Below are 115,343 nucleotides of genomic sequence, written 5' to 3'. Positions count from 1 at the left end.
GTATTAAATGTAATGTTGAGGACGGGATTAAGACTTATCGATATCATGGATATAACCTTATGCCTGGGCTAACTAAAGCAAATAAGATAAATTATTTTATGAAATTTAAAAAGTTATATCATCACATTGTTGAAAAGGAAGGGATTCCTAACATTGTCCATGCTCATTCATGTTTATGGGGTGGGTGGGCTGCTGCCAAGATTATTACAAAAGAGCATATACCTTTAGTAATAACAGAGCATTCCACAGCTTTCATAAGGGGATTAATAGAACCAGAAGAAGAGGAAGATATTCGTTATGCTTTAGGGAAAGCAAGTAAGGTGATTTCAGTTGGACCAAGGTTAGCTGAGGAAATGACAAAGTATGTTAATGAAAATAAAGTAACGCTAATTCCTAATATTGTTAATACTGATTATTTTACAATAAAAAAAAGTGATAACAAGAGTTTTCGATTCTTTACTGTTTCGTTACTTACTCAAAAAAAAGGTATGGATATATTAGTTAAGGCTTTTGCAAATACCTTTAAAGGTGAAAAATACGAATTAATTATAGGTGGTACAGGAGAAGAGGAAGCTAATATAAAAAAATTAGTAGATGAATTAATGATATCTAACCAAGTGCAGTTTTTAGGAGAACTTTCTAGGGAAGAAGTTAGAGACCAAATGCAAAGTTGTGATGCTTTCGTGTTAGCAAGTAGATTTGAGACTTTTGGTGTTGTTTATATTGAAGCACTTGCATGTGGGAAGCCTGTAATTGCAACAGCAAGTGGTGGGCCTGAAATAATAGTTAACGAAAAAAATGGACTTTTAGTACCTGTAGACGATATAAAAAATTTAGGAAATGCAATGCAGACTTTAGTTAATAATAAGAATAAATATAATGAAGAACTTATAAGAGAAGATTGTGTAAAAAGATTTAGTGAGGATGTTATTACGAGCCAACTTGATAACTTATATTCAGGAGTGATAGGCCAATATACTGCAAAATAATATTTTGTTTTTTGAATAAATATTGTAATTTAAGTGGAAACAGCCAAGTTTTTAGGGACTTGTTATTGTATTGTTCGTAGTTAAAGTAAGGATGTTGTAAAACAATTCATAAAGGCAGCTCATTTTTCTGAAATATTTAGAAAAGCAAATATAGAGATTCTAGTTCATACGGGACAACATTATGAAGCAAATATGTCTGATGTTTTCTTTGAAGAACTTGGAATACCCAAACCTGATTATAATTTAAGTGTTGGATCTGGTAGTCAAGGTCTTCAAACACGACGTATTCTTGAAAAAATTGAAGATATAATATTAAAGGAAAAGCCTGATGGGATGCTTGTATATGGTGATACGAATTCTACTTTAGCTGGTGCATTAGCAGCAAGTAAATTGCATGTTCCAGTCTTTCATATTGAAACTTGACTAAGAAGTTACAATAAATTAATGCCCGAGGAGCAAAACCGAGTATTAACGAATCATATTTCTGATTTATTACTATGTCCAACCCAAAAAGCTGTAAATAACCTTAAAAAGGAAGGGATCATAGAAGGGGTGTCTAATACGGGAGACATAATGTATGATGTGGTCTTAAGAAATATTGAGATTTCACAAAGACGTTATTCGGATGGTATTTGGTTAAATGAATTAAGAGAAGAAAACATTGCAACTATCCACCGAGCAAAAAATACAGACGATAGTAATAAGCTAATTAAGATTTTTTCAGCATTTGAAAATATGGATAAGCCAGTAGTATTACCAATTCACCCAAGGACTGTTCTTGTGGAATTTTTAACCAATATTAATATTAAGCTGATATCGTCAGCTTGGTATTCATAAAATCCAAGATTTCACCCCTCTTATTCTAGAAAGAGCATTGTCTTACCATTAAAATCGAGGAAGGGATGTTGCAGCGAAACTTTATACCGGATAGTCAAAGTAAGCGAAAATATTATATGGTGAAGAAGTAATGATAACCCACTGAGTAGGCTGAAGTATTAGCCACTTGGTAAGATTACTATGTGAATTTCTTAGATAGCCTTTGTACTCAATAGTTAAACGCTATATAAGAAAACAGGGAAATCTAAAACTCTGCTGAGCGAGATGCTCGGCAGAGTTTTTTCGTTTAATCATCAGGTGTACTATTAAAATAGACCGAAATGTTTTTTGTATTCAGAAAAATCTAAAAAATAGTTGACTTTGCAGTGAAACTAGGTAAAATTAGGTTAACACTGATATCTGATATATCAGATATCAATTAATTAAATGTGAGGTGGACGAATGGAAAGATCCGTTGCGGCAATTGTTACCGGAGGTGCATCAGGATTGGGTTTAGCAGTTGTTAGAGAACTTGCTCAACATGGGATGGCTGTTGCCATTGTTGATATTTCAGAAGAAAAAGGCGAAGAAGTCACTCGGTCATTAGTGAAAGAAGGAAAGAATGTTGCTTTCTTTAAAGGAGATGTAACGAGTCAAGAAGATACAAAAAAAGTCGTACATCTAATCTCAGAAACAAGAGGAAACGTTCGTGTACTTGTGAACTGTGCTGGAATCATCCGCCGTTCACCTGCTGTATCGGTTTCGGCAGATGAGTTGGATTCGATATTGCGAATCAACCTTCAAGGAAGCGTTTATATGTCTCAGGCCGTTCAGCCTTACATGGCAGAAAATGAAAGCGGTGCCATTGTAAACTTTGCTTCAATGCTGGCTCACTATGGAAGTACCAATCTTTTATCATATGCTGCATCAAAAGGCGGTATCGTACAAGTAACCAAATGCCTGGCGGTCGAGTGGGCTAAACACAACATTCGCGTGAATGCTGTAAGTCCGGGATACATAGAAACGCCATTAGCTTCTGGAGCGACTCAAGATCCGACCTTTAGAGAGAGGATTTTATCCCGCACACCACAGAGAAGATTTGGCAAGCCAGAAGAGGTAGCCGAAGTTGTACATTTCTTGGTTTCGCCGAGATCGAGTTTTGTAACAGGAGCCGTACTGCCTGTTGATGGAGGTCTTCTCGCTGGGGATCCTTGCCTCTACCCGCCTGTTACACAGCGTGAATTCGTGTAAGGAAAACAACAAACCTAAGGAGGAAATACAATGATTACAGATTTAAATAAGTTTACCGAGCAATTCCAGTTGGATGATCAGGCCATAGATATCGAGAGTATTCCGTGGATTCCGCAATCAGATCGTGTATGGTTTAAACCCGTTCGATTTGATCTAACGACGGGAAGCTGGATCAATCTTCTTAAAGTGAAGCCAGGCGGTGCAGTGAACAGACACCGTCACTCAGGCGGAAAAGTAATGGCTTATACAATCCAAGGAACATGGCGTTATTTGGAGCGTGACTGGGTTGCAAAACCAGGCACATTTGTCTATGAGCCACCAGGGGACATACACACTCTTGTGGTCGACGGTGAGGAAGAGATGATCACTCTTTTCATACTCGAAGGAATTATTCAATATTTGGATGATAAGGATCAGGTCGTTCACCAAGATGATGTATTCAGTAAGATGAACCTTTACTACAACTATTGTGAAGAACACAATATTCCCGTTGAAAACTTAAGGTTTTAAAGTGTTGAATAAATCAATCAAAGGAGGATTCTTGTGAAGAAAAAATGGGTTGGAGGATTATTGGCATCTGTATTGGCAGTAGGTTTAATCGGTTGCAGCGCAGGAACAGATTCTGCAAGTTCTGGGTCTAAGGGTGCATCAGATTTTCCTAAGAAACAGATTGAACTAATCGTTCCTTTTTCAGCTGGTGGTGGTACGGATGCCGTAGCAAGAGCCTTTGCAGATGCGGCAAAGAAACACTTGCCAAAACCGATCGGTGTAGTGAATAAAACGGGAGGAGGAGGCGCGATTGGTCTAGCTGAAGGTGCTAATGCAAAACCTGATGGCTATAAAGCTTCGCTCGTAACGGTTGAACTAGCTATTCTGCCGAATCTAGGACTAGCTTCCTTTCAATCGGATGACTTAAAGCCCGTTGCACAATTGAATGCTGATCCATCAGCTGTTACCGTTGCCGCAGACTCTCCTTGGAAAACACTCGATGAATTTCTAAAATACGCAAAAGAAAATCCCGAGAAGGTTCGTATTGGTAATGCAGGAAGTGGTTCGATCTGGCACCTTTCCGCAGCCGCATTAGGTGAGGAGACTGGAGTGAAGTTCAGCCATATCCCTTTTGAAGGGGCAGCACCAGCAGTAACATCTTTATTGGGTGGCCATTTAGAAGCGGTTACAGTAAGTCCGGCAGAGGTCAGCTCACAAGTAGCAGCTGGGAAACTTCGAATGCTTGGGGTGATGTCGGATGAGCGCCTTGAGGCATTTAAAGATGTTCCGACGTTAAAAGAAAACGATATTGACCTCTCGATCGGAACTTGGAGAGGGATTGCCGTCCCAAAAGATACGCCACAGGATGTAGTTGATGTCCTGAAAGAGGCTTCTCGTAAAACGGTTGAAGAACAATCTTTCAAAGATGTTCTCGATAAACTGAACCTTGGTATTGAATATAAGGATGATACAGGATTTGCTGATACTATTACGAAAGATTCAAAGCGATTTAAAGAATTAATCGATAAGCTGAACTTAAAACAGTAAAGGTAATCGGGTCACATGGGAGTTCAACTATGTGACCTGGTTTCTAATCGAGGTGAAAAAATTATTGGCTAAACAAATAGACATTTCGATTTCTCTCGCTCTTATCGTAATAGGGGCGATAATCATTCATACGAGCAGAAGCTTTCCTGGAGCTCAAGGGGCTGATGTAGGAGCAAGTTTCTTTCCGGTCATTCTATCCTCATTATTAATCTTTTTATCGTTACTGTTAATTCTTACTTCAATCAAAAATAAATCGGTGGAAACTCGTACAGCAGGGAAATCAGAATGGAAAAAAGTCGTCTTTGGGATGGCACTTACGTTTATTTACTTTATCTTGCTGATTTATCTTGGATACGTTGCTGCTACACCTATTTTCCTTGCGGCTATGATGTGGATATTTAATTACAGAAGAATCGTACAAGTTGTTTTCTGGTCATTGTTGATTACGGGAATCATTTACGCATGCTTCGCTATGTTATTACAGGTACCCCTCCCAAGTGGAGTCTTCTTTTCATAATGCAGCAGAATGGAGGTGGGGATGATGCTTGATCTATTCTCACAAGGAATTGTAAATATTTTCACACAGCCAACAGTACTCCTGCTTGCGGTTCTTGGAGTTGTAGTAGGAATTGTGGTAGGTGCTCTGCCGGGATTGACAGCCACAATGGGGGTTGCTTTGTTGCTTCCTATCACTTTTGGAATGGAACCGGTAGCAGGATTGCTTTTATTATCAGGGGTTTATTTTGGTGGAATCTACGGAGGTTCGATCACGGCCATATTGTTAAGAACGCCAGGCACACCCGCAGCAGCAGCCACTGCGATTGATGGTTATGCTTTAACGAAAAAGGGGATGGCGGGCAAAGCACTTACTGTCGCAACAATATCTTCATTCACAGGCGGAACGATCAGTATACTCATCCTTATGTTTCTTGCACCAATTCTAGCAAACTTTGCTTTGAAGTTCAGTGCACCTGAATCCTTCGCTCTTGCCCTGTTCGGGATAAGTATCATTGCAAGTATTTCTGGTACTTCTTTAATCAAAGGGTTAATAGCCGGCACGGCAGGGCTTCTAGTTGCAACAGTTGGACTTGATCCGATTCAGGGATTCCCTCGATTTACAGGCGGAATTACAGATATTATGAACGGCATTCCATTCATACCAGTGATGATCGGACTGTTTGCAGCGTCAGAAGCTTTTAAGTCGTTAGAAGAAATGAATATTACTGAAAAAGTGAAAACAAAGATTCAGCGTTTCATGATTTCAAAAGCAGATGTAAAGAAAATTTGGCCTTCTATATTGCGTTCGACAGGACTCGGAACGTTTATCGGTATTATACCAGGTGCAGGAGCTGATATTGCTGCTTTCGTTTCTTACAATGAAGCGAAACGTTTTAGTAAGAATAAAGAAGAGTACGGAGAAGGCAGTCTGGAGGCAGTCGCTGCATGTGAATCAGGTGCAAATGCATGTACCGGGGGAGCGCTCGTTCCATTATTAACATTAGGTATACCTGGGGATTCTGTTACGGCAGTCATGCTGGGAGCTCTTATGGTTCAAGGTCTACAGCCCGGCCCAATGTTATTTAAAGATAATGGCGATCTTGTGTATACCTTGTTCAGCGGAATGATAATCTGTTATGTTGCGATGCTTATTATTGGTTTATTTGCAGCCCGTTACTTTGCCAAAGTGGTCGAGATTCCAAAAGCTATCTTAACACCGGTTATTCTCATGCTATGTGTTGTTGGATCATATGCAATCAACAATAATCTTTTTGATGTATTAATTATGCTTGTAGCGGGTATCATTGGCTACTTTATGCAGAAGTTTGACTTCCCGGCGTCACCGGTTGTACTGGCTATTATCCTTGGTCCCATGGTAGAAAGCCAGTTTAGGAGAGCACTGACACTTTCAAACGGAAACTATGATATTTTTTATACCCGTCCAATCACACTCGTTCTTCTACTATTATCTTTGCTGACCTTGCTGACACCTATTATTAAGAAAATCTGGCAGACAAATAAAGATTCAAAGGATGAAAGTGTTAGATTATAGTCCAAACTTTGGAAAAAAGTATGCTGGATAGTAGAATAGGAGTAAATCATAGATATTGAGGGATGTAACATGGAAAACAAGCCTTTCTTTGATAATTTGAACTTACATGAAAGAGTGTATATGTACGTACGAGATAAAATTATAAATAACGAATTAAAGCCAGGATCGAGGATTGATTACGAAGAACTGATCTCAGAACTCGGTGTAAGCAGGACACCGCTACGTGATGCCATTAATCGACTTCAGCATGATAAGTTGATTGAAGTGAAACCGCGTTCTGGAACTTTCGTAAGCGTTCCTCGCCCAAAGGATATTGAGGAAATTTATGATGTGCGTAAACCATTAGAATGCCTGGCTGTTAAATTATCTGCTCAACATCTTTCAAAGGAAACGTATAAGAGTTTACTAGATGAGACAGACGAAGTCGAGGCAGAACTTAACAGAGGAAACGTGGAAACTTTTTTTCAATCTGATCGGAATCTGCACAAGCTGTTGATCGTGAATGCTGACAACAGTCGTCTTCTCACGATCATGAACTCACTGGAAGTTCAGATAAAGTGGTTCGGAGTCATTATGACGATTAATGTGGACAGGCCATTACAAGCAAACGAGATGCACCGAAAACTCATAAAAGCTATGCATGATGGAAGGGTAGAGGAAGCAATTCAAATTATGGGAGCGCATATCGATGAAGTAAAACATGATATTCTACAAGATTTTCTACAACATACTAAAATGGAGGATTGATATGGACGTTGTAACGATTGGGGAGTCCATGATGGTATTCTCACCGATAAGGACAGGCTATTTAAGGCATGCTCATACCTTTCAGAAGGGAATCGCAGGAGCTGAGTCAAATGTGGCGATCGGTCTTTCACGGTTAGGACACAAGGTTGGCTGGGGTAGCCGAGTAGGTGAGGATGAATTTGGAACAGAGATCATTTCCTTTCTCCGCGGAGAGGGAGTGGATGTTAGCCAAGTCATTCAGGATGATTCGGCACCGACCGGTATTTATTTCAAAGAATTGCTTCGGCCAGAAGAAATACGAGTCTATTATTACCGTCAAAACTCTGCGGCTAGTAGAATGTCTGTTCAAGACTTGAACGAAGAATACATCGCAAGTGCTAAATATCTCCATCTTACAGGGATAACACCTGCACTCAGCGAGTCATGTCGAGATACCGTTTGGGAAGCGATAAGGATCGCAAAGAAAAATGGTGTCAAGATTGTATTCGATCCCAACTTAAGAAGAAAGCTCTGGAAAGATGAAAACGAAGCGAAACGATTACTGGTCGAACTCTCATCCTATGCGGACATCGTGCTGCCTGGGGTAAGTGAAGGCGAATTCTTGTTTGGTGAATGTGAAAAAGAAGTAATGGCCAAACGATTTTTAAAGAATGGTTCTTCCCTTGTGGTATTAAAGTTAGGAGAAGAGGGGGCTTATTATTTATCAGATGAAAATAAAGGATATGTTCCAGCGTATGACGTTAAGCAAGTAGTAGACCCTGTTGGAGCAGGAGATGGTTTCGCTGCCGGATTTCTCTCTGGTTTACTTGAACAAAAGTCAATCTATGATGCTGTATACAAAGGATGTGTGGTTGGTGCTGCTGTTACGATGGCAAATGGGGATGTAGAAGGACTCCCTGATCAGCAAAGCTTACTCTCACTGCTGTCACAACAGGAAGATGTTTTAAGATAGGAGGAAAGATATATGGAGACGGTAGATGTTTTACGTAGATGCGGCGTGATTGCTATCTTGCGAGGAATAGATAGTGATCGAGTAGTGCCTATCGTGCAAGCGTTGTATGAAGGTGGAATAAAAGCAGTCGAAGTAACGCTAAACCATCCAGATTCAATGAAGTCGATTGCCCTCCTTGAAAATGAGTTCGACAAAGAGATTTGTATTGGAGCGGGGACCGTTTTGAATGAGGATTCTGCACGGGCAGCTATTTCAGCAGGGGCGAGCTTCATTATTTCTCCATCGCTAAATCTTCAGACGATTGAAATGACTAAACAGTTAGGTGCTGTTAGTATTCCAGGGGCTTATACTCCAACAGAAATTTTGACGGCATATGAAAACGGTGCTGATTTTGTGAAGGTATTCCCAGCTACCGCTCTAGGACCTGGCTTTTTAAAAGACATGAATGGTCCGCTTCCTTACATACCACTAATCCCGACTGGCGGAATAAACGTTGAGAATGCATTTGATTTCTTACAAGCTGGTGCTGTAGCCATTGGTGCAGGGAGTTCACTCGTTGGCGCATCCCAAAAAATAGATCAAGAGAGTTTAGCAAGTTTGAAAGAACGAGCTCAAGCGTTTATGAGTGAGTGCTGGAAAGCGAAAGAACAAGGAGTTTGGAGTGCGTAGTGTCGTGTTTCATAATCCAAAGAACATTGGTTAAGATAAAAAGCCTAAACCATATATACCTGAAAATGGGTCGCGATCAAAAGGAGCTTATGCTGGAATTTGCGGCTTTTTTCACTCGAAGCGGGCGTCTGTTCAATCATTTACGGAAAAGGAAAAGGAGTGCTGGTAATGAAAAAAGTTATTCATCCAAGACCAGAAGTGAACCAAGTCCTTATTAACAAGTTTAAGGACATGGAACGAGTATTAAGCCTTTCTTGTGTGGTAGGGGATGCACAGGAACGTAATCAGATCATGCGAAGCGATATGAAACCAAGATCTGTAAATAAAAAAATTATTGGTCCCGCTTTCACAGTGAAATTAACGCCGGGTGACTTGATTGATTACCTAGAGGTATTCAACCATATTCAAGAAGGTGATGTGTTAGTGGTAGATGCATTCGGAGAGACGGAGACCTCGGTGCTCGGCGGATTAATGTGCGGACTTTGTAAAGCTGCAGGTGTAGCAGGCATCATCGTAGATGGATCCGTGCGTGATACAGACGAAGCTCGATTGCTGGACGTTCCAGTTATTTCTAAATCTGTTAGTCCCCGTTCAACACACTCCCCAGGCTCCCAAAGAACAGAACCGTTTGAATTTAACACAACAATCGTTTGTGGCGGAGTAGTTGTAAAACCTGGAGATCTAATTGTAGGGGATGAAATTGGAGTAACTGTCGTTCCGCATGACGATCTAGAAGAAGTTTATATAAAAGCAAAAAACCAGGCAGCGGTTGAAGAGGCGGCAAGAAATGAGATATTAAAAGGAAAAACAGCAGACGAACTATTGGCGCAGTTTGGTCGGTTATGATAGGAAGTGAAGCACGGGACGATTCTCGCGGTTCATTTTAAATATCTTTCAAATAATTATAATCTATCTGACTCCTGTAAGTGTTCAGTTCAAGATGACGGTAAGAAAAGAATAGATATTGAAGCCTTCTCAGGATGAGATAGGCTTTTTTTATTAAATTGAGGATAATTTAACTCATTATTTACTGTGATTATACGATAGGATTAAAATGGAAGGAGAAAAAGCTGGAAGGTGAGAATTTTGAGCGGGATAGTTACGAGAATCATATCAGCTATGGCATCTATGGGTGTTTTCTTAGTTTATTTAATCTCTAGCATTCTGAAAGATGGTAATGTTGGAGAAATTATAGCTATAGCATTTTGGCTTGGGATAGTAGGATTTATCATTACGCTTGTCTATGGGAGTATAATTTCCATTTTTATTGAGTGGCTATTAAAATTAATTAAGATTGACCATAAATATCTATATTATATTTTGTTCATTGTGCTGCACGCTTTGGGAGGTTCAATAACTCACTCGATTTTTCCTCTCTTAGGAAATATCGTGGCATTGTTCTATGCCATTTTTTATTTATTGCTTAAGAACAATAAGACAAAGGAAGTCTTATATAGTTTAGCTGTATTGGTTGTATTTATAAGCAATGGTATTTGGCTAGAATCAAAATTTAATCGTAGCAGTGATCTTAGTTTTGGTTATTTATGGAACTTATACACAGCAATCCTTATAGGAGCAGTAATTATTATTATAGTTGGGCTGAAATGTTTAAAAACAGAGACATGGATTAAATCCATCATAATGGGTGTTTCAATAGCAGTAGTTACGCTGCCTTCCGTTTTTATAATAACTACAATTCAAAAACAAGTTCACCATAGTTTTGAACAAGATAAAGAATTATATCAATTATACAAAGAAATAAAGAAAGAGAAGCCAGAGTTTCTCTTTGATCCTGTTCGTTCATTTGAAAATGGTTATACGCTAAGCCTTGCAATTATGAAAAAAGAAGATACTCAGCCTTCATCTAAAAAAGTACTAGAATTTGTAGAATGGCTGCCCAAAAGAGAAGAGGGGTATTACCTTCAAATCTATTACGAGGAAGAGTTTCTTTATCTCACTCTTGATTCAATGAATAATATCATAGAGTGCGACAATCCAAATGCTGCAAAGAGTATGTGTTCTAAACTAGCAGAGTAAGTATCTAGTAAAAGACTTGTAGTAAAAGGGAGCATAGGGGATCCTTGTACAACATCAGCCATTTGATGTTGTTTTTTACTTTTTATGGGTATATATTAAGCGGCAGGTAATAATGTGTAACTGTACAATAATATAGGACGTATATTTGATATCATATTTCTCACCAAGCAGGGAGGTTCACACATATGTTACACACAAAAAAGATGGGAATGATTACAGCTTCTCTTATTGGCATCATGCTGCTTGGGGGCTGTTTGAAAGGAGCAACAGAAAAAGTGGAAAAAGAAAAAAGTCCTTATGTTCGTGTGCAGGATTACAAGGGTAATGAGTTCAGATTGCCGAACGGTGATAAAAACGACAAAATTGCTGAAGCTAGCAGAGAGAAAGTGATTTCAGGAACGGAAGAGTTTTTCCTCAAAAAATATAAAACAAAAGTGAAGGTTAACAACATTGTGGGGAATAAAGACGGTGCTACTGTATATGTGGAATCCATTGGAGAGCCACATTTTCAGACATTCGTTGTTATCCCAATCGATACCCAAGAAAACGTACGACCAGATGGTATTTGGACCCAAGAACGTGAAGTGGAAGGCGATATTGAAAGTGGTATTTATGCTTTAATTCATGAGAAGAAAATAAATAATCTCAATAATTATTTAAATGAATTTGTTAAGAAACATCCTGTTGTTGGACTTAGAGAAGAAGCATATAAGAATACTGCTTCAACAGGTTATACAACACCTTATTATTACATTATTACTTATGGAGACAGCCTTAATCCATACTTAGATCAATATTTAAGTAACCCTGAAACAAAAAAGGAAGTGTATCAACAAAAATCTCAGTCTTTAATCTTTGATCCGGAAAATTACAATATTGTAATTGAATTATTTATGAAAGAAGAAAACAAAGAACCTGATCAAAAGATTTTCGATAAGCTTGAAGCGGATATAGAAAAAATGGATGGTCTTCCGCCTGGTCAATACACAGTTATACTTAATGATAATTACATACAAAAAGAAAATGCGCACAGCCAAAAAGACAATACTCTTAAGCGTGGAAATCCTAATTATATAATTAAAAATTAACGGAAAGATGGAAGTGTATAAATAAGTACAATATTATTTAGATAAATAGTAAAAACCTCACAGCAACATCAGCCATTTGATGTTGTTTTTTTACTTTTTATGGGTATATATTAGGTGGCAGGTAATAATGTGTAACTTTACAATAATATAGGACGTATACTTGATATCACATTTCTCACCAACCAGGGAGGTTCATACATATGTTACACACAAAAAAGACGGGAATGATTACAGCTTCTCTTATTGGCATCATGCTACTTGGAGGTTGTATGAAAGGGGCAACAGAAACGGTGAAAAAGGAAGACAATCCACTTGTGAGTGTTCAGGGGTATACTGGCGAAGGATATGACTTGCCAAACGGAAAAGAAAACGACAAAATCGCTGAGGCTAGTCGTGAAAAGGTCGTTTCTTCAACAGAAAAATTCTTCTTAGATACATACAAAACAAATGTAAAAGTACATAACATTGTGGGCAACAAAGACGGAGCGAGTGTGTTTGTAGAATCGATCGACGAACCACGTTTTCACACGTTCGCTGTGATTCCAATCGATAACAAAGGTAAAGTACGGCCAGAAGGCATTTGGACGGAAGAAGGACAAGTCGAATTATCGATCAAGAGCGGCTTGTATGCCATGATCTATGAGGAGCAGTTAAAAACACTTGATACTTATCTTGAAGGTGTTGTAAAAGAACATCCGGTAGTAGGAAAACAAGAAGAAGCGATACAAAAAACGTCTTCAACAGGGTTTACGACACCGTATTATTACATCTCCATAGCAGGGAAAAGTCTAGATGGTTTATATGAAGCGTATATAAACAATCCTCAAAAAACGAAGGAAGAGTGGCAGGCGGAAGAGAAAAATCTTCAAGCCAGTCCAGAAGATTTTTTAATCACGATTCAGTTATATATGAAAGAAAAAGGTGCAAAGCCTGATCAGAAAATTTTTGATCAGATGGTAGCTGATCTTGAAAAAATGGAGAATCTATCACCTGGTTCGTATAGCGTGTTTCTAAACGACAACACCATTAATAAAGGCAGTGCTAACAATACAAAGGAAAACAAACTAGAACTTAATTATCCGAATGAAATTAAAAAGCCTTAGCGATAGGAGGTTAATATGATTAAGACCCAAACGAAAACAGTTACCGATCAAGACTTAGTTGAAATATCTGGATTTCATGCCTACCAAGAATACGAAGTGAACCAAGTTGTTGAAGTCAACGGAAATTCGTACCGCGTCTTAGATGTGAAAGAATCAGAGGTAAACGGTTTAAATGCGATTACTCTTGCGTCAAACGATACGAAAGAAGTGATCGTCGCTTATACGGGTACCGACACGGGGGATAAGAAAGATTTACTCACTGACCTTCAGCTGTTGAGTGATATGGTTCCAGCACAAGTCGAGGCAGCTCGTGATTATTTTGATGATATGGAAAAGAAGTATGGCAACATCTCCTATGTGTGCGGTAACTCACTTGGCGGGGGTAACGCAAATGCTGTAGGGGTAGCGAATCCTGATGTCAAAACCGTGACACTCAACCCCGCCATGCTGCCAGAAGGTGTTGTGGATTACGGAAAAGAGTATGATAACATCACGAACTATTTTGGCCGATATGACGTGTTAACAAGTTTAGAGACCGGGTTAATGCTCGGTCATCGTATCCCTGGAAAACAGATTGAGATCAATCATGGCATTCCGAATATGATGCATTTTGCTAACAACCATACCGGATATATCGGTAAGGATGAAACGGGTAAGCTGGTTTATGTGATCGGTGAACCTGGTGAGCCTGGCTTTGGGAAGATTCATTTCGATGAAGCGGACTCAAGCGTGGTATCAAGCATCTGGACGGGACATTCCCTTCACACAGGCAGTTCTGAGCGTATCGACATGAATACAGAGAACATGCACATGCTTTCAAAGTCTTTAGAAGGTTATGTCGGCACTCGCATGGGATACGTTCATTCGTATTTACAGAACTCTGCTGAAATCGTGGATCACGAAGGAAGCCGTTATTACGAGCGACTTCATACGCTGCAGCAGACTTTCCGCGATATGTTTGAGGAGGCGGCTGAGAATCCTCTATTCGCAGGAATCACCACAACGGGTAACGTTATCAAAACAGAGATCTACCATCTCATTACTTTATTAGATAGCGCGGAATCCAAAGTTCAATCGTTAAATTACTTTTTGAACTCTCCGCCTGCCGAGCTCGTGGAATTTCTTATGAACAAAAATATAAATGTAGAATCACTCTTTGGAGACGCTAGAAACTTTCTCTACAGTCTGCGCTCAAACGTTGAAGATTTAACCGATGTACTTCCTAGAATGGTATCGCAAAAAATCCCTGAACTTTTTGAAGGTGGAACGGACCATTTTACAGATGCTGTTGTTGGTGAGTTTATGGCTCATTATAAGATTCTAAGCAAGAACAATATAACGGTAAAAAAGCACATGGATTCTTACAGCACAGATGTTACGGCAACGGCTGACAATTTTACAGAGAGAGACAAGCTGCTCGCAAGCGGCATTTCAACAGGTGTCCCTCAGTCGATTATCATACCAAACTTTGGTTCAGCCGAGGATTTCAAAATGCTAGACTCACCATACTTAAAAATGGGGATGAAAATTCTCGATATTCAACTAGAGCTCGCTATCGCAGCTTTTGGAAATTTTGCTCATAAAGTTGCATTACCACTACTTGTTGGACTTGAATTAATCACCTCCACGTTAGAAGGAATACTAGAAGGCATATCCTCTGCGATAAAAGGTGCGGTGTATGTCATTTTAAACGGAAGCTTACCTGTTAAATTGGCTGGTATGTTAACGGACTTCGACGATAAGCTTCGTGCGATGGTAAATGACGCGCTCGAGCCACTCGATGAACTTGCTGATACTGTAGAAGGTCTTCGCCGTGGACTTGACAATCTTATTGTATACTTTCCTGTACTTATCCAAAAGTTCAAGCCATACCTGAAATCTGCTCTGTTCAGTGAAACCAACTATTTCAATATTTACTTATATAATACGGCGGCAACTGGCATCCTTGAAGAAATGGATCTGTTGTTCAAAGACATTGTTTACCAGCTGACCCATAACAAAGGACTCGCGATTGATGCCTTAAGTGAAATCTCCCAACAAGTAAAAAACAATATGCTCGTGATGCATGAGCAAACAGAACGCGGGACGTATGGTTGACCTCGAAAGCTTTATGCTTTTGAGGTTTTTTAAACTCTGAATTTCATTTTAATTATATTATCGTTAAATCTTATGAGTCCTCCGAAACAGTGAAGGGCTCATTTTCATTTTCTTCGAGAATATTCTGCTGAAATAAAATCCATTGTTGTATCCGCATCTCACCGCAATATCTTCAATCGTATAGTCTGTTTCCAACAAAAGTGTGCGTGCTTTTCTTAATCGTATGGAGGTTAGATACTCAACGGGCAACACCCCTAAACTCTCTTTGAATCTTCTCGTGAATTGAACGGGACTTAAATTCAATTCCTGTGATAGAGCCTTGATGGTCATATCTGAAAAAGCGTGTTTGTTGATATGATCTAAAGCTTTATGAATGATGTGGTCATGTATTTTAGGTTCATCCTCCAATGTCCCCAGATGATTTTCCATACTGTAAGTTTGAAAAAGGTCACTAAGCAGGTGAGCTTTCCACTTGTTGCTTTGAACACTCTCATCAAACGCTATATTTATCAACCGTTCATACGTGGTAGACAAGCGTACTTCATCCTTCAACTTCAACAATCCCACAGGCATATGCTCTTCATCCAACCCTTTAAATGAAAACTGAAAAAAGTGAAACTGTAACGGTGTGAAAGCCTTACGTTTCAACGGAATATTCGGTGGACAAAGAATGATATCGCCAAACTCTGCTTGTCCACTCTCTCCTAACACCTTATAGTCGAATGTCCCATCCATGATGCAGAAAACACTGTAATGAGGGTAGGTATCTTCAGACAGGATGAACTCTTCGATATGGTCCCAGTAGGAATGCTGCTGTATTTCTATATCATGTATGTGCCATAACTCTGCCATCATGTCCACCCTCTCACCTGAAATAAAGTATATATACATGATAAATCAGTGCATGTAAAAAGTGGAGTGTTTCTTGTATTATAAAAACAAATTAATTTGAATGTTTAGAAAATAGATAAATGTAAGCGGTTAATTTTTATTCGACATACGAAACTATACAGAGAAGGGCTGAAGAATTTATGAAGATTACAGGGATTGAGATTAAACAATATTTATTACCACTAAATCCTCCATTTAAAGCAGCATGGGATCCAGAACCACGAAAGAAATTTGCTACAACGATTGTTTATGTACACACGGATGAAGGCATTACCGGTGTTGGTTCAGGCGACTTGATGATGGGGTTAGAAGGTCATGAACATCTATTTATCGGTCAAGATCCTTTTGCGATCGAACGTCACGCTCAAGTGATCGAAAACATTGATTTCCATTATGGCCGCTGCTGGCCGCTAGATCTTGCCATATGGGATCTGATGGGGAAAGCAACGGGACAGCCGGTTTATAAGCTTTTAGGTGGTAAGACGAATAAGCTTCTCGCTTACGCTTCAACGGGAGAAATCGTTACGCCGGAAGAACGAGCAGAGCGAGCACTGCGATTTGTGGATCAAGGCTTTAAAGCGATGAAGATTCGTTTTCACCATAAAGACGTGAAAGATGATATAAAGGTAGTGGAAGCCGTCCGAAAAGCAGTCGGTGATAAGCTTGAAATTATGGTGGATGCCAACCAAGGCTGGAAGATGCCATGGGATGTGGAGCGAACATGGGATCTAAAAATGGCACTTCAAGTGGCGCAAGAACTAGAGAAACTGAACGTTTTCTGGTTAGAAGAGCCGCTTCCGTCTCATCAGTTTGGATTGATGGCGAAGCTTCGTGATAAGGTTGATATCCGAATAGCTGGTGGTGAGATGAACCGTAACTGGTATGACTTTAGAGAGATGGATAAAGTTCAGTCACTCGATGTGTATCAGCCAGACGTGGCATTAGCTGGTGGAATTACGAAAGTGAAGAAGATCGCGGACCTTGTGCAAGGAAGCGGAGCATGGTTCAGCCCTCATACGTGGACGAACGGAATCGGATTACTCGCAAATCTCCATCTAGCCGTTGGCGTTTCGAACTGTCCATATTTAGAGTTCCCATATGATCCGCCAGCCTGGAGCAACGAACGACGAGATTATGTGCAAAAAGAAAAATTGATGATCGATTCAGAAGGATATCTCGTAGCTCCTGAGATGCCAGGACTTGGCATCGTATTAGATGAAGAGGCGTTAAAGAAATACGAAATCAATCATTTTTACGTTGGAGAAAGCAACAAGACGTATCAGACGACCTAAGAAAAAAAGAGGTGAGCGCAAAGTGCAAACATATAAAGCGTATATAAAAGGTGAGTTTGTTGAGAGCTCAGACTTTTTAGAAGTGAACTATCCGGCAACAGGAGAACTTGTCGCAAAAGTTCCTGCTCTAACTAAAGAAGATACAGAAGAAGCGATTGAGAGCGCACACATAGCTTTTAAGGAATGGAAAGTGACGCCTTCTTATAAGCGGGCAGAGTATGTGAGTAACCTGCTGACGCTCATGAGAAAAGAAGAGAACTTAGCGGAAATAGGAAGAGCGATCACACAAGAAACGGGTAAACCGTTTGATGCAGCAAAATCAGAAGTCTTTTACGGAGCGGATCTTGGTGAGTACCAAGCACAATGGGCGAGAAGGATTGAAGGCTCAGTGGTTGATAGCGATAGTACGAACGAAAAGATTCTTACGTATAAAGAACCACTTGGTGTCGTAGTAACCATCATTCCTTGGAACTTCCCGATCTACGTGTTGATGCGAAAAGTAGTGCCAGCATTAATCGCAGGAAACACGGTCGTAATCAAGCCGAGTATTAAGTCACCTGTTTCCGCACTAAAGCTAGCTGAACTGTTTCATGAAGCTGGGTTTCCAAAAGGTGTTGTGAACGTTGTGACCGGACTTGATGATGTAGTCGGTGAAGCACTTACCTCTTCAGCAAAAGTGAACATGGTGACGTTCACGGGAAGCACGAAGGTGGGCCGACATATCGGAGAAAAGTGTGCGGCGAATATGATTCGTTCATCACTTGAACTTGGCGGAAAAGCACCAGCGATCGTGATGGAAGACGCCGATCTTGAGCTTGCAGCGAGTGCGATCAAAGGCGGACGACTCGCAAACAGCGGACAGGTGTGCAACAACACGGAACGCGTGTATGTGCATTCAAGTGTGAAGAAGAAGTTTACGGAGATGCTTTTAGAAAAATTCCAAGAAGTGAAAGTGGGAGACGGACTGGAAACACCAGATATCGAGATGGGTCCGCTTATTAGTAAGAATGATGCGAAGCGCGTTCATAGTCTCGTTGAAGGTGCTGTCGCGGAAGGCGCTAAGATACTGTGTGGCGGCAAGATTTCAGAGGAACTCGGTGATAGCTTTTACCCGCCAACACTGTTAGATCTTTGTCATCAAGGAATGAACATCGTACATGAGGAAGTGTTTGGGCCTGTTCTTCCGATTGTTACGTTTGATTCGCTTGATGAGGTAATCGATATGGCGAACGACTCACAGTATGGATTAACATCTAACATCTATACGAACAATTACAAACATGTGATGGAGCTGACGTCACGACTTGATTGCGGAGAAGTATACGTGAACCGCCAGCAAGGTGAAGCGTATCAAGGCTATCACGGCGGATGGAAGCAGTCTGGAATCGGTGGAGATGACGGCAAGCACGGATTTGAGGAGTTCCTCCAGATCAAAACCGTTTATATGAAGTATTAAGTAAAGAAGGTGTCATCTTGAGAGAGATGAGGATCGAGGAAGACGCGTTTGGCTCAATTGAACTACCGAAGGATGCTTTATACGGAATTCAAACAGTGAGGACGATTCAGAATCTATCATTCTCGAACCGGCCACTACACCAATATCCTGCTTATGTAAAAGCACTCATTGGATTGAAGAAGGCAGCAGCGTTAGCGAATAGTGAGGCAGGGTTGCTTGCTTCAGAAATTGTGGATGCTATTACAGCTGCTTGTGAGGATATTTTAGCGGGTAGTCATCTTGAACACTTTTTAATCGATGTTCTTCACGGCGGTGGTGGCATCGGAACGAACATGAACGTCAATGAAGTGATCGCGAATCTAGCAAACGAAAAACTGGGGGAGAGTCGGGGCAGTTATCACCCTGTTCACCCGATTGATTCTGTGAATCTATCACAATCCACATCGGATGTTTGTCATACGGCCATTCGAATTGCGATCATTCATGACTTTCAGGATCTTCATCGAGTGGTAACGCAACTAATTGAAGAACTAGAAAATAAGGTTAAAAGTTTCAGAGATGTAACGACGATTGCACGTACTTGTCTTCAAGATGGAATGAGGGCAAAACTCAGTGACTTTTTTAGCGGCTATGTTTCTATGTTGAGTAGAAGACTAACTTCTTTAGAAAAAAGGATCGACCAACTTTATTTTATTAATCTAGGTGGAACGGTCATTGGGTCAGGACTCGGGGCATCTCCCGAGTACCGTGCTGTCGTTTTAGATAAGCTGTGTGAAGTGATAGAAATGCCTTTAGGGTTGCGAGAGAACTTGTACGATGCAGCGCAGAATATGGATGATTTAGCCGCAGTTTCGAGTGAACTTAGATTGCTAGCAACATGTTTGATCAAGATGGCAAAAGACTTAAGGTTATTATCTTCAGGACCTGAAGCTGGATTCGGTGAGCTTAAGCTGCCAGCGGTGCAAGCCGGTTCCTCTTTTTTTCCTGGAAAAGTGAATCCTGTCGTACCGGAAACGTTGATTCAATGCTGTTTTCAAGTGTTGGGAAGTGACCGAGCTGTTCAAGCCACACTGGAGCATGGGGAGCTGAACCTTAATGTGTTTGAAGGAACTGCGGGCATCAACATTTTGGAAGCGTTATCAATGTTGAAAAGCGCGATAACTACATTTCATAACAATTGCATAGCGAGGTTGGACGCGAACCGTGAGAGATGTGAAGCGCTCTCCAACACGTTCATCCCTGTCATCGTAGATTTGAAAGAACAACACGGCTACGCTGCTGTTTCCACATTACTAAAGGAACACGGCAGAGAAGGCGTGAAACATTTAATGAGTGATGGAGGCGAGAGTAATGACACAAGTAAATGAAGAAGTACGTTTTAAAGGAATTCATCAGCCAAAGTTAGAGTGGGCAGAAAGCTGGTTACAAGAAACGAAGAAACTTTACATTAAAGGCCAGTGGGTGGATGCCGCGAGCGGAGAACTTATCACTTCTACAAATCCTGCGAACGGAAAAGTAAACGGCACGTTTCAGAGTGCAACAAAAGAAGACATTGATCAAGCTGTTGAAGGAGCGCGTTATGCGTTTGACCAAGGGCCATGGCGAACGGTTTCCCGAAAAGAGCGTGCTAAGATTTTACGTCAGATCAGTGCGTTGATCGCTGAACATCAAGCTGAACTCGCGACACTTGAAACGCTGGATAACGGTAAGCTCTACACCGAATCATACCAAGATGATGTGCAGGAAGCGTCCGATATCTTCGAGTATTATGCAGGCTGGACGGATAAGTATTACGGTGAGAACAATCCTGTTGATGGTGACTTCTTAAGCTACACAACGCGTGATCCGATCGGTGTTTGTGCTCAAATCGTACCGTTCAACTTTCCAATCTGTATGGCAGCTTGGAAACTGGCGCCAGCTCTTGCGATGGGGAACACGGTCATTCTAAAACCATCGAGCACAACATCGTACTCTGCGATTCGTCTGTTTGAAATTATTGATGAAGCAAACATCTTGCCTCCTGGTGTGCTGAACTTGATTTTAGGAAAAGGGTCGATCGGATCTCATCTGAGCCGTCACATGGACGTGGATAAAGTGTCTTTCACTGGAAGTACAGGTGTCGGAAAGCAGCTTGTTCATGATTCTGCAGACTCTAACTTAAAGCCAGTCACACTTGAACTCGGTGGAAAGTCACCGAACATCCTTTTCAGCGATGCACCGGACTTGGATGCAGCGATCGAACGCTCGTTTTATGGACTCTTCACACATAAAGGAGAAAAGTGTTCGGCTCCGACTCGTTTGTTAGTCGAACGTGACATTTATGAGAAAGTGGTGGAAAAAATCGCGGAGTACGCAAACAGCTACACGTGCGGCGATCCATTTCACCCCGATACACATCAAGGTGCACAAGTAACGAAGGAACATATGGAGTCTATTCTTTCTTATATTGAAAGTGGAAAAGAAGAAGGTGCGCGTCTTGTTGCTGGTGGAGAGCGAGATGTTGAGGATGAGAACGCTAACGGCTATTTTGTTCGTCCGACAATTTTTGCGGATGTCCACAACAAGATGAAGATCGCGCAAGAAGAAATCTTTGGTCCCGTTCTTTGTATCATTCCTTTTGATACAGAAGAAGAAGCGGTGTCGATCGCGAACGATACGATCTACGGATTGGCAGCAGGTCTTTGGACGCGTGATGTATCTCGGGCAAACCGAGTAGCACGACGACTAGAAGCAGGTATGGTCTTTATCAACAAGTACGGATGCTATGACTTCGCAAGTCCGTTCGGCGGTTGGAAGCAGAGCGGATGGGGCAAGGAATATGCCGTACATTCACTACAATCGTATACAAAAACAAAAGCAATCTGGATGGCCTTTTAAAAAATTCATAGAGAAGATGAGGGAACGAGCGATGAAAATGAAGGCGGCTGTTATGACAGGTGTTGGAATGCCTCTTAGTATTCAAGAGGTGGACCTAGCGGAACCAAAAGCCAATGAAGTGCTTGTCAAAATCGAGGCAACGGGTGTTTGCCATAGCGATTTAAATGCAGTGAATGATGCAACGACACCAATTCCGACCATTTTAGGTCACGAAGGAGCGGGAACGGTTGTGTCAGTTGGGCCAAACGTCTATAAAGTGAAGCCAGGTGATAAGGTGGCGCTCAGCTGGGTGCCATATTGTGGAACGTGTGAGTTTTGTGTAACAGGAGCTGTCCATTTATGTGAATCCGCTTTTGGGCCGATGTTTGATGGCACATTACTCGATGGAACGTCTCGCTTAAGTCATAACGGTGAGAAGATCTATCACAATTCTCTTTTGTCTACTTTCGCTGAGTATGCGGTAGTGCCTGAGTTGTCTTGTGTAAAATTGCCGAATGAGATGCCACTGGCACAAGCTTCTTTAATAGGCTGTGGTGTGGCGACAGGTTACGGAGCAGCGGTTAATGCAGCAAAAGTAACACCTGGCTCGACAGTCGCTGTTTTCGGAATCGGTGGCGTTGGGGTCAACGCTATTCAAGGCGCTAAGATTGCAGGTGCTTCCAAGATTATTGCCTGTGACGTAAAGCCAGCCAACCTTGACATCGCAAAGCAATTTGGTGCGACGCATACAGTGAACGTGACCGAAGGGGATGCAGCTGAAGCTCTGAGGAACTTAACGGGCGGATTTGGTGTGCATTTTGCGATCGACTGTTCTGGCAACACGCGTGCGACAGAAAGTGCGTGGAATGGAACGCGAAAAGGTGGAACGGTCGTTGTAGTTGGCGCCTTCAATCCTGCCGCAGCCCTCAATCTTCCAGCAGGAGGCTTTCATCGTGTTGGTAAAATTCTAAAGGGAAGCTTCTACGGTGACACACAGCCTTATCGTGATTTTCCCACGATTGCGCAGCTCTATTTAGATGGCAAGTTCAAACTAGATGAGCTGGTTCTTGATCGTATCTCTCTTGATGATATCAACAAAGCGTTTGACTCGTTTCATGATTGTAACTGTATCAATGTGGGGCGATCGGTGATTGAGTTTTCCCCGGCAGCGCCAATTGAAACGGCAGATAAAGTTGAAGTACAGATCGAAGTGACAAAGCTGTCTCTGTAAAAGTGAAATAAAGGAGGAAGTTAGATGAGTACACTATTTGAGTTTGCACCTAAGACCCGTGTCGCGTATGGCATCGGTCGCTATCTTCAGATTGGAAATGATGTTAAAAGTCTAAGCGGTGAATCTAAAGCAGTTGTTGTAACGGACCCAGGCGTAGTTGGCGTTGGACTCGCGGATCTGGTTTTAAAAGCGCTTGAAGAAGGCGGTGTGGAAACACGTCTGTTCAGCAACGTGCAAAGTGATCCGAGTGCGGATTCTATTGATGAAGCATCTGAGGTGATCCGGAGCTTCGGTGCCACATGTGTGATCGGTCTTGGCGGCGGGTCTGCGATGGACGTAGCAAAGATGGCAGCTCTAGTTGCAGGTGGCGAACAGTCTGCGATGCATTACGCCTTGATGGCAAATCCGTTTCCTTTTAAAGTAATCAAAACGATCATGCTGCCGACCACATCAGGCACAGGGGCAGAAGTGACGAGTACAGTCGTGTTCTCCACGCCAGAAAAACGAAAAGTATGGGGATGGGATGAAAACATGGCTCCTGAACTCGCTATTTTAGAACCGGAATTCACGAAAGCACTTCCTGGATTCTTAACAGCCGCTACAACTCTTGACGCACTCGTTCATGCGATAGAAGCATGTACGGGAAAACGATCGAACCCGTTCATTGAAGCGTTGAGTCTGCAGAGTGTTCAGTTAATCGCAGAGAACTTTGAAAAAGCATTAGAGACGCCTGACGATTTAGAAGCGCGTGGAAATCTAGCATTGGCCGCAACTCTAGCGGGGATGGCCATCGAGCAAGGCGGAACAGGCATCGCTCATTGCATTGGTCACGCTCTAGGAACGGTTGGACGCATCCATCATGGACGAGCTGTTGCGATCGCGTTGAATGTCGCGTATGCATGGAACGCGGAGAAAGAGGTAGGAATTCATGCGAAGATCGCTAAAGCGATGGGCGTTGATGGAGCTGGCTTAACTGAAAAAGAACTGGCACTAGCTGGAGCGGAAGAATATAGTCGTCTCGTTGAAGTGAGTGGTTTGAAGCTTTCGTTGTATGATGATGGATTAACGAAAGTGAACATCAGACAGCTTGTGGAGACGATGCAATCGGGAGAAAATGCACCGATGTTAAACAATAACTGTCGAGAAGCAAGTATAGACGATCTCCAAAGATTTGCGAATAACATCCTAGAACTTCAACCTTTAGAAGCATAAGATTTTTTGTAATCGCTTTCTGATTTTAAACGTTTGTTTAAGGATAAGGGGGATGAAAGGGATGAAGAATATTCGTCACAGTGTGTTTTGGCCACCGTTTTTACTTTTAGTGGTAGCGGCATTTCTGAGTTTTACAAATAGAGAGTGGTTTATTAAGACGGCAACTGATGCAAACAACTGGCTTCTAGCAAACCTCGGCTGGCTGTTCAGTTTAGGCGGAATGCTGATGCTCGTAACCGTAGTAGGTGTTTACTTTTCACCACTCGGTAAAGTGAAAATCGGTGGAAGTAAGGCTGAACCATTGTTAAAGCTTCGTAACTGGATCGCGATCACGTTGTGTACAACGATCGCAGCTGGTGTAACGTTCTGGGGCTTTATCGAGCCGATCTATCATCTAACAGCACCACCAGAATCACTTGGAATTAAGGCAAATAGCGCGGAAGCCGCAGTTTTTTCTATGTCCACGATGTACCTTCACTGGACGGTAACGCCTTACGCGATCTATTGTGTTCCGGCACTTATGTTTGCATTTGCTTACTACAACATGCGTAAGCCGTTCTCTCTAAGCTCAACGCTCGCTCCACTTTTAGGTGATCGTGTATCAGGAGGCTGGGGAAAAACGGTTGACGCTCTTTGTTTGTACACGCTCGCTCTAGGTATGGCAGCAGCGATGGGGACGACGATTTTGAACCTCGCCGGGGGAGTGAACTATCTAACGGATTTGCCGAGCAATCCAACGATGTGGGCGGTAATCGCGGCGGTTGTTATGATTACGTTCGTAATATCAGCTTCAAGTGGTTTGATGAAAGGCATTCGTATCCTTTCTGACATTAATATGAAAGTGTATGTAGTCGTTATTCTTTTCTTATTTATTGCAGGACCAACCGCATTTATCGTGAATTTGGGAACAGAGTCGTTCGGAAATTTTTTATCTAATTTCTTTGAAAAGAGTCTGTTTACCGGAGCTGCAGCTGGCGATCAATGGCCACAATGGTGGACAGTATTCTACTGGGCGAACTGGTTTGCTTGGGCAGCGATTACAGCACTATTCTTAGGTCGGATCTCGTATGGATATACAGTTCGTGCATTTATTCTAGTAAACTTCGGTCTGCCATCCGTGTTCGGTGCGATCTGGATGACAATTTTCGGTGGAACTTCTATCCATCAGCAGATGACAGAAGGCAAACTAGGCGATATTTTAACAAACAGCGGACCAGAATCCGTTCTTTATTCCGTACTATCTGATCTGCCGTTGTCCTTTCTTCTTATTCCGTTTTACTTATTTATCGTATTCATCTCATTCGTAACCGCAGCCGATTCCAACATCTCAGCTATGGGCGGAATCAGTGCGACAGGCATCACACCAGAAAGCCCAGAGCCAGACTTCAGAATCAAAGTTATATGGGGAGTAGCAGTAGGAACAATCTCCTGGATCATGATCTCTTTCGCGAAGATCGATGGGATTAAGATGCTATCAAATCTTGGTGGCGTACCAGCGTTGTTGCTGTGTTTGTTTATCGTAGTGGCGCTGATTAAAGTGGCGCGTGCACCAGAGAAGTATGATGTGAGTGAAAGAGATTCTGATGGTGACGAGTATTCTGAGGGTATGAAGGATGTAGTGTGATTTGGGAGCACCTGAGCCGGGATGGCTTGGGTGTTTTTTTATTTTAAACAGCAACCTTATTTTTAAATTACGTAACAAGTTTAGGGAATCTTAAAAACGAAACCTTCTATTCCAATCGCCGTATAAAATATATAAGCTTTAAACCTAAGATGATTGAGGGATTATTATGACACGGAAAAAGAAAGTAGCAAAGATTTTATTATGGGGTATATTATTATCACTACCATTATGGCTTCTTTTCGTATTAATCATTGTTACTATTCGAATAATATATTAAAAAAAGGAAGCTTTATGCTGTATAGAAATAGATGTAATAGAGGTTTGTAGCTTTGCAAGGCTAACATCGTCGTCCAGAATTAAAAGTACATTTTCCCAAAGAAGAAAATGTGCTTTTTTGTGATTTCACCTATAATATTTAAACAGATGTTCAAGCATGAGTGTAGTGGAATAGTCATAATTACGAATAAAGGAGAGAATATCTTTGTTCTTTAAGCACAATGAAAATATTAAACAGAAGAATGTTAATATTGCTTGTTGGAGTACGTTTACCGTATGGGCAGTACTGCTGTTAATTAATTCGTTCTATGAATTTTTCATGGATAAAGAATTTATTGCTAGCTCTTTTACTATATTAGTTATTGGTTTAGTCGTGTTTTTTATAGTTGAAGCCTTCTTAAATATCTATGATAGAAAGTCGGAAAGATCCCGAAACTTATGAGAAAGAGGTTAGACCCATGCTGAACATATTCATTCTCTTAGCGTTTATACTAGCCCTAGGTTATAACATTTATGTCAAAACGACTTTTTCCCTTGTGGTTGTGTTGGTTATTACAGCTATTGGGATTGTCTACAGAATTTTTAGCGCGAAGAATAAGAAAGAAAAAAATCAAGCATATAAATAATACATAATGAAGGAGCCAAACCAAGACGGTAAGGCTCTTTTGTATATTGTAAGTAGCTAAACAGCCTATAACATTACTATGGGTATATTTTTAGAAAATTAAGAAATAGGTATTTCATTTTAAAAAGCAACTGTTATACTTACCTTAACTGGTAATGACATCATTACTATATGTAACCTCTCTGTACTCAAATTGGAGTGACAATATATGATTAAAATCTTTGAAGATGAACAAGCCGTAACAAACCAAGTCGCCAAAGAAATGATGCAACATCTATTAAATGACGAAAACCCGGTATTCTGCCTAGCATCCGGCACAACACCAAAAAAAAGCTACCTTCAGTTTGTTGGGGAAGCAAAGAACAATCCAAGGCTAAAGGATTTAAGAATCGTAAGTCTAGACGAATGGGTGGGCATTGATCGAACTTCTGAAGGAAGCTGTTATCAGATGCTGAACAAAGACCTGTTTTCTCCATTAGAACTTCGGGATTCGCAGATTGAATTCTTTGACGGAACAGCGCCGGATTTTCAAAACGAGTGCCACCGTATTGATCGGTTTATTGAAAATAATCCTATTACATTTAGTTTGATGGGTGTTGGGATGAACGGGCATATCGGTTTAAATGAGCCGGGCTGTTCGGTTTTAGATCATAGCTGTGTTGTCGACCTATCGGAAAAAACAAAGATTGTCGCGCAAAAGTACTTTAATCAACCAACTTCACTTAAAAAGGGAATAACGCTCGGTCTAGGTCAAATCATGAAAAGTAAAAGGGTCATTGTAGTGATGACGGGTGAAAGAAAAGCTGAAATCGCAAAAGAAATCATAATGAACCGGGAAGCTCAACTACCAGCTCAGGTTCTATTAGGATACGACCATATTGATTTCTATCTAGATCGAGAAGCGGCGAAGTGGATTGATGAAGCATCACTTAAAAAGGAGAATGATCTACATGAATAAGATGAAGGTATCACTAATCGGGGCAGGCAGCATATCGTTCGCTTTAGGAGCACTGCAGGATCTCGTTTTGTCAAAACGACTGAAAACAGAAGTCCAACTAGAGATTGCGCTCATGGACATCAGTGAAGAAAACGTGAACCGCACGTATACATATGCGACAGAAATGTTTCAGGCTTTTGAGAATCCGGCGAAGATTTGGCAGACTACAAATCTGGAAGAAGCTTTACGTGACTCCCATTTTGTAATCGTTGCCATTGAGAGAGAACGTTACCATTACTGGTCTCAAGATTTTCATATTCCGCGCCGTTACGGCAGCAAACAGATCTATGGAGAGAACGGAGGTCCGGGGTCGATGTTCCATACGCTCCGAAACATGGGTCCGATGCTTGAAATCGCAAAAACGATGGAAAGAGTTTGTCCTGATGCATGGTTCATTAACTATACGAATCCTGAAGCAAAGTTAGTTGAAGCCATCTCAAAACTTACATCGATCAAGGTAGTAGGCTTGTGTCATGGCTTAGACATGGGCATTCATCAGTTAGCAGAGTTTTTGGAGCGGGATGCGAACGAAATTGGAGTAGAAGGTGGAGGGCTGAACCACTTCGGCTTTTTTACAAAAATCTACGATAAAAAGACAGGCGAAGATCTGTATCCACTTTTTGATCAAAAAGAAAAAGAGGCAAACGCCTTAGCCCAATTCGACCATCTCGGGTTGTCGAGAACGATGTATCGCACGTATGGCTATTATCCGTATCCGGGAACAAACCATATTGGTGAGTATGTGTCATATGCCGAAGACTTTTACGCAGGGTTGTCTCTTTTATACCGGTACGACCCGATCCGAGAGAAGCTGTGGGAAAAGGATTCAAGGGTTCCTGATTTTGTATACAGTGCAAGTAGCCACGTTCTAGATAAGAAATTGTTTCCGAAGGACGATTCTTATGAGCAGTGGACGGAACAGGCTTATGTCTTTAAAAAGGAGAACGTACAGCGAAGTCATGAATATGCGATTCCCATTATCGAAGCGATCTACTTCGATGACGAGATCGAGCTAAACGCCGTTAACATGCAGAATAACGGTGCGATAAAAGGATTGCCTGACGATATGGTGGTCGAAACACAAGCAATAGTGAACGGAAACGGAATCTCGTTAAAGCCGATGACGGTAGAACTGCCAACGGCGATTATCGGAACCATTCATATTCAAGGTACGATCCATAAATTACTGATCGAGGCATTCCTTGAAAAATCAAAGACAAAGTTACTACAAGCAATCCTATTAGATCCGCAAGCACCAACCTATTATCAAGCCTGTGCCATGATCGATGAGATGTGTGAGCTGCAAAAAGAAATTCTGCCAAAATTAGAGTGGAAGTCGGGTGAGGAGCTGCAATGAATGTAGAGAACATACAAACGTTACTTCAAGAGATGTCGTTAAAAGAGAAAATCGGTCAGCTCACTCAGATTACAGGAGAGCATTACGTCGGGAAGATTGACGGTGAGATGGTAGAAACGGGTCCAGGGTATTGGGATCAGCTTTTAGAAGGAGACACGTTATACACGATAGGAAGTGTGATCGGTGTTTCGAGTGCTAAGGCGACGAACATGATTCAGTCAGCCTATTTAGAAAAGTCGCGATTGAAAATACCACTTCTTTTTATGCACGATGCCATTCATGGCTATAAGACAATCTTTCCGATTCCACTCGCCCTTTCTTGTACGTGGGACGAAGGAATTTTAGAAAAAGTTGCTGCACATACGGCATCAGAATTACGGGCTGCAGGCATTACGGTAAACTTCTCTCCAATGGTCGACCTTGTACGGGATGCTAGGTGGGGAAGAGTGATGGAGTCGTTTGGTGAGGACCATCTGTTATCAGGTAATCTGGGTGGGGCTATGATCAAAGGGTACCAAAAAGATAGTGATGGCAAAATTTCAAATGAAGGAGTAGCTGCCTGTCTCAAACATTTTGCAGCATATGGCGCGGCTATTGGTGGCAAGGACTATAACACGGTCGATATGTCGATGCGCGAGTTTTTCGAGTACTACGGTAAGCCTTACGAAATCGCGCTCAAAGACAAGCCGAAGTTTGTGATGAGCTCGTTCAACACCTTTAATGGAATACCGGTTACGGCGAGTGAAGAGATGATGAAAGATATTTTGCGAGATCGCTATCAGTTTGAAGACATTGTGATCTCAGATTGGGGTGCAGTCGCGGAGCTGCAAAACCATAGAGTGGCTGCAAATGGAAAAGAAGCGGCAGAGTTAGCACTAACCGCTGGAATTGATATTGAGATGGTATCCACGCTTTATCTTGAAAACTATCAGGAGATTTTAACGAAACATCCAAATCTACTGGAGGATATTGATGCTGCCGTTCTTAAGATTTTACACTTGAAAAATGAACTTGGATTATTTGAGAATCCTTATGTAGATGAAGAAAAAGAGAAACAGGTTATCTTAAATGAGGAATTTCTACAATTCTCAAAAGAAGCGGCTAAGAAAAGCTGTGTGTTGTTGAAGAATGAAGACATGTTGCCCATTCCAAAAAATGTGAAAAACGTCTTAATCGTTGGACCGTTCGCGAAAACGAAAGAGCTGCTCGGGAACTGGCCGTGCAAAGGAAGTTTTGATGATGTCATCTCACTACCGGAAGGACTGCAATCACTTGATGGTGCGTTAAGCGTCAAATCGTATGAAACGTTAGAGGAGTGTCCGCAGAATGAACGTGTTCAGTCTGACTATATCATTGCGGCTGTTGGAGAGCGTTGGGATTTAAGTGGCGAGGGACACAGCAGTGTGCATATAGAGCTCGAGGATAAGCAACAGGAATTGATCCGGGAGATTAAGCGTTTAAACAAGCCTTATGTTTGCGTTTGTTTCTCCGGAAGACCGTTAGCGCTGCAAAATCTTATTGATGATATTCCAGCTCTCCTTTGGTGTTGGTACCCTGGAACACAAGCGGGTGCTGCGATTGCTGAACTTTTAACAGGAAAAGATACGCCTTCAGGGAAACTAACGATGTCGTTTCCGCGTTATTCATCACAAGTTCCAATCTACTATAACGAATACAGCTCTGGTCGTCCGGCGAATGACTCAAGCTATAGCAGTCGTTATCAGGATTGTGAAGTGGGTCCGCTGTTCTCGTTTGGTGATGGACTTACGTATACGAACACAAAATATAGCGATATTAAAATTTCTAACAGCGTATTGAAGGATGGCGAAGAACTAACCATCTCGTTCCAAGTGGAGAATCAAAGTTCATACGAGTATTCGGAAATCGTAATTCTCTATATAGAAGATCTCGTCTCAAAAGTTGTTCGCCCAACAAGAGAAATGAAAAAATATAAAGTGGTACATGTGCCGGCTCATGAAACGGTTAGTGTGGAATTGACCCTAAAAGTAGAGGATCTAAAGTATTTAAACAATTCCCTGCAACCAAGTATCGAGCCTGGTACATTCAACATTTATATCAATGACTTGAAGCAGCCTGTAGGTACGTTCAATTACGAAGTTGAAACGATAGGGGTGCGAAACAGCTGATGAAAGTGATGACGTTTAATATAAGAGTGGATATTCCTGGTCTCCAAGAGAATGCTTGGGGTGATCGGTATAAAGGCGTCAGTCAGTTAATCAACGACGAGTCGCCTGTTATTGTTGGGATGCAAGAAGCGAATGAGTCTATGATTCGTGATGTGATGCAGAATCTATCAATCTATGACTGGACAGGTGAGCCACGCCGAAGAGGTGATGAAGGGACACCAATCTTTTATCGAACAGATCTGTTCACATTACTAGATTCAGATACATTTTGGCTATCTGAAACGCCGAACGAGGTAGGAAGTATGAGCTGGAATACGAGCTATCCACGTGTGTGTACGTGGGCTGAGTTATCACTTATTGAAGGACCAAATACTAGATTCCGAGTGTTCAACACCCATCTGGATCATATGAGTGAAGAAGCGCGTGTTCAAGGAATCAAGCTCATTGGAGAGACGATTCATAGATTGAACCAGACATCACATCTGCCATTTCTGTTGATGGGAGATTTTAATGATGTTCCTAGTAGTAAGACGTTTCAGTATTGTGAAAAAGAGCTGCAGTTAAAGAAAGCGTTTAAGACGATGGGTGAAAATATTGAAGACCGACTAACCTTTCATGATTTTAAAGGAGATGTGCAAGGTGAACCGATAGATTTTATCTTTACTTCTCAAGACGTAATGATCTCTCAATCCAAGATTATTCGAACAAAAATGGAGCACGGTTACCCTTCCGATCATTATCCGGTGACTGTGGAAATAGAGCTAAAATAGGTACAAATATATAAATTTCAGAAAATTAACAAAAATAGATTGTGAGTTAGAGAGGGATGTGGTAATTTAAAATAAAATAAAAACGTTTTTATATTTCGGTGCAGATTCGAGATTTTATACTTTAGAAGATGAGAAAAGAACCGGAAATACGAAAGGGAGGACCAATTAATGACCCTCCCACTATTTTTGAGATATTTAGAAAACGCTTACATATTAAAATGATAAATAAAAACCACTTTTTGCACCGGAATAAAAACGTTTTAAGAAGGAAGAATGCAATGAGAAAAGTAACGATAAAAGATGTGGCAAAAGAAGCGGGCGTATCCATCTCGACTGTTTCCAACGCGTTAAACAACGTTGATGTTCTCGTGCCAGCTACAAAAGCACACGTGTTGGAGGTAGCGGAACGATTGAATTATATTCCGAACCTTAACGGAAAGCTCTTGAAAGCTGGCGAAAGCAAGATGCTCGGGTTCTTTACAACAAGTGTCAGCGGTCCTTACTTTTATGTGTTGGTCGAAGCGATGGCGCGTCACTGCGAAAAGTTAGGATATGGCTTAAACATCGTGGTCGCAAAAGATAAACGCGTGATCTTAAGCAATATTTTAGGACAACGCCTTGATGGTGTGATCATATTCGAGGAACTGCTGATCGATGAAAAAGATGTATCGGTAATGGAAGAGGCGCAGGTTAAAGCGGTGTTTCTGGACCGCGTATTGCAGAACGAAACAATGGGAAGCGTCATCTTTGATTCTTATGCAGCGGGGTATGACGCAGCCAAATATTTAATCAGTTTAGGACACAAGAAAATCGCCTACATCTCAGGTGTGGACACGATGTATGACAGTGTTCAACGTAGAGAAGGTTATCTCGCGGCGCTCAACGAACACAATCTTCCGTTTGATGAAAGCTACATCCTGCAAGGTTTCTTTGAAGAAGAAGGTACATATAACGCCGTAAAATCCTTTATCAAATTACATCCTGAAAAGTTACCAGATGCTTTTTTAGCAGGTAATGATGTGAGTGCGATTGGTTGTATAAAAGCGCTAAAATCAGAAGGCTATCAGATTCCAGAAGACATTAGCGTAATGGGCTTTGATGATATCAATCTAGCTGAATACTTCTCGCCACCACTAACAACAGTTAAGAACCAAATCGCAAGACAAGGCATCTTAGCCGTAGATCATCTCGTGAAATTGATCCAACAAAAAGAAAAAGGCATGATCCAAAAGCTAAAAGGCGAAATCATCGTCCGACGCTCCAGCAATCTAAAAGTAGAACAACTGGTAGGAAGATAATTTTTTTACCCGCTAATAAAAACGTTTTTTTAATGTTTTTGATATATTTTTTCTTTTCAATACACCGTAGACTAGTTGGTTGGAGTGAAAGGTGCGAGACTCCTGGGGGATCAGTGGGACAGGTGAGACTCTTAATAGTGCAAGGCACTAAGAGGCTCACCGCACGCCCCCCGGAAAGCGAGTACCTGTAACGGAAACCAACCGCACACAAATAACAACACAGCTTGTAACAACAAAAGTTTATAAAAACAGCAAGGGAGTGAGATGAATTGTGAAGGTAACGCTTATGGGGAAGAACAACGTTGAAATAAAAGAAAAAAGGCCACTAGGACCAAGGTTCAAACGGTTTTTCAAAGACTTTAAAAATCAATGGGAACTGCAATCCATGATTATACCAGGTCTCATATTTATGATTATCTTCAGCTACATCCCGATGTATGGTCTCTTGATCGCGTTTAAACAATACACAGCACTCGATACCTTTTCCACCGCTCCATGGGTTGGATTAAAGAATTTTCAAATCATCATGACAGACAAGTTTTTCTGGGAAGCGATGGTCAACACGGTGGCCATCAGTTTAATGAAGCTTGCGATTGGATTCATCGCTCCTATCATTTTAGCGATTATGATCTATGAACTGCACGATGGACCGATCAAACGGTTTATGCAGACGATCTCGTATCTGCCTCACTTTCTTTCTTGGATCGTATTAGGTGGAATGCTGATTACTTGGTTTTCAACGACGGGATTATTGAATCAAACGTTGATGGCCGTCGGACTCATGGATAACCCGCAAAACTATTTGCTCGATGCAGGGAAGTATTGGTGGATCGCGACACTTTCTGACATCTGGAAAGAAGTCGGCTGGGGAACGATCTTGTACCTTGCCGTTATGTCGAAAATTGATCCCACTTATTATGAAGCAGCGAAAATTGATGGAGCGAGCCGCTTGAAGCAGATCTGGCATATTACCATTCCATCTATGAAATATATTATCAACCTGAACTTGATTCTGGCAGTGAGTGGCATCTTCGGATCGAACTTTGATCAGACGTTAGTACTCATGAATACGCAGAATCAGGAGAAAGCAGAAGTGCTTAGTACGTACGTGTATCGAATCGGTATGACACAAGGGGATTTCTCATATGCGACAGCTGTTGGTCTTGGCATGTCGATCGTGTCGCTCATCCTTTTAGTCGGTGCACATAAAGTTACGAAGCGATTAAATGAAGGACAATCCGTACTGTAGAGAGGAGGGCATTCATGGCAGGAAAAGTAGTTAAAGGAGATTTAGATAGCCGTATTTTCAACTTTATCAATATGTCTTTATTGCTAATCTTCACGTTCATCATCATTATTCCGATCTGGAACGTGCTCGTTTCTTCTTTCAGTTCGGGAAGGTCGTTAGCAGAAGGCGGGTTTGTGTTTTGGCCGCAAGAGTTCTCGATGGAAAACTATCGAGCCGTGTTTAGAGATGAGACGATCTGGCAGGCATTCTTCATCTCTGTTGCAAAGACCGTCATTGGCGCGGGTACACATGTCCTGTTTTGTGCGATGGTCGCTTATGCCTACAGCAAACAGAACTTAAGAGGGCGCAAGCTTTACTCGGCACTCGGTATCATCACTCTATTCTTTAGCGGAGGAATGATCCCGACGTACCTACTTATTAAATCACTAGGATTGTTAAACAGCTTTTGGGTGTATATCATTCCGGCATTATTCAGCTTTTTTGATGTTATTATCTTGATGAACTTTTTCAGAAATGTTCCCAAGTCACTAGAGGACTCAGCTAAGATCGATGGAGCAGGCGATTGGAGAATCTTCTGGAGCATCTACCTTCCACTATCCAAACCAGCACTAGCGACGATCGCTCTCTTTAACGGAGTGGGTCAATGGAATGATTTTATCACAACAAAATTGTACGTAACGGATCAAGCACTGTATCCGTTACAGATGAAGATCTATGAAATCATCGTTCAGTCTCAAACCAATACAATGCAAAATATCGGCGGCTCAGTCGTCATCGAAACAACCGCAAGAGGCGTTCAACTCGCCACAATCGTCATCACGACCTTACCGATCATCCTTATCTATCCACTCCTACAGAGGCATTTCATCTCAGGAATGATGCTTGGAGCGGTGAAAGAATAGTAGGCTTGTAATTTTTATGCTTACTTTCAAAAACATCATTGATTTTGATTGGAGTGTAAGGTGCGAGACTCCTGGGGGATCAGTGTGACACTCACATAACTCATTTTGAAAGCGTTAACAGTTTTTAATCCAAAGGAGGAAGAAAAAATGAAGACCATCAAATCTATGTTTGGCAAAGGCTTAGTGTTGTTGTTAGCGGTGTTAATGGTATTAACAGGCTGTTCCAGTGATTCAGAAACGGAAAGTGCAGGGCTAAAAAAGCCAGATTACAAAGTCGATAAAGAGACACCAGCTTGGAAACTAGATAAGCGTAAAGAAACGACAACATTGACTTGGTACGTAAACGCCGATTGGTGGAATGCCGATTTCGGAAACGACTTCGTCACAAAGCAGATTAAGAAAGACTTAAACATCGATGTGAAGTTCATCACGGGTGATGATACAAAATTGAACGCACTATTCTCTGGCGGAGACATTCCGGATATCATCTCCCTTTTTGATGCGAATGCTCCAATCGCGAAAAAAGCGAACACATGGGCATTACCATTGAACGAATTAGCAGATACGTATGATCCTTATTTTCATAAAGTAGCAGTAAAAGATACGTTAAAATGGCACGAACTGAAAGACGGAAAAACGTATGGTTATGCTAACTTCTCCAACACACAAGCAGACTACGATAAAGGCGTAATCCCGGCAACAACAGCATTTGTTATTCGTAAAGATGTATATGAAGCAATCGGAAAACCGGAGATGAAAACACCAGAACAATTCCAAAGCGCGATGACAAAGATCAAAGAACAATATCCGAAATTGATTCCTTTTGGACCGAGTGAAGCGTTTGGTGAAGTGCTGCAAGACTATATCGGCGTTCCGCTTGAGACAAAGGATGGAAAGTTCTACAACCGTAACTTGGATAAAGATTACTTAACGTGGTTAGAAACGTTTAACGGCGTATATCAAAAAGGCGGCATCAGTGATGATAGCTTTGCCGACGACAACACAGCGATGGAAGAAAAAATCAAATCAGGTAAATATGCATCCATGCTGATCAGCGGAATTCCACAAAAAGGTGGCGCGCTTCAAAGCTTTAAGACTAACAACCCTGGAAGTGAATACATCGCGGTAGACGGACCAGAGAGCACGGTAGGAAACGCACCAACTCTAAATCAATCAGGGATTACAGGCTGGATGATGAACTATATTACGAAAAAGAGTAAAGACCCAGCAAAAGCAACTCAGTTGTTCACGTACCTGTTGAGCGAGAAAGGGCAAACGCTCGTAACGTACGGAATTGAAGGCGAAACTTACACAGTGAACGCAGACGGAAAATACGAGTACAAGCCAGAGATCAAAGAAATGCGCACGAAGAATCCTGATCAATACAAAAAAGAATATCGTTTCGGGGAGTTCTTCTTCTTCGGACATGATAAATACAACCTGCTGAGCGAGGACTCAACAATCGAAGCAACAAAACAGATGGCACAATGGGGCAAAGGAAAACTCGTGCCACACTTCGTACTAGAAGGAACAAACCCTGATCAAGGAACACCAGAAGCACGCTCGTTCAGTGCCATCGACACCGAATGGCAAAAAACAGTCGTAAGCATGGTTCGAGCAAAGAGTGACAAACAGTTCGACAAAGAGCTTAAGAGCTACGAAAAGTTCCTAGACGAAAACAACTGGAATAAGATCACAGAGCTCAAGACAAAGAAAATGGAACAAAACCGCGAGAAGTTGGGGATGAAATAATCATCATTGGCATTGGGAAAGTGTGCTTATTTTACTCACACTCAGAAGTAACATGTAAAGAGTTGTTGAAGTTTTTTCTTCATTGAATTAGTTGATTGTAGTGAAAGGTGCGAGACTCCTGCGAGACAAGCGGTCAGGTGAGACACTTAAAGGCGCGAAGCGGCAAGTGGCTCACCGCCTGCCCCGCGGAAAGGGAGCACCTGTAACGAAAATCAACGCTTTCAAACGCAACAAAGCTTAGCTCTAAAAGGGGGAATCAAACATGCAAAAAATCTTTCATATAGAAGGCAAAATCTTCACAACGCTAGCCAGAATCTTCGACCTACTCATACTAAACGTGCTGTTCATCATGAGCTGCCTGCCCATCATCACGATCGGCGCAGCCCTAACAGCCATGTACACGACAACTTTTAAAATGGTACGAAACGAAGAAACCAGCATAGCCATTGACTTCTGGAACGGATTCAAAAGTAACTTTAAACAAAGCACGAAAATCTGGCTAACTCTACTCGCAACAGCGGCTACTTTTTTGTTCGCAGCTCAATTTTTGATGGGAAAAGGCTCAGCAATACTCTTCCCACTGCTGTTTGTAGTCACGATTTCGCTGCTATCGTTTTTATACGTATTCCCCCTACTTGCTAAGTTTGAGAATGGTAGTTTTCAGATCATAAAGAATGCTATTTTCATAAGCTTTCATTCGATGGCTTACTCCATTCTACTGTTTGCGATTACGCTATTGTTTGTAGGGCTTGTCCCGATCTTTCTGCCACAATTAATCGTTCTTTGGCTGTTCTTAGGGTTCTCTCTATCGGCTTATGTGAAATCGTTTCTGTTTGAAAGATTATTTAACAACTATGCTTCCATAAAGGAAGAAAAGGAGATCGCATGAAAAACCTAACCATCTATCAATCTACGGGAGAACATGATCTGTTTGTTCAAAAAGAGATCGAAGACGTTCGTGTGAATGCACCATCTTCTGATCGTTCGGTGACCGTGACTGTTAACCCTGAAGAAACCTATCAAGAAATCGACGGATTCGGTGCTTCATTCACCGATTCTGCAGCTTATCTCATTCATCAAATTCTAGATGAGAACGACAGAACAGATCTTATGGAAAAATTGTTTCACCCAGAGAAGGGGATCGGACTTTCTGTGCTGCGTAATCCGATGGGGTCTTCCGATTATGCCCGTGAGATGTATAGCTACAACGACCTTCCAGACGGAGAGACAGACTTTTCACTGAACCACTTTTCCATCGCGCATGACTTAGACGACATCGTTCCCTTAGTACAGAATGCGCTGCAATTAAATCCATCGATTAAACTCATGGCATCCCCATGGAGTGCACCTGCTTGGATGAAAACGAGCAACTCGATGATTGGTGGCGAGCTGAAGGAAGAATGCTATAGCGTGTATGCTGATTACTTCGTGAATTATATTAAAGCGTACGGTGAAGAAGGCCTTCCCATCTATGCGATTACGCCGCAAAACGAGCCTCTTTTTGTGCCGGGTCATTATCCAGGCATGCTTATGACCGCAGAGCGACAAGCTGATTTTATTAAAAACTACTTAAAACCGCGCTTCATTGAGAACGGATTGGACACAAAGATTCTTTGTTATGACCATAACTGGAACCGTCCAGATTATCCATTGCATGTGATTGATGATGTGGGAGATGCGGTAGATGGTGTCGCGTGGCATTGGTATGGAGGTCGACCGGTTGCTCAACATCAAGTACATACAGTCTATCCGGAAAAAGAAGTGCATTTTACAGAAGGATCTGGTGGAGAGTGGATTCCAGCGTTTGAACCAGCGTTCTCAAACGTCATGCGTACGGGAATTGAGATCATGCGTAACGATTCGAAATCCTTTGTCCTCTGGAATATGGCATTAGATGAAGAGAACGGCCCCTCTGTTCCAGGCTTCGGCAAGAGTACGTGCCGCGGCATTGTAACTGTGGAACAGAAAACAAAGAAGTTAATCTATACGCTCGATTATTACGCGCTCGCTCACTTTAGCAAGTTTGTTCAGCCGCAAGCGGTACGAATCGGATCTACAAGTACAGAAGATATCCGAACGGTCGCTTTTAAGAATACAGATGACTCGATTGTGACCGTTCTTTTTAACGATAGTGAGGAAGAACAATCCATTGAGTTTAAGCAGGATAACGATGAGATCCTCCACTTTACACTAGGTTCGAAATGCGCGATGACACTACTTACAAAATGATTTTCTACAGAAGGAGAACACAAACATGCAAATAAAATGGATCACAACAACCTATCAAGGTGATACGAAGAAAACCGTTGAAGACAGCCGAGAATTCTCCAAAGATACAGGCGTTGAAATGAAAGTCGTCAATCTTTATCCAGAAATGGAATATCAGACGTTTGACGGATTTGGCGGTGCCATTACAGAAGCTTCCGGTCATACTTTCTCTTTGATGAGTGACGAAAACAAAAAGAAAGTTCTAGATGCTTATTTCAGCGCTGAAGGAAATCGTTATAACCTCGTCCGCACGCACATCGATAGCTGTGATTTTTCAGTAGGTCAGTATGAAGCGATGAGCGATCCGACTGATACAGAGTTCAAGTCGTTTAGTCTAGAACGGGACGAACAATATATCATTCCGATGTTAGAGGGAGCGGAGAAAACGGCAGGCAAGTCATTGAGTGTGATGCTGTCCCCATGGTCCCCGCCATCTTTTATGAAAACGAACGAACAACGTGTACAAGGTGGCTCACTTAAGCCAGAATATCGAGAGTTCTGGGGAAAATACATTGCTCATTACATCAAGGAATACCGAAAAAAAGGCTTTTCGGTCGACATGCTAACGATTCAAAACGAGCCGAATGCGAGACAGACGTGGGATTCTTGCCTATATACAGCACAACAAGAAAAAGAATTTCTACGAGACTTTCTCTACCCAGCGTTAAAGGAAAATGATTTGTTAGATGTGGATGTACTAGTCTGGGATCACAACAAAGAAAGAATGTACGAACGCGCATGTGACATTATCGATGAAGAAACGAATAAGATGGTTCAAGGTGTGGCGTTCCACTGGTATACAGGCGAGCATTTTGACGCAATCAAGCTTGTTCGCGAGAAGTTTCCAGATAAGAAGTTGATCTTTACAGAAGGCTGCGTGGAGTATAGCCGTTTTAGTGAAGCGGGTCAGCTGCAAAACGCGCAGATGTACGCGTATGACATCATCGGGAACATCAATGCCGGAATGAACGCGTTTATCGATTGGAACATCTTATTGAACAAAGAAGGTGGACCGAACCACGTGAACAATTTCTGTGACGCGCCAATCATGTGTGATACAGAAAACGATATCGTGCAGGAGAAGTTGTCGTACACATATATCGGTCATTTCAGCCGTTATATCGAACCAGGAGCAAAACGGATCGCATCGACGAAATATACAGACAAACTAGATGTGGTCAGTCTAAAGAATTCGGATGATTCCCTTGTGGTTGTGCTGTTGAATCGTTCGGCAGAAGACGTTCCTGTATCACTTCGACTAGGTGGAAAAGTGAGTGATTTTGAAGTACCAGCAGGCTCTATCGTAACAGGTGTCATTTCTTAATTGTTTCAACAGAAAGCTTCCTATATACTACTGGTAATGACATACGTACCCGTAAGGAGCTTAACGTGATTCTAAAAGATAATCGACTTCCTTTATATTATCAGCTGATGGTTCTATTGATCGGCAAAATCAAATCCGGCGAGTTTGCTGAAGAGGATCAGCTGCCTTCAGAACGAGAGCTGTGTGAAACGTATCAAGTGAGCCGAACAACGGTTAGACAGACGATACAAGAGCTCGAAAAAGAGGGCTATATTTATAAGATTCATGGCAAAGGAACCTTTGTAGCCAAGAAAGTGCACAATCAGAGTCTAGTAAAAATTTATAGTTTTACAGAAGAGATGAAAAAGGTTGGGAAAACACCTTCTATTCAGATCATTTCTTTTGAGAAGGCCGAGTGCAGTAATAAAATTGCGCGAATAATGAACCTGTCTGTAGAGGATGAAGTGTACATCTTTAAAAGATTAAGGCTCGCGGATCAGGATCCGATGTTGATTGAAACGTCTTATCTACCCTTTAGTCGATTTAAGAACCTGAGTGGCAAAGAGCTCGAGAATACGTCTATGTACGAATGGTTTCGAAATGAGTACGACATGAATATTTCAAAAGCATCGGAAAGCTTTAAAGCGATTAGTGCGATGAAAGACGAAGCCGAAATACTGAACATTGAAGAAGGAACACCATGTCTTCAATTAGAGCGGATTGCCTACGAACAATCGGATATCATTGAATACACGGTTTCGGTTGCTAGAGGAGATAAGTTTACGTATACGGTGGAGTTGACATAATAAAGCAAATTCAGAAAGCCAGCATGTGTATGCTGGCTTTTTTCCTCTAATGAAATTATCAACATATAAATTGCGAAAATTCGTTACAAAGATACTCGTTATTACTCATTTATGCTCATTTATGTTGAGAATCCCCTAATTTTTCTATATGATAATGAAAAAGCGCTTACATAAGAGGTGGATAAAATGTCCGGTTATTCTATTGGTATTGATTTTGGCACAGAGTCTGGAAGAGTACTCGTGGTTGAAGTTAACACTGGAATCATAAAAGCCGTAAGTACCGTTCCCTACAAACACGGGGTCATGGTAGATGTCCTTCCAACAGACCAACGTGTTCAGATTCCTCCAGATTTTGCCCTACAGCATCCTCAAGATTATCTCGATGTGTTATATCATGGCATTCCTGCTGCTATGAAAGAAGCTAACATCCAACCTCAAGAAGTGAAAGGAATAGGAATAGATTTTACTTCTTCTACTTTTATCTGTGTAAATGAAAATCTCGATCCCGTATGTTCGTTAAAAGAATATGAAAATAATCCTCATGCGTGGGTAAAACTTTGGAAGCATCATGGGCCAAAAGAAGAAGCGCAAGAGTTGTTGGACAAAGCGCTCTCTGAAAAAAGTGAATGGCTGAGAAGGTACGGGTTTACAGTCTCAACAGAGTGGTTTATTCCAAAATGTCTTGAGACGATCAATCATGCACCTGATGTATATGAAGCTGCCGACTACATGTTAGAAGCGGGAGATTGGATCGTTGCAAAACTGACTGGAGAAGTAGTGAGAAGCAACTGTCCTCTTGGTTTTAAAGCTTTTTGGAGTGAGGAAGAAGGCTTTCCGCAAAAGTTCTTTGAAGAATTAAATCCTACTTTAGGTCAGATGGTACAAACAAAGTTACAAGGAAAGATAGGCAAGGTAGGTCAACGAGCGGGTGTCCTTACAGAAGAGATGGCGAACTCATTAGGCTTACCTCAAGGCTTACCTGTTGGAGTCTCAATTATTGATGCTCATTCTGCTCTATTAGGTGTTGGAGCATCACGTTCTAATCAACTCACGATGGTTATGGGAACATCAACGTGTCATATGACGTTAAATGAGGAGTTTATTCAAGTGCCGGGCATCTCAGGGGTAGTGAAAGATGGTATCTTGCCTAGCTTTTACGCTTATGAAGCGGGCCAATCGGCAGTAGGTGATCTATTCGGATGGTATGTGAAACAAGCTCCAGCTTCTTATGTGGAAGAAGCGAAGAAACAAAATCTCTCTCTCTTTAAATATCTGGAGTTCCTTGCGATTCAAAAGGAACCTGGTGAAAGTGGCTTGATCGCATTAGACTGGCATAATGGAAATCGTTCCGTATTGTCCGATTCCAACTTAACTGGAACTTTAATTGGCCTCACATTGCAAACAAAGCCAGAAGATATTTACCGCGCATACCTTGAAGCTACAGCATTCGGATCAAAGATAATCATCGATAATTTCGAATCTTGGGGAATTACGATTGACCGTGTTTATGCGTGCGGCGGGCTGCCACAAAAGAATGAACTGCTCATGCAGATCTACGCCGATGTTCTTAACCGAGAGATTCACGTGTCTGCTACGGATCATGCCTCCGGAATCGGGGCAGCCATGTTAGGTGCTGCTGCTGGAGGAATGGAGTTAGAGGAAGCTGTTCAATCTATGAAACAACCTTTCCTAAAAACGTACTATCCTGAGCCAAAACATGTTGTAAAATATGAGACTTTATTTGAACTATATAAAGAAATACACGATGAATTTGGTTACAAACGTCCTCATATTATGAAACGGTTAAAGCAGATGACTATACAGAAGTAATTGAGATTTTTACAATAACCTAAAGTGCTGCTCAATTCAATTAACCGGAAAGAGAGCTCATAGATTCGTATTTAGAAATGATAGACAAAAGAAATAGTAATCGTTAATTCTTTTTGAGACCTTGAAAGATGAAAATACTTTCAAGGGTTTTTTATGTCTCTGTTTTGCTCAATCCTGCTTAATAATTCTTGACAGACCAACACCATATGACTATTATTTACATTAACGAGCATAAATGAACTTTAAATGAGCGAAAATGAACAAGTAAATACCTACATGGTCTTCATACGAGGGGGAATGATTTGTGCAGGAACAGTCAATCCATTCAAGGACGTATCGTTTGTTAGGTCCTTATCAGATGGAAGAGGTTACCGTAAATCGAACGATTAATGAAGGTGAAGTGGTTGTTGAACCGCTGATTGCAAGCATCTGTCATGCAGACTTACGTTATTTTATGGGGCAGCGAAAGCCTGAAGTGCTTACTAAAAAACTTCCTATGGCCCTATTACATGAGGGAATCGGAAGGGTAGTTGAAAGTAAATGTAACTCAGTAAGCGTTGGAGATCGTGTTGTGATCGTTCCTAATATTCCGGGGCATCTGCTTAAAAAGGGACATCCTGAAGAGTGTAGTTCCTACTCGCAACAAGAGTTCATCGCCAATTATGGAGAGAAGAATGTGTTCTTAGGAAGCGGCTATGATGGAATTGCTCAAAATCGGTTAGTTCTACCTGCAGAATGCGCCATCCCTATTCCGGACTCACTTCCTAATGAAATCGCCGTTCTGTCAGAGCTTTGTACCGTGTCCTACCATGCGCTTAGTCGCGTTAAGCAGAAGTTAGAATCCTCTCAGGACACGACGGTAGCCGTTTTTGGAGATGGTCCAGTCGGCTATTTGACGGCCGCTATGATTCACCATGTCTATAACCTTGGTCCTGAGCGATTGACGGTGTTTGGTGCAATCGATGAGAAGCTAAAACAGTTCACGTTTGCTTCAAGAGAGCTCGTCCAAAACTATGATTTTAAATCTTCAAAAAAGGTGGATATCATTGTAGAATGCACGGGCGGCGCTTTTAGTGAGCATGCGATCAACCAAGGAATTGACCTGGTCGCACGCGGTGGAACGATCATTTTAATGGGCGTTTCAGAGGATCTAGTTCCGATTAATACAAGAGATGTTCTTGAAAAAGGGCTATCACTTTATGGCAGCAGCCGCAGTTCGAGTGCAGATTATTATGCAGTGATGAAAGCGATGGAGAATATTGAGTACCAAAAGACACTTCGAGCGATTCTCCCTAAAAGAAATACACCGATTCACAATCTATCTGATTTTCAAACAGCAATGAAATCGGCTTCCGAACATAGGCATTGGGAAAAAATTATTTTAGATTTCGATTGGTCGGCATCATAAGTAACATTCAGGCTTTTCTTCACTTGAAGGAAAGCTTTTTTATTAAATAAACACAAAAAAACATAAATTTCATGTAAACTAACAGAAACAAACAATTGGTGTATGTAAGGGGAGAACGTTATGTTAGCAGCAGAAAGAAAAGCAAAGATTATTGAATTTGTAAAAAGGACAAACATTGCAACGGTCACACAGCTTTCTGAGGAATTTAATGTGCATGAAGCAACGATCAGAAGAGATCTTTCAGAAATTGAGAGAGAAGGTCATCTGAGACGTACGCATGGCGGCGTCATATTAGGAGAAGGCATTCACTCAGAGCCTTCATTCACAGTACGAGCAACCGAGCGTGTTGAGGAAAAACAGCGCATTGGAGAAAAAGCAGCGGAAATGATTCAAGAAGGCGATAGCATTATCTTGGATTCTGGCACGACGACGTTTCAGATTGCAAAATATATCGCGAACAAAACGAATATTACCGTTGTTACAAATGACATTAACATTGCCGCAGAGCTTCGTGATTCAAAAGGAATCAAGGTCATCGTAACAGGCGGTGTGCTTTATCCAGAGAGCTTTATGCTAAACGGTATGTTTACAAACGATGTACTAAAGAAATTACATGTCCATAAAGCATTCATTGGTACGCCAGCGATTCATCCTAAAAAAGGACTGACTCATTTTGAGGAGCTTTTTGTACCAGCTAAGATGGAGATGATTAACGCTGCAAGTGAAGTAATCGTTGTTACCGATCACACGAAACTAGGCGGTGTTTCTCTTCACATGGTTTCACCGATCAATAAGGTAGATAAACTCATTACAGGTGAGGAAGCTTCAGATACGCAGATTCAACAGTTCAAAGAAAGCGGAGTAGAAATCATCATCTCTTAAATGCAACTAAATGAGCATTAACGAGCACTTAAATGTAAACTTTGTGTAAAAACAAACATTTTCAAGCGAAAAATGATTGACATTTTTGGAAATATTCTTTAAATTTAATATAAATCAACAAAAACAATCATTATAACGCATATGTAAAGTTTTTTAATATTTGTAAGCGCTTTATTAAGATTTTGTAAATGTTTAAGCAGAGAAGGTTGTTTGCAAAAGGGGGAGCGTCAATGGCATCTATTGAGTTTGTGAATGTGACGAAAGAGTTCGAGAAAAAAGATATTATTAAAGATCTTAACCTCACAATCAAAGATGGTACGTTTACCGTTTTGGTAGGTCCATCAGGATGCGGGAAGACGACATTGTTGAGGATGATCGCTGGAATTGGGCCGCAAAGCTCAGGTGCCGTTTTAATTAATGGAGATGATGTTACAGCAGTGGCGCCTGGAAAACGAGGAGTGGCCATGGTTTTTCAAAACTATGCGATCTATCCGACGATGTCTGTAAGAGAGAATATTGAATTTGGACTTAAGAATAACAAAGTAAAAAAAGAAGAACGAAATCAGTTGGTAGAAAGCATTAGTGCTGCTGTTGGTCTGACGGACTATTTAGACCGAAAGCCTTCCACACTTTCTGGTGGACAGCGTCAGCGTGTGGCGTTGGCTCGTGCGATGGTTAAGGAGCCTTCCGTGTTTCTGATGGATGAACCATTGTCTAACCTGGATGCCAAACTACGAGCTCAGATGCGACTTGATCTGATCGAGCTTCATAAAAAATTAGGCACAACCTTTGTTTATGTAACACATGATCAGGTGGAAGCCATGTCGATGGCAGATACGATCGTGCTGATGAATAACGGATTGATTCAGCAAGAGGCAGCACCTGAAGAGATCTATCATGAACCGAACAACCTCTTTGTGGCTCAGTTTATCGGAACGCCGCCGATGAATATTGGAGAACTCGGTGTGGATGGCGTCAAGTTTGGATTCCGTCCAGAGAGCGCGCAAACATCTGATACACCGGTCGATGAATATTTGAGTATGGAAGGCGAGATCGCGACGCGTGAGATGCTTGGCTCAGAAACGCTTTACCAAATGAAGTACAAAGACAGTGCGTTCATGCTGAAAAGCAATTATGCCTTCTACAAAGTAAACCAAAAGATTCATATAGGGGTACCGGAAGATAAAATTTATCTCTTTGATTCAGAAGGCACACGAATCAGAAAAGACCATGAACGTTATTCCTCGTATTTAGAAGTTCTAAGAGGTTATTGATATGAAGAAAAAGACGTTCTGGGAAACCTGTAGACCTTATGTCATGATCGGACCGGCCATGATTGGTATCTTTTTGTTTGTGATCTATCCGATGCTCTATTTAGTCTACCTTAGCTTCTTCAAATACAATTTATTGAACAGTGCGATGAGTCGGTATGTGGGATTTGAAAACTATATTCAAATTTTCAACAGACCTGATTTTTATAAGTCGCTTACGAACACCGTGATCTACACGGGTGGCGTTGTTGTTCTGACGATGCTCATCTCCTTGTTTTTTGCGGTATGGCTCAAAAAACAAACTCGCTTGAATTATATTATCCAAGCGGGAATCTTCACCCCACATATCATTTCAATCGTTTCCGTTTCACTCGTATGGTTGTGGCTAATGGAACCGAATCTAGGGTTTCTAAATTTTGCTCTAGAGAAATTAGGTCTTCCAACATCACAATGGCTGCAAAGCTCTAAAACAGCACTTTTTTCTATTATTATCGTATCGGTTTGGCACGGCATCGGGTATTACGTTCTCATTTTGGTCGCAGCGCTGCAAGGCATATCGCCAAATATCTATGAGGCAGCGGAACTTGATAACACGAGTAGATTCAGAGTGTTCCGCAGAATTACACTGCCGCTCATCTCACCACAAATGTTCTTTATCTTGATCATCATGACGATCGGCTCGTTCAAAGTCTTTGATACGGTTCGAATCATGACAGGTGGTGGACCGAACAATGCAACGAATACGCTTGTCTACTATATTTATGGATTCAGAACGACAAACATTGGTTATGCGGCCGCTACTGGCGTTGTGTTGATGGTCATTATCGGAATTCTAACGTTTATCTATTTCCGTTTGATGTCGAAGAAAGTTCATTATCAGTAAGTTCATAGAAAGCTAGATAGAAAGGGGGATCATAGGTTTTGAAAAAACATAACGTTTGGTTGTCGGTAGATTTCTTGCTAAAAGCAGCTATCTTATTCGCCTTTATTTTTCCGTTCCTATGGATGATCTCGACCTCGCTTCAGACGTTTCAAGAAACACTCAGCGTTCCGCCTACATTGATCCCGTCTTCACCGCAATGGATCAATTTTGTAGAGGCGATGACGTCAGGTCCGTTTGCAACTTATGCCAAGAACTCAATCATCATTACATTGTCGATCATCATTATTCAATTTCTTGTGATGATTCCGGCGGCCTATGCGTTCGCCAAATATGAGTTTTTCGGAAAAAACGTGCTTTTTGCTCTCGTTTTAATCGCGTTTATGATGCCAGGGCAAGTAACTTTTATCCCGATCTACTTAATGATGGCAGATTGGGGATTGATCAAGACATTGATTCCACAGATTTTACCGTTTATGTCTAACGCGTTTGGAATTTTCTTGCTCCGACAATATTTCATGCAGATTCCTGAGGAGATTATTGAAGCTGCGAGGCTCGATAATGCGAGTGAATTTAAGATCATGTGGAAAATCATGACGCCGATGGCAAAACCAGCACTCGCTACAATCGCACTCTTTAGTTTTGTAAGTCACTGGAATGATTATTTCTGGCCGCTCGTTATGACAGATTCAAATGAAGTTCGACCGTTAACGCTTGGTATTGCGATGTTAAAGCAATCTGAAGGAATCAGTAACTGGCACATTATTATGGCTGGTAACGTGGTACTGGTTATTCCGATTCTAATCGTTTACTTATTATGCTCCAAACAGATCGTCAAAGCTTTTGTGTATTCAGGTATCAAATAAGTTATATAAAAGATGGGGAGGGTTATGTTATGAAATTGAAGTACGTATTAAGTGCAATGGCTGTATTGGTATTTATGATGCTTGCGGGCTGTCAAGGTGAAGCTGAGAAAAGCAGTGGTACGAAGTCGAAAGAAGAAGGAACGGCAACGATTCAATTTTGGCATTCATTAGGCGGTAAGAACGGCGAATTCATGGATCAGTTGATTCAACGATTCAATGATAGCCAGGATGAAGTGAAGGTAGTCGGTACTTTCCAAGGAACGTATGATGAAACGTCGACTAAGCTTCAACAATCGATCTCAGCAAAAACAGGTCCAGACGTTACGATGCTTGAACGTGCTTATGTTCAACAGTTTGCAGAGTCTGAAGTGCTTGAAGACATGACACCTTATCTGAAAGAAAGTGGATTGAAGAAGGGTGATTTTACAAAAGGTCTGATGGGTCATTCAACATTTAACGATAAACTTGTTTCATTGCCATTGAACCGATCAACACCAATTCTTCACGTAAACAAAACAATGCTAGATGAAAAAGGATTAAAGGTCCCGACAACATGGGATGAATTAAACGAAGTAGCAAACGCACTTGTTGTTAAAGAAGGTGACAAGGTAACGCGTTACGGACTAACGATGCCTTACGATACTTGGTATCCGATCGCTATGATCTCGCAATCAAAAGGAACATATTTCAACAAAGATAAAACATCAGTCGGATTTGCTAAAAATGATGTTGGCGTAAAAGTGTTTCAATACTTAAAAGATATGCAGAAAACCGGCGCCCTTTACTATCCACCAGCACAGGATTCTGGTAACATAGTCAATCAAATGTTCGCTGCTGGAAAAGTAGGTCTTATGTTCCAATCAACAGGTACGATTGGAGATATCAGTCAAAATACAGACTTTGAATATGTAACGGCTTTTCTACCTAAAAACAAAATTCACGCTACGCCAACAGGTGGTGGAAACGTGGCGATGCTTGCAGGATCTGAAAACAAAGAAGCAGCTTGGAAGTTTATTGATTTTATGATGGAAGATCCAAAAGGGTTACAACAGTTTATCGTTGAAACAGGATACCTTCCGTTTACAGAAAAAATGGTGGATTCAAAAGAAATTCAAGACCTTTGGACAAAAGAGCCAAACAAGAAAACAGCGTATGATCAATTGAAATATGCAGTAGACAACAACAAGAGTGTTGCATGGCCAGAGACAATGCACGAGTTCTTCTCAGCTATTGAAGCGATCATGTACGACGATGAAGAAATCGAACCAACCCTTGACCAGTTCAAAGGTGAAGTAGAGAGAATTCTCTCTGAAAGCTAATCGAATGACGAAAAAGCCTAGAGGAATGCAGTCAGTTCAATACGTCTAACTGATGACTCTAGGTTTTTTGTTTTATTTTTTTATGTATCATTTTTGTTGAAAGTGAACTCAAATGTTTTTCCTTCTTAGATAGTTAATTGAAGTGAAGGTCCTCGAAAATTATACTTCAAATTTTCTTCGTGCGATGTGTCGCTGCCGTAGCCTTCCTTGTCCTGTGGGAGCAGTGGGACAGGTGAGACTCTTAATAGCGCATAGCGCTAAGAGGCTCACCGCACACCCCGCGGAAAGCGAGCAACCTGGAACGGAAATCAACTGCTGTCAAGAGCTACAAAGACTTTGCTATTTTCTAACTGAAAGGATGAAACAAATGATCGAACAACTTAAAAACATGGATACCTTTTTTATCGCCGGACACCGCGGGTTTATGGCAAAGTACCCTGAGAATACACTCATCGCATTTCAAAAAGCACTAGATGCTGGAGTCGATATGCTCGAATTCGACCTTCGCTTTTCAAAAGATTCCGTACTCATGGTCATTCATGATGATACGGTGGATCGAACAACGAACGGTACAGGAAAAGTTAGTGATTTTACCCTTAGTGAGCTGAAAAATTTAACTGCAGGAGTAGATCCTGATGGACAATTCCATACGATTCCGACTTTAGAGGAATTTTGTGAGTTGTTAAAATCGTATCCTGACGTTCTTTTTAATGTAGAAATCAAACTTAGTCCTGATGCAAAACGTGTGGCGGCTGCAACCATTCAAACGTTAAAGGATTACGATTATCTACCTCGATGCGTATTTACGAGTTTTGATGCAGATATCGTTGCGTATATTCATGACGTTTATGGTCTTCGGACACAAGGCTTTCCGGGTGAATTGATGTTCAACTTTGTACCAGGACCGAACGGAACTTATTCGAAAATGTGGGCAGCAGGCATAAGTATGAAGCTGCTTACTTCTGATTTAATAAAAGAATTTAAGGACTTAGGTATTTTAAGCTGGTGTTATTGTCCGGATACAAAAGAACAAGTTTCTCAAGCTCTTGAATTAGGCATCAATGTTTTAACGTGTAACAATCCGTTACCCGCACTCGAGGAACGCAAGAAACAAAAAGACGAGATCAAAAGTTAAAGGAGGACGACCTTGCATATATCTTTTCCTTTTATAGTGAATGATGAGATGTATTTTCGCGTTTTGATCAGCGCCATCTTAGGCTTTTTGATTGGCTGGGACAGAGAGTCGAAGAGTAAGCCTGCTGGGATTAAAACATACATGTACGTGTGTGTAGCGAGTACATTGATTACGTTGATTTCAATTTATAGTGTCGATGAGTTCAGTACGATGAGCGATACAATCCGAATGGACCCGATGCGATTGACGGCGCAGATTGTAGCGGGTCTCGGGTTCTTAGGCGGTGGCGTCATCATAAAAGACGGTGTTCAAGTGAAAGGCCTCACGTCAGCTGCTATGATTTTATTGGCGGGTGGAGTGGGAATTGGTATTGGAGCTGGTTTCTATGGCATTGTAAGTTTTGCTGTTGTTATCTCACTTGTGTTAGCAAAGCTCGGAAACCTTATGGAGAGTCGTAAAATGGCACGCCTTGAGAGAGAAATGAACAAGAATGAAGTGCATTTATAACAATAGGAGGGTACTACTAATGAAAACCTGGAAAACGAACGTTGTAAAAAAAAGCGTAGGTATGATAACAGTGTTGGCACTTTCATTAAGTCTATCTATTCCCGCAAGTGCAAAACAAAGCGTTCCGCATTCAAAAGTGTTTGATCTCGATGCTCCCGTACACGAACTTTTTCGAGATAAAGCTCTACATAATGGAACCGTTCAACAATCTTTTGGGTTTGATGATGTAAATGGGCATGTGTATGTGATGCAGTTGATGGCAGGCGGCATCCAACTGCCAGGTGAAGGTGCTCCGGTCAGTGGGGCTACTCGCAGTCTGAATGGTGATCTGACGTTAACGAAACTTGATCTAGACGGAAACAAACTCGGTTATATGTATTTAAAAGGCTTTGGTCATGGTGTGCAGATGGGAATCGAAACCGAAGATGGTGTTCCTTATATTTGGTCAGAAACGGATTCTGTTGCAGAAGGAAAAGAAGGCTGGGGAACACAGCTGGCGCGTTTTCCATTTGAAGATGGTGAGATTCTAACGTCTGATTCTGCTTCTTTAGAAAAACATCGTTTGGTAGAAGGTGCTGATCGAACGACGGTAAACATTGATCCAGCGAACAACCTGCTCACGATGCGTTATCGAGTGAATGGTGTCTTTCATTTCGGTGTATTTTCGTTAGATGATGTAAAAGAAGGAAAATATGTACCTATAGCGGATGTGCTGCAGCCCTCTCTAGGCACGTTTCAAGGATTTGCAAGCTACGGCAGTTTCCTCTATCTTCTAGAAGGCAACGCATTTGGATCTAACGGCTCTGTTGCGCCAACTGGAAACACCTATATTACGGTTGTGAATCTTCAAAATGGTGATGTAGTGGATAGAGAGTTATTTAAAGGAGGTCAAGACCTTTCATTTAGAGAGCCTGAAGGTCTAGGGATTCGTGTTCCTGATCTTCGCCACCCGCATAAAGCGCAATTATATGTAGGATTTGCATCAAATTTTACTCCGAATCGCTTGTCTAATCTGCTTTATATTGACGAATTGAAGCCGTTGAGTCGAGTGATAAAATAGTAAATTAATTAGAACAAAAAGATTTAATATAATCATAAGCCTAGGAAATTCTAGTTTTTCTTTAATTGTTAGAATTCTGGACAGTGCTTATCAAAAATTTAATAGAGCGCTAAACCTATAAAAGAGGAGACAGGAGCACCTAAACCATATGGCTTAGGTGTTTTTTTATGAAAATAATTTGGTCTAATATGGTAATGTGAATTTGCTATATATAAAATTTCGATATTGTTATTCGTGAGTCCTCCTTGTGAGCTTTTAGCTATTACTTTTAAAGGAGTTATTTAAGAATTTACTTATAAATACACGAAATTTACAATTTTTAAAAAAAACACTGAACCTTTTACCGAGTTTTAGACAATTACATATGAGTGACCAACCATTAGGAGGACCTTCATGGAACCAAAAATAACACCAGAAGTTATAGATCGTTTAAAAAAAGGGGAGCTTACAGCTTTTGACGAGATGTATGGAGCTACTATTCATAAAGTTTATAGAACTGTTTATGTCCTTGCACCTAATAAGCAAGAAGTTAACGAAATCGTAAATGAAATATATTTTCAAGTCTGGAAGTCCATTTCAAATTATAATGATTCATCACCATTCTTATTTTGGTTGAACGGTCTAGTGTTTCGCCAGGTTAAAAATTGGAAAATGAAAGCATGGAAGCGTGCGGAGTTACTTCGTAAGATTAAAAAGTTTAGTCTGAAAGAGTCTTTTGTAAACGACGATATTTTAAAAAGTGAAAACCAAGATGAGATATTATCGCAGTTAAATACCATGCCTTACAAACTAAAAGAAGTTTTGTTATTAGTTTATTTTTATGACTATCCTCTTAAAGAGATTGCTAGTCTATTACGTATTCCTATTGGAACAGTTAAATCTAGACATCATACAGCCATCAAGTATATACAAAGACAACGAGCATCAATATCAGGAGAGGTGGGAATTAATAATGCTAAATGAAGAAAACAATTTAAAAAAGAATCTAAATGACCACTTACACAACATTCATCCTCCATCATCCTTACATGCCGACATTAAGCAAAGAATAATAAGCGAAGAAAGCACAGCTAGATCCTGGCTAAAACTAAAGATAAATATTGTGCGTGTTAGTACAGTTTTTATAATTTTAATTTTATTATTTGGAAGTGGTTTTGTTTCTCCACGCCTAGGAACTGTATTACAAAAGATTCCGGTTGTCGGTTATATCTATAAAGATTATCAATCGGATATAGGACTTCAAAAAGCTGAAGAAGCAGGTTTAACAGAAGACTATCAAAAAACGGTAACCTCAGAAGGTGTTGAGGTGACGTTAACAAAAATTTATTACGATGGAGTGAACCTATCAGTTGGTTATAAAGTAAAAAACAACACTTTACAGGAGTGGGCAGATCCTCCTGAGATGGGAGGGGGAGCTTCACATTTCTTAATTCTGAAAGGTCTTCATGAATTTAAAATAAACGGTACAGAGGTAATGGGTGGAAAGAATGATTCATTTGAGAAAGTCGGTCCTAATGAATATGAAGGAGTTTTACAATTCTATCCCAGTAATTTTCCAAAAGAAGACAACTTTACTATAGATTGTTTCTTTACAGAAATTCAAGGAGTAAAAGGAGAATGGAAGTTCAAAGTACCTGTCACTAAAGAGATAGTAAAAGAAAATGTACATTCTTTTGAACCTAACTATAAAATAGAGGGATTAGATGGGGAGATCATAGTGAGTAGTGTAGATTTTACTCCAACAGCCATTGGACTTGAGACGAAAATAATTAGAAAAATAACTGAAGAGAATAAAGATGATTACTTCTTATTTAGCATAGTTGAAGTAGGTGCAGATAACGGGGTAATAGCAGATGCTAAAAAGTTAAAGAACGGTAAAATACAGATAACAACTAAATCAAGTTTTCCTCCAATAAAAGAAGTACCTGAGTTTATTACCATAAAAGCCTATAATCCTTCAGATTCTTCCGAAAGTGTAGAGTTTAAGGTGCCGCTTAAAGACTAGAAATTTAAACGGGGACTTAGAGAGCTAAGGTCATTAAATGGACTACCTACGTTAATAGAACTTTGTTTATTGGAGAACTATCTGGCTGTTATCTGCTAATACAAGAAAAGCATCCACTATAAGATGGGTGCTTTTCAAAATTTTTTTTAAGAATAATTATTCGAGATAATTTACAATATTATTCACTTAAAACTCGATTTTACCACCTTCAGGATAAAGAGTGATATACGGATTATCATAGTCTTCATCTTGTTCTTCTTCAGATCGTTCGGGTTGGCAGTATGCAATCGTAACGCCATCTATTAAATGGTTAGCTTTTAATTCTTTTAGAATTGTCTTACATGCAATTTCCACATCTACTACAGGGCAAAAAACGTTAGTCAAAAAAGATTCCACTTCCATTTCTCCACCATCAACAAATCCATTACCAGTCCATCCGAGGCATTCATTGATTAATTCTTCAACCTGATTCCGCTTTTCAAAAGCTTCTTCCATACTTAAACCTTCGTTCGAATGCTGAATGATGATTTCAGGAAGTTGATCTTCATCTAAAAAAACATAGCCTTGCTTAACTTTTTCATCAGCTAAGTTGCCCATTACCTTATTTGTACGGTGGAAGAGGGAAACTTTCATTTCTTTGCTTTCACCAGTATTTCCAACTATTCCCCAGTGTTCAATAATGGTCTTTCCTTCATTCCAGACTTCCCAATAATGGTATTGCTCGTTAATAGTTTTGATTAATTTCAACACGTATTGTTGCCCCCATCAATTCTTAAGATAGTACTAATTAAATTATATCCTTAGAGAGTTGAAAAAGAGAATAGTATTTTAAGACAGCCTATAGCTGCACCATTAAGATATCGTTTAGTTATTGTAAATATTGCATGGATGCTTCTTTTATTTAGTATGATGTTTCATTATGCGACAAAAAAGAGGTTATTTATGATTAATACCATTTTGAACAAATTAAAAAAGAATTTTACTGAGATAAGCATCTTCCTTTGTTTCATACTTCCCCCAGTTGGAATTGCTCTATTTGTGTTTTCAGGCTGGCATTATTTACATCAATTTTTCAAACAAGGAAAGCGAATCCATTTATCGCCAGGCTTGTTTCTTATTAGCTGCCTGTTTGTATCATCGTTAGGAGCAGCTTTTGCCATGGATGATTATTCGTACTTTCTTGTTTCAGCCTTACTTTTGGCGTACTTTGGGTTGTACTTAAAGATTAAAAATAATAGCGTGAAGAAAACCATTTACGCGTTTAAATGGATTACCATCTTAGGCGGTATTTATTTTTATAGCTTGTATCCGATTCAGCAAGTACTTATGAATCAAAAAGTAATCAGCTATTTTATGGGAACAGTGTTGATTGGTCATTCGAATGTGCAGCATTATGAAAGATTAATGGGTTCTGCTTATAATCCAAATTTCTCTGTAGCACTGCTATTATTCGGACTATCGTTTCTGCTTGCGGAGTTTCATAAAAATTTTAGAAGAATGCTTTATCGAAAATCTGCCTTACAAGCAGTTATAATCGGAATGTTTATCCATGCTATTTATCTAACGGAGTCGAGAGCTGGTTTTTCCATCATGCTCATTATTTTTGTTCTTGTTTCCTTCAGATGGAACAAATTATGGGCGAGTCTGTTTGTTCTTTTGTTGGGGATGAGCAACCATGTAATTTTTAATTGGATGCCACGGAGTGAACAATTGGTGGAATCGACAGGTATCAGGAAGGAGATCTGGAGAAACTCCTATGAGTTATGGCAGGATCATTCTTTATTTGGAGTGACTGCGTTAGGCTTTTATAAAGAATACTTTTATCATTTTAATGAACGAATTCCGCATGCTCACAACTTAGTCATCGGAATTTTCACCGAATACGGTGCTCTAGGTGGAGTGGCTTTTGTTATCGTTGTAATCATTAATATCTATAAGGTCGCATCCTTTTATTTATCCAAGGCGGGAAACAAAGAACATCTGGATGTTTTCTTGCTTTCCTTACCAGTCATGTTGCTAACGGGTGTCTTTGATTATGTGCTCTATTCGCCTCAGGTTGCAATACTTGCTATCATCTTGATGGCTTGTTGGGATAAGTATACGGAGCAACTACATTTAAATCCACGTGTAATGTACTATGTGAAGAAATGGATGTCATCCATTCCTTTAAAATCATGGAAAAACAAAAAACAATCTACAAGAATGTAGCAATGACAAGATTACAGATATTATGAATATAAGTTAAAATAAATGTGAAACAGTTGGTACGATTTTTAATTGAGAGGAATGGATACATGTATCACGTAAAACAGTTAAGTGATTCCAAATATAAAATTTACGAACTACAGGATGCTGCTACAAATTCTTGGGTTAAGGTCGCTCCAGAGCGTGGAGGTATCATCTTCTCATATGGGGTAGAAGGAGAAGAACTGCTCTATCTAAATGAAGAAACGTTCTATGATACAGACAAGAATGTAAGAGGCGGTATTCCAATTCTTTTTCCGATCTCTGGTCAGTTGTATGACGGAATCTATGAATGGGATGGAACAACGTATTCCATGAATAACCATGGATTTGCCCGCAACGCCGCCTGGGAAGTGATTGATAGCGAGATGGAAGGCCGTGCGTCACTAACTATTAAGATGACGAGTAATGAACAGACGAAAATCTCTTATCCTTTTGACTTTGAAGTCCTATTTACCTATGTATTAAAGAAGGGAAAGCTGACTATCCATCAAGAATATATGAACATGGGGAATCAGCCTATGCCTATGTATGCTGGCTTCCATCCCTATTTTAAAACGAGTGAAAAGCACCTTTCCTATGAAACAGATGCTACGAGATACTTTGACTATAATGATCATGAAGAGAAAGAGTTTAAAGGTAGCGTTGATCTAGGAAGCTTAAAAGAGGCAATTGTTTTATTAGATGGGTCTCAACCTAGCATCTCTTTTAACCTTCCCTCATTGAAGAAGACAGTTAAAATTAACTATATCGAACCGTTTAAGTATATTATGTTATGGACAGAAGCTGATAAAGAATTTGTTTGTGTTGAACCTTGGATGGCAAAAACCGATGAGTTCAAAAGAAAAGAAGAACTTACTATGATCAATGAGAATGAAAGCCTTAAAACGGAAATTAGTATTCAACTAGAACCTTACAATGTCTAAAACAAAAAGCACACAATTTTGCGTGCTTTTTACTTTGCTTGTTGTATAGACTTATACTTATTAAAGGTGATTCTTGCTCCTTAAGTTCATACCAAACTCTCATTATCCTTAGCTGGTGCTGTTATCATTAGATCATTAACTTAATAAAGAGGTAGGAGAATGCAAAGGTATACAAAACTATTCATATCAGGAATTCTATTAGTGGTACTCTCAATTCAAAATGATATGTTCAAAGAGTTCATTTACCAGTGGGAAATCGATCAAAAATACAAAATTACGGAGATCAATGAAATGTATGCAGGTGCTCCCACTAGCTATCAATTCGGTTCAACAAGGATTGACACATTTCATATAACAAATGATGAGCCTCCTTTTCGAGATCCATGGGACAATATCATAAACTTAGCGGATGTGTATATTAAAATAGATGGTGAGAATAAAGAGGTTTTAAAGAATTTCCCTGTACAAATGGATGAAGGACTTAACCAATATTCACATTATGTATCTTATTGGCTCATTCATAACAAAAAGACAACAGAAGATTCTTTTGCAATTGTCATTTAAATGAAAAGAGGAATCATGAGGGATATGAATGGGTTCATACCTAATGAAGAACAAAAATATCGGATTTTTACGATTAGTGAAAAGGGTAATGTGAAAACAGAAGACTTTACCTACAAAACAAAATCCAAATTACAAACAAAACTAATTCCACCCATAAAGCAAGGACCAGCAGGATATTATTCAGACGACGGGTCGGCATACCCAACCATTTTCACTCTCATTTATCCATTGTTTTATCCTATAGTTACGTTTTTTATAGGAACTATTTTAATTATAGCTAGTCTTGTTCTATTTAATAGAAATAAGAAAAAGACAGAATACAATTCATAAGTTGAAAATGCGTACAAACTTCGTATTCTTAGCGGTTTTTTTCAATAAATCTTAACAGGTCACGGCATAGTAATTATGCGTGACCTTTTTTGCGTCGAATAAAAAAACCTTTTAATGGTTTATATAGAAATAATTTACAATTGTTGGTATATTTAAATAAATTATGTTTATTAGGGTAGGAGGCATCCTTATGTACAATCGTACAACATTAAAAGAAAAAGTTTCTCAAACTGCCGAGTGGATTGAATGTCCTGTACTAAACTGTAAGCATCAAGTGCCTCGACAAAAGAAAACGTTTAAAACAACAGACGATTACTTATGTCCAAATCATAACATCTTTCTATCTCCCACAACCTTTGAATACACAGACTACACCATGAACTTAATCTCAAAAAATCCTGAAGATATACAGTTATTAAGAACGATATTAAAAAAGAAGCGGGAAAACCGATTGGCACGAAATAATTCTGAAGATGCCGTAACGTGGAATATGTTTCGTTACTTGGAAACTAGTAATCAATTGGAGAGATACTTAGAATCTATAGGGATCCATAATGCCTGTAATCCGAAAATTCATTACTGGTGCTATGATAAGGAGTCTCAAAATACATATCCACTGCTATTAAAAGCGCGCAGTACATTCGGTGAAAAGCCTTCTAGTGGAAGCGAACCTGATCTAATAATAGAAACAGAGGACGCCATCATAGTAATTGAGTGTAAAACCGAATCAAGTAATAACACAATACCGTCTCGTGTTGCAGTAGAGAAGTTATACACAGAGGCTGACAATTGGTTCTTTACAAAAGTGTTTAATGCAGGTTTTTATACGATTGCGATTAAAGAAAAAAAGTATGAACTGTTACGATTTTGGCTGCTCGGCCTTTGGATGGCAAAACAAAAAAAGAAGGCATTTTATTTGATTAACCTTGTGCGTAGAATAAAAGAGCGAAACATTGAACGGGAATTTGGAAAACACCTAACTTCAGGAATGGGTACTTTCAAACGAACAACTTGGGAAGAGATGTACCATTTTATTAAGAGGTCTTCATCACCAAACCAGAATATTGCTCTCCACTATCTAGAGAACCAAACTATAGGCTATACATCTTCTGGGAATATAAAGATGGGGTATCGGCTTTAAATAAGGGTACAAATATAAAGACTGAATGATTTTTAATTGAATTAAAAAGATGGATTGTCACCTTATCAATACCTAAAAGACTAATAAGAGGAAATTAATTAAAGCAGTAAAAGGCTGACTCAAAAATGAGCCAGCCTTTTACTGCTTATTGTCGTGCTACATCTACAATGCGCCCTTCAATTACAGGGTTAACATTTACTAACTCTGCAACATAATCACGTAGATTTTCCCAGTCAGATGCACCTAGATCTGTAACGCGTCCTTGCTCATAAGCATTCTTGAATACCGTGAATCCGTCTCCGCCTTTAGCTGTGAAAGCATTAGTTGCAATCACGTATTCTTGAGACGGGTTGATTGCAGTGAATGTTCCGTCTGCATTCTTCACTTCCATCGTTACTACACGGCTGCCAGCAGCTTTCGTGCTGTCATAAGTGAACTTCATGCCTGACACGTGAAGGAATCCGCCATGTTCTTTAGGAGCGTCCTTAACACTGTGCTCTAGTGCTTGTTTAATTTCGGTTCCTGTAAGTTTCATCGTAGCAAGCGTGTTTCCGAATGGCAAGGTAGTTAACACATCACCAAATGTGATTTCACCTTGATCGATTGTAGCGCGAATACCTCCACCATTTTGGAACGCCATTACGACGTTTGAATTATAGTCTTTTGCTTTATCAAGCATTCCATCTGTAATAAGGTTACCTAACTCGACTTCACTATTTCTTACACTTGGTCCAACATCGTTCGTACGAGGAGCTAGTAATACTTTTTCTGCAATTCCGCCTGTTGGTTTATTCTTAATTTCTGCCACTTTAGTGGAATACTTAACAAGTAACTCAGCAGCTTCTGGATCTGCTGCTTTGTCTGCTACCTTAATCAACTGTCCAGCTTGTCCAATCACTTTTCCTTTTTGATTGAACTGAACGTCCAGTGTTCCTAAGAAATCACCATACTGATAGGCTTGTACGATAACAGTAGGGTCTTTCTTTTTCCCTTTTTCATCTGTTGATACAACAACTGGAGCGTCAAGTTGTGTGTGACTATGACCACCAACGATAACATCAATACCATCAACATATTTTGCAAGTTGTAAATCATTATCATAAGCGACACTGTCATCATACCCAAGGTGGGTGAGGGCAACGATCTTATTAATACCAAGAAGTTGGAGAAGCTTTACCTCTTTAGTAGCTGCTTTAATGTAGTTTTGGAAACTAACTTTTTCTGGGCTTGAGATATCTTTTGTTTCTTCAGTTGTTAGGCCGATGAAACCAACGTATTCACCGTTTACTTTTTTTACTATTGATGAATAGATTTTTCCATCTTTGGGTCTGAAATCATAACCTTTATATAAGCTTCTTAGCTTGTCATCTTTTGAAAAATCAACGTTTGAACTGACAAATGGGAAATCGGCGTTTTTAACAAAGTCTGCCAAAGCTTGGTGTCCTTCTGGACTTGCGCCAAGATCGAACTCATGGTTTCCGAAAGTCATAAGGTCATAATCCATAAGATTCATAAATTCAAGATCAGCTTGTCCTTTGAATTCGTTGAAGTAAAGCGTGCCAGAGAATACGTCTCCTGCATCAAGCAATAAGGCATCAGGCTTTGCCGCGCGTACTTCTTTGACAGCGGTGACTTTTTTGGCAACACTGTCTAATCGTGCGTGCGCATCATTTGTATGCATAAGAGATAAGTTAAAAGGGCGGTTGTTCTTATGATGATTCTTACCATGCTTATGGTTCGAGTCTGCTGATGCAGTTATAGCCAACTGGGAAGAGATCAACCCAACAGCAAGGGAACTAGCTAGTAATCTTTTAAACGTTTGTTTAAGGGGCATTTCATCACTATCCTTTCAAATTAGTCATACTATATTAATTTAGCATGTAATAATTAGAAATGGAGTCGTAATTTGTCGAAAAAAGTTTGAAATTAAAAGTTTAACGAAAAATTAACAAATTCTTAGGGATATAGTAGTAGAATCACTAAAAATTCAGTTCTCTGTATGAATCTTTAAGAAAATCTACTTTTTTTTCTTGTATATGTTGGACATATGATTTTTGATTTGTTAGTTCAAAAATAAATATTGCCTTATTGTAATTTGATGAAATTTCATAAAGGTCAAAATTGGTTTTTTCTTGGCAAACACCTTTTTGATAATAAAGTTGACCGAGGATATAAAAACTTTCTAGTTTCAGGCATGAATCAATGGCATTATCTATTACAATAAGAGCTTCATTATATTTTTGGTCTAGAGTATACACTTTAGATAAGTTATACATGACTTTTATTCTGAATTTTTGGAATGAATCAATGTGAATGGTATTACTAAGAATACTCTTATAATAGCTATAACTATTTGCGTAATCATTATTCTCAGCATAAATAGCGGCTATAGAGTTTTGTATCTTTAAGTCTTGATAATTATCTTGATCCAATAAATTCTTAGTTGATAATAGTTGCTGCAAATTGTTGATAACTTCCAAATATGGAACGAAGTCTAAATAATAAGATGATAGATGATAATACCAACTAATAAATTGTTCATATTGATATCCATATTGCTTTAGGTTATTCAATCTTTCGAACTTTGTAATTTCAAAAATTTCATCATACTTCTTATCTGAGCTTAATTTTTCAATCATATCAATAGTTGTTGCAACATATCCATTTCGTTCCTGAATTAATAAGGAAATAAAATAAGTAACTTCAACTCTCAATTTAATTGATATTAGATAAATCGTATCTATGCTCGGAAAACATTCTCCCGATTCAATTTTACTAATTGCAGCCTGCGAACATATTCCTTTCGCCAAATCCTTCTGTGACATCTTATAGTGCTTTCGTAACCTATGTATTTCTTCCCCTAGTCTATTCATGTTTAAGTTAAGCATTTCCCACCCCTTATAGAAAAATATAACAAAAGTTATATTTTTTGTCTTTCGACTTGAAAAAACTAAATTATGAGATAGGTTGTATCTAAAATCCGTATATTTCGAGAAATCAGTATTTTTCCATATATTGTAGCATTGATTTAAGCGAAATATAGGTAATTAGTTTGTTACTTTAAGGAGAGAAAAACAGTGAAAAAGATTCTAATTTATCTTGTCCTAGGTATTTTTCTGATAACCGGGGGCGTGTACAACTTAGATCAATCAAAAGAAAAATCTAACCACCACGCATCGGTTAGTGTTGTAACGCCAGAAGCACACGAAGATGATTTACCGTTTGAACATTGATTCATAGTGATATTTCAAGATTTGTAATAGAGTAACTTGCTTAAGTTAACCAATTACAATCTTTAAATATAAATTGTTTTTAAATAAGGGAGGAAATGAAATGAAGAAAACGATTAAAAAGTATTACAGAGTAGGATTAGCAGGTGTGATGGGCATTACATTACTAACAGCAGGAAACGTGGCATTAGCAAGTAATGATAACATTGAGTATAGTTTCAGCTTAAAACCTGAGCATGCGAATTCTTATTCTAAGGAAAGATATCGCCAAACGACTGATACGAGTAATAAGTGGAAAGTTAACTATTCCTATTCTAGTGAAGGTAAAGGAACAGTGGCTACATATTGGTTAGATAAGAGTGGTACACGAGTATCTGATACACATGATGTTGCTCAAGGTTCAGGTGCTAAATACTATACTGCATTTAGTACTGCAAACCAAGAGAATGTTAGGCTGGGTGTTGAGAATAATAACTACACAACAAGTGGATTCACTGCTTCTGGATATTGGGATGAAGAAATCAACTAATTAAGATTAAAAGGAAACAGTGGCAATTATTGTTGCCGCTGTTTTTAAACAATGTAGGACATGTTTGCATAAATAAAAATTAGAATAATAATATATTTATAGAATATTAATTGTTATTTTTTAGCTCTCTTACACTTGTTTTTTGAATCAAATAATATATGAGCTGGGTGATTACAATGGCTAGTGAATTCTATCGTATTTTTCGTACAAAACTAAGTCGATCCATTTTTTTTATTATCTTACTCATTCCCTGTGTTGAAGTTGTTCAATTATTATTAGTGAAGTTTCAATCAGGTCATGAACTCTATCCCCCCTTTTCTTTCTTTTTGTCAGGCTCTAGCAGGGGGCATATGACACAAGCATTATTATTATGGTTTCTTCCCCTTTTTCTATTACTTTTAGGTTCTGATACCGTCATTCAAGATTATCGAACAGGAAGTCAAAATATCTTTATTAGTAAATACGGAAAAAAGAAATACTTTTCATATAAATTAGCTACGTCGTTTCTTATCTCATTCTTTGCAATGTTTATCTCTCTCTTATTGAATTTTATTTTAGTCTCTCTTTTTTTTATGGGTGGCAAAAACACTAAAGAATATTCATTGCCAGATAATCTTCTTTTTACATTAAGTATTGAACATCCATATTTGGCGGTCATTGTATTTAGCTTTACTGCGTGTTTGCTTGCAGGATTTGCGGGGCTGCTTGGAGCATCGTTCAGTCTATTTTTTCAAGATCGTAAGTATTCTTATTCAGCGGCTTTCTTTGTTTGGTTCTTTTTAGTCATTAGAGATGATTCGTTAATGTACTTATTCCAACCATTTGCAGAGTATGGATTTGATACGCTTCTACCGGTCTTAGCTACTGCCTTAGCTGTTTTTATTTCGATACCTGCGCTCATTTACTTCTATGAGGTGAAATTTAATGACGGGTAAAAGATTCATCGTATCATTTGCAATTCTGTTATTATTCATCGTGCTCTGGTTTATAAATAATAGCCGGTATCTAGGGTTTTCTACATTAGAATCTTTAATTTATATGAATAATAGTGCATTTGGCTATAATTCTTTCAAAGCGTATGCCCTGTTTTATACCATTCCATTTTTGTTCTTTTTAAATTTTTTCTTACCTTTAGAAAAACCGTATACACTTGTTAGGCTTTCAAGAGAAAGACATTATTTCAAAGTTGTAGGGAAAGTTTTTTTGATGGCTTTTATGTTTTCGTTAAGCCACATGATGATTAACAACCTGTTAACGTTTCTTTTTATAGATGTAGAATTATTAAAAGAAGTTCGTTATTTTTTTATAAGTTTCGTTCAAATGATAGGGCTTGTTCTCTACTTTTCCTGGATAGGCATAATGTATAGGATTATCTATGACCTTAGTAACTCTTTTGGTATAGCGATATTTGCAACTTACTTATTTGTAGGTATTCTCTATTCCTTTGGTCTGCTATTAATTCCAGAAAATGTTTGGGATCCTTATAAGGATTTAAATATCTTTCAATCATTATTAGAAAATAAAAAAACAATAACCGATGTTTTTCTATCATACATACGACTATTTGCATTAAGTGTTATCTTCTATCTAATTGGATCACCGTTATTTTTTAAAAAGGATATTTTATAAAATGATCAAAAATAAAGCTCTATTCTTACTGGTTATAATCATTATGATTATACAAGCTTTATTAATAAATGATTTTGAAACGTTATATTCATCTCTGCCATTTCTGGATGGCGTTCCAATTACCTCTTCATATGCATTGGAAAACAAATTTCTTGTTTATTGGATATTACCAATTGTTGCAATGAGCTTCTACTTTACAGGATATTGTAGAGATGCTCTTGAAACATATGGAAAAATCATAATCATACGGAACTATGGAAGAACAAGATGGCTATATAAGCGTTACCTATCTATGATGATTGTAAGTTTTATCTTTGTTGTTATACAGGCTCTTATATTTAAGTTTCTATTAACAGATTCAAACATCAATTTAAAAGTAATAGATATTACTAAACTTTTATTTATATATTTTTTAACTCTATCGACTTTAATTTCCTTGCAGCTAACCATGGAACTGTTTATATCTCCACAAGCTTCGCAATTAATAGTAAATGCCTATGTTGTGATCTCAATCATTCTTGCAAAGCAAATGTATGTTTTCGGGGCTGGAGGATTCATTTATTATTTACTTCTTCCAAACTATGCAATGGGATTTAAAAACGGTTTAACTTCAATACCAGAATTTCAAACCCCTGTTATTTCTTATCTGATAGGGATAACGATACTTATTAGTATTTTAGTGTTTGTATTATTTATCGCAAGTAAGAAAATAAAAAAAATGGATATTTTCTAAGGTGGGATTCATATGATTGAAGTTAAAGATCTTAGTAAAAAAATCAAACAAACATATGTATTGAGAGATATTTCTTTTCAGTTCGAACGCGGAAAAATATACGGTATTTACGGAAAGAATGGCTCGGGGAAAACAATGCTTCTTCGATCACTGGCGGGACTTCTCGTTCCTACGGAAGGTAAAGTTCTAATAAACAGCAAAGAACTGCATAAAGATATATCCGTACCTCCTAGTGTAGGAATCATTATTGAAAATATGCAACTTCTTCCGCAGTTTGACGCGACTACTAATCTTAAAATGTTAGCCAAGATCAAGAAGATTGCTACAAAAGACGAGATCGATGAATCTATTAAAAGAGTAGGACTTGAACAACATGGGAAACTTAAAGTGAAGAAATATTCTTTAGGAATGAAACAGAGGTTAAATCTTGCTCAGGCTATTTTTGAGAAGCCTGATATCCTTTTGTTAGATGAGCCGACAAACGCTATAGATGAAAAAGGAGTTAGCCTTGTCCACAAGGTACTTACGGAAGAAAAGGAACGCGGTGCAATAGTAATAATTGCAAGCCATAATAAAGAAGATCTTTCTTTATTATGTGATTATACGCTTAAAATGTCAGACGGATTGTTAATAGATGAACAATTTTAAAAAAGTAGTTTTTATTGCGCTGGTCGTTTTGTTTTTATGTTTCCTAGGCACAAAATATCTTTTAAAAATCATTAAAAATGATAACCCAACTTTTTTTAATGCTGCAGAAGAAGTTATTCTCAAAAAAGGTGATTACTTAATCGGTAAGCAGGTGAAAGCTGGATTTTATGATGTGATTTCCTTATCAGATGATGTGTCGTTAATGCCTGTCAAGTTATCAAAAGGAGATATGATAGTTGGTCAGCGATTAGAAAATAATGCTCATGCCTTTGTTGTAGGAAATGGAAGTGTAAAGTTGTTGCCAGCCGAATATGTTCCTTTAAAAATGGACGCACAGAATAAGTATCGTATAGTTCACTCCGGAAATTATATGGTAGGAAAACAAATTTTAGAGGGTAGATATAAAATTAGCTATAAGGTTAGGGGCAAAGGGAAAGTAAAAGTAAAAGAAAAGCCTTTTGTTCAAATATTACCTGGTTACGGAAAAGATCAGTTGGATTCCTTTGCCTTCGAGAAGGTATCAACATATAAAATTAATCTGGAGACTGGAAATATTTTAGATGTACGTAAGTCCTTAGAGGAAGAATATGATTCAGTTGTTATCGAATTAACTCTTATAAAGTAAAGATAGGACTCAATTGAGCTTCGTGCAAAATTGAGTTTTATCTTTTTTTTAGGCTTTATTAAACAGTTAAACAAGGTTTAATAAGAATTTTTTTAGTAACCCAACAGATTTTTCATATGTCTTATCGCTTATGTTTTTTATAATTCCCAGCCAAATAGTAAACAAAATTATACAAAAGGCAATGGTTAAACCTCCCTTTGCAAAGCTAGTATGAATACCTTCTGGAATTACTAGAACGAAAGAAGAAATGATGAGTATCATTAAACTTATTAATATAGCTTTTTTCTCTATAGTTATAGTGTTTATACTAATTCTTTTTGTGCCTATTCTTAGAATGCCAAAATAGATAAAAACAATAAATCCGTTAAATATTGCAAAAATAATATCCATTAATTTTCATCCCTTTATACTTTAACTAAATCAGATTATTACCCTAGAATTAATACTATCACTAAAAATTGAAGGCACTTCAGATGAAGGCAAGTTTAAATAACGAAGAGTCAATCCTCTTACATATCATGAAAATTATATAAGATTTTAGTGATTTCTCAAATATCATTTTTAACCTCTAATAAAGTCTTTATCAAATAGAATCCTCTAAGAAGTTACTTATAAACATATGCGGAAAATGGTACACAAGTTTCATTGAAAATCACGGTTTATATATTGGATAATAAAGGAAGTGTAAAATAGGAAAACATTACAGACGAAAGAGGGCAACAGTAAATGGGAAGCAAAGTATACGAAGCCTCAACCTTAAAAGCTGCAACCAGTGAACGAGCCCACCATTATGAGCAATTAAGAGAACAATTTGAGACTTTAAAAAAAGAGTTTAGTAAAATAGTAGAGAACCATGACTTTAAAGGGCATGGAGCAGATGCGATCAAGGGATTCTACCAGGGACAGATGGATGTTATCGATGCCTGGATTCGGTTGATCGACACGAATGTCGGCTTTTTTAAAGGTATTCCTGGAGATACAGAGGATGTGGACCTTTCTGGAGATACATTCGTGCAGGTGCCTTTTTTAGAAGAGAACGTGGAGCGAGCGGGGAAACAGGCGAAGGATATGGTCGCTGATCAACAAGAAGCATTGCAGCACATTTTTAACAGAGTCAATGACCTTGTCTCCTTATCGGTATTTTCTAAAGATGCATATGAAGATCAGATGGATAAAGCTGAGAAAAAACGATCTGATACGGTCGATAAAGTAAACGAGTTCGATCAACGCTTATCAGAAGAGTACAGCATTTCTCAAAATCAAGAACAGCATATTTACGGGCTGTTCGCACAGCTGATGGAAGCGACACGGCAAGGGGAGACCATTTCTCCTCTCAACTTTAACGCGGAAGCTTACCACAATAGTGAAGTCTACAAAGCGATCGGACAAGCGAAAAAAGATACCTCTGATTATCTAACGTTTAAAAAGCAGCAAAAAGAGGATCGAAGGATTGCAAAAGAAATCGAAGAAATGGAAAACAGACCATTTTACGAGAAGGCGTGGGACACTGTCTGTACGTTTACAGGTGAAGTAACCGGATATTACGATACACAGCGAGCTGCGACGGGCGTTGATCCTGTCACAGGACGCAAACTGAGTGATGCAGAACGCGTTACATCTGGCGCTATGGCAGCAGCAGGCTTTGTTCCGTTCGTCGGTTGGGCAGGGCGAATCGGTAAGGGTGGATCGGCCGTCTACAAAACGGTAAAAGGAGCGAATGCCGCGAATCATATGCTCGATGCCCACCGAACGGCGCAGGGACTAAAGAATCTCCAAAAAGCCGAATATGGCATATATGGACTTGTGTCAGCGAACGGTTTTGGGGAGTACTTCACCGGAAAAGACATGTTTGGCAATGAATTAACGGAACAACAGTGTAACCAGAGTCTGTTTAATGCTTTTGCAATAGTAGGAGTCGGCGGTGCAGGGTATGGACTAAGCAAAGTAGATATGGGGAAATTCGTTCAGACGAAATTCCCTTACAGCACTCAATATGCGAGACAGAAGCTTTTGCAGGCTGAAGAAATGGCTAAGACCATAAAGCACAATGTAGGCAACACACACATACCAATCGGATTCAAAGTCCACGCGTTTGCTTCACCGACCGGTCATGTGATTAGAACGATTAGCACGGAGACGAAGACTGTTAAGGAATTGATGCAGCAGAGTGCGGTGCAAAAACCAAGAAATTCTCCTGTTCCAGAGAATTGGAAGAAAAAAGGTGGACACGTAGAAATAGATGAAAATGGGACTTGGATCTATACCAATAAGAAGGGGCAATCAGTAAAATATATAGATGGTTATCCAGATTTCACACCGTATATGCACCCCACTGTGCGTCCAGTAGAAATTAATATTGCTAGCCCAACTAATCGTCCTCTTGATTATAAGGAAGCAAATTTAAAAGCTGGTTTAAGTAAAGATTCTGATCCACCTGTACCAGCGTTCAATAAGCCGCCTGCAGGCTATATATGGCACCATCATCAAGACGGTAAAACAATGATTCTTGTAGAAAAAGATATTCATAGAGAGTTCACTCATTCTGGAGGAGTATCAACTGTTAATGGAGCTAGATAAGAGGAGGATATTACAATGATATTGATAGAAAGTGATAACGAAAAAATTTCAATAGAAACCATTAAACAATTTGAATATAAAAACGAAGTAAAGTTAACCGAAAAATACAAAAAATTTTTACTTCAGTGGAATGGTGGTTACCCTTCCGCTAGTACATTTAAAATTTCAGATGAAAAAGGGCATAGTGTTTTAAATGTATTTAATGGCATCGGAGATATGTATGATAATTTAGAGAAGGTAATCAATATATATGAGTATAGGCTTCCGAATGGGTTTATTCCTATTGCAGACGATTCTGCAGGTAACGTGATTTGTTTGGGAACTAATGAATCCTATTATGAAAATATTTATTTTTGGGATCATGAACAAGAATCAGAGAATCCGGATGATATGAGTAATATGTACTTTCTTGCAAATGATATTAACAAATTTTTAAGCATGTTACATGAAACACATGATGAATAAATTTTTTGTAAGAAAGATTGATTTTAATCTTGAATGACAACATGTCATTCAAGATTTTTTTCTCAAGATGACAAATTTTATCTTTGAACGATGGAATATGTAAAGGATACGTATAGAGTTTGTAACAGAGAAAGTAATAGTATAGGATGGCAGATATTCAGTGTTTTAATTACTCAAATGATAGAATTGTATAGTATAGAAGTGTGATACTTTTAACGATTATCTTGAGGATACTTTTAGAGAAGCTTAGCAATTGGTAGTAATCTGATAAATGCTTACATATTAATATGGAGATAAGGCCGTGGTTAATGTGCATCAATATAAAGAAATCAGGCTTGCCATTAAAAACTTTGAAAACGATAAAGTTAAGCTATTAATTGGTCATGATAAAGAAGTCTTAAACACAATGACAACGTTTGGCACATGGCTACATGTAGCTGCCAAACATGGAAATCTTGAAGTATGTAAATATCTAATTGAACAAGGAATCGATATTAACACAAAAGGTGGAACTTTTGATGCTTCAGCATTAAATTTAGCAGCAGGTGCAGGGCATCTGGAGATTGTAAAATATCTGTTAGATTCAGGGGCAGAATTAGATGAGAGCTTAGCAAAAAGGAATCCATTGTTCGGAGCAATTTATGGCGGGCATAAAGACATGGTTGAGCTCCTAGTCGAATCAGGAATTGATATTTCAAAACGATATACGGGAGAGAGTTTGAAAAATATGAATGCATATGAATATGCTAGAGAATTTGGGCAGACAGATATTGCAGAGTATTTAAGACAGCAGATGGACGGAAAATAATAAGTCAAAGAAAACACTTGAATGTCAATAGGCAACAAGTGTTTTCCTTGTTTTAGGAGAATGCATTTTAGTAAGTAATTATTTCAGTTTAGTTATAAGGGTTCAGAGAGCAGGCAGAGTATTATCTACTAATTGAGATAGAAGAATTTATGAAACTTAACACGCAGAGAGAATTTAGAGACAATTTATAATATTTATTACTCTATTGATGGTAAATCAATTATTTTAGGAGTGAAAAGAAGGATGACAGAATTTGAAGATAAATTTAGTGCACTGCAAGCAGATATGGTGTCTATATGTTTGGAATATGTAGAGGATAGGGCTGATAAAATATATATCTATGCTTCTTGTGAAGAAACTGTAAGATCAAGTAAATTCTTTTATTTAATTAATAATCAATATGTCAAGCCTCATAAATTGAATGACATATTGAAGAATGGGGACAAAGAATATGACGTTTCTACTAAACGTCAGTTTATGGTATTAGATATTTTAAACGAAGATATATAGAGAGTATTAAAAATACATGTAAAGATTATGAGAGAGATATGCCAACTGAAATGAAACTAATATATGATGTAAAAAGTCGTAAATTTAAAGCTGAATACAAGTATGAGTTAGTATATATGAATGATGAGAGTAAAACTGCAAGTGATATAGCGGATGAGTGGTTTAAAGAAATAAAAAGTAATAATCTCTAAATATTTAATGGAATATATAAGGTAATTATTCAAATCCCAGGGTAAATAATTGCTTCAGAATAGTTAGATCAAAAACCACTGCGAATTGTTAATTCACAGTGGTTTTATACATATATAAGCAACTAAATCGTGGGTACACATTCTATTGGTGGTATTAAAACAAATCAAAAAATTGCCCCCAAAAGAAACGTTTCAAGGACTAGCAGTACGGCCATAATTGTTTTAAGATAGCTGTAGAAGATAAGAGGCTATTTTTAGGAGGAACCATGCTACAAAAATTCGGTTTTTCACAATACGAAAGTCAGGTGTTCGAGGTTCTTGCGTCAAGCGAGGAGCCGATGGACGCGACAAATATCGTTAAATACTCGGGTGTTCCGAAATCCAAGATATATGAAGTGCTATCGCGCATGATCGAAAAAGGCATGGTGCTGGATTCGGTGTCAGAGAAGAAGAAGTTGTATACCGCGCTGCCGCTATCAATCGTGATCGAGAAGCTGACAACAGAATTTCAGCAAAACGTGGAGCAGCTCAAAAATAATACATCGAAGCGAAAGTTTTACGATGAACACGTTTGGAGTCTGAAGGTGGATTCGTCGATTCGAGCACAGACGAAGCAGCTTCTGCAAACGGCCGAGAAATCCATTCGTGTTTCTGGCTGGCAAGATGATATTCAAGAGATCCTACCGATCCTGCAAGAAAAAGAAAAGCAGGGCGTGGATGTAGAAGTTCTTGTTGTGGGAGAGTTGGAGTCTACGCTGTCCCATGTGCACACGTTGATTCCCGCGCAGGAGCATCATTCGCTAGAGCGGTTTCGCCTCGTGGTGGTCGATGAGACGGAAGTTATTTTTGCAGGGATGGAAAGTCAGAGCTGGCAAGCATTAAAGACCAAATCTCGTCCTTTCATCAAAGTTTTTATTGAGTTCTTTTATCATGATGTGGCGTTAGCTAAGATTACCGAGAAGCATTCGGAACTAATGATGAACGATGAAGAGATTAAGAGCGTATTGATGAAGTTGAGATACTAAAAAGGTAGGGCTGACCCCAAAAGAGCACTTCACGTGATCTTGGTAGGTCAGCCTTATTTCATTTTATAGTCTGATTGTGGGGAAGCCAATTCCTATTAGTCAAAATGAACATCTTATGGGTCAAACATAGATAAAAGTAATCAAAGCGGTGATGCTGATTAGGTTTAAATTAAGGGTTCCTTTTTGCCGTGCTCAAATTTTGCTTATTCATTGTTCATTAAAGAAAACATAACTTCATTACTTATTGCAACAATACTAGACCCATCATAACTGATCCAAAAAACACAGCTCGTACTTTTCATGTTTACGATAACAGTTTGTTTTTCCCGGTCATAACAGGAATTTGTAAACTTCCTTTTTCCATAACTAAATACATCATGCTTCAGCGACCATAACACAAGATTATTTGAACTGCCATTTCCATAAAAGTAAGGGAATAGAGCACTGAATTGTTCGGTGTTCTCAATCTTCATTTTATAAAAGCAATCATTCTTTTTTTCCGACGTAATGGTTTCAAAGTGTACTTGTAGGAAGTTACAATCTTGCTCGAGTTCTTTTCTCTGATCATGATAGATTTCTGCCATCACGAAAATGGGAAATTGATTGATTTGCTGCATCCACTGAGTTGTTAATTTTTCTGGATTCACTTCACTTATCAGAGAACACTCAACAATATATTCCTTTGGTCCATCGATGGCAAAAGGGAAATAGCCACCTTCATCCGGCGCGTCTGAAATAGAATCATTGGGTATGATTTCTAGCTCGATTTTCATTATAGGGCTCCTCATCTATGATCGTTAACATGATTGTATCAAAGTTAGATGGAACGCGGTCTATGTAGTGCGTAAGAAAAAAGTCTACAAAAAAAGCCCAGAATCAACTCTGAGCTTTTTGCATCTTTATTTTAGTTTTCTTCAGAACTCACAACTTCCAAAGCCATCTCAATCATATCGTTGAACGTTGTTTGGCGCTCTTCAGATGTTGTTTCTTCACCTGTGAAGATGTGGTCACTTACTGTTAAGATCGATAGTGCGTTCACACCGTATTTCGCTGCGATCGTGTAAAGTGCAGTTGTTTCCATTTCAACCGCTAACACACCGTTATCCGCAAGCTTTTTCACGATATCCATGCTGTCACGGTAGAACAAGTCAGCTGTTAACACGTTACCAGCTTTGATCATTAAGCCTTTTGCCGTTCCAGCTTCATATGCTTTTCTTAAAAGATCGAAGTTCGCGCAAGGTGCGAAGTCGATGTTAGGAAACGTCAAGTGGTTCATGCGAGAATCCGTTGATGCTGTCATCGCAAGGATTACGTCACGTACTTTTACGTCTTGTTGAATCGCGCCACACGTACCAACGCGGATTAAGTTTTTTACGCCATATTCACGGATCAATTCGTTCGTGTAGATCCCGATCGACGGAATCCCCATGCCTGTCCCTTGAACAGATACGCGTTTTCCTTTGTATGTTCCTGTGAATCCAAGCATGCCTCGAACTTCGTTATAGCATGTTACGTCTTCTAAAAATGTTTCTGCAATATATTTTGCACGAAGCGGATCCCCTGGTAATAGGATGCTTTCTGCGATTTCACCTTGTTTTGCGCCGATATGAATACTCATTTGTTCACCATTACATCGTTACGATTGTAATGGTTTCACCTCCTCAGGAATTGATAACTTACCAAAAATTTCTCTACCTTCATCATGCCATAGTTTTCGCAACCTAGCTAATAGTATGTGCAGATTCTCGGGGCCGGCGTGCTTTTTTTGTCATGGAAAGCACAGCGGTTCCAAGTGCTAAGATGATCAGCAGTCCTCCGACCGTTGCGTTGTTTTCGACAGATGCGTTCTCAATCACGATTCCGCCGATCATGGACCCGAACGCGATCCCGAAATGAAGCGCAGAGTTGTTCAGACTCTGCTGAATGTCGGACGTTTCAGGTGATGACTCGATCAGATAGCTCTGCATCGCAGGCGTGATCGCCCAGCTAAGCATGCTCCAAATGACCATAACCACTAAAAATAACGGAAAAGCAAAAGTTGTATATGGAATCATAAAGATTGAAACCGCAAAAACAATAATAACGCCTATAATCGTAGGCTTTGTGCCGAACTTGTCAGCAAGCATACCGCCAATTCCACCGCCAAAGACGGCAGCGACACCGAATATTAAGTATACGATGCTCACCCATGTTCCGTTAAGTCCAAGCGCCATTTTTAAAAACGGAGTCAGATATCCGTATAACGTCAGATGACCAGCTAAGAACAGAAACGACGTGATCTGCGCAAACAAGATCCGTCTGTTTTTTAATGTGCGCAGCTGTTCTCTGATCGGAATCGCAGGTTTTGGAGCTAAACGGTTCATAAAGAAATGCACACCGAGTATGGATAAAACGGTAAGTGCTGTGATCAAGATGAACGGTGCGCGCCAGCCGAACGCATTTCCGAGCATTAAGCCGACCGGTATGCCGAGTACGAGCGATGCACTGATTCCCATAAACACAACACCGATCGCACGAGCTCGGTATTTTTCTTCCACGATGTTAGACGCCATCGTCACACAAAGTACAACGAGCAACGAACCACTGACCGCGGATAGGATTCGAGCGATGAGCAGCATCGAATACGTCTGACTCACGATTACGAGTGCGTTTCCGGCTAGGAACACAAATAATGAGAGGATCGTTAGCCGCTTTCTTTCAATATGAGCAGTCATCGTAAGCAGGATAGGTGCCGCGATGGCGAACACGAGTGAGAAAATCGTGATCAGAAAGCCTGCCTTGCCGAGACTAACGCCAAGATCGTCAGCAATCAGGTCTAAGATGCCGCCGATGATCAACTCGACCATCCCAACCACGAACGAAACAATCGTTAACAAATAAACACGTTTGTTCATATATATCTACCTTCTTTTATATAAAAGTTACCCCTGTAATGGTAACTTATTTTTAGTTTTGTGGCAATAACGAAAATGATGTTAAAAATAGGGTTTAAGAGAGGGATGAATCTGGAGTGGACAGTAAAAGTACCGAAGTGGACAGTAAATGTGTAAAAGTGGACAGTATTTCATCGAAAGTGGACAGTAAAACTCAAAAAGTGGACAGTATTTTCATGAAAGTCGACAGTAAGTGCTTGTAGAGCTGGGGATGCACCCCGAAAAAGCGTCTTCACCCGGGCTGAATTTATTATCAGCGACTGCAATCTGTCGGATTCAAAGGTTAATCTGTCCAATTAGCCCCACAATCTGTCCAATCTCCAATACAATCTGTCCATTTCAGCCCTTTAATCTGTCCAATTCAAAATACCTTGCTGAAAACTTCTCGAAGCTCATCCTCACAATACCCCAAATCCTCACAAAACCACCCACCACTACGAACAACTAAAACATCCAAACCTCGTTTTGATTGCACAATAATAGGAAAAACTTCATGTAAAGGAGGTCGCGCGTGAAAAGTATACATAGCCGTTTGTTGCTCATGCTGCTGGGTTTTATTATCGTGCCGTATTTTTTAACGATTTTTCTTATATATGCTTATACGAAGAACAGTGTTGAGGAGTACGAACTTAATAACAGCAAGATGCAGCTGGAGAAGAATGCGGAAGACCTCCAACAGTATTTTGATGACATGGTGAACCTCCCGTATATCTTGTATCGAAATCCGGATCTGTTCCGAATTTTTACGGAGGAGTTTGAAGACTCGATCTATTTTGATCAGGATTCAGTTGAGAAGAGTATTGAGACGTTTTACTTAACAAGAAATGAGATTCGCCAGCTGCGGTTTTATTTAGATGAAGGAAAAGAGTCTTTTACCGTTTATAATGCGACGGTTAGTACGAGAAAACCGCAGCCCGAGCTATTGAACCAAGAACACATTAAACAATTGTTTAAATCTAATAAAAATTACCTGATCGAGCCGCCACATGTGATAAAAAACTATAACAATGCGGCGATCATTCCAGAGTCAGACCGTACGAAGGTGTTAAGCATTCATCATAAAATAAAGGAAGTGCCGTCTGACAAGTTTCTTGGAATCATGACGATGGACATCAGTTTAGGTGAGTATTCAAAAATCGTGAGTAACTTAGCGGGAGAAAACGGGTCATCAGCTTATCTGCTCAATGATCAAAACGAAATCATGTATGCGACGAATACTTCATTAATAGGTAAGCGGGTTCCGGCCGACCTACAAAGTCGGATCCAAAAAGGCACAACAGATAAAGAAATATCGTTAACAAAGACGTTAAATGGACCGGTTGAAGGCTGGAAGTTAGTGAAAAAGACGCCGAGTGACGTGTTGTTCCGGGATGTTCGGAAGACCGCAACGATCAATATCATCGTCGGACTTGGTGTGGGCCTATTAGGTCTACTCATGATCAGTTTCATCTCATATAAAATTTCTCGGCCGATTCGGGAACTTAGTGAGAAGGTGCGGAGGATTGAAGGGGGACATATCGAGATCCCTTTCGAGAAAGGGCGGCAAGATGAGATCGGGCACTTGGAACGACATATTAAAGACATGACGGATCGGATCAATCTTCATATTAATCGTGAATATAAATTGGAAATCGAGAATCGAAGAAATCAGTTTCGCGCGTTGAAGTCACAAGTGAACCCACACTTTTTGTTCAATGCCTTGCAATCGATCGGAGCGGTGGCGCTTCGTTCCAAGTCTCCGCAAGTGTATGGACTGATAACGTCGCTGTCTAAGATGATGCGTTATTCCATGCAAGCGAACCAGTGGATGAGCGTGCAGAATGAAGTGGATTATATGAAGGCTTACCTCAATCTGCAACAGGCACGATTTGGAAAAGAACTTCATTATTCGCTGGAGTTTAGTGATGAGGTCCTAGAGAGTAGGATTCCAAGTATGACCTTACAACCGCTCGTTGAAAATTTTTTCAAGCATGTGTATGAAGAGGGGTATTACGAAGCGCAACTGACGGTAACAGGCGAGGTGAAAGGTGATTCTCTCTATCTTGTTGTTAAAAATAATGATGGACCTGAAATCACAGCTAGCGATTTAGAGCATTTACAAGAAAACATTTACCGATCAACATCAGAAGGTACCCCTGTAAACGAGCATATCGGACTGAAAAATATATATCAGCGACTGATTCTAAACTATGGGACACGAGCTGATTTCCTTGTGGATCAGCCGAATGGACAAGGTTTTTCGGTGACGATCGTCATTCCAAAAGAGCTAAGCGATGAGCCCACAGTTTAGTGACAGAAAGTAGGGAAACGAAGATGAAGGTGTTGATAGCTGACGATGAGTTCAATGTCCGCGATGTGATTCGCTATATTGGGAAATGGGATGAACACGGGATAACAGAGCTTTTGGAAGCAGCAAACGGAAACGAAGCGAAGAAGGTTATTGAAAAAGAGCAGCCGGAGATTATTTTTACAGATATAAAGATGCCTGGCATGAGTGGCTTGGATCTGATCGAGTGGCTGGATTCCATCTCGTACGAGGGCAAAGTGGTCTTGATCACGGGTTACGATGATTATCAGTTTATGAGAAAAGCCATCCAGCATAACAGCTTCGATTATTTATTAAAACCGGTTGAGGATGAGGCGTTTAACAACGTGCTAAAAAAAGCAGTTGTGGCTTATGATGAGGAAAGAAAGTCTCGTTTGTACCAAGAGGACGCGGTCAAGATTCGATGGAGTCAAACGGTTTTAGCAGCTTGTCTCGGTGAGCCGGCAGACCTCGATTATATCGCTTCTAACCTGCCACAATCTGAAAGATATGATTTTACATTATTAACGTTCTATCAAATGCAGCAGCCTGCGCCTTTTATCGAAAAACTGGCTGATGAGTTGGTGGAGCAGGAGATCGGCAATGCTGTAATGCTGCCGGATGACAGCAACCAAAGTGTGCTCATCACCTTGCCGGAAGAGTGGTTTTTGGTAGAAGAGAGTTTAAGCCGTGAGCTCGATATTCCGGTGCGCCTCGTAAAGTGCGAGCTGCAGTCACTTCAAGAGATTCACGAAAAATATAACGATCTTCAATGTGAGCTGGAAAACCAGAACTACCGATCGATTCAGCGATTGGACGAACTTGAAGCGAAACAGCGCATGAACGATATTATTTCGTATGTTGAAACATACTATATGGAAGATATGAGTTTAGAAAGACTAGCGAACCGGTTCTTTTTCAGCCGGGAGCATATCTCTCGTAAATTCAAACAAGAAATGGGCATGACGTTATCGAAATATATAACAAAATTGAGGATTGAACAGTCGAAATGTTGGTTGAAGGAAAGTGACGAAAGCATCTTTTCGATCTCGACGATGCTCGGGTATCAAGATGAAAAATACTTTTCTAAGCTTTTTAAAAAAGAAGTGGGTATAACACCGTTTGAGTTTCGAAATGGTGAAAAATTGTAAGCTGGGATTTTATAGAGAAAGGGGTGATTCCACGAAACATGAAAAAGCATTATGTAACCATTGGGATGATAGCGATTCTTCTCGTGGGCTGTCAGAAAGAAAGTGATTCGCGGCCCCAAAAACAAGCTAAGATAGAGAAAAAGGTTGTTCTTGATATCCGAAATCCGAAAGTAGAGATCGCCTCTGAATTTGAAGAGCTTGCGAAAGTCTATGAAAAAGAAAATCCTGAGATTGATATACGGATTCGTACGGTCGGAGGAGCGGCTGATGATTATTCCGACTTAAAAGCAGAACTCGCTTCAGGTAGGGGACCGGACATTTTTACAAACACGGGGTATGGAAATGCTGAGACGTGGCGGCCGTACCTAGAAGATTTGTCAAAAGAGCGGTGGATTAAGGATGCCTATCCAGGTACGCTTGACGCGATTAAGATGGACGGAAACGTGTACGGAATGCCTATGAACTTAGAAGGCTATGGCTTTATTTACAATAAGCAGCTGTTTCAACGGGCAGGAATTGAGCAAGTACCAGAAACACTTTCAGAGTTAAAAAAGGCGGCGTCAACGCTAGAGCAAAAAGGAATCACCCCGTTCGCAACCGGTTACTACGAGGACTGGAAGCTCGGTGTCCACTTATTAAACGTGGCTTTTGCGAGACAGAAAGATCCTGATGCTTTTATAAAAAAGTTGAATGCAGGTGAAATGCAAATCCCGGATAATCCCTTGTTTTCTGATGTAATTGATCTATTGGATGTGACGCTGGAATACGGAAACGCCGATCCTTTAACGACGGATTACAACATGGAAGTGGATCTTTTCACAAAAGAAAAAGCCGCGATGATTCTGCAAGGAAACTGGATTCAGCCGATGATCGATGAGCGTGCTCCTGATCTGGATGTTGCTTTCATGCCGATACCGATTAACGACGAGCCGACAGACCAGCTTGTGGTGAGCGTGCCGAACTATTGGGTCGTGAACAAGAAGGCAGATTCATCAGATAAAAAAGAAGCGAAGCAATTTTTAAACTGGATGGTGAGTTCGGAAAAAGGGCAAACATTCATCACCGAGCGTTTTAAGTTCATCCCGGTTTTCAAAAACATTAAAACGGATGACTTAGGTCCACTTGCTAAAGAGACGATAGCCGCGTACAAAAAAGGCAACACGTTGGATGCCAACTGGAGCGGTTTTCCCGCAGGGGTGAAAGAAGAGTTCGGATCTGCCATGCAGATGTATGTAGGTAAGCAACTAACACGACAGCAGCTGTTGCGTGAATTTCAACTTTCTTGGAATAGAGCACGTGAAGCACAAGAATGATGAGGCTCCTTGAAAAGGGGGTCTTTTTGTGGTGACCTCAGTACTTAGCACTCGGGTGCTCTTACATACCTATCAACTCTCAAGGATGCTTTCCACCAACAACATTTACGAGATATCAATATAAGACGAAATCCTCATCAATCCATGCCATATCTACACGCGGCAACCTCCCCTATACTTGTAATTAGCAAAGACAAAACGATTGGAACTGTTTAATCAGTACCAACGAAAATCACATAGGAGGAATACGTATGAACTATCGTAATATGGCGAAAAAAGTAGCTGTCGTATCACTCAGTACTGCGATTTTATTAGGAGGGGGCGCAACAACATTTGCGTCGGGTCAAACCCCTTCAGATTTTAAAGAAACGTACGGAACTTCACAGATCACGCGCTACGATATGAAGCAGATGATCAATCAACATAACGATCCAAAATATACAGTGCCAAAATTTGATGCATCTACGATCAAGAACGTAGAGTCAGCTAAGAAGGTTGATGAAAACGGCAAACAGATCGACATGGATGTTTGGGATACGTGGCCGCTGCAAAACGCTGACGGAACGGTTGCTGAATACAAAGGCTACAACATCGTTTTCGGTCTAGCGGGTGACCCGAAGAACCCGAACGACACGTTCATCTATATGTTCTATAAAAAAGCGGATGATCAATCAATCGATGCTTGGAAAAATGCAGGACGTGTTTTCGAGGACGATGACAAGTTCAAAGCTAATGATAAATATTTAAAGCATCAATCGGAAGAGTGGTCTGGTTCTGCAACGTTCACTTCTGACGGTGAAGTTCGTTTGTTCTATACGAACCGTGAAGCATTCAAGCCGAATCAAGATCGTTACGGAAAACAAACGTTAACAACAGCACAAGTAAACCTTTCTCAACCAGATAGCAAAACGCTTGAGATCGACGGTGTAGAAGATTACAAGTCTATCTTTGAAGGCGGAGACAGCAAGATGTACCAAACGGTTGAAAAAGCGTTCGGTGGTGGAGACTACAACGATAACCACACGTTCAGAGATCCTCACTATATCGAAGAAGATGGACGCAAGTATTTAGTGTTTGAAGCGAACACAGGTATAGAAACAGGTTACCAAGGAGAAGAATCTCTTTATAACCAAGCGTACTACGGAAAGAGCAACGCTTTCTTCCAAGATGAAAAGAAGAATCTTCTAGCATCTGATAAGAAAGAAACGGCTAAAAAAGCAAACGGTGCGATCGGAATCATCGAGATCAACGACGATTATTCTGTGAAAAAAGTGATGAAGCCGCTAATCGTATCAAACACAGTATCAGATGAGATCGAGCGACCGAACATCTTCAAAAAAGATGGGAAATGGTACCTTTTCACAAGCAGCCGTGGCGCTAAGATGACGATCGATGGGATCGATGACAGAGACATCTACATGCTTGGGTATTCAGCTGATTCTCTAGACGGTCCATTCAAGCCGTTGAACAAAACGGGTATCGTACTGCACCAAGACCAAGATCCGAACGACATCACTTGGACGTATGCACACTACGCGATTCCACAAGAAGATAGCGACAATGTCGTTGTAACAAGCTATATGACAAACAGAGGCTTTTTCGAAGACCGCAAATCAACGTTTGCACCAAGCTTCGAGATGAACATCAAAGGCGAGAAAACATCTGTTGTGAAAAATAGCATCCTTGAACAAGGACAACTAACGAAGTAAAGATTTCTATCAATCAATTTTCGACCTACCCTACACATCAACCATGAGGAAATGCCAGAGATGGCATTTCTTTTTATTTAGGGATTACTAGGAGGTTAAGTCATGTATAAGAATGATAAATTGCCATTATTATTTATTCTAAGTTTACTGTTTGCAGGCATGTTACTGGTGAATCATTTGATGGATGAATCGAGTAAGCCTGTTCCGAAAAAAGAGAACGACCCATCGTACCGGGCAGATTATCATTTTACAACGCCTGATAAGTGGAAGAACGATCCTCAGAAACCGGTCTATTATAAAGGGAAATATCACTATTATTATTTGTATAACAAAGATTACCCAGACGGTAACGGTACAGAGTGGCGTCATGCAACATCAGAAGACCTTGTGAACTGGAGGGATGAAGGCGTGGCGATCCCAAAATTCACGAACGATAACGGAGACGTCTGGTCAGGTTCTGTAGTAATCGATAAAGAGAATACCGCTGGGTTCGGGAAGAATGCGTTTATCGCTATTCTGACACAGCCATCAAAAGACGGAGGAAAACAGAAGCAGTTTCTTTGGTACAGTACGGATGAAGGAAAGACGTTTAAGCCTCATGGTGAGGATCCCGTTTTAGATAACCCGGGAACGAAAGATTTCAGAGACCCTAAAGTCGTCTGGGATGATGAGCGGAAAAAGTGGATCATGCTAATGGCAGAAGGGACGAAGATTGGGTTTTATGAGTCTGATGATCTGAAAAACTGGAGATTTACGAGCGTTTTTCAAACGAAAGATATTGGATTGATCGAATGTCCCGATCTCTTTTTGATGCGCGGTGAAGATGGAACGCTGAAATGGGTGCTCGGTGTGAGCGCGAACGGCCTTGCCTCTGGAAAACCCAACACATACGCGTATTGGACAGGAGACTTTAACGGAGAATCCTTTGCCGTTGATCATGAAGATCCCGAGTGGCTGGATCACGGCTTTGATTGGTATGGCGGCGTGACGTTTGATGAAGGAGAGAAGAGTGATCCTGATGCGAAAAGATATGTGCTCGCTTGGATGAACAACTGGAGCTATCCGCACGAAACGCCGACGATGAAAGAAGATTTTAACGGTATGGATTCTGTGGTGCGTGAACTTCAGTTGAAACAAGATGCTGATGCCGATCGCTATTATTTAGCGTCACAACCGGTTGAAGCATTAGATAACTTCATGAGTTATAGGGATTCGTTTCAGCAGATTAAAGTGGATGGAGAGAAAACCCTCGATGTATCTGGAGATTCGTACGCTTTAGAAACAGATATCAGTTGGGAAGAGAGCAAGAATATCGGCTTAAGGCTGCGTGAGTCCGAAGACCAAAATCGTCATATTGATGTTGGGATTCATACAGAAGGGCAGTTTTCGTATGTGAACCGATCCGCTTCTAATCAACCGGATAAAAGCGGTCAATATGTAGAGAGCAAAGCGCCATTTTCTTCAGAAAAACGAAGCGTTCACTTGAAAATTCTTGTGGATAAGACAAGTGTGGAAGTGTTTGTGGATGATGGAAGAGTCGCGCACTCAAGTCTAGTGTATCCGGAGCATAATGATCAGGGAATCACGCTGTTTTCTGAAGGTGGAGAAGCTATATTTGAGAATTTACAGGTAAAACATGTAGAATGAGTGTGTTTTTAGTGTTCAAAGGGGTTCCGCGAGCAGTGTTCATGCATGTTGTCGGTGGTTGTTCGTAGTTTTCAGGTGGTCGTGGTATGTTTATTGGTGGTTCGGACCTCGCTACAGGTGGTCAGCAGCTATTTACCGGTGGTCACACATCATTTACCGGCGAACGTGTAACAGATATAAAAACACGTACCGTAAAACCGACTGTCATACTAAATTAAAGCAGCTTCCTAAGTGGAGCTGCTTTTTTCATATAACAAAAACATCAACTTCACACCTTCCTAGAAGTAAATGTAAGATTTATAATAAAATCACAGACAGAAAAAAGGGGACATGAGGATTATGACAGACATTCTATGGACGATCTATCTAGGGATTATCGGGGCTCTTGCCATCGGCTATTTCATCAAAGGCGGATACAAGACACAATCAGCAAAACTAGATTTCGTCATCTCAATCATCACGTGGATCGGATTGTTCGGATACGTAACAAGCAACGAACTCTTCACGCCACTTCTATGGAAATTTGTTTTCATCGGCGGACTGGTGTGGGATCTAGCGTATGGACTTAAAAAGTTTAATGAAGACGCAAACGAGATTCCTAAAGCCGCTCGCCCAGCGATATTCGGTATTACGGCATTAATTATGATTGGTCCACTCTATTATGGGCTGTTCCGTTACGCGTTTTAACTATAAGGGAAGGTAGATGTTTCCTATCAATGCGAATAAAGAAGCGATTCAGCAGCTAGAAGAAAATAACGTTGATCAAGCGATGAAACTATTTCACAAAGCTGTACTAGAAAAGAGAGATGTTCAATCGCTAACGAACTTAGCGTGGGTGATTTGGCGTGAAGAAGATGATCTGGAGCGTGCATTGTCACTTGCCTCAGAAGCCGTTAATTTTCATCCTACTTCACATTTTCCATATAGTTTGTGTGGGGAACTTTTATTAGAAATAAAACGTTATGAAGATGCGCTAAAATTATTGCAGCAAGCCCTTTCAATTGAACCGACTAATATCACTCATCATAACGTAGGTGTAGCTTATTATTATCTAGGGGAAACCGCTAAAGCAGCCAATCACTTTGGACTAGCAGCTGGTAAATCTAATTATACGCTGTACAATCAGGTAAAATGTTTGATAGAGATTGGTGAAAAAGCTGAAGCCTTTCGATTAATTCAAACTTTTGATGAAGGTGCCGAAGATTTTATAGGTACGATTGACCTTGCTGAATTGTATGCTGAGATTGGATTGCATGAAGAAGCGGTTTATTGGTTTGAAAAAGGATGGAACGAATATTATTTACAGCCAAATTGGGTTGGGATGTATATTTTTTCTCAATTACAGAGTAACCAAGAAAGCAAAGCGAACAAAACGATAAAAGAATTTCTTCGCTACAAAGAAAAAGAAATACTAGATACGGAAACAGAAGAAATAGAGGAAGACTGGACAGAACAGGATAAACAGGAAATTATGATTAGGCTTACAAACGAAATTCGAGAGTTTGAAAGCATGCTCCTGGGAGTTAAGGACGGTATTCTACCAACTGTTATTTTAGAACCTTCACCAGAAAGAGACTGTTATCTTTTCGGCTGTGAACGCCATCAACACCCTGAATATAAAGACTCGTGAGATGAGAGGCTCTTTTTAATAGAGTCTCTTTTTTTATGTCCAAAAGAAATCCGTCATGTATTGGATAAGCCCTCCATATAGTAGTAATAATCATCATACAATTGGCTTCTTATGTGAGAAATGCCTGTGATTAGAGGAGGGGTCGAATGCTTCATATTGTGGCTTGCATCAAGCAGGTGCCGGATACGAAGATCATCAAGATGAACCCGAAGACGAATACGATGGACCGCGCCAGTGCGCCTGCGATACTAAATCCATATGATGCACATGCGGTGGAAGAAGCGGTGCGTCTGAAAAAGAAATACGGAGGAACGGTTTCGGTGCTAACGATGGGGCCGCCACCAGCAGTAAAAGCGATCAAAAAATGTATCGAGATCGGTGCAGATGAAGGCTACATGATCTCAGATCGAGCGTTTGCAGGTGCGGATACGCTTGCGACGAGCTACGCACTTACGAAAGCAATAGAGAAAATCTCGCAAATTAAGCCGGTTGACCTGATTATCTGCGGAAAGATGACGATCGACGGTGATACCGGACAAGTTGGGCCAGGAATTGCACGCCGGTTAGACATGCCTCCGCTTACTTCCGTCAACAAGGTAAAAGAGATCAACGTAGAAGAAGGGTATGCGATCGTTCACCGAAAGCTGGAGGATGGATATGAAGTGATTCAATCGACGATGCCTTGCTTGATGTCGGTGGAAAAAGAGATCAACGATGTTCCTTACTCGTCGATGACGAACATGCTGAAGGCGGCTCGTTATCAGCCGGTCATCTGGGCGGTCGCCGATCTAGAGGATGTGGAGAGAACACAGCTCGGACTAAAAGGCTCGCCAACAATCGTTTCGAAGGTGTGGGCACCAAAAAAACCGAGTGGCGGCGAGATGCTAGAAGGGGATGCAGCTCAGCAGACGGAGCAGCTGCTGAATCTTTTGTTAGAGAAAAAAGAGCTTTTTGTGGCGAAGGGAGGGTCCGGCGTTGAGCTTTGAGGATTATTCAGGCATTTGGGTTTTTATTGAGGTAAAAGACGGTGAGGTTGTTCCGGTTTCGCTTGAGTTGTTAGGCGCAGGAAAAGAGCTTGCCGACAAACGGGGCACCGAGCTTGCTGGTGTATTGATCGGAGAAAACGTCACACATCTCGCGGATACGCTTTTTGAATACGGAGCGGACACGGTCTATGTGTATGATGACACCATTTTTAAAAATTACCGAACCGAGTCTTATATGAAAGCACTATTGGAATGCTGTCAAGAGTATAAGCCAGAAGTCATTTTATATGGTGCAACATCGACCGGGAAAGACTTGGCGAGCGCGGTTGCGACGGACCTTCCAACAGGACTCACCGCGGATTCTACGATTTTAGATATTGAAGAAGACACAGGATTGCTGCTTGCGAGCCGACCAGCGTTTGGCGGTAACATCATGGCAACGATTCTGTGTAAAAAGTATCGACCACAGATGGCGACGGTCCGGCCCAAAGTGATGAAAGCACTCACGCCTGAACCTGGTCGAACGGGACGTTTAATAGAAGAAACAGCTTCTATTAAAGAAGAAGATATTCGAACGAAGGTGCTTGAGATCGTACAGTTCACGACTCAAAAGGTTCGTATTGATGAAGCAGATATCGTTGTGGCTGGCGGGAAAGGATTAGGCAGTGAGAAGGGATTCCAGGTTGTTCATGATCTCGCGGAAACGCTAGGGGGAGCGGTTGGTGCGAGCCGTGATGTTGTTGAAGCAGGATGGGTAGAGCACCATCATCAAGTGGGGCAGACTGGATTAACAGTCACGCCAAAAATCTATTTTGCGATCGGCATTTCTGGAGCCATTCAGCATATTGTTGGGATGCAGAATTCGGGACTGATCATCGCGATCAACAACGACCCGGAAGCTCCGATCTTCCAATCGAGTCATTACGGCATTGTTGGCGATGCGTTTGAGATCGTGCCGCTTCTTATTCAACAATTTAAACAAGCGTTTAACCAGGAGGTGGTGGACCATGTCTGAGAAGTTTGATGTAATCGTAGTTGGTGCAGGTCCGGCCGGCATTTCCTGTTCATATGAACTTGCGAAAGCCGGCGTAAACGTATTACTCATCGAACGCGGAGAGTATCCGGGCTCAAAGAACGTTATGGGCGGTGTGCTTTATCGCAAAATGATGGAGGACGTGATCCCAGAGTTCTGGAAAGAAGCGCCGCTCGAACGACCGATCGTAGAACAGCGATTCATGATGATGGACAAAGAATCAGCGGTAACCGTCGGGTACAAGGGGATGGAATGGGGACAGGAACCGTACAACAACTTTACGGTACTGCGGGCAAAATTCGATCAATGGTTTGCGGGGAAAGCTGTTGAGCAGGGAGCGTTACTTGTAAACGAAACCGTTGTTTTAGAGTGTATTGTGGAAAACGGAAAAGTAGTGGGAGTGCGAACGGATCGGCCTGACGGTAACCTGTACGCGGACGTTGTCGTGTTGGCAGATGGTGTTAACTCCCTGTTAGCCAAGTCGCTCGGTTTTCATAAAGAATTTCGTCCAGATGAAGTAGCGCTCGCCACGATGGAAATCATTAAGCTCGACAAAAAGACGATCGAGGATCGATTTAATTTGGAAGAGAATCAAGGTACGACAATTGAGCTGTTTGGTGACGCGACAAAGGGAATTCTCGGGACCGGATTCCTCTATACGAACAAAGACACGCTGAACTTAGGCGTCGGTTCACTTCTATCTGGCTTAATCAAGCATAAGATAAAACCATATGAGCTGTTGGAGTATGTGAAGAATCATCCGATGATTCGCCCGTACATCGCGGGCGGTGAGCCGGTCGAATATTTGGCGCACATGATTCCAGAAGGTGGTTATAAATCCATGCCAAAAGTAGCGGGCAACGGGGTGCTCGTGGTTGGCGATGCCGCCCAGCTTGTGAACGCGATCCACCGTGAAGGCTCGAACCTTGCGATGAAGTCTGGTCAATTCGCAGCTGAAGCGGTGCTGCTTGCGAAGGAACGTGATGACTATTCGGAAGCGACACTCAATCATTATAAAACCCGCTTGATGAGCAGTTTTGTCGGTCAGGATATGAAAAAGTACAAAGATTCAACGCATCACTTTGATAAGTTTCCTCAGTATTTCGATAAGTATATTCCGATGGTGAATAAAGCGGCGAGCCAGATGTTTACGGTCGATGGCTCATCGAAGTGGGAGAAACAGAAGAAAATTTGGCGCGATGTAGGAACGGCTGGAGAGAAATTCAAACTAGCTCGTGACGCATACCGGGCGTGGAAGGTGATGAAGTAAATGGGCGAAAGAAAGTGTCAAAGCATCGAAGAAAAACAGTATCTCGTTCGTTTTAACGCAGACACAAAGTCACATCTCACCGTTATGGATGCGGATATTTGTCTGAACCACTGTCCTGATAAAATCTGCACGATCTTCTGTCCAGCTGAAGTGTATAAGTGGGAAGAGATTCGGATGCACGTCGGGTACGAGGGCTGTCACGAGTGCGGAAGCTGCCGAATCGGTTGTCCGCATCAAAACATAAAGTGGGAATACCCAAAAGGCGGGCATGGAATCGTGTTTCGTTTGGGGTAAACGGCTGGAAAAAGGGTGAGGATGACCTGGGGTTTGAGCCAGGTTATCCTTTATTTGTGTTTGAAATGACGTTGAATTTTTTTGTAGCAAGGAAATAAGCGGCAACTCCATAACAAAGTAAGAAGAACGCGAGGATCCCGTAAGCTGCACCTTCAAAACCTCGAATGAACTCTAAACTCACATAAAAAATGACCAAGGAGCTAATCACGGTTAACAAACATGGCACAAGTTTTATGAACAGAGAGACATTCTTTTTTCTTAGCCACCACGTGAGAAAGAGTACGATTATGCCTGGTAATAAGCTAATTAGAAAAGGCATTCCAAAAAACATGATAAATTCCTCCTGTTACTCTACTTGGTTAAGGTTTTGACCAAAAGAGATACATGCCTAGATAAAAGAGTGCAACCAAGCTTAGTAATCCTATAACCAGAGTAGTAGCAATTCGTTTTGATAATCCTTTTTCCGCGTAAAAAGCCAAGAGCAAAGATAAGACGATAAACGTGAAAAAAATAGGAAACATATAGTCCGCAATGAATGGGCTAAATGCAGCCAGAATGATTGGAGATCCTGCGATTAATAAAGAAAGAATTGAAAGTATACCAGCATTTCTTTTTAACACCATAAAACCACTCCTCACACAATCGTTTTTTAACTTTTATTTCCAATTATCATTTATTATACATAATTTTCCTTTAAAAGTATGCAAAGACAATCTACAACTTCTACAGGGTAATCTATAAAGTTAAACAACTGTTTAAAAATATAATTATTACCCTCTCTTAATACGGCTAATATTTTACCGATATAGAATATGTAAAGTGTTTTTCAGTCATTAACAAGGAGAGTTTCTATAAATGGACGCCGTTTCAAGTACATATCACATTCCGCTTGTCTCTCTATCAATCATTATTGCAGTCATAGCTTCTTATGCTGCGCTGGATTTAGGGATACAGGTACAAAAAACAAAATCATACGCACGGTACATTTGGATGATCTCAGGAGCTTTTGCGATGGGAATGGGTATTTGGGCAATGCATTTCGTGGCGATGCTTGCATTTCACTTATCCATCAATGTTACCTATGATGTAACACTTGTCATCGTTTCAATCATTCCAGCGATCCTCTCATCCGGAATCGCTCTCTATATCATCAGCCGCCCTGTCATGGGGAAAAAGCAAGTATTGTTAGGAGCTCTTTTCATGGCGACGGGTATCGTTTCTATGCATTACACAGGCATGGAAGCGATGAAGATGAACGCTGAAATACAGTACAATCCATTACTATGGACGCTCTCGGCGATCATTGCTTTTGTCGCATCCGTCGTAGCAATTTATCTACTTTCGTTTGTTAGCCAAAACTATAAAACAAGTAAAATATGGCTCGTGAAGTTAGGAAGTGCGGTGCTCATGGGTATCGCCATTTCCGGAATGCATTATACGGGTATGTCGGCTGCTTCTTATAAGTCACATCAACATCATGCTGATCTAGCATCAACACCGTTTAACAGCACCCTTTTAGCTTATGCGATTGGTATTGTAATCCTCATACTGTTAGGGATGGTATTCATCAGCACGTTCATCGATCGAAGGTTTGAGTACCAATCGATCCTATCAGAAAGAAAGTTCCGCTCTGTTATCGAGTCTGCTAATGATTCTATTATTCTGTCTGATCGAACAGGAAGCATCATCTCGTGGAATAAAGGAGCAGAGCTGATCTTTGGTTTTACCGAAAAAGAAGCACTAGGGAAAAATTTGCAGATCATTATACCGGACAAGTTTAAAGTTGTTCATCAGCAAGGGATGGAACGTTATCTGTTGTCTGGAGAACCAAGAGTGATCGGAAACACGGTTGAGTTAGAAGGGCTTCGAAAGAATGGTAGTGAATTTCCGATCGAGTTGTCGCTCGCCGCTTGGCAGGAAGATGGAACTGTTTATTTTAGCAGCATTATTCGTGATATTACGGAACGAAAAAGAAACGAGAAGAAGATTAATCAGATGGTCTACCGTGATCCTTTGACAGGTCTGCCGAATCGACTTCTGTTGAACGACCGTCTTTCTCAAGCGCTTGAACTGGCGGATGAGACCAAACAGACAATCGGAATCATGTTTATTGACCTCGACCGATTTAAGTATATTAACGATACCCTTGGACATGCGGTCGGAGATCAGCTTTTGATAGAAATCGCAAAGCGTATCCAAGCATGTGTAGGAAAGAACGACACGGTCTGCCGTCAGGGAGGGGACGAATTTATCGTCCTCATACCAAATACAGCGGCAGATGAAGTCTCTAAAATCGCACAGAAAATCGTAGATCTGTTTAGCAGCTCCGTTATGGTTAACGAGCAAGAGCTCTTTGTGACTCCGTCGATCGGAATTGCCATGTACCCAGGAGATGGCCGTGATATTGAAACGTTGATCAAAAATGCAGACACTGCGATGTACCGTGTGAAGGAACAAGGGAAAAACAACTTTCAATTTTATACACCAGAGATGAATGAGGCTGTTACTAAAAAAATGAAGCTTGAGATCGGCTTACGTAAAGCACTGGAACGCAATGAGTTTAAAATTGTATACCAGCCTCAGATCGATGTGGAAACAGGCGGCATCATAGGAGTTGAAGCTCTTTTACGCTGGCATCATCCGGAATGGGGGACGATCTCACCGGCTGAATTTATTCCGATCGCTGAAGAAACAGGACTGATCCTACAGATCGGAGAATGGGTGCTTCATGGTGCTTGTCTTCAAAATAAAGCGTGGCAAAACGCAGGATACGCGCCGTTACGGATGGCAGTCAATATTTCATCGCGTCAATTTCAGCAGAGTGACCTCGTTGAGAGGGTGAGTAGAATTTTAAATGATACTGAGCTTGCGCCACAATATTTAGAGCTTGAGCTAACAGAAAGTATCATTCAAGATTCGAAGTATGCCGTAGCGAAAATGCAGCTGTTGAAAGAGATGGGAATTCATCTCTCAATCGATGACTTTGGAACAGGCTATTCGTCCCTAAGCTATCTAAAGACATTCCCGATTCATACGCTAAAGATTGATCAAAGCTTTACACGTAACATCTATGCCGATCCGAAAGACGCTTCTCTCGTAGAAACAATTATCGCGATGGCTCATAACTTGGATTTGAAGGTAATAGCAGAAGGTGTGGAAACGAAAGAACAGCTTCAGTTTCTGCAGCAAAAGCAATGTAACGAAGCGCAAGGGTATTACTTCAGCCGGCCGATTTCACCGGAAGAGCTGGCGGTGATTTTACAAGAGCGATCGGTTAGTGAAGTGTGCTAGAACACTTTGGTAGTTATTATAAGAAGCAGAAAAAGCACGATACTCGTGCTTTTTCTGTTATACGTATGTAACACCTTCTTCATGCATTTTTCTAACTGCATGATATGCCAATGAATAGTACATACTCGCTTGTTTATATTTTTGGTTTTTCTCAAAGTATTTTCCGAGTATGGGGTAATATTCAGCAAGATGTATCCATTCGTTTCTTTGTTCAAAATAAGGAATAAGTTCTTTTACCATAAATCGAATAGATTCTTCGTTATGATCACCATAAGTAAATAATTGTTTGTAGTAGATAAAATGCAGTTCAAAACCTCTAAAGAGAGCATTGCCTTTTAGCTGATTTAACCACGTATCTAACAGTTCTACTCCTTGATCTCTACTATTTGATTTTTGATATTCTTTTAATAACATATAAATTGTTGATAACTTTTGGGAGATCGTGTCATTCTTTTTTGCTTCCAAGCTTTTCGTGTACAGTTCAATCGCTTTTTCTGTTTCACCTTTATGTGTAGCAATGCTTCCTAAGTTATGATAGATCACGCCCATCAGAACTTCATTATTAAAGTTGTTCGCAATGGTTTCAGCCAACCACAGATGTTTTGTAGATTCATCAAAATTCTTTATTCGAAGATGGATAATGGCGAGTATGATCCTGCAGTCTGCGCATCTTTCAAAAAAGTAACTTCGCTCAAATATCGCTAGAGCTAGTTGGGTATATTCCAATGCAACAATATTTTTGTAAAGCTGATTTGCAGAAAGGCCGATCATGTATAACAAATAGCCTTTCTCCCAATCTTGAAACCGGCTATCGTCTAACTGTTTTTCTGCTAATAAAAAGTATTGAAACGAGTCCTCGTAGTCTTCCATAAAATAACTAAGTTGACCTTTGGCCATCAAGTAATAAAACGCCTTTTCTCCTTTTATAACGTTCTCGATATATCCAACTTCAGTTAATAGTTTTTGGACACCCTGTATATCTAAAGTAGTCATCATTATGTAAATACTTTTAAAGATTTTATGTAAAATATCTTCATCCACTGATTGAGTAGGTGAATCGTTCAATGCATGAAACTTTTGCTCAGCTGCACTGTGGTCTCTCTTATATAAAGCGTAAAAAACTTCTATATATCGTTGAATTAATTCATTTTCATTTAACGTATTGAGCCTAATTTCTAGCCTAGCAGCTAAATGCTGCTGTATTTCCTCTGAAGGTTCAGTGACTCCATTTTCAATCTTACTTAAATAAGGAACCGAACAAATCCCGGCAGACAGTTCTTGCTGGGATAAGTTTTTGACTTTTCGGAAATAACGAATCTTTTCTCCTAAATTCATATTTGTTACCCCACCTTTGTTTGCATGCTTAATTTACATTTATTAGGTATAAGCTCACGCTAAAAAATTTCCCTTCTATAAATATACCTGAACTTTAACTGTAAGAGGAAACTAGTCTTAAATTATTGTGATTTAACCTCTAAATCCCTTCATGTTTCCCAATTTTATTACCGAATTTATTAGGTATAATTAACTATAGAAACTAACGACTAGGGTGAAAGCTATGACTATTGAAAGAGGCGACCTCGTAACCTATCAAGATGAATTGCACAAAGTACTTCACGTATATTCTTCAGACTTTCTTGAGATTAGGAAAGTGAATGAACCTTATGTACCTCGTGTGATCTTGGTTCATAAATCAGAAGTTACTGTTCAACTATAATTTACGTTTACCTATAGATAAAAAAGACTCAGGAGTAGTACGTTGACTACCTCTTGAGTCTTTTTTTGTTGATTAAAATGAAGGTATCAGAATTTTTAAAAAACGATTATAATAAAAGGACTAATGATTAAGGAGGAATTTAACATGAAAAACATGACAACTCAAACCGTACAAACATATAAGGGTGGAACACGTTCTTAACTTATAGACGGTGTCCCCTTATGTGTGCCTCGTAAAAAAACACAAAGGGGTAAATCATGCATTTTCCAATCAAACGTTTTTTCTCCTATTACAAACCGTATTTAGGGTTATTTCTAACTGTATTAATTATTGCGTTTATTGTTTCTGGGATCACACTTGTCCTTCCGCTGCTCGTTCGGTATATAACAAAAGATGTTTTAGAAGGGGACTTGTCTGTTGCCCTTCATAAGGTGTACGGGATCGGCGGGATCATGATCGTATTAGTAGCCGTACAGAATCTTGGAACGTACTTTGTCGACTATAAAGGGCATGAAGTCGGAGCGCGAATGGAAAGTGATATTCGCAGTGAGTTGTTTCAGCATCTGCAAAAACTTTCTTTTAGCTTTTACGATAAAGAAAAGACAGGCCAACTCATGTCTCGCGTAACAAACGACTTATTTTTACTTGCTGAACTGTATCATCACGGTCCGGAAGATTACGTCAAATATTTCGTGAGGTTCGTAGGGGCATTTGTAATTCTGTTTTTTATCAATGTGCCTTTAACGCTTGCGGTGTTTTTGTTTCTGCCGATCATCGGTTTTCTCTCGCTCTATTTTAACAAGAAAGAGAACGTTGCTTTGCGGCGAAATAAGGAGCGGATCGCAGATATCAATGCTCAGCTTGAAGATACGCTTTCAGGTATTCGTGTCGTGAAATCTTTTGCAAATGAACAAGTGGAGATCTGTAAGTTTAATAAAGAAAATCTTCGTTTTTTAGAAAGTCGAAGAAACACGTACAAAGTAGAAGCAACTTTTTATAACAGCATACAAATCTTAATCCAGCTCATCACGATCACCGTTGTTGTGTTCGGAAGCGCGAGTATCGTCAATCAAACGTTGGATTTAGCTGATCTGATCACGTTTTTGTTATATGTCGGCTATATGGTGGAGCCCATTCAGCGTCTGACTCATATGAGCACACAGTTTCAAGAAGGAATTACGGGCTTTCAGCGTTTTATGGAGATTATGAACCTGAAGCCAGACATCGAAAGTCAAAAAGATGCGATACAGTTTTACACGGTGAAAGGGGATATCGTTTTTAACGAAGTGAGCTTTCGATACGAACCGCATTTGGATCCTGTGTTTTGGAATCTTTCTCTTCATATAAAGCCTGGAGAGTACGTTGCCCTAGTGGGTCCATCTGGTGCGGGGAAGACAACACTATGCTCGCTTATTCCTCGGTTTTATGAAGTGACAGAGGGGGAAGTGCAGCTTGATGGTGTGGACATACGTAACCTGAATTTAGACGATTTGAGGAATCAAATCGGTGTTGTTCAGCAGGACGTTTATTTGTTTTCGGGAACAGTGATGGAGAATATTCGTTACGGCAATAATGAAGCGACTGATGAAGAAGTGGTAGCAGCTGCGAAGCAAGCAAACGCACATGATTTTATTATGAGCTTGCCAAATGGATATCACTCTGACATCGGTCAACGAGGGGTTAAACTCTCTGGAGGTCAGAAGCAGCGGCTAAGTATCGCTCGCGTTTTTTTGAAAAATCCGTCTGTCCTGATTCTGGATGAAGCGACGAGTGCACTGGATAATGAATCCGAAGCAGTAATCAAGGAATCGCTTGAGTCTTTAGCAAAAGGGCGTACAACAATTGTGATCGCCCATCGCCTCTCTACGATCCGCAATGCTGAACGGATTATTGTTCTAACGGACGAAGGAATTGTGGAGGAAGGTACGCACGATGCCTTGCTTAGCCGCGATGGAGCGTATGCGCAGCTTTACAACAAGCAGTTTGAAGTACAATACTAGATGTTTTCAAAAAAAGTCTTTCCAATAAAACGGGGGGGCTTCTTTTATACGAGATATTGTAAGTATCTGCAAATAACATTGATGAATTATCTGCACTTGCCGATCCTTTTATTTAAAAGAATTGAATAAACAAAAATAGGGAAAGTGTAACAACAATAACGGTGAGTATCACCCATAGATATATTTTTTCGATCTCTTCAGATTTCCCTTTCCCTTTCTTAACTCTGAAAAGTAACCACATATCAAATACTGCGAATACTACCGCACTTAAGCCCCCAGTATACGTATATACCCCCCAGAAACCATAGATTATTCGCCCTATGAATAGCCCCATTGCTCCATGAAAAACTATGTACATTGGCACACTGACGCTGTAGTTCATGCCGAACTTACAGATCATATATTCAATAACTGCTGATGTTATCAGACCAAAACATACAATGATCCCTGCAGCAATAAATGCGGAAAAAATCGGAATCATGATGATCTCTAATCCACTCTCACCAGCTTCACGATCAAATACAGACAGAGCTGTCAAAACGAGTGAAAAAAGTAAGCTCGTCAATATGGTAGCGAAGATCTTGCGTTTTCCAAAAGCTACTTCCATTCTTATAAACTCCTTTTTTATAGAACGAGCCCTAACGATAATACTAGGACGTACAAAGGGGATGTAGATAGAAGCAGAGCTATGTTTTTTCTTTTAATCATTCTACTAGAAAAATAATAGACGAAGCTTCCAACTGTTAATAACGGTGCGATTAAGATCATAAAGAATAAATCACCGTAAATTAGTAAACTAAAAAATATACTAATCGTGATAGATAGAAGCAATAATAGAGTTAGATTCAATGAGTGTTTCTTATTAGGAACAAGATAAAGTACTGCTTCACCTAGTAAGCATATGAAATAAACGAAAAAGATGAAATAAGGGATAAGAAAAGGAAGACCCTCATTTTCTCCGCTAAATCCTGTACTGAGGAAGAAGTAAAACAGGGTGAATAAAAATGTGGTACCTGCACCTATGTATAAGGGACTTCTTTTAAGTATTTCAAGCATGTGTACTCAACTTCCCTCTAAAGATTATCTACCCTTATAGTACCATTATTTAGTATGTCAAAAGCTTTTTATTTAAGGGTATTGGAAAAGAACATAACGTTTTAAGGAGTGGTAAGATGTTTGCGCAGATATAAAGGTGAAGTGAAGTTTGGATCACATACGGATAAGTTGAAAATTAGCTTGAGCACACCTCACAAAATGAGGAAGTGGACAATCCGTGATGATAACGGCAGTTTAAACATTACATTCCTAAACGGAACCTCTAATGTAGTGACCATTACGGATTCTGGAGAAGTCATTGCAAAAAGACGGTATTAATATAAATGTATCAAGCTTACCGAAGAATCCTACTGCTGGGCGCATGGTCTTTTATAAAGGGGAGCTGAAACTTTATACAGGTTATGAATGGAGAACGATATAAGAAAAAGGAGCTGCGTAAAACTCCTTTTTGCTTACCAAGAATTTTCCTCAATATATAGTTCATAATCGATTGAATCCTCTTCGTTAAGTTTTTTTTCGTTAATATAAATTTGATTCCATTCATACATGTACTTGTCGAAGTAAACATAAAAGACGATTCTCACGTCTTCTTTCTCGGTGTAATCATAACCAGTAAACTCCACAACATGTTGACGGCCATCTTGTTTGATATAGGTCCACTTCGGGTTGTCCATGTAAGCTTCTAACGTATCTGCCTCTCCGCTGATTCGTACTACATTTTTTATATTCGTTTCTGTTGGTATGAAAGATAAACCGAAATCCATGGCAAAGAAAAGTGCGAACAAAAGGGCATGCAAACCAAGCATAATCCCAACATGCGTTCCGCCTTTGGCTTGTATAAAGGAGTCTTGCAAGATTTCAGGTAAAGCTCTAGCTTGTTTTAAAACATGGTTCGTATGATTAAAATACCAGCGATTCCCGAATAAGCCAACGATTATAGAGATTATGCCGTAAAAGGGCAGGTCAAGCCATACAGTAAGATCCATAAAATAAAAAGGTACCGCCCATAGCAATTGAAGACCTGCAATAATAAAGAACGGTTTATACATTTTGCGATACGCGAGCCAAAGCGTTGAAAAGAAGAAGGCAAGCCAGTTCCACGTGCTTTTTGTTGCCGGATTCTCAACGGAATTCCATTTTAAGTCGTAATAAGGTATGTTTTTTTGAACAACTTTATGTTGCTGCTCAAATAAGCTTTGTTCCTCTTGGTGTGCGTCGTTCATGTCCTTCTCCTCAAATATTTAGTATTTTTAGTAACGTTACTTCACTACCGGTCTTTCAATTCCATTTAGAAAATCGTGTATTATCTCAAGATGATCAGTAAATAGGTTTTGTGGAAGCTGATCTATTGAGAAAAATTTATTATCCATCGATTCCGTATTTGAAGTAATAAGGTCTCCAGTAAAGTCGTGACATGTAAAAACATGGTTCACCATGGATACTTGATCACCATTTGAAAAAGTCTTATCAAAGCGTTGTCCCGAATAAATACCAAACAACTCGAGTTTGCCAAGTTTTAGCCCTGTTTCTTCAAACACTTCTCGTCTAGCAGTGTCCTGCACCGTTTCTCCCAATTCCATAAAGCCACCTGGTAAACCCCATTGGCCGTTGTCACTCCGTTTATTAAGAAGTAATGCATTCTGTTTATTAAAAACAAAAGCTCCGGCGACCACCGTAATGATCTTGGAGTGACCCACCATTGCTCTCACATACTTTATGTAATCCATCTGCATCCTCACCTCTCAATTTCCTTATTTTCCTACTATACCTTTATTTTGTAAGTCAGTCTGCAGTTTTTTAAAGAAAAAGACATAATAAAAATGAACTGGTTTATCATCCACTTCATTGGTTCATTTCTTATATGGTTTGGTTTCTATGTACACTGTTTCACAATCTACTGCAAAAAGAAAAGCGAGGGTGATTCGAGTTATGCTTCTCTTTGTAGGGCAGGCTTTTCAATCGTGCTTAGCAGATCTTCGCGTGCTTTTTGACTTAATTCATTGGAGTACTCAATCGCGTCATAGATGGATGTGAAGTGCTGTGACGAATAGTAAGGCGATTTATAGCAATGTATTACTTTCGTTTGTGAAGGATAGATGAGCACCTTCCAGTGGTAAACATTTCGTTGCTTTTCACTGCCTTCCATCGCGATGAGCCAGTGTGTGGAGCTTTCAAGTGCTGCGTCGTCTTCCTGAGCTGTATTTTTTAGAGCGGCCCGATCATTCTCACCGATTAAAATAGGCACCTTTTCATAAAACTCCCTAAGGTTTGGGTAGTTGTTCATACCATCTCTCCTCTCAAACATGATTTGTCCATTTCACAAAGTACATGTTTCGCTTATTGTGACATTATATGAAGGGAGAGGGGAAAAGATGACTCAAAAAATACCAGATGCTATGTTTTTTAGCATCTGGCGGGTAAATCTTTAGAAACGTCTTCTTTTGTTCCGACGAGGTCGTCTTGGCCGTCTGATCTTAATCTCTTTTACCTTAATAAACCTAACCCCAATAAACAAGAAGTACGTGGCTAGTGCGACATAAAAGAAGATCGGTACGCTTTCAAACTGGTTCTTCGCAAGCAAGTAAAACATATAAAACAAAAATAGCGAGATGATCGTTCCGTATCGCGGCATCGGAATGTCCTTGAAGCTTGGTATTTTTACCGTGCTCACCATTAAAAGTCCGAGTCCGTAAAACAGAAGTACAAAAATCCAAAGGGGTATCCATTTTACAAAAAAGACTAAGAATACAACGATTCCACCTGCTAACGGGATCGGGATTCCTTTAAAATATTTCATCGATTCTTCTGCCGCCGTAATGTTAAAACGCGCTAGACGGTATGCGCCGAATAACGGAAACAATCCTGCAAATAGAAAGCCCCACATTCCTAAATGAGCAAAGTAGGTATTCGCGACAAAATAGGCTGGTGCTACGCCAAAGGATACAACATCCGCAAGTGAATCGAGTTCCTTTCCGAGGTTTCCTGAGACTCCTAAGATCCGAGCTGCTCTTCCGTCGACCGCATCCAGCATCATTGCAATGAAAATGAGGATGGCGGCGTTTCGAATATCACCGTTTGAAACGTAACCGATGGAAAGAAACCCGCAAAATAAATTTCCTAAAGTTAATAAGTTTGGAATATGCTTTTTCATTGTTCACGTCCTTAAAAAATACTCTTCTCTATATAATAGATGATTTTATTGGAAAAAGTTATGTTTTTTTGGTTTAAGTGAGTAGTTTACCATATTTTTTTGTAAGTGTGGGTGAAGTAAAAGTTGAGCATTATCCAATTTCATTAAATTAAAAAGGACTGCCTCATATAAGACAGTCCTACTTCATACTTCTCTTCAAATAACTCTCAAACAAGAGATCAATCAACAGCATCAATGTCGATCTTGCTGTAATATCATAGCCTGCAAACTTCACCCGGCCGACCGTCATGCTTAAACTCGTCTTCACCATCTTACTTAACGAAGAGTCGGATGCGTTCGTGATCGCAGCTGTATCTACGACTTTATAGGAAAGCTTTTCGGCTGCTTGCAGAAGTGTTTTTGTTTCGCCGCTTGACGAGATGAAGAACACGAGGTCGTTCGGTTCTACCATGTTCGGTAAAAGGTCGATCATGTGTGACTCGTATGTGTAGTGAGTCTGCTTGTTCGTCTGCATGAGTAATTTGCTGAAGTACTCTGCCATCATTTTCGATAGACCTACACCAACCACGATCACGCGCTTTGCGTTCACGATCTTCTCACTCAATTTTTCGAGCTCCGTTTTTTGAATCGTTTCAAATGCAGAGACAAACTCTTCTTTATAGCGCTCAACCGGACTATCCCTCAACATCACATGCTGATTCTCGATCGTTTTCAGAATGTATTTTAGTTCGGAGAAGCCTTCAAGTCCGAGCTTATGCGACATGCGCACGATTGTGGTTGTACTCACGTTGTTCACTTTTGCGATCTCGGTCAACGAATGAGTTTTTGCTTCATCTATATGATTGTCTATGTAATACACGACTTGCTTTTCGGTTGGCGTGAGTTCAGCTAACTTGCTGCTGAACTGATCTAGAAACTTCCCCATCGTTAACTTCCTCATTTCCGTACGAACTCTTTCTTTTAGTATAGCCCATTTTTCATTCTGTACAAATGTACGGACTCTGTACAAAGATAACGCTTACTTTCGTGTTACAAATAGAGTATAGAAAGTTGGAAGTGCTTTCATACTAGGAAAGATTGGAGTGAATGTCATGGAACTAAGAAACATGACCCATCCGAATTTAGTGTTGTTCGATGTAGATGCTCAAAATAAAGAGCAAGTGATCCGACAGCTAATTTCAAAGATTAAAAAACAAAATTATATAGAATCAGAAGAAGCATTATTGGAAGCGGTATTAAAACGCGAGGAGCAATCTCCGACAGGCATGGAAAAAGGGTTGGCAATTCCGCACGGTAAATCGTCAACGGTCAAACAAGCCGTCTTTGCGGTAGCTCGTCTCAAAAACCCACTCGCAGATTGGGAAAGTATCGATCCTAACAACAAAGTTCAGCTCGTATTCTTGATCGCCATTCCTGAGAGTGAAGCGGGAACGACGCATTTAAAAGTATTGTCTACGCTAAGCACGAATTTAATGCGCGATGGTTACTTGGAAGGTTTGATGGCGGCAGGTACAACAGATGAGTTTTTAAACAGACTGGATGTTGAAGAGAAGAAAGAAGCTGCCCCAGAAAAAGAATTCACGAAAACCGTCGTTGCGGTTACAGCATGTGCAACAGGTATCGCACATACGTATATGGCGGCTGAAGCTCTGGAAAAAGCTGGACGTGAGTTAGGTGTTTCTGTACTTGTTGAAAAGCAAGGTGCGAGCGGTATTGAAGATGAGTTATCAGCTGAGGTTATAAAAAATGCAGACGCTGTCATCTTTGCAACGGATATTGCACCAAAGCAAAAAGACCGCTTTGCAGGTAAATCGTATGTCCAGACCCGAGTTGCTGAACCATTACGAAAAGGAAAAGAAATGATTCAAAAAGCGCTAAGTAACCCTGATGGTGTTGTTGAGGCAGAGGAAGAAGAATCTTCTACTACACAATCAAGCGGCGGAGGCGGATTCTTTAAAGATATGGTCCAAGCGGTAATGACAGGGATCTCTTACATGATTCCGGTTATCGTTGCAGGTGGATTGATGATGGGGATCGCAAAACTTGGTGCGATGCCGTTCGGACTTGTGAACGAACTTGCGGATCCGAAATATGCTACACATTCAAATGAGCTATTCGTTATTCTGCACCATCTCGATAAGTTTGGAGCACTCATATTCAAATTCATGTATCCGATATTTGCCGCGTTCGTCGCGTATTCACTGGCTGACCGCGTTGGTCTTGTAGCCGGATTTATCGGAGGGGCTTTTGCAGGCGGACTTCATTACACGTTCTGGGACAACCCGGATGGCATTCCGTCTGGATTTTTAGGAGCATTGATCCTCGGTCTTGCAGCAGGTTATATTGCTCGCTTCTTGAACCGTAAAATACAGTTAAACAAAAACTTAGCTGCGATGAAGCCGATGTTTATCATCCCAGCGATCTCAGTACTATCGATCTTTTTCTTAAACTTTTACATTGTAGATCCTGTGTTTGGCGGTCTGAACGTTGTATTACGCAACTGGATCGAGTCTGCACAAGGAACGGGTGACGTTGTTCTTGCATCAATCATCGCTTCTGCAACTGCTTTTGACTTAGGTGGACCGATCAACAAAGCAGCTGGTGCGATCGCGATCGGACTTGCAGCAGATGAAGTGTATCCGTTAACGGCCCGTGTTCTAGCGATCGTTATTCCACCGATCGGTCTTGGAGTTGCTGTTGTTATCGATAAATATATCGTCGGCCGCCGTGTATTCCCAGCAGACCTTCGTGTAGCAGGTAATACTTCATTGTTATTAGGATTTCTGGCAATCTCTGAAGGTGCGATTCCGTTCATGCTTCGTAACCCGTTGATCACGATTCCGATCAACATTATCGGTGCGATCCTCGGTGCAAGTACGGCTGTCTTGCTTGGAGCTGTTCAATGGCTTCCGCTTCCGGCAGTTTGGGGCTGGCCGCTCGTTGAGAACCTATGGGCTTACTTGCTCGGACTCGTTGTCGGTGCAGCATTCATCGCATTCTCCAACATCTTTATACGCTTTGCGATTTTAAAAAGAAAAGAGAGACAAGCTTAATAATATTCTTAGGTTTTGGAGCTCTAGAAGGAATAATCGGAGTAGATATTTAATTTCTGAAGCGAAACTAAGGGTGGTTTGAGCGAAGAGAGATACATTTTGAGCGAAAGATATGTTTCAATGAGCGAAAAAGAGGATGTTATGAGTGAAACAAAGACCAGTTTGAGCGAACGTGTAACAAATAAAAAAACATGTACCGTAAAATCCAAACTGTTCAGACAATAAGTCGATATGAGCTGAAAAAATAAGCATTCAAAAAAAGAAAAGGGGCGCATCTTGTTAAAAAGATGACCCCTCTTTCTATTAAACGTGAGCAACACGGGAGGGAAACAGCATGAAACAAAAACAAAAAAAGGTATACGTCGTACCGCATTCGCATTGGGATCGCGAGTGGTATTTTACTATAGAAGATTCAAACCTATTACTCGTAGAAAACATGGACCGATTGATGGATGTGATGGAGAAAGATCCAGAATATACGGGCTATGTATTTGATGCGCAGAGCTCGATCATCGATGAGTATTTAAAGATTCGTTCAGAAGAAAAAGAACGGTTGAGCCGTTTGATCGCGGATAAACGTATTTTCGTAGGACCTTGGTACACACAAGCAGATTCACTACTTGTGAACCGAGAGTCATTGATCCGCAACTTGATGTACGGAACGCGGATCGCTGAAAAGATGGGTCACTCCCTGAACGTTGGTTACCTGCCTGATATTTTTGGTCAGAACACATATCTTCCGTCTATGTTCAAAGAATTTGATATCGATTATAGCGTGTTGCAGCGTGGGATCTATACCGATCAGTTGAACGGTGATCTGAACTTCACATGGCAATCACCAGACGGCGAGAGCGTGAAGGCGAACAATATCTACTTCGGTTACGGTCCAGGAAAATTTTTATCAGATGATCCCCAGTACATGGAAGAACGATTGCTTCCTATATTAGAGAAAATAGCTGATCTGAACGCGAACACGGATAACTTGTTGTTGCCAGCTGGTGGTGACCAAGTGCTCGTTCGAGAGCATTTTCCTGTAACGGTAAAAAAGCTGAACGAAAAAGATGCGAAACATGAATATGTGCTCTCTGACTATGAAACGTTCATGAAAGATACGTGGGAAGAAGGAGATTTTAAGAACGTGATCGAGGGTGAGATGATCGCGACTCAAAAATCTCGTATTCACAATACGATTCGTTCTCAGCGTTATGACATCAAGAAACTTAATGATATTGCTGAAGAAAAGGTCATTTATGAGCTGGAACCTTTGGCAAGTCTTGCGAGTACGCTGGGCTTTAAATATCCGCAAAGATGGCTGGATGAGATGTGGAAGATGCTATTTGACGTTCACGCTCATGACAGCATCGGTGGGTGTAACTCTGATGACACGAATCAGGAGATCGTGAATCGTCTTACAAAGGTTATCCGAATCGCTGACGGCTGTTTGAATCTCTTAAAAAAACAGATTTCAGAAGCTGTGAGCCGTAAGCTTGGCAAAGATTCAATCTTTGTGATGTTCCATCTGCTTCCTAAAGCATTCGAAGGCTCGCAAAAAGTCGTTCTTTTTACGAAAGAAAAAGGATTTGGTGTTCGTGATCTAGACGGAAAGCCTGTTCTGTTCGACGTATTGAATCAAGAATATATTTCAGGCGGAAAGACGATTGTTGTTACGGCGGATGGTGAGAAAGAAGTTGAAGCGCCTGGTTATTACAGAAACGAAGTGCTTTTACGCGATGTGAAACTTCCGTCCATGGGCTATGAAACATTCCAAGTGGTGGAAGATGTAGAGACCGAGCATGTAGCTTCGAAAGTTGAAGACAACCGAGCGATCGAAAATGAGAGCTTCCGAATTTATGAGGAAGATGGCAGATTGCATTTAACGGTGAAGACACTGAACAAGACGATCTCGGATTTTGTGAAGTTTGAAAATGTTGCGGATGCGGGAGATTCGTATGACTTTTCTCCGCTTGCAGGAGACTCGCCGATCCATTCAAGAGAGATCGAATCTGTTTATGTAGAAGGAAGTAAAGCTGTCGAGTTCATGGAAGTTGTGCATCTGTTGCAGGTGTCAAAAGACTTGGAAGAACGAAAAGTTGGAGATGCAACAGGACACTTAGCCATTGTTACCCGATTTGAACTACGCGAGGGTGAAGACTTTATCCGAGTTACGCATGACATTGAAAATGAAGTAAAAGATCACCGCGTTCGCGTGTTGCTGCAAACTTCTGTTGAAGCACCAGATTACTCGTTCGGCGATCAAGGATTCAGTCTGATCCAACGCCCGACCGTTAATCCGTATATGGAAAACTGGAAAAAAGAGAAGTTCGCTGAAGCACCGGTGCCGATCTATCCGCTAGAAAATCTAGCAGGTGTAACGAACGGAGAATCAACTTCTGCTGTTATCACGAAAGGCATCAAAGAATATGAGTTGATCAAAGAAACGGGGCAACTCGCTTTAACATTGTTCCGAAGCGTTGGTTTGCTTGGTCGTGACAACTTAGCTTGGAGACCAGGCCGCGCGTCAGGTATCAACAACAAAGTCGTTCATACGCCGGATGCTCAAATGCAAACGAAAATGTCGTTTGAGTACGCGATAACGGTCACTATAGGTCATGATGTTAAACAGTTGTTTGATACGGTTGATGAGTATCGCGGACACAGTGTGAGTTATCAAAAGCAAGCGTTGAACACGTTTGAAGAAAGACTTGATCGTTTTGAGATTCCTTATCCAGTAGATATCTTGCCTGCGAGATTCAGCTTGTTTGAGACAGAAGGCGACTTGTTCCTAAGTACGATGAAAAAAGCGCATGACGATGAATCGGTCATCTTACGTTTGTTTAACCCAAGTGAGGCAGCACAGACAGTCGTATTAAGTAGCGAACATATCCAGTCTGTTGCACAAACGAAACTGAACGAAAAAAGTGTGATCGACGTGAAAGACGAAGTGACGGTTCGAGCAAAAGGATACGTCACATTAAAGCTTCGTATGAAGGAGAATGTGTAATGAGTTTTTCTGAAAAAGCTGAGAATCTGTTAAAAACAATCTATGGCGAAGATTTTTCGCCTGATTATAAAGATGAGATCGTAAAGCTTGTTGATGGGTGGAAAGAGAAAAAGTGGAGCGAGACAGCTCCACTTTCTGAAAAAAATGTGTATCTGATCACGTATGGCGACATCATTAAAGAAGAAGGAGAATCAACGTTAAAAACGCTGAACAAATTCATTAACGAATACGCGGCAGATGAGATTACGGATGTACATTTGTTACCGATGTTTCCTTATACGTCTGATGACGGTTTTTCGGTTGTTGACTATCGTGAGATCCACCCTGAACTGGGAGACTGGTCGGATATTGAACGTTTCTCAAGCGATTATCGTTTAATGTTTGATTTTGTGGCGAACCATATGTCGAAGTCGAGCAAGTGGTTTCAAGGCTATCTGAAGGGTGAGGCAGAATATGTGAACTATTTTACCCCGAAAGAAGAAGGTTTCGATGCTTCAAACGTTGTTCGTCCTCGTACCTCTCCTCTTTTTCATGAGTACGAAGGTGGTAAGACAGCGTGGACAACATTCTCTGAAGACCAGGTGGATGTGAACTTTAAGCATTTTCCTGCTTTGCTTGAGATGACGGATATTTTACTGAATTATGCGAACCGCGGTGGGACAAGCATTCGTCTAGACGCGATCGGTTTCATGTGGAAAGAATCGGGTACAACATGTATTCATCTTCCACAAACACATGCCATCATCCAGTTGTGGCGTGAGATTTTAGAAGAATTGCAATTAAACACGCTCTTAATCACTGAGACGAATGTTCCGCATAAAGAAAATATCAGCTATTTTGGTGACGGAAACAATGAAGCGCATATGGTGTACCAATTTTCACTGCCGCCACTCGTATTGCACACGTTAACCACTCATGATGCGAGTAAGCTGACCGGTTGGGCGAAGTCGATTGAAAAGGTGTCTGATTCGGCTACGTACTTTAACTTTTTAGCGAGTCATGACGGTATTGGCATGCGGCCAACAGAAGGAATCTTAACAGAAGAAGAACGTTCCTCATTGGCTAAGAAAGTGTTGAGTAACGGCGGTCGTGTTTCGTATAAAAGTAACCCGGACGGAACGGAATCCCCTTATGAGCTGAACATCAATTACATGGACGCGCTCATCAACAAAGACGAAGATACTAGTGAAGATATGCAAGTGCAAAAAATGCTTGCGGCACATTCCGTATTGTTCTCCGTAATGGGTGTTCCAGCTGTCTATTATCATTCACTGTTAGGGTCTCGGAACGATTATGAAGGATTGGAGTCGTCAGGAATCAACCGTCGGATCAATCGACAGAAGTTTCTATACGATGAACTCGTTTCGGAGTTGGAAACATCTACTCGTCGTCAAAAAGTGTTTACAGGATTGAAGCGTTTAATTCGTACGCGTCAGCAGGAAACGGCGTTCTCACCATTTGCTTCACAGTCGATTCTAGATCTTGGGAAGCAGGTATTCTCACTGATTCGCAGAAATGAAGAAACAGGTGAAACGGTGTTGTTTGTGATGAATGCATCGAACAAACTGATCGATGTGGACCTTCCTTTCGGTGGCGAGGACTTGTGGAGCGGCAATTCTGTTGAAGGAACCGTTGAACTCGTTCCATATCAGTTTATGTGGATTAAAAAATAAAGTAGGTGGACACGAATGAAGATTGTCATCGCTCCTGATTCATTCAAAGAAAGTATGACAGCAGCTCAGGTCTGTAGAGCAGTGGAAGCTGGTTTCAAAAAAACGTTTCCTCACGCAGATTATGTGCATGTGCCTGTTGGCGACGGTGGAGAAGGAACGGTTACATCGGTTGTTGATGCGACAGGCGGCGAGATGGTCGAAGTGGAGGCAACAGGTCCGCTCGGTGAAAAAGTAGATGCGTATTACGGCGTAACAGGTGATGGAAAGACGGCAGTGATCGAGATGGCTGCCGCTTCCGGACTTCATCTTGTTCCGAGAGAGATGCGGAATCCTTGTGTGACAACAACACACGGAACAGGTGAACTGATTTTAGACGCTCTGAATCGAGGAGTGGAGCGGATCGTGCTCGGTCTTGGTGGATCTGCAACAAACGACGGCGGTGCTGGCATGGCGTCTGCACTCGGTGTAAAGTTTTTGAATGTGAACGGTGAGGAATTGCCTGCTGGTGGTGAAGCGCTTCGTGAACTTTTGACCATTGATGTGTCTGGGCTGGATGCTAGACTGCAGTCGGTGAAAGTGGATGTTGCGTGTGATGTAACAAATCCGTTAACGGGACCGGACGGGGCATCGGCAGTTTTTGGACCGCAAAAAGGTGCGACGCCTGAGATGGTAGGTATTTTAGATGAAAGTTTAAAACGATACGCTGAAGTGGTGGAGCGAAATCTTGGTGTCGCAGTAGATGAGTTGCCAGGCGCTGGCGCTGCTGGCGGCCTTGGTGCTGGAGTTGTGGCATTTTTAGATGGAAACCTGCAGAGCGGAATTGATCTTGTGCTTGATGTAATCCATTTTGAAGATGCGGTTCAGGACGCGGATCTCGTGATTGTTGGAGAGGGCCGAATCGATTCTCAAACAATTCATGGGAAAGCACCAGTTGGTGTAGCGAAACGAGCGAAGGCTGTTGTGGACGGTGTACCCGTTGTTGCCATTGCAGGCAGCATCGGTCCTGATTATGAGGCGGTGTACGATCACGGAATTGATGCTGTTTTTAGCGTAATGAACGGTGTGGTGACGTTAGAGGAAGCGTTGCTGCATGGAGCTCAAAATGTGGAAAAAACAGCGGAAAATATTGCGCGTTTGATTCATTTGAAAATAAATTAGCCCCTTGCTCTCAAGGGGCTTTCCGTTTTTTAGGATTTAAGAGTTTTGAAGGTCTAATTGTACAATCGAGGACTTTTTCTGAAGTGATTTACACGACATGAAGTTAATGCTTTTGTTTTTGCATCACTTTTAATAACCCAATCACATCATCATTTTGGCTAACTTCGATCCGACTGACAGTGGCTTTAACATCTTTTACATCTGTTTCTAATGTATCCAGTCTAGTTACAATTTGTTGTTGGCCAGTTTCTAAGTTTGTCACCTTATTGTCGAGGTTACTCATCTTATTATCCAAGTTGCTCACCTTATTATCTAGTTCAGAAACCTTATTATCGATGCTGAGTAATTTTACTAGAATTTCATTCAGTACTTTTTCCAAATTTCTCACCTCCTTCATTAGTCTTCCTAAACATTTTACAATATATAAAACTTATCGTACAGTTGGTGTAAATTAAACAACTGATTAAAAAGTAGGAGGTCTTTTCATGAGTATTATTGACATTAACTGCGATATGGGCGAGAGTTTTGGCGCGTACAAACTTGGAACAGACGAAGAGATTTTAAAATACATAACGTCAGCAAACATCGCATGCGGTTTTCATGCAGGAGATCCTGCTACGATGAGGAAAACGGTAAAATTAGCATTAGAGCATGAAGTTGGCATCGGCGTTCACCCAGGATTGCCTGATCTAGCAGGATTCGGCCGTCGAAACATCGACATCTCTGCTCAAGAAGCGTATGAGATGGTTGTTTATCAGATCGGCTCATTGTGGGGATTCGTACAGGCTGAAGGCGGAACGATTCAACACGTGAAACCGCATGGTGCGCTTTATAACATGGCAGCGGTGAATCGTGAACTGTCTGAAGCGATTGCCGAAGCGGTTTATAAAGTGAACCCTGAGCTTATTTTATTTGGACTTGCAGGCAGTGAACTTGTTCAAGCAGGTGAAAAGATCGGCTTGCGCACAGCATCTGAGGTTTTCGCTGATCGTACGTATCAGCAAGATCGCACGCTTACTTCACGCAAGCTGCCACATGCGGTAATTACGGATGATGATGCGGCTGTCGCACAAGTGATTCGTATGGCAAAAGAGGGAAAAGTGATGACGCAGCAAGATGTTGACGTTGATATTAAAGCAGATACGGTTTGCATCCACGGAGATGGTGCGCATGCGTTAAGTTTTGCGAAGAAAATCAGACAAACGTTAGAGGATTCAGGGATTTCTGTTCGTAAAATCGGAGAAAGTCTATAAAATAAGTTGTAACCGCCGGTTCGAGATGTGCTTATGTAGCGTATCTTGAACCTTTTTTTATACGGTGTGCGAAGTGTGGTTAGAAATGTGCGTAACATGTGTTGTTTTGAGCGTAAGTGATGTCGAAAAGAGTGAAGTCGTTCATTAAATGTGCGTATTCAACCAAAAAGTGTGCGAACGTGTAACAAATATAAAAACACGTACCGTAAACTCTACGCACATGTCATAATAAAACCTGGAAATGTCTATATAGAAAGGAAACAAACCTATGATCTGGATTCTCTACCTCATACTATTCATCCTATCATTCACACTCTCAGTACTTGGTGCACAAACGTGGATGTTCGTCACGCTGTTGATATTATTTGTAGCAAGTTCATCTTTAGCACTTTTCTATCCGTTACTATGGCAAAAAGATGCAGAAAAAGTAAAGAGGTACTTACTTAAATCAAAACAGTCGTACCATCGCTTTTTATATGCCTTCTTATATGAAGAGGAAAGTGAAGCTGAAATGAGACTCACGAAAATCAAACAGACTCAGGCAAGGAAATACGCCGAGATCATGCTATTCACACAACAAGAAAGATGGGAAGATGTGAAGGGGCTTCTACAAACCATGAAAAAAAGTAATCTGACTCATTATTATGCCGCGATCGTCGCGATGGAAGAAGGCAGACAAAAAGATTATGAGCAACATAAAAACCAGCTAAAAGACCCTCATTATGTGACGTGGTTAACAGTGGAAGAACTGCGGCGAAACGGCAACAAAAGCGAAGCCCTCTCTATCCTTGAAGAGCAAATCAATACATTAGGGGGACTGAAACTACTATCCGCCCTTCATTACAAAGACAAACTGCAACACAAAAACTAAACGATTAAAACTAGATCTCAGTAAAAAAGAATTAGTTTTTTCTGTTTCCAACACATTCCACGGTCTTCATTACTACCTTTATCTCACAATTAACAGTATAATTAGGCATAAAAACATTTTTTATAAAAAGGCAGGAATATAGGGGATGAATAATTTTAGATTCGGTATTCGCCAGAAAATCATTACTGGCTACATTGTCATCATTGTCTGTTTAATTGCTGCTATTCTTGCGGTGACCAATCAGCTGGATAACATGAAGAGTGAGAGAAACTTTGTCATTCAGCATGATATCGCGGTCAGGGATCTTACGAGTCAGATTGAAAAAGATTTGCTAACGATGGAAACGACCAAAAGGGGTTATCTGATCTCAGGAGATGAGAGCTATCTTCAGCTTTATGATGAAGCTCGTTCAAAATGGACGAAGGACTTCAACACACTGAACGAACTTCTATCTGATAATCCGAATCAGCAAAAAAACGCTGCAACGATTAACGAAAACATTAAAGAATGGATCACAGTTGCGGGAGACCCGCCTATTAAAATGAAGCAGCAGAACGATACGGAGGGTATCACTGAATTTCTTAGACTAGATCCAGGGAAAGAAAAGACAGAGCAAGTGCTTCAGCAATTCGAGTCTTTTAGAACGAAAGAAAAGGCACTTACAGAACAACGAGCAGATAATCTGAACGACCAGAATCGATACTTAGAGATCGGTCTTTTTAGTTTGCTCGCATTCGTTATTATCGCATCCATTACGCTTGCCTGGATTATTTCCGGTTCGATCATTAAGACGATTACAGCAGTAGTCGAGACAATTCGTGCCATGACAACAGGCGGAAACTTAAGCAGCCGTATTCATGTAAAATCTAACGATGAGATCCGAGACTTAGGAGAAGCGACGAACGAACTGTTGAACTCTTTTGAAGAACGCGACTGGCTGCAGCGAAGTGTAACGGATGTTGTGAGCAAGAACCAAGGCGTTTCATCGCTTGAAACGTTAGCGGAGATTTTCCTTTCGGCAACCGCACAGATCACGGAATCGTCTTACGGTGCTTTTTATATTAAAGAGGGCAAAGACGAGAATGTTCGTTTTGTTAAAAAAGGAGCATTCGCGGACACTGATGCAGATGTAGGACGAGCTAGCTTTAAGTTAGGACAAGGTCTCATCGGCCAATGTGCATTGGAAAAACGAGTTCAAGTGATCGAGAAGATCGATGGAAACTATACGCTCATTTCTTCTGGTCTAGGTGAAACAAAACCAAACAGCATCTTGATCGCGCCGATCGTACATGAAGATGAAATTGTGGCAGTAATTGAGCTTGCGAGCCTAACGATTTACAGCAAGCAGCACATTGCATTTATTGAAAAAGTGCTAGAAACATTCGGACTCACGATCAACCGAGTGATCGATCGAATGGAGATTGCAAGACTTCTATCTGAATCACAAGCGATGACTGAAGAATTACAGGCGCAATCTGAAGAGCTTCAAACGCAATCTGAAGAATTGCAGATGCAATCGGAAGAACTGCAGATGATCAACGAGCAACTGGAGTCTCGTTCACAAGATGCTGAGGAAAAATCGAAGGCACTTGAGATCGCGAAGAAGGATCTAGAAGATAAGGCGAAGCAGTTAGAAACAGGATCTAAATATAAATCAGAGTTTTTGGCGAATATGTCTCATGAACTGAGAACGCCGCTTAACAGTATCTTGATCCTTTCTGAGATGCTTGCTGAAAATGGCAACCAAACACTTACGAACGAAGAATTAGAATTTGCAAGAGTCATTCATTCATCCGGACAAGACCTTCTGAACCTGATAAACGATATTTTAGATCTTTCGAAGGTAGAAGCAGGGAAACTGGAGATCATGCTTAGTGAGGTGAACCTCAGTGAGTTCCCATCTAACCTGGAAAGAAACTTTACTCATATCGCGGATCAAAAGAATCTTAATTTCACGATCAATATGGCTCCTGACGTACCACCACTTTTACAAACAGACGAAAAACGTTTTCAGCAGATCATTAAAAACCTGCTGTCCAACGCGTTTAAGTTTACGGAAAAAGGATCTGTATCTGTTAGCGTGAAAAAGGTTCAGACAGATGTATTCTACAATGGTGTTGATTATTGGTTAGAAGTGGCGATTAAAGATACGGGAATCGGCATACCGAAAGAGAAGCACGAACTCATTTTCCAAGCTTTCCAGCAAGGTGATGGTGCAACGATTCGTAAATTTGGCGGAACAGGCCTTGGGTTATCAATTAGCAGTGAGTTTGCGAAGCTTTTAGGTGGAAGATTGCAGCTGCAAAGTGAAGAAGGAAAAGGAAGTACCTTTAAACTTCTGATTCCAAGCATCTCGGATGAAAATGTTTCTGTTCAAACGTTCCTTGGCGCATCAGCTGAAGTGGCAACTGCACTTGAGCAGTCCAGCAACCCTGTAGCTGACATTGAGCCGCCGATAACAGCTAAAATCGTACCGGCAGAGCCTGAGGTAGAACAACCACCGATCTCTGTTGATGAAGAGAACGTATTCTACGGTAAAACGGTATTGATCACAGATGATGATAATCGAAATATTTTTGCGCTAAAAACAGCTCTTGAACAAAAAGGAATGAACATTCTGATCGCCAATAACGGTATGGAGTGTCTAGACGTTCTTGATGCGAACAAGAATATAGACCTGATCTTGATGGATATTATGATGCCAGAGATGGATGGCTATGAAACGATGCAGCGCATTCGAGGAACCGGTGAACACAAGGACCTGCCAATCATTGCGTTAACGGCAAAAGCGATGAAGAACGACCGTGAAAAGTGTCTTGAAGCAGGGGCTTCTGATTATATCAGCAAGCCGTTGAAGCTCGAACAGCTCTTTTCTGTGATGCACGTTTGGATGACAAAGTGAGGATCGACCACTGATGAAGGATTTTTTATGGAACAACGATGACAACCAGGAAAATAGCATAACGGAAACACTCGAGATGGATCTGTTGTTAGAAGGATTGTACCGCATATCTGGATTTGATTTTCGCCAGTATATGCGGTCGTCCATCCATAGACGTGTACACAATCGCATGCAGCTTGAACAGATTCGAACGATCACTGGAGTGCTGGAAAAAGTTCTGCACGAACCAGCTTTTATGACGACGCTGCTCAATGACTTTTCGATCAACGTAACGGAGATGTTTCGTAACCCGGAGTTTTTCCGTTCATTTCGTAAAAAGGTGATTCCCGAGTTGAGAGATCTACCGGAGATTCGCATTTGGCACGCAGGATGTGCCACGGGTGAAGAAGTATATTCGATGGCTATTTTGATGGAAGAAGAAGGCTTAAGTCATAAGACGAAATTTTATGCGACAGACATGAACGAACCCGTGCTGAACAAAGCGCGTTCAGGCATTCTGCCGCTGAGCAAGATGAGGACGTACACGAAGAACTATATGGCGGCTGGGGGGACTCAAGCATTTTCTGAGTACTATACGACAGACGGTCACTTTGCTTATTTAAAGCCCTCGTTGTTAAAACGAATCAGCTTTCTGCAGCATAACCTTGTGACGGATCATTCGTTCAATGAATTTCACGTGATTCTTTGCCGAAATGTTTTGATCTACTTTACAGCTGCTCTGCAAAATCAAGTGCATGAGCTGTTTTACGATAGCCTCAGCCCGAATGGTTTCCTTGGCCTTGGTGATAAAGAATCCATTCAATTTGCTGACTGTGCACAAAAGTATGCAGACTTTGCGGAACAGGTGAAAATCTATCAAAAAAAATAAAAGCAGGATGAAGGGGTGAACTGCACCCTGTCAAGTAGACAGTGAAAATAATAAAAACCAGCTAAGCGGCTTCAGCTCTATATTCTTTAGGGC

The 115,343-nt window shown here is 40.5% G+C and carries 102 protein-coding genes and 2 pseudogenes (1 of these 104 running past the window's edge); 86 read left to right on the top strand and 18 right to left on the bottom strand.

Features of this window, described 5'->3' with window-relative positions:
* The 15 genes and pseudogenes from H9648_RS12670 to H9648_RS12600 all read left to right on the top strand — a co-directional run.
* A protein-coding gene (locus tag H9648_RS12670) for a glycosyltransferase (protein ID WP_191754181.1) crosses the window boundary here: on the top strand, positions 1 to 989 show its 3' portion. The gene continues 166 nt to the left of window position 1, outside the view; 989 of the gene's 1,155 nt are visible here — the last part of the coding sequence; its start codon lies off the left edge, out of view; its stop codon occupies positions 987 to 989.
* Between the two features lie 108 nt (positions 990 to 1,097).
* Positions 1,098 to 1,826, top strand: a pseudogene (locus H9648_RS12665) (UDP-N-acetyl glucosamine 2-epimerase).
* Positions 1,827 to 2,267: 441 nt separating this feature from the next.
* On the top strand, positions 2,268 to 3,056 hold the full coding sequence (locus tag H9648_RS12660) for an SDR family NAD(P)-dependent oxidoreductase (RefSeq protein ID WP_191754180.1): 789 nt from the start codon (positions 2,268 to 2,270) through the stop codon (positions 3,054 to 3,056).
* 30 nt (positions 3,057 to 3,086) lie between these two features.
* On the top strand, positions 3,087 to 3,566 hold the full coding sequence (locus H9648_RS12655) for a 2,4'-dihydroxyacetophenone dioxygenase family protein (RefSeq protein ID WP_191754179.1): 480 nt from the start codon (positions 3,087 to 3,089) through the stop codon (positions 3,564 to 3,566).
* 33 nt (positions 3,567 to 3,599) lie between these two features.
* A complete protein-coding gene (locus H9648_RS12650; protein WP_318243526.1) occupies positions 3,600 to 4,592 on the top strand; it encodes a tripartite tricarboxylate transporter substrate binding protein in 993 nt (330 codons plus the stop codon).
* 31 nt (positions 4,593 to 4,623) lie between these two features.
* Positions 4,624 to 5,109, top strand: coding sequence for a tripartite tricarboxylate transporter TctB family protein (locus H9648_RS12645; RefSeq protein ID WP_191754178.1), 486 nt, complete (start codon positions 4,624 to 4,626; stop codon positions 5,107 to 5,109).
* 21 nt (positions 5,110 to 5,130) lie between these two features.
* Positions 5,131 to 6,642, top strand: coding sequence for a tripartite tricarboxylate transporter permease (locus tag H9648_RS12640; protein WP_225218885.1), 1,512 nt, complete (start codon positions 5,131 to 5,133; stop codon positions 6,640 to 6,642).
* Positions 6,643 to 6,711: 69 nt separating this feature from the next.
* Positions 6,712 to 7,389 carry a GntR family transcriptional regulator gene (locus H9648_RS12635; RefSeq protein WP_191754177.1) on the top strand — a complete coding sequence of 226 codons (678 nt, stop codon included), beginning with the start codon at positions 6,712 to 6,714 and terminating at the stop codon, positions 7,387 to 7,389.
* A 1-nt stretch (position 7,390) separates the two neighbouring features.
* Positions 7,391 to 8,341: a sugar kinase gene (locus tag H9648_RS12630; protein WP_191754176.1), complete on the top strand. Its 951-nt coding sequence runs from the start codon at positions 7,391 to 7,393 to the stop codon at positions 8,339 to 8,341.
* 12 nt (positions 8,342 to 8,353) lie between these two features.
* The gene (locus tag H9648_RS12625; RefSeq protein WP_191754175.1) at positions 8,354 to 9,010 is read left to right on the top strand and encodes a bifunctional 4-hydroxy-2-oxoglutarate aldolase/2-dehydro-3-deoxy-phosphogluconate aldolase; all 657 of its coding nucleotides are present in this window, start codon (positions 8,354 to 8,356) and stop codon (positions 9,008 to 9,010) included.
* A gap of 168 nt (positions 9,011 to 9,178) precedes the next feature.
* On the top strand, positions 9,179 to 9,856 hold the full coding sequence (locus H9648_RS12620; protein WP_191754174.1) for an RraA family protein: 678 nt from the start codon (positions 9,179 to 9,181) through the stop codon (positions 9,854 to 9,856).
* A gap of 240 nt (positions 9,857 to 10,096) precedes the next feature.
* The gene (locus H9648_RS12615; RefSeq protein WP_191754173.1) at positions 10,097 to 11,047 is read left to right on the top strand and encodes a hypothetical protein; all 951 of its coding nucleotides are present in this window, start codon (positions 10,097 to 10,099) and stop codon (positions 11,045 to 11,047) included.
* Between the two features lie 185 nt (positions 11,048 to 11,232).
* A complete protein-coding gene (locus tag H9648_RS12610) occupies positions 11,233 to 12,135 on the top strand; it encodes a DUF1672 family protein (protein WP_191754172.1) in 903 nt (300 codons plus the stop codon).
* 200 nt (positions 12,136 to 12,335) lie between these two features.
* Positions 12,336 to 13,238 carry a DUF1672 family protein gene (locus H9648_RS12605; RefSeq protein ID WP_191754171.1) on the top strand — a complete coding sequence of 301 codons (903 nt, stop codon included), beginning with the start codon at positions 12,336 to 12,338 and terminating at the stop codon, positions 13,236 to 13,238.
* Positions 13,239 to 13,253: 15 nt separating this feature from the next.
* On the top strand, positions 13,254 to 15,335 hold the full coding sequence (locus H9648_RS12600; RefSeq protein ID WP_191754170.1) for an SA1320 family protein: 2,082 nt from the start codon (positions 13,254 to 13,256) through the stop codon (positions 15,333 to 15,335).
* Between the two features lie 63 nt (positions 15,336 to 15,398).
* Here the strand turns inward: H9648_RS12600 and H9648_RS12595 are convergent, their stop codons facing one another.
* Positions 15,399 to 16,190, bottom strand: coding sequence for a helix-turn-helix domain-containing protein (locus tag H9648_RS12595; protein WP_225218884.1), 792 nt, complete (start codon positions 16,188 to 16,190; stop codon positions 15,399 to 15,401).
* 176 nt (positions 16,191 to 16,366) lie between these two features.
* Between H9648_RS12595 and H9648_RS12590 the strand changes: the two genes are divergently transcribed.
* The 31 genes from H9648_RS12590 (at position 16,367) to H9648_RS12440 (ending at position 54,810) form a co-directional block, all read left to right on the top strand.
* Positions 16,367 to 17,518: a mandelate racemase/muconate lactonizing enzyme family protein gene (locus tag H9648_RS12590; protein ID WP_191754169.1), complete on the top strand. Its 1,152-nt coding sequence runs from the start codon at positions 16,367 to 16,369 to the stop codon at positions 17,516 to 17,518.
* Between the two features lie 22 nt (positions 17,519 to 17,540).
* Complete coding sequence (gene aldA / locus H9648_RS12585) at positions 17,541 to 18,974, top strand: aldehyde dehydrogenase (protein WP_318243525.1); 1,434 nt, start codon at positions 17,541 to 17,543, stop codon at positions 18,972 to 18,974.
* A gap of 26 nt (positions 18,975 to 19,000) precedes the next feature.
* Positions 19,001 to 20,341, top strand: coding sequence for a lyase family protein (locus tag H9648_RS12580; protein WP_191754352.1), 1,341 nt, complete (start codon positions 19,001 to 19,003; stop codon positions 20,339 to 20,341).
* Positions 20,325 to 21,851 (top strand): aldehyde dehydrogenase family protein, encoded by a 1,527-nt coding sequence (locus tag H9648_RS12575; RefSeq protein ID WP_191754168.1) that lies wholly within the window; start codon positions 20,325 to 20,327, stop codon positions 21,849 to 21,851. Before H9648_RS12580 ends, H9648_RS12575 begins: the two co-directional genes overlap by 17 nt.
* A complete protein-coding gene (locus H9648_RS12570; RefSeq protein WP_225218882.1) occupies positions 21,793 to 23,061 on the top strand; it encodes a Zn-dependent alcohol dehydrogenase in 1,269 nt (422 codons plus the stop codon). The genes H9648_RS12575 and H9648_RS12570 overlap by 59 nt, the downstream gene beginning before the upstream one ends.
* A gap of 24 nt (positions 23,062 to 23,085) precedes the next feature.
* Positions 23,086 to 24,273, top strand: coding sequence for an iron-containing alcohol dehydrogenase (locus H9648_RS12565; RefSeq protein ID WP_191754166.1), 1,188 nt, complete (start codon positions 23,086 to 23,088; stop codon positions 24,271 to 24,273).
* Between the two features lie 61 nt (positions 24,274 to 24,334).
* Positions 24,335 to 25,897 (top strand): BCCT family transporter, encoded by a 1,563-nt coding sequence (locus tag H9648_RS12560; RefSeq protein WP_191754165.1) that lies wholly within the window; start codon positions 24,335 to 24,337, stop codon positions 25,895 to 25,897.
* Positions 25,898 to 27,006: 1,109 nt separating this feature from the next.
* A complete protein-coding gene (locus H9648_RS12555; RefSeq protein ID WP_191754164.1) occupies positions 27,007 to 27,756 on the top strand; it encodes a 6-phosphogluconolactonase in 750 nt (249 codons plus the stop codon).
* Positions 27,749 to 29,152: a family 4 glycosyl hydrolase gene (locus H9648_RS12550; protein WP_191754163.1), complete on the top strand. Its 1,404-nt coding sequence runs from the start codon at positions 27,749 to 27,751 to the stop codon at positions 29,150 to 29,152. The genes H9648_RS12555 and H9648_RS12550 overlap by 8 nt, the downstream gene beginning before the upstream one ends.
* The gene (locus tag H9648_RS12545) at positions 29,149 to 31,299 is read left to right on the top strand and encodes a glycoside hydrolase family 3 N-terminal domain-containing protein (protein WP_191754162.1); all 2,151 of its coding nucleotides are present in this window, start codon (positions 29,149 to 29,151) and stop codon (positions 31,297 to 31,299) included. The genes H9648_RS12550 and H9648_RS12545 overlap by 4 nt, the downstream gene beginning before the upstream one ends.
* Positions 31,299 to 32,069: an endonuclease/exonuclease/phosphatase family protein gene (locus H9648_RS12540; RefSeq protein WP_191754161.1), complete on the top strand. Its 771-nt coding sequence runs from the start codon at positions 31,299 to 31,301 to the stop codon at positions 32,067 to 32,069. Before H9648_RS12545 ends, H9648_RS12540 begins: the two co-directional genes overlap by 1 nt.
* A gap of 278 nt (positions 32,070 to 32,347) precedes the next feature.
* Complete coding sequence (locus H9648_RS12535) at positions 32,348 to 33,367, top strand: LacI family DNA-binding transcriptional regulator (protein WP_191754160.1); 1,020 nt, start codon at positions 32,348 to 32,350, stop codon at positions 33,365 to 33,367.
* Positions 33,368 to 33,653: 286 nt separating this feature from the next.
* Positions 33,654 to 34,616 (top strand): ABC transporter permease, encoded by a 963-nt coding sequence (locus H9648_RS12530; protein ID WP_191754351.1) that lies wholly within the window; start codon positions 33,654 to 33,656, stop codon positions 34,614 to 34,616.
* Positions 34,617 to 34,630: 14 nt separating this feature from the next.
* On the top strand, positions 34,631 to 35,518 hold the full coding sequence (locus tag H9648_RS12525) for a carbohydrate ABC transporter permease (RefSeq protein WP_191754159.1): 888 nt from the start codon (positions 34,631 to 34,633) through the stop codon (positions 35,516 to 35,518).
* A 147-nt stretch (positions 35,519 to 35,665) separates the two neighbouring features.
* Positions 35,666 to 37,270, top strand: coding sequence for a type 2 periplasmic-binding domain-containing protein (locus H9648_RS12520; protein WP_191754158.1), 1,605 nt, complete (start codon positions 35,666 to 35,668; stop codon positions 37,268 to 37,270).
* A 262-nt stretch (positions 37,271 to 37,532) separates the two neighbouring features.
* Positions 37,533 to 38,159 (top strand): YesL family protein, encoded by a 627-nt coding sequence (locus tag H9648_RS12515; protein ID WP_191754157.1) that lies wholly within the window; start codon positions 37,533 to 37,535, stop codon positions 38,157 to 38,159.
* Positions 38,156 to 39,499: a glycoside hydrolase family 30 protein gene (locus tag H9648_RS12510; RefSeq protein WP_191754156.1), complete on the top strand. Its 1,344-nt coding sequence runs from the start codon at positions 38,156 to 38,158 to the stop codon at positions 39,497 to 39,499. The genes H9648_RS12515 and H9648_RS12510 overlap by 4 nt, the downstream gene beginning before the upstream one ends.
* A gap of 25 nt (positions 39,500 to 39,524) precedes the next feature.
* Positions 39,525 to 40,862 carry a glycoside hydrolase family 30 protein gene (locus H9648_RS12505; RefSeq protein WP_191754155.1) on the top strand — a complete coding sequence of 446 codons (1,338 nt, stop codon included), beginning with the start codon at positions 39,525 to 39,527 and terminating at the stop codon, positions 40,860 to 40,862.
* A 65-nt stretch (positions 40,863 to 40,927) separates the two neighbouring features.
* Positions 40,928 to 41,647, top strand: coding sequence for a GntR family transcriptional regulator (locus H9648_RS12500; protein WP_191754154.1), 720 nt, complete (start codon positions 40,928 to 40,930; stop codon positions 41,645 to 41,647).
* A 186-nt stretch (positions 41,648 to 41,833) separates the two neighbouring features.
* The gene (locus H9648_RS12495; protein ID WP_191754153.1) at positions 41,834 to 43,477 is read left to right on the top strand and encodes a ribulokinase; all 1,644 of its coding nucleotides are present in this window, start codon (positions 41,834 to 41,836) and stop codon (positions 43,475 to 43,477) included.
* 304 nt (positions 43,478 to 43,781) lie between these two features.
* On the top strand, positions 43,782 to 44,885 hold the full coding sequence (locus tag H9648_RS12490; RefSeq protein ID WP_318243524.1) for an alcohol dehydrogenase catalytic domain-containing protein: 1,104 nt from the start codon (positions 43,782 to 43,784) through the stop codon (positions 44,883 to 44,885).
* A gap of 120 nt (positions 44,886 to 45,005) precedes the next feature.
* A complete protein-coding gene (locus tag H9648_RS12485) occupies positions 45,006 to 45,767 on the top strand; it encodes a DeoR/GlpR family DNA-binding transcription regulator (protein ID WP_153237213.1) in 762 nt (253 codons plus the stop codon).
* Between the two features lie 230 nt (positions 45,768 to 45,997).
* Positions 45,998 to 47,041, top strand: coding sequence for an ABC transporter ATP-binding protein (locus H9648_RS12480; RefSeq protein ID WP_191754152.1), 1,044 nt, complete (start codon positions 45,998 to 46,000; stop codon positions 47,039 to 47,041).
* Position 47,042: 1 nt separating this feature from the next.
* Positions 47,043 to 47,921: a carbohydrate ABC transporter permease gene (locus H9648_RS12475; RefSeq protein ID WP_066398459.1), complete on the top strand. Its 879-nt coding sequence runs from the start codon at positions 47,043 to 47,045 to the stop codon at positions 47,919 to 47,921.
* A gap of 122 nt (positions 47,922 to 48,043) precedes the next feature.
* Positions 48,044 to 48,784 carry a carbohydrate ABC transporter permease gene (locus tag H9648_RS12470; protein ID WP_225218893.1) on the top strand — a complete coding sequence of 247 codons (741 nt, stop codon included), beginning with the start codon at positions 48,044 to 48,046 and terminating at the stop codon, positions 48,782 to 48,784.
* A gap of 29 nt (positions 48,785 to 48,813) precedes the next feature.
* Positions 48,814 to 50,103: an ABC transporter substrate-binding protein gene (locus H9648_RS12465; RefSeq protein ID WP_191754150.1), complete on the top strand. Its 1,290-nt coding sequence runs from the start codon at positions 48,814 to 48,816 to the stop codon at positions 50,101 to 50,103.
* Between the two features lie 367 nt (positions 50,104 to 50,470).
* Positions 50,471 to 51,238, top strand: a complete 768-nt coding sequence (locus tag H9648_RS12460) for a glycerophosphodiester phosphodiesterase family protein (protein ID WP_191754149.1) — start codon at positions 50,471 to 50,473, stop codon at positions 51,236 to 51,238.
* Between the two features lie 48 nt (positions 51,239 to 51,286).
* Entirely contained in the window at positions 51,287 to 51,745 is a 459-nt protein-coding gene (locus H9648_RS12455; RefSeq protein WP_191754349.1) for an MgtC/SapB family protein, read from the top strand.
* Between the two features lie 19 nt (positions 51,746 to 51,764).
* Complete coding sequence (locus H9648_RS12450) at positions 51,765 to 52,805, top strand: phage baseplate protein (RefSeq protein ID WP_191754148.1); 1,041 nt, start codon at positions 51,765 to 51,767, stop codon at positions 52,803 to 52,805.
* Positions 52,806 to 53,198: 393 nt separating this feature from the next.
* Positions 53,199 to 53,768, top strand: coding sequence for a sigma-70 family RNA polymerase sigma factor (locus H9648_RS12445; RefSeq protein WP_191754147.1), 570 nt, complete (start codon positions 53,199 to 53,201; stop codon positions 53,766 to 53,768).
* Positions 53,758 to 54,810: a DUF4179 domain-containing protein gene (locus H9648_RS12440; protein WP_191754146.1), complete on the top strand. Its 1,053-nt coding sequence runs from the start codon at positions 53,758 to 53,760 to the stop codon at positions 54,808 to 54,810. The genes H9648_RS12445 and H9648_RS12440 overlap by 11 nt, the downstream gene beginning before the upstream one ends.
* A 186-nt stretch (positions 54,811 to 54,996) precedes the next feature.
* Here H9648_RS12440 and H9648_RS12435 read toward each other — a convergent pair whose 3' ends face one another.
* The gene (locus H9648_RS12435; RefSeq protein ID WP_191754145.1) at positions 54,997 to 55,560 is read right to left on the bottom strand and encodes a hypothetical protein; all 564 of its coding nucleotides are present in this window, start codon (positions 55,558 to 55,560) and stop codon (positions 54,997 to 54,999) included.
* 192 nt (positions 55,561 to 55,752) lie between these two features.
* Between H9648_RS12435 and H9648_RS12430 the strand changes: the two genes are divergently transcribed.
* The 4 genes from H9648_RS12430 to H9648_RS12415 all read left to right on the top strand — a co-directional run bounded on the left by H9648_RS12430 (position 55,753) and on the right by H9648_RS12415 (position 60,015).
* On the top strand, positions 55,753 to 57,018 hold the full coding sequence (locus tag H9648_RS12430; protein WP_191754144.1) for an O-antigen ligase family protein: 1,266 nt from the start codon (positions 55,753 to 55,755) through the stop codon (positions 57,016 to 57,018).
* An 86-nt stretch (positions 57,019 to 57,104) separates the two neighbouring features.
* Positions 57,105 to 57,980 carry an aldose epimerase family protein gene (locus H9648_RS12425; RefSeq protein ID WP_191754143.1) on the top strand — a complete coding sequence of 292 codons (876 nt, stop codon included), beginning with the start codon at positions 57,105 to 57,107 and terminating at the stop codon, positions 57,978 to 57,980.
* A 159-nt stretch (positions 57,981 to 58,139) separates the two neighbouring features.
* Complete coding sequence (locus tag H9648_RS12420; RefSeq protein ID WP_191754142.1) at positions 58,140 to 58,544, top strand: hypothetical protein; 405 nt, start codon at positions 58,140 to 58,142, stop codon at positions 58,542 to 58,544.
* Between the two features lie 520 nt (positions 58,545 to 59,064).
* Positions 59,065 to 60,015, top strand: a complete 951-nt coding sequence (locus H9648_RS12415) for a hypothetical protein (protein ID WP_191754141.1) — start codon at positions 59,065 to 59,067, stop codon at positions 60,013 to 60,015.
* A 145-nt stretch (positions 60,016 to 60,160) separates the two neighbouring features.
* Here H9648_RS12415 and H9648_RS12410 read toward each other — a convergent pair whose 3' ends face one another.
* Positions 60,161 to 61,849 carry a bifunctional metallophosphatase/5'-nucleotidase gene (locus H9648_RS12410; protein WP_225218881.1) on the bottom strand — a complete coding sequence of 563 codons (1,689 nt, stop codon included), beginning with the start codon at positions 61,847 to 61,849 and terminating at the stop codon, positions 60,161 to 60,163.
* Positions 61,850 to 61,994: 145 nt separating this feature from the next.
* Complete coding sequence (locus H9648_RS12405; RefSeq protein WP_191754140.1) at positions 61,995 to 62,903, bottom strand: helix-turn-helix domain-containing protein; 909 nt, start codon at positions 62,901 to 62,903, stop codon at positions 61,995 to 61,997.
* Positions 62,904 to 63,092: 189 nt separating this feature from the next.
* Between H9648_RS12405 and H9648_RS12400 the strand changes: the two genes are divergently transcribed.
* From H9648_RS12400 to H9648_RS12370, 7 genes are all read left to right on the top strand, one after another.
* Complete coding sequence (locus tag H9648_RS12400; protein WP_191754139.1) at positions 63,093 to 63,248, top strand: hypothetical protein; 156 nt, start codon at positions 63,093 to 63,095, stop codon at positions 63,246 to 63,248.
* Between the two features lie 100 nt (positions 63,249 to 63,348).
* Positions 63,349 to 63,774, top strand: coding sequence for a DUF2712 domain-containing protein (locus tag H9648_RS12395; protein WP_191754138.1), 426 nt, complete (start codon positions 63,349 to 63,351; stop codon positions 63,772 to 63,774).
* A 350-nt stretch (positions 63,775 to 64,124) separates the two neighbouring features.
* Positions 64,125 to 64,709 carry a hypothetical protein gene (locus H9648_RS12390; protein WP_225218880.1) on the top strand — a complete coding sequence of 195 codons (585 nt, stop codon included), beginning with the start codon at positions 64,125 to 64,127 and terminating at the stop codon, positions 64,707 to 64,709.
* The gene (locus tag H9648_RS12385; RefSeq protein WP_191754136.1) at positions 64,699 to 65,403 is read left to right on the top strand and encodes a WxPxxD family membrane protein; all 705 of its coding nucleotides are present in this window, start codon (positions 64,699 to 64,701) and stop codon (positions 65,401 to 65,403) included. The genes H9648_RS12390 and H9648_RS12385 overlap by 11 nt, the downstream gene beginning before the upstream one ends.
* Position 65,404: 1 nt before the next feature.
* Positions 65,405 to 66,136 carry a DUF2705 family protein gene (locus H9648_RS12380; protein WP_191754135.1) on the top strand — a complete coding sequence of 244 codons (732 nt, stop codon included), beginning with the start codon at positions 65,405 to 65,407 and terminating at the stop codon, positions 66,134 to 66,136.
* A gap of 12 nt (positions 66,137 to 66,148) precedes the next feature.
* The gene (locus H9648_RS12375; RefSeq protein WP_191754134.1) at positions 66,149 to 66,784 is read left to right on the top strand and encodes an ABC transporter ATP-binding protein; all 636 of its coding nucleotides are present in this window, start codon (positions 66,149 to 66,151) and stop codon (positions 66,782 to 66,784) included.
* The gene (locus H9648_RS12370; protein WP_191754133.1) at positions 66,771 to 67,409 is read left to right on the top strand and encodes a hypothetical protein; all 639 of its coding nucleotides are present in this window, start codon (positions 66,771 to 66,773) and stop codon (positions 67,407 to 67,409) included. Before H9648_RS12375 ends, H9648_RS12370 begins: the two co-directional genes overlap by 14 nt.
* 66 nt (positions 67,410 to 67,475) lie before the next feature.
* Here the strand turns inward: H9648_RS12370 and H9648_RS12365 are convergent, their stop codons facing one another.
* On the bottom strand, positions 67,476 to 67,799 hold the full coding sequence (locus H9648_RS12365; protein WP_191754132.1) for a hypothetical protein: 324 nt from the start codon (positions 67,797 to 67,799) through the stop codon (positions 67,476 to 67,478).
* Positions 67,800 to 68,135: 336 nt separating this feature from the next.
* Here H9648_RS12365 and H9648_RS12360 point away from each other — a divergent pair, with 336 nt between their 5' ends.
* From H9648_RS12360 to H9648_RS12340, 5 genes and pseudogenes are all read left to right on the top strand, one after another.
* On the top strand, positions 68,136 to 69,986 hold the full coding sequence (locus tag H9648_RS12360; RefSeq protein ID WP_191754131.1) for a T7SS effector LXG polymorphic toxin: 1,851 nt from the start codon (positions 68,136 to 68,138) through the stop codon (positions 69,984 to 69,986).
* Positions 69,987 to 70,001: 15 nt separating this feature from the next.
* Positions 70,002 to 70,451 (top strand): SMI1/KNR4 family protein, encoded by a 450-nt coding sequence (locus H9648_RS12355; RefSeq protein ID WP_191754130.1) that lies wholly within the window; start codon positions 70,002 to 70,004, stop codon positions 70,449 to 70,451.
* Positions 70,452 to 70,752: 301 nt separating this feature from the next.
* Positions 70,753 to 71,259: an ankyrin repeat domain-containing protein gene (locus tag H9648_RS12350; RefSeq protein WP_191754129.1), complete on the top strand. Its 507-nt coding sequence runs from the start codon at positions 70,753 to 70,755 to the stop codon at positions 71,257 to 71,259.
* Between the two features lie 243 nt (positions 71,260 to 71,502).
* Positions 71,503 to 71,960, top strand: a pseudogene (locus H9648_RS12345) (DUF600 domain-containing protein).
* Between the two features lie 266 nt (positions 71,961 to 72,226).
* The gene (locus H9648_RS12340) at positions 72,227 to 72,985 is read left to right on the top strand and encodes a TrmB family transcriptional regulator (RefSeq protein ID WP_191754128.1); all 759 of its coding nucleotides are present in this window, start codon (positions 72,227 to 72,229) and stop codon (positions 72,983 to 72,985) included.
* A 203-nt stretch (positions 72,986 to 73,188) separates the two neighbouring features.
* On the opposite strand, the gene H9648_RS12335 is transcribed toward H9648_RS12340, so the two are convergent.
* The 3 genes from H9648_RS12335 to H9648_RS12325 all read right to left on the bottom strand — a co-directional run bounded on the left by H9648_RS12335 (position 73,189) and on the right by H9648_RS12325 (position 75,879).
* The gene (locus tag H9648_RS12335; RefSeq protein WP_191754127.1) at positions 73,189 to 73,758 is read right to left on the bottom strand and encodes a hypothetical protein; all 570 of its coding nucleotides are present in this window, start codon (positions 73,756 to 73,758) and stop codon (positions 73,189 to 73,191) included.
* A 131-nt stretch (positions 73,759 to 73,889) separates the two neighbouring features.
* Positions 73,890 to 74,603 (bottom strand): purine-nucleoside phosphorylase, encoded by a 714-nt coding sequence (gene deoD, locus H9648_RS12330; RefSeq protein WP_191754126.1) that lies wholly within the window; start codon positions 74,601 to 74,603, stop codon positions 73,890 to 73,892.
* Between the two features lie 103 nt (positions 74,604 to 74,706).
* Positions 74,707 to 75,879 (bottom strand): MFS transporter, encoded by a 1,173-nt coding sequence (locus tag H9648_RS12325; RefSeq protein ID WP_191754125.1) that lies wholly within the window; start codon positions 75,877 to 75,879, stop codon positions 74,707 to 74,709.
* Positions 75,880 to 76,429: 550 nt separating this feature from the next.
* Here H9648_RS12325 and H9648_RS12320 point away from each other — a divergent pair.
* The 12 genes from H9648_RS12320 (at position 76,430) to H9648_RS12270 (ending at position 89,256) form a co-directional block, all read left to right on the top strand.
* A complete protein-coding gene (locus H9648_RS12320) occupies positions 76,430 to 78,208 on the top strand; it encodes a sensor histidine kinase (protein WP_191754124.1) in 1,779 nt (592 codons plus the stop codon).
* Between the two features lie 23 nt (positions 78,209 to 78,231).
* Positions 78,232 to 79,374, top strand: a complete 1,143-nt coding sequence (locus H9648_RS12315) for a response regulator transcription factor (RefSeq protein ID WP_191754123.1) — start codon at positions 78,232 to 78,234, stop codon at positions 79,372 to 79,374.
* Between the two features lie 38 nt (positions 79,375 to 79,412).
* A complete protein-coding gene (locus tag H9648_RS12310) occupies positions 79,413 to 80,687 on the top strand; it encodes an ABC transporter substrate-binding protein (RefSeq protein WP_191754122.1) in 1,275 nt (424 codons plus the stop codon).
* A 251-nt stretch (positions 80,688 to 80,938) separates the two neighbouring features.
* A complete protein-coding gene (locus H9648_RS12305; protein WP_191754121.1) occupies positions 80,939 to 82,396 on the top strand; it encodes a glycoside hydrolase family 68 protein in 1,458 nt (485 codons plus the stop codon).
* A 102-nt stretch (positions 82,397 to 82,498) separates the two neighbouring features.
* Positions 82,499 to 84,043 carry a glycoside hydrolase family 32 protein gene (locus H9648_RS12300; RefSeq protein WP_191754120.1) on the top strand — a complete coding sequence of 515 codons (1,545 nt, stop codon included), beginning with the start codon at positions 82,499 to 82,501 and terminating at the stop codon, positions 84,041 to 84,043.
* 86 nt (positions 84,044 to 84,129) lie between these two features.
* Positions 84,130 to 84,261, top strand: coding sequence for a hypothetical protein (locus H9648_RS20880; protein ID WP_263600339.1), 132 nt, complete (start codon positions 84,130 to 84,132; stop codon positions 84,259 to 84,261).
* 121 nt (positions 84,262 to 84,382) lie between these two features.
* Entirely contained in the window at positions 84,383 to 84,730 is a 348-nt protein-coding gene (locus H9648_RS12295; protein WP_191754119.1) for a hypothetical protein, read from the top strand.
* Positions 84,731 to 84,746: 16 nt separating this feature from the next.
* Positions 84,747 to 85,673, top strand: coding sequence for a tetratricopeptide repeat protein (locus H9648_RS12290; protein ID WP_191754118.1), 927 nt, complete (start codon positions 84,747 to 84,749; stop codon positions 85,671 to 85,673).
* A gap of 146 nt (positions 85,674 to 85,819) precedes the next feature.
* Positions 85,820 to 86,659 (top strand): electron transfer flavoprotein subunit beta/FixA family protein, encoded by an 840-nt coding sequence (locus H9648_RS12285; protein ID WP_191754117.1) that lies wholly within the window; start codon positions 85,820 to 85,822, stop codon positions 86,657 to 86,659.
* Positions 86,649 to 87,674: an electron transfer flavoprotein subunit alpha/FixB family protein gene (locus H9648_RS12280; RefSeq protein ID WP_191754116.1), complete on the top strand. Its 1,026-nt coding sequence runs from the start codon at positions 86,649 to 86,651 to the stop codon at positions 87,672 to 87,674. The genes H9648_RS12285 and H9648_RS12280 overlap by 11 nt, the downstream gene beginning before the upstream one ends.
* Positions 87,667 to 88,962: an FAD-dependent oxidoreductase gene (locus H9648_RS12275; RefSeq protein WP_191754347.1), complete on the top strand. Its 1,296-nt coding sequence runs from the start codon at positions 87,667 to 87,669 to the stop codon at positions 88,960 to 88,962. Before H9648_RS12280 ends, H9648_RS12275 begins: the two co-directional genes overlap by 8 nt.
* Complete coding sequence (locus H9648_RS12270; protein WP_191754115.1) at positions 88,963 to 89,256, top strand: ferredoxin family protein; 294 nt, start codon at positions 88,963 to 88,965, stop codon at positions 89,254 to 89,256.
* A 43-nt stretch (positions 89,257 to 89,299) separates the two neighbouring features.
* Here the strand turns inward: H9648_RS12270 and H9648_RS12265 are convergent, their stop codons facing one another.
* Together H9648_RS12265 and H9648_RS12260 are read right to left on the bottom strand one after the other, a co-directional pair.
* Positions 89,300 to 89,587 carry a YesK family protein gene (locus tag H9648_RS12265; RefSeq protein WP_191754114.1) on the bottom strand — a complete coding sequence of 96 codons (288 nt, stop codon included), beginning with the start codon at positions 89,585 to 89,587 and terminating at the stop codon, positions 89,300 to 89,302.
* Between the two features lie 28 nt (positions 89,588 to 89,615).
* A complete protein-coding gene (locus H9648_RS12260) occupies positions 89,616 to 89,879 on the bottom strand; it encodes a hypothetical protein (protein WP_191754113.1) in 264 nt (87 codons plus the stop codon).
* A gap of 232 nt (positions 89,880 to 90,111) precedes the next feature.
* Between H9648_RS12260 and H9648_RS12255 the strand changes: the two genes are divergently transcribed.
* Positions 90,112 to 92,547 carry a bifunctional diguanylate cyclase/phosphodiesterase gene (locus H9648_RS12255; protein WP_191754112.1) on the top strand — a complete coding sequence of 812 codons (2,436 nt, stop codon included), beginning with the start codon at positions 90,112 to 90,114 and terminating at the stop codon, positions 92,545 to 92,547.
* 57 nt (positions 92,548 to 92,604) lie between these two features.
* Here H9648_RS12255 and H9648_RS12250 read toward each other — a convergent pair whose 3' ends face one another.
* Positions 92,605 to 93,882: a helix-turn-helix domain-containing protein gene (locus H9648_RS12250; protein ID WP_191754111.1), complete on the bottom strand. Its 1,278-nt coding sequence runs from the start codon at positions 93,880 to 93,882 to the stop codon at positions 92,605 to 92,607.
* A 223-nt stretch (positions 93,883 to 94,105) separates the two neighbouring features.
* On the opposite strand from H9648_RS12250, the gene H9648_RS12245 reads away from it, so the two are divergent.
* Together H9648_RS12245 and H9648_RS12240 are read left to right on the top strand one after the other, a co-directional pair.
* Complete coding sequence (locus H9648_RS12245) at positions 94,106 to 94,264, top strand: hypothetical protein (RefSeq protein ID WP_191754110.1); 159 nt, start codon at positions 94,106 to 94,108, stop codon at positions 94,262 to 94,264.
* Between the two features lie 257 nt (positions 94,265 to 94,521).
* Positions 94,522 to 96,264, top strand: a complete 1,743-nt coding sequence (locus H9648_RS12240) for an ABC transporter ATP-binding protein (RefSeq protein ID WP_191754109.1) — start codon at positions 94,522 to 94,524, stop codon at positions 96,262 to 96,264.
* 112 nt (positions 96,265 to 96,376) lie between these two features.
* Here H9648_RS12240 and H9648_RS12235 read toward each other — a convergent pair whose 3' ends face one another.
* The gene (locus H9648_RS12235; protein WP_191754108.1) at positions 96,377 to 96,871 is read right to left on the bottom strand and encodes a hypothetical protein; all 495 of its coding nucleotides are present in this window, start codon (positions 96,869 to 96,871) and stop codon (positions 96,377 to 96,379) included.
* Positions 96,872 to 97,440: 569 nt separating this feature from the next.
* On the opposite strand from H9648_RS12235, the gene H9648_RS12230 reads away from it, so the two are divergent.
* Positions 97,441 to 97,638, top strand: coding sequence for a hypothetical protein (locus H9648_RS12230; RefSeq protein ID WP_191754107.1), 198 nt, complete (start codon positions 97,441 to 97,443; stop codon positions 97,636 to 97,638).
* 134 nt (positions 97,639 to 97,772) lie between these two features.
* Here the strand turns inward: H9648_RS12230 and H9648_RS12225 are convergent, their stop codons facing one another.
* The 5 genes from H9648_RS12225 to H9648_RS12205 all read right to left on the bottom strand — a co-directional run bounded on the left by H9648_RS12225 (position 97,773) and on the right by H9648_RS12205 (position 101,396).
* Positions 97,773 to 98,543, bottom strand: a complete 771-nt coding sequence (locus H9648_RS12225; protein WP_191754106.1) for a DUF2628 domain-containing protein — start codon at positions 98,541 to 98,543, stop codon at positions 97,773 to 97,775.
* A 36-nt stretch (positions 98,544 to 98,579) separates the two neighbouring features.
* Positions 98,580 to 99,047, bottom strand: a complete 468-nt coding sequence (locus H9648_RS12220) for an NUDIX hydrolase (RefSeq protein ID WP_191754105.1) — start codon at positions 99,045 to 99,047, stop codon at positions 98,580 to 98,582.
* Positions 99,048 to 99,247: 200 nt separating this feature from the next.
* Positions 99,248 to 99,604: a hypothetical protein gene (locus tag H9648_RS12215; protein ID WP_191754104.1), complete on the bottom strand. Its 357-nt coding sequence runs from the start codon at positions 99,602 to 99,604 to the stop codon at positions 99,248 to 99,250.
* 141 nt (positions 99,605 to 99,745) lie between these two features.
* The gene (gene pssA, locus H9648_RS12210; RefSeq protein WP_191754103.1) at positions 99,746 to 100,471 is read right to left on the bottom strand and encodes a CDP-diacylglycerol--serine O-phosphatidyltransferase; all 726 of its coding nucleotides are present in this window, start codon (positions 100,469 to 100,471) and stop codon (positions 99,746 to 99,748) included.
* Between the two features lie 178 nt (positions 100,472 to 100,649).
* Positions 100,650 to 101,396 carry a MurR/RpiR family transcriptional regulator gene (locus H9648_RS12205; protein WP_191754102.1) on the bottom strand — a complete coding sequence of 249 codons (747 nt, stop codon included), beginning with the start codon at positions 101,394 to 101,396 and terminating at the stop codon, positions 100,650 to 100,652.
* 166 nt (positions 101,397 to 101,562) lie between these two features.
* Between H9648_RS12205 and H9648_RS12200 the strand changes: the two genes are divergently transcribed.
* From H9648_RS12200 to H9648_RS12185, 4 genes are all read left to right on the top strand, one after another.
* Positions 101,563 to 103,524, top strand: a complete 1,962-nt coding sequence (locus tag H9648_RS12200) for a fructose-specific PTS transporter subunit EIIC (protein ID WP_191754101.1) — start codon at positions 101,563 to 101,565, stop codon at positions 103,522 to 103,524.
* A 334-nt stretch (positions 103,525 to 103,858) separates the two neighbouring features.
* Complete coding sequence (locus H9648_RS12195; protein ID WP_191754100.1) at positions 103,859 to 106,525, top strand: glycoside hydrolase family 38 N-terminal domain-containing protein; 2,667 nt, start codon at positions 103,859 to 103,861, stop codon at positions 106,523 to 106,525.
* Positions 106,525 to 108,198, top strand: coding sequence for an alpha-amylase family glycosyl hydrolase (locus tag H9648_RS12190; protein WP_191754099.1), 1,674 nt, complete (start codon positions 106,525 to 106,527; stop codon positions 108,196 to 108,198). The genes H9648_RS12195 and H9648_RS12190 overlap by 1 nt, the downstream gene beginning before the upstream one ends.
* 15 nt (positions 108,199 to 108,213) lie before the next feature.
* Positions 108,214 to 109,356: a glycerate kinase gene (locus tag H9648_RS12185; RefSeq protein ID WP_191754098.1), complete on the top strand. Its 1,143-nt coding sequence runs from the start codon at positions 108,214 to 108,216 to the stop codon at positions 109,354 to 109,356.
* A gap of 103 nt (positions 109,357 to 109,459) precedes the next feature.
* Here the strand turns inward: H9648_RS12185 and H9648_RS12180 are convergent, their stop codons facing one another.
* On the bottom strand, positions 109,460 to 109,735 hold the full coding sequence (locus H9648_RS12180) for a hypothetical protein (RefSeq protein WP_191754097.1): 276 nt from the start codon (positions 109,733 to 109,735) through the stop codon (positions 109,460 to 109,462).
* 106 nt (positions 109,736 to 109,841) lie between these two features.
* Between H9648_RS12180 and H9648_RS12175 the strand changes: the two genes are divergently transcribed.
* From H9648_RS12175 to H9648_RS12160, 4 genes are all read left to right on the top strand, one after another.
* Complete coding sequence (locus H9648_RS12175; protein ID WP_191754096.1) at positions 109,842 to 110,609, top strand: LamB/YcsF family protein; 768 nt, start codon at positions 109,842 to 109,844, stop codon at positions 110,607 to 110,609.
* Positions 110,610 to 110,877: 268 nt separating this feature from the next.
* Complete coding sequence (locus H9648_RS12170; RefSeq protein WP_191754095.1) at positions 110,878 to 111,480, top strand: hypothetical protein; 603 nt, start codon at positions 110,878 to 110,880, stop codon at positions 111,478 to 111,480.
* Between the two features lie 145 nt (positions 111,481 to 111,625).
* Positions 111,626 to 114,382 carry a CHASE3 domain-containing protein gene (locus H9648_RS12165; protein ID WP_191754094.1) on the top strand — a complete coding sequence of 919 codons (2,757 nt, stop codon included), beginning with the start codon at positions 111,626 to 111,628 and terminating at the stop codon, positions 114,380 to 114,382.
* A 13-nt stretch (positions 114,383 to 114,395) separates the two neighbouring features.
* Positions 114,396 to 115,250, top strand: coding sequence for a CheR family methyltransferase (locus H9648_RS12160; RefSeq protein ID WP_191754093.1), 855 nt, complete (start codon positions 114,396 to 114,398; stop codon positions 115,248 to 115,250).
* Positions 115,251 to 115,343 lie beyond the last annotated feature (93 nt).

It is taken from the genome of Fictibacillus norfolkensis (genome assembly GCF_014836645.1).
Lineage (GTDB): Bacteria > Bacillota > Bacilli > Bacillales > Fictibacillaceae > Fictibacillus > Fictibacillus norfolkensis.
Note: the sequence above shows the minus strand (reverse complement) of the source record. Positions and strands in the feature narration are given on the sequence as shown.

Coding starts and splice junctions, on each gene's coding strand:
- H9648_RS12660 (WP_191754180.1), top strand. CDS start 2,268: ATGGAAAGATCCGTTGCGGCAATTGTTACCGGAGGTGCATCAGGATTG.
- H9648_RS12655 (WP_191754179.1), top strand. CDS start 3,087: ATGATTACAGATTTAAATAAGTTTACCGAGCAATTCCAGTTGGATGAT.
- H9648_RS12640 (WP_225218885.1), top strand. CDS start 5,131: ATGATGCTTGATCTATTCTCACAAGGAATTGTAAATATTTTCACACAG.
- H9648_RS12635 (WP_191754177.1), top strand. CDS start 6,712: ATGGAAAACAAGCCTTTCTTTGATAATTTGAACTTACATGAAAGAGTG.
- H9648_RS12630 (WP_191754176.1), top strand. CDS start 7,391: ATGGACGTTGTAACGATTGGGGAGTCCATGATGGTATTCTCACCGATA.
- H9648_RS12625 (WP_191754175.1), top strand. CDS start 8,354: ATGGAGACGGTAGATGTTTTACGTAGATGCGGCGTGATTGCTATCTTG.
- H9648_RS12620 (WP_191754174.1), top strand. CDS start 9,179: ATGAAAAAAGTTATTCATCCAAGACCAGAAGTGAACCAAGTCCTTATT.
- H9648_RS12610 (WP_191754172.1), top strand. CDS start 11,233: ATGTTACACACAAAAAAGATGGGAATGATTACAGCTTCTCTTATTGGC.
- H9648_RS12605 (WP_191754171.1), top strand. CDS start 12,336: ATGTTACACACAAAAAAGACGGGAATGATTACAGCTTCTCTTATTGGC.
- H9648_RS12600 (WP_191754170.1), top strand. CDS start 13,254: ATGATTAAGACCCAAACGAAAACAGTTACCGATCAAGACTTAGTTGAA.
- H9648_RS12595 (WP_225218884.1), bottom strand. CDS start 16,190: ATGATGGCAGAGTTATGGCACATACATGATATAGAAATACAGCAGCAT.
- H9648_RS12590 (WP_191754169.1), top strand. CDS start 16,367: ATGAAGATTACAGGGATTGAGATTAAACAATATTTATTACCACTAAAT.
- H9648_RS12580 (WP_191754352.1), top strand. CDS start 19,001: ATGAGGATCGAGGAAGACGCGTTTGGCTCAATTGAACTACCGAAGGAT.
- H9648_RS12575 (WP_191754168.1), top strand. CDS start 20,325: ATGACACAAGTAAATGAAGAAGTACGTTTTAAAGGAATTCATCAGCCA.
- H9648_RS12570 (WP_225218882.1), top strand. CDS start 21,793: ATGCCGTACATTCACTACAATCGTATACAAAAACAAAAGCAATCTGGA.
- H9648_RS12565 (WP_191754166.1), top strand. CDS start 23,086: ATGAGTACACTATTTGAGTTTGCACCTAAGACCCGTGTCGCGTATGGC.
- H9648_RS12560 (WP_191754165.1), top strand. CDS start 24,335: ATGAAGAATATTCGTCACAGTGTGTTTTGGCCACCGTTTTTACTTTTA.
- H9648_RS12555 (WP_191754164.1), top strand. CDS start 27,007: ATGATTAAAATCTTTGAAGATGAACAAGCCGTAACAAACCAAGTCGCC.
- H9648_RS12550 (WP_191754163.1), top strand. CDS start 27,749: ATGAATAAGATGAAGGTATCACTAATCGGGGCAGGCAGCATATCGTTC.
- H9648_RS12545 (WP_191754162.1), top strand. CDS start 29,149: ATGAATGTAGAGAACATACAAACGTTACTTCAAGAGATGTCGTTAAAA.
- H9648_RS12540 (WP_191754161.1), top strand. CDS start 31,299: ATGAAAGTGATGACGTTTAATATAAGAGTGGATATTCCTGGTCTCCAA.
- H9648_RS12535 (WP_191754160.1), top strand. CDS start 32,348: ATGAGAAAAGTAACGATAAAAGATGTGGCAAAAGAAGCGGGCGTATCC.
- H9648_RS12530 (WP_191754351.1), top strand. CDS start 33,654: ATGGGGAAGAACAACGTTGAAATAAAAGAAAAAAGGCCACTAGGACCA.
- H9648_RS12525 (WP_191754159.1), top strand. CDS start 34,631: ATGGCAGGAAAAGTAGTTAAAGGAGATTTAGATAGCCGTATTTTCAAC.
- H9648_RS12520 (WP_191754158.1), top strand. CDS start 35,666: ATGAAGACCATCAAATCTATGTTTGGCAAAGGCTTAGTGTTGTTGTTA.
- H9648_RS12515 (WP_191754157.1), top strand. CDS start 37,533: ATGCAAAAAATCTTTCATATAGAAGGCAAAATCTTCACAACGCTAGCC.
- H9648_RS12510 (WP_191754156.1), top strand. CDS start 38,156: ATGAAAAACCTAACCATCTATCAATCTACGGGAGAACATGATCTGTTT.
- H9648_RS12505 (WP_191754155.1), top strand. CDS start 39,525: ATGCAAATAAAATGGATCACAACAACCTATCAAGGTGATACGAAGAAA.
- H9648_RS12495 (WP_191754153.1), top strand. CDS start 41,834: ATGTCCGGTTATTCTATTGGTATTGATTTTGGCACAGAGTCTGGAAGA.
- H9648_RS12485 (WP_153237213.1), top strand. CDS start 45,006: ATGTTAGCAGCAGAAAGAAAAGCAAAGATTATTGAATTTGTAAAAAGG.
- H9648_RS12480 (WP_191754152.1), top strand. CDS start 45,998: ATGGCATCTATTGAGTTTGTGAATGTGACGAAAGAGTTCGAGAAAAAA.
- H9648_RS12475 (WP_066398459.1), top strand. CDS start 47,043: ATGAAGAAAAAGACGTTCTGGGAAACCTGTAGACCTTATGTCATGATC.
- H9648_RS12470 (WP_225218893.1), top strand. CDS start 48,044: ATGATCTCGACCTCGCTTCAGACGTTTCAAGAAACACTCAGCGTTCCG.
- H9648_RS12465 (WP_191754150.1), top strand. CDS start 48,814: ATGAAATTGAAGTACGTATTAAGTGCAATGGCTGTATTGGTATTTATG.
- H9648_RS12460 (WP_191754149.1), top strand. CDS start 50,471: ATGATCGAACAACTTAAAAACATGGATACCTTTTTTATCGCCGGACAC.
- H9648_RS12455 (WP_191754349.1), top strand. CDS start 51,287: ATGTATTTTCGCGTTTTGATCAGCGCCATCTTAGGCTTTTTGATTGGC.
- H9648_RS12450 (WP_191754148.1), top strand. CDS start 51,765: ATGAAAACCTGGAAAACGAACGTTGTAAAAAAAAGCGTAGGTATGATA.
- H9648_RS12445 (WP_191754147.1), top strand. CDS start 53,199: ATGGAACCAAAAATAACACCAGAAGTTATAGATCGTTTAAAAAAAGGG.
- H9648_RS12440 (WP_191754146.1), top strand. CDS start 53,758: ATGCTAAATGAAGAAAACAATTTAAAAAAGAATCTAAATGACCACTTA.
- H9648_RS12430 (WP_191754144.1), top strand. CDS start 55,753: ATGATTAATACCATTTTGAACAAATTAAAAAAGAATTTTACTGAGATA.
- H9648_RS12425 (WP_191754143.1), top strand. CDS start 57,105: ATGTATCACGTAAAACAGTTAAGTGATTCCAAATATAAAATTTACGAA.
- H9648_RS12420 (WP_191754142.1), top strand. CDS start 58,140: ATGCAAAGGTATACAAAACTATTCATATCAGGAATTCTATTAGTGGTA.
- H9648_RS12415 (WP_191754141.1), top strand. CDS start 59,065: ATGTACAATCGTACAACATTAAAAGAAAAAGTTTCTCAAACTGCCGAG.
- H9648_RS12410 (WP_225218881.1), bottom strand. CDS start 61,849: ATGCCCCTTAAACAAACGTTTAAAAGATTACTAGCTAGTTCCCTTGCT.
- H9648_RS12405 (WP_191754140.1), bottom strand. CDS start 62,903: ATGCTTAACTTAAACATGAATAGACTAGGGGAAGAAATACATAGGTTA.
- H9648_RS12395 (WP_191754138.1), top strand. CDS start 63,349: ATGAAGAAAACGATTAAAAAGTATTACAGAGTAGGATTAGCAGGTGTG.
- H9648_RS12390 (WP_225218880.1), top strand. CDS start 64,125: ATGACACAAGCATTATTATTATGGTTTCTTCCCCTTTTTCTATTACTT.
- H9648_RS12385 (WP_191754136.1), top strand. CDS start 64,699: ATGACGGGTAAAAGATTCATCGTATCATTTGCAATTCTGTTATTATTC.
- H9648_RS12380 (WP_191754135.1), top strand. CDS start 65,405: ATGATCAAAAATAAAGCTCTATTCTTACTGGTTATAATCATTATGATT.
- H9648_RS12375 (WP_191754134.1), top strand. CDS start 66,149: ATGATTGAAGTTAAAGATCTTAGTAAAAAAATCAAACAAACATATGTA.
- H9648_RS12370 (WP_191754133.1), top strand. CDS start 66,771: ATGAACAATTTTAAAAAAGTAGTTTTTATTGCGCTGGTCGTTTTGTTT.
- H9648_RS12365 (WP_191754132.1), bottom strand. CDS start 67,799: ATGGATATTATTTTTGCAATATTTAACGGATTTATTGTTTTTATCTAT.
- H9648_RS12360 (WP_191754131.1), top strand. CDS start 68,136: ATGGGAAGCAAAGTATACGAAGCCTCAACCTTAAAAGCTGCAACCAGT.
- H9648_RS12355 (WP_191754130.1), top strand. CDS start 70,002: ATGATATTGATAGAAAGTGATAACGAAAAAATTTCAATAGAAACCATT.
- H9648_RS12340 (WP_191754128.1), top strand. CDS start 72,227: ATGCTACAAAAATTCGGTTTTTCACAATACGAAAGTCAGGTGTTCGAG.
- H9648_RS12335 (WP_191754127.1), bottom strand. CDS start 73,758: ATGAAAATCGAGCTAGAAATCATACCCAATGATTCTATTTCAGACGCG.
- deoD (WP_191754126.1), bottom strand. CDS start 74,603: ATGAGTATTCATATCGGCGCAAAACAAGGTGAAATCGCAGAAAGCATC.
- H9648_RS12325 (WP_191754125.1), bottom strand. CDS start 75,879: ATGAACAAACGTGTTTATTTGTTAACGATTGTTTCGTTCGTGGTTGGG.
- H9648_RS12315 (WP_191754123.1), top strand. CDS start 78,232: ATGAAGGTGTTGATAGCTGACGATGAGTTCAATGTCCGCGATGTGATT.
- H9648_RS12310 (WP_191754122.1), top strand. CDS start 79,413: ATGAAAAAGCATTATGTAACCATTGGGATGATAGCGATTCTTCTCGTG.
- H9648_RS12305 (WP_191754121.1), top strand. CDS start 80,939: ATGAACTATCGTAATATGGCGAAAAAAGTAGCTGTCGTATCACTCAGT.
- H9648_RS12300 (WP_191754120.1), top strand. CDS start 82,499: ATGTATAAGAATGATAAATTGCCATTATTATTTATTCTAAGTTTACTG.
- H9648_RS20880 (WP_263600339.1), top strand. CDS start 84,130: ATGTTTATTGGTGGTTCGGACCTCGCTACAGGTGGTCAGCAGCTATTT.
- H9648_RS12295 (WP_191754119.1), top strand. CDS start 84,383: ATGACAGACATTCTATGGACGATCTATCTAGGGATTATCGGGGCTCTT.
- H9648_RS12290 (WP_191754118.1), top strand. CDS start 84,747: ATGTTTCCTATCAATGCGAATAAAGAAGCGATTCAGCAGCTAGAAGAA.
- H9648_RS12285 (WP_191754117.1), top strand. CDS start 85,820: ATGCTTCATATTGTGGCTTGCATCAAGCAGGTGCCGGATACGAAGATC.
- H9648_RS12275 (WP_191754347.1), top strand. CDS start 87,667: ATGTCTGAGAAGTTTGATGTAATCGTAGTTGGTGCAGGTCCGGCCGGC.
- H9648_RS12270 (WP_191754115.1), top strand. CDS start 88,963: ATGGGCGAAAGAAAGTGTCAAAGCATCGAAGAAAAACAGTATCTCGTT.
- H9648_RS12265 (WP_191754114.1), bottom strand. CDS start 89,587: ATGTTTTTTGGAATGCCTTTTCTAATTAGCTTATTACCAGGCATAATC.
- H9648_RS12260 (WP_191754113.1), bottom strand. CDS start 89,879: ATGGTGTTAAAAAGAAATGCTGGTATACTTTCAATTCTTTCTTTATTA.
- H9648_RS12255 (WP_191754112.1), top strand. CDS start 90,112: ATGGACGCCGTTTCAAGTACATATCACATTCCGCTTGTCTCTCTATCA.
- H9648_RS12250 (WP_191754111.1), bottom strand. CDS start 93,882: ATGAATTTAGGAGAAAAGATTCGTTATTTCCGAAAAGTCAAAAACTTA.
- H9648_RS12245 (WP_191754110.1), top strand. CDS start 94,106: ATGACTATTGAAAGAGGCGACCTCGTAACCTATCAAGATGAATTGCAC.
- H9648_RS12240 (WP_191754109.1), top strand. CDS start 94,522: ATGCATTTTCCAATCAAACGTTTTTTCTCCTATTACAAACCGTATTTA.
- H9648_RS12235 (WP_191754108.1), bottom strand. CDS start 96,871: ATGGAAGTAGCTTTTGGAAAACGCAAGATCTTCGCTACCATATTGACG.
- H9648_RS12225 (WP_191754106.1), bottom strand. CDS start 98,543: ATGAACGACGCACACCAAGAGGAACAAAGCTTATTTGAGCAGCAACAT.
- H9648_RS12220 (WP_191754105.1), bottom strand. CDS start 99,047: ATGGATTACATAAAGTATGTGAGAGCAATGGTGGGTCACTCCAAGATC.
- H9648_RS12215 (WP_191754104.1), bottom strand. CDS start 99,604: ATGAACAACTACCCAAACCTTAGGGAGTTTTATGAAAAGGTGCCTATT.
- pssA (WP_191754103.1), bottom strand. CDS start 100,471: ATGAAAAAGCATATTCCAAACTTATTAACTTTAGGAAATTTATTTTGC.
- H9648_RS12205 (WP_191754102.1), bottom strand. CDS start 101,396: ATGGGGAAGTTTCTAGATCAGTTCAGCAGCAAGTTAGCTGAACTCACG.
- H9648_RS12200 (WP_191754101.1), top strand. CDS start 101,563: ATGGAACTAAGAAACATGACCCATCCGAATTTAGTGTTGTTCGATGTA.
- H9648_RS12195 (WP_191754100.1), top strand. CDS start 103,859: ATGAAACAAAAACAAAAAAAGGTATACGTCGTACCGCATTCGCATTGG.
- H9648_RS12190 (WP_191754099.1), top strand. CDS start 106,525: ATGAGTTTTTCTGAAAAAGCTGAGAATCTGTTAAAAACAATCTATGGC.
- H9648_RS12185 (WP_191754098.1), top strand. CDS start 108,214: ATGAAGATTGTCATCGCTCCTGATTCATTCAAAGAAAGTATGACAGCA.
- H9648_RS12175 (WP_191754096.1), top strand. CDS start 109,842: ATGAGTATTATTGACATTAACTGCGATATGGGCGAGAGTTTTGGCGCG.
- H9648_RS12170 (WP_191754095.1), top strand. CDS start 110,878: ATGATCTGGATTCTCTACCTCATACTATTCATCCTATCATTCACACTC.
- H9648_RS12165 (WP_191754094.1), top strand. CDS start 111,626: ATGAATAATTTTAGATTCGGTATTCGCCAGAAAATCATTACTGGCTAC.
- H9648_RS12160 (WP_191754093.1), top strand. CDS start 114,396: ATGAAGGATTTTTTATGGAACAACGATGACAACCAGGAAAATAGCATA.